Raw genomic sequence first — 110,531 nt, 5'->3', positions numbered from 1 at the left:
ACCAACACAGCTGCCCCGTGCGGCAGCAATCCGGGCGCCCGGCGCCCTCAAGCAGCAAGCGCCCGCGGCGCGAGCGATAGGGCACTTAAATTGTGAGCGACGCCTTCAACACCCCCGTCTCGGTCGATCCCCGCCTCCTGGAGGTGCTGGTGTGTCCGGTCACGCGCGGCCGCCTGACCTATGACCGCGAGCGCAACGAACTGGTCTCGGCCGGCGCCAAACTGGCCTTCCCCATCCGCGACGGCGTGCCGATCATGCTGGCCGAAGACGCCCGCCCGCTGGACTGAGCCCCATCTCTCCTCCCCATGCAATGGGGAGGGGGACCGCGAAGCGGTGGAGGGGCTAGGCCGGGCGGAACCCAGCGGCCCCTCCGTCACGACGCTACGCGACGCGCCACCTCCCCATTGCATGGGGAGGAGAAGCGGCGAGCGATAGGGCCTCCCTTACAGAGCTTCTCCTCGGAGAAGCCGTGGCAGATCCCCCGTCGCCCCGCCCGCCTCATGCATGAAGGCGCGGCGCAGGGGGGCGATGCGGTTGACCGCCGCCATGCCCAGATCGCGGGCCAGCCGCACCGGGGCGATGTCATTGGAGAACAGGCGCACGAAGCCGTCGAAACCCGCCGCCAGCGCCGCCGTGTCGAACCGGCGCCAGCGGGCGTAGCGCTCCAGCACCAGCTCCGAGCCGATGTCCTCGCCGATGCGCGCGGCCTCGGTCAGCACCTCGGACAGGGCGGCGACGTCCTTAAGGCCCATGTTCAAGCCCTGCCCCGCCACCGGGTGCACCCCGTGGGCGGCGTCGCCGATGATGGCCATGCGCGGCACGGTCAGGCCCTCGGCCAGTTGCAGCGACAGCGGATAGACGAAGCGCGGCCCCTCGATCGTCAGCTCGCCCAAGAAGTCGCCGAACCGCCGCGTCAGATGGGCTTGGAAGGCCTCGTCCGAGGCCGAGCGCAGCGCCTCTCCCCGGCGGGTGCTTTCGGTCCAGACCAGATTGGCCCGGTTCTCCGTCAGCGGCAGGATGGCGAAGGGCCCGTCGGGCAGGAAATACTCATGGGCGACGTTGCCGTGCGGCTTGTCCATGCGCACGGTGCAGACGACGCCGCTCTGCTGATAGGTCCAGCCGAAAACGTCGATGCCCGCCGCACGGCGCACGGTCGAGTTGCGGCCCTCGGCGCCGATCACAAGCGGCGCCGACAGGGTCGACCCGTCCTTTAGCGTCACCCTCGCCCGACCAGGCCCGACCGCCACATCGGCCACGGCGGCGGGGGCGCGGACCTCCAGCCCCTGAGCGTTCACCAGCTCGGCCAGCGCCGAACGCAGGCGGCGGTTCTCAACCATATAGCCCAGCGGCTCGCCGCCATTGCGGTCGCCGATCTCATCCGCATCGAAGCGGATATAGGACGCCGACGGTTTGCGGCTGGCGGCGCCGGGACGGCGGCCGTCCGTCACCAGGATGCGGTCCATGCGGCAGGCGTGCGGCTCCAGCGCCTCGCCCAGCCCCAGCGCCTTCAACATGCGGAAGTTGGCGTAGGAGATGGCCGTCGCCCGCCCATCGAAGGTCGGGGCCATCTGGGCGTCAAAGGGCTGAGGGTCCACCATGACGGGGCGCAGGCCGCCCTGCGCCGCCGCCAGCGCAAAGGTCGCCCCGACCAGCCCTGCGCCGGCGATGATGATGTCGTAGTCGTCCGATCCGCTCATGATGATGTTCTAGGCCCCTATCGCGCGTCACGCCACCGCAAGCCCGCGCGCTTGCTGGGACATAAGGGCTCATCGCGGCTTGCAAAGGCCAAGCTGGTAAATGCCGCTTTAACCTTCTGGACGGCACAAGGGGTCAGAGTCCCGTTTTCAGAGGTCCGCCTTCATGTCCGCCGCCCTCGCGCTCGGTCAACGCGTCTGGAGCACCGCCCGCATCGTCTGGGCGGCGCCCTTCGCCGTGCGGTTCAGGGGGGTGCTGCAGGCCATGCTGGCCGCGCTGCTGCTGGTGGCCCTGATCTCGTGGAACCCGGCGGACCCCAGCTGGAACGCCGCATCAGCCCAGGCGCCGACCAACTGGCTGGGCGGGGCGGGCGCGACCTTCGCCGATCTGATCATGCAGTCGCTGGGGCTGGCGGCCTGGCCCGCCGTCCTGCTGCTGATCGCCTTCGGGCTGGCCGTGGCCATCGGCGACGCCCTTCAGCACCGCCTGCAGCCCACCCCGTTCAAGATCTTCTGCGCCGTCGCGGGCGTGCTGCTGCTGTCGGCCGCCCTCTCGGCACCGGCGGCGCCCGCCAGGTGGCCGCTGGCGGCGGGCATGGGCGGGCTGTGGGGCGACGCCGTCACGGGCCTCGCCGCCAACGGTCTGGGCGCGCTGAAGGTCCCCGGCGCGCGCATTATTCTGGGCCTGCTGTTCCTGGCGCTGGCGCTGTGGAGTCTGGCCTATACCGTGGGCCTGCGCCTGCGCGACTTCACCGACACCGCCGGTTGGGCCGCCCAGAAGGGCGCCGAGGCCCGCGCCGCCAAGAAGCCGAAACCCGCCAAGCCGGGCAAGGCGCCGCGCGCCGTCGCCGAAGCCACCGCCCCGGCCCGCAAGCCGCGCCACCGTCTGCCCGAGGCGGACGAGATGGAGGCCGACGGCCCTGCGCCCGCCTCTAGCGCTCCGGTCGCCGCCGCCTATGACGAGGCGGACGCCGATCAGCCTGACGCCTATACCCCGCCGTGGGAGGACGCGGCCCCCGCCCCCATCGCCCCGCCCTCGGCCCGCCAGAACCGGCCGGCGGAGCCCAAGGTTGCGGCGGTCAAGGCGCCCAAGCCCGTGCGCAGCGACGCGGACCAACAGGCCTTCGACTTCGCCAATGAGGGCGGCTTCGAGCTGCCGCCGCTGGGCATTCTGGCCAAGCCGGGCCAGCGCGGCGGCGCCGTCGACGAGGAGTCGCTGAAGGCCAACGCCAAGATGCTGGAGGGCGTGCTCCAGGAATTCGGCGTGCGCGGCCAGATCGACCAGATCCGCCCCGGCCCCGTCGTCACCCTGTATGAACTGGTGCCCGCGCCCGGCGTGAAGCACGGCCGTGTCGTGGCCCTGGCCGACGACATCGCCCGCTCCATGTCGGCCCGCGCCTGCCGCATCAGCGTGGTTCAGGGCCGCAACGCCATCGGCATCGAACTGCCCAACGCCAAGCGCGAGACGGTCTTCCTGCGCGACCTGCTGGCGTCCGGCGAATACGACAAGAAGAGCCATCTGCTGCCGCTGGCGCTGGGCGAAACCATCGGCGGCGAGCCCTATGTCGCCGACCTGGCGCGGATGCCCCACCTGCTGATCGCGGGCACCACCGGCTCGGGCAAGTCGGTCGGGGTCAACGCCATGATCCTGTCGATCCTGTATCGCCACTCGCCCGCCGAGTGCCGTTTCATCATGATCGACCCCAAGATGCTGGAGCTGTCGGTCTATGACGGCATCCCGCACCTGCTGGCGCCGGTCGTGACCGATCCCAAGAAGGCGGTCGTGGCCCTGAAGTGGACCGTGCGCGAGATGGAGGACCGCTATCGCCGGATGTCCAAGCTCGGCGTCCGCAACGTCGCCAGCTACAATGAGCGCGCCCGCGAAGCTCAGGAAAAGGGCGAGCATTTCGAACGCACCGTCCAGACCGGCTTCGACGAACAGGGCCGCCCGGTCTACGAGAGCGAGAAGATCCGCCCCGAGCCCATGCCCTATCTGGTCGTGGTCATGGACGAGATGGCCGACCTGATGCTGGTCGCGGGCAAGGATGTGGAAGGCGCCGTCCAGCGTCTGGCCCAGATGGCGCGGGCGGCGGGCATCCACCTGATCATGGCCACGCAGCGACCATCGGTGGACGTCATCACCGGCACCATCAAGGCCAACTTCCCGACCCGGATCTCCTTCCAGGTCACGTCGAAGATCGACAGCCGCACCATCCTGGGCGAACAGGGCGGCGAGCAGCTGCTGGGCCAGGGCGACATGCTCTATATGGCGGGCGGCGGACGCATCACCCGCCTGCACGGCCCCTTCGTCGGCGACCAGGAAGTCGAAGAGGTCTGCAAGCATCTGCGCGCCCAGGCCGAGCCGGAATACCTCGACCTGATCACCGACGAGCCGGACGGCGACGGCGACGGCGCCATGGGCGATGAAGGCGGCGGCACCGGCGATGACCTGTATGACCGCGCCGTGGCCGTGGTCACGCGCGACCGCAAGGCCTCGACCTCCTACGTCCAGCGCCGTCTGCAGATCGGCTACAACCGCGCCGCCACCCTGATCGAACGCATGGAGCAGGAAGGCGTCGTCAGCCCGGCGAATCATGCGGGCAAGCGCGAGGTGCTGGCCGGGCCGCCGCCTATGGTGTGATCGGCTTGGCAGCCGAAGCGGCGGCTTCGCCGCCGGGCGCTATCGCTCGCCGCGCGGCGGCTCGCTGCTTCAGCGCCAATCACGAGCGCACGCCTGGGAACCCCGCGGTTAAGTCGACGCTTAAACGCCTCACGCCCTCAAGCAGCGAGCGACCGCGTCGCGAGCGCTAGGACACTAAATCAATGAACGCCGCTTCATCGGAGCGCCGGAATATGGTCAGGCTGGCGTCATCAGCCTGCCGGATGCAGCGCTCAACCTGATCGGGTCCAAAACCGTTCAGAACGGGAGAAGAAAAGACATGAGCATTTCCCGCCGCGCCTTCGGCCTCGGCTCCGCCGCCGTAGCGGCGCTCGCCGCCGCGCCCGCCGCCGTCCTGGCGCAGGCCGGGCTGTCCGCCGAGGATCAGGCCGTGCTGCGTCAGGCCCAGACCTATCTGACCGCCATGACGACGGCTCAGGGGACCTTCGTCGAGACCGGGCCGAACAATCAGCGGCGCACCGGCCGCTACTATCTGCAGCGCCCCGGCAAGATGCGATTTGAATACACCGAGCCTGCGGGCCTGCTGGTCGTCGCCGACGGCAATAACGTCAGCCGCTGGGACCCGCGCCTGAACGTCTTCCGCCAGGCGCCGCTGGGCCAGACCCCGCTGTCGACCTTCCTGGCGCGCGAGGTCCGGCTGGATCAGGGCGTCAAGATCGACCGCGTGACGCGTATGGACTCCGGCGCCTTCGCCATCACCGCCCGCGACGCGCGTCGTCCCAACGAAGGATCGGTCATCCTGGCCTTCGCTGGGTCGCCCGTGCGCCTGCAAGAGTGGACCATCACCGACGCCCAAGGCTCGCGCACGCGCGTGCAGCTGACGACGCTGCAGCCCGCCCCCGGCCTGGCCTCCAGCCTTTTCCAGCTGCGCGACCCCACCCGGCGAAACCGGCGCAACTGATCCGGCGGCTAGAGGGAAGCAGGGCGAATTTGTGACAGTTTGACCTTTTTCTCTCGGCGTGACACTTTGGGCACAGGACGGCGGCGGCCGTCCCGCCCGCCACGGATTCATCCCCGCCTGGCGGCGAGAGAGACGAACTTCATGCGCCCGGACGCTGTTCCGGGCGCTTTTTTCGTGGCGTTTAGACCCCGGCGGCATGACCTGCTAAGGCCCCCGGTCATGAGCCTTCGCATCGTCACCTGGAACATCAACTCGGTCCGCCTGCGCATCGATCAGGTCGCCCGTTTCGTCGCCGAACACGCCCCGGACGTCCTGTGTCTGCAGGAGATCAAATGCACCGAGGACCAGTTTCCGCGTCAGGCCTTCATCGACATGGGCCTGCCCTACCTGCGGATCGGCGGCCAGAAAGGCTGGCACGGGGTGGCCATCGCCAGCCGACTGCCCATCGTCGACAGCCCGAAGCTGGACGTCTGCCGCGAGGGCCACGCCCGCTGCGTCTCCGCCGTGGTCGAAGGGGTGGAGGTGCAGAACTTCTACATCCCGGCGGGCGGGGATCTGCCGGACCGGGCGCTGAACCCCAAGTTCGATCACAAGATGGACTTCTATGAACGGCTGACCGCCGAGATGAAGACCCGCGACCGCCAGCGGCCTCTGGTTCTGGCCGGCGACTTCAACATCGCGCCGGGCGAGAACGACGTCTGGAACCACCGCTTCATGTCCAAGGTGGTCAGCCACACCCCCTGCGAGGTCGAGACCCTGTACCGGCTTCAGGACGCGGGCGGTTTCGCCGATGTGGTGCGCGATCAGATCCCCGATCCGACCAAGCTGGCCAGCTGGTGGAGCTATCGCGCCAAGGATTTCCGCAAGTCGAACCGGGGCCTGCGCCTCGATCACCTATGGACCTCGCCAGGGCTGACGCCCGCCGTGGTCAAGGGCAGCGCCCGCATCCTCGACACGGTGCGCGAATGGGAACGGCCCAGCGACCACGCCCCGGTCGTGATGGACCTGGACATCTAAGGCCGCCTCAGAACGGGAAGAAGATCGGGATCGCCGCCATGCCCGTGGCCCAGGTGATCAGGTTCAGCGGCAGGCCGACCTTCACGAAGTCCATGTAGCTGTAATTGCCCATTTGATAGACGAGCACGTTCGTCTGATAGCTGAAGGGCGTGGCGAAGGCGGCCGAGGCCGCCATCATCACCGCCACCAGAAACGGCCGCGCATCCACCCCCAGCGCCGCCGCTATGGCCACGGCTATGGGCGAGAACAGCACCGCCACCGTGGCGTTCGACAGGATGTCCGTCGCGAACAGCGTCACGCCGTAAAACACGAACAGCGCCGCCCACGGCCCATAGGGGCGGATCACGTCGATCAGGGCGTCGGCGCCCGCCTGGGCTAGGCCCGTCACCTCCAGCGACGAGCCGATGACCACCATGCCCGCGACCAACAACAGGATTTCAGGCCTCAGCCCGGCATAGGCCTCCTCGGCGGTGATCACCCGCATCAGGATCAGGGCCACCGCCCCGGCGAAGGCCGAGGCCGCAATGGGCGCCAGGCCAAAGGCCGAGGTGCCGACCACGGCGGCGAAAACGGCCAGAGACGCCAGGGCGCGCTTGAGCTCCAGCGGACGCTCAGCGCCTTTTTCATACAGATCGACATTGCCCAGCACCGCATCGCCCGACCCGCCGGGGCTGGCGCGCTGCTCCATCAGCCACGGCAGACGGAAGGACGACAGCAGGCTGCGCTTGCCCTTACCGGCCTCCTCGGCTTCCCGGCGCGCCGCCATTTCGGCCTCGTCGCGCGCGGCGGTCTTCTCCAGCACGCGCGAGCCGATGAAATACAGATAAAGGCCGCCGACCGTGGCGATGCACAGACCCACGCCCGTGATTTCAAACAGGGAGAAGACCGGCTGACCCGTATTGCGGGCCATGTCGCTGACCAGCAGATTGGTCGAGGTGCCGATCAGGGTCAGCAGCCCCCCCATGATGACCGCGTAGCTGAGCGGCATCAGGAATCGCTTGGGCGACAGGCCCAGCGACAGCGCCATGTCGCGGACCACCGGCGCCGCCAGCACCACCACCGGCGTGTTGTTGAGAAACCCGCCGACCGCCCCGCACAGGCCGATCACGATCCACACGGCGTGTCGCCCGAACAGGCGGGTCATGCCCTTGGCCTTGCGGATCAGCCAGGCCAGCAGGCCCGACAACTCCATGGCGTAGGCGATGACGAACAGCCCCGCCAGGGCCATGATGGCCGGGCTGGCGAAGGCGCCCTGAACCTCGACCGGGCGCACCACGCCGAACAGCAGCAGCGCCGCCGCGCCGCTGAGCGCCACCACATCGGAGCGCAGACGTCCATGGATCATCACCCCGACCACGACGACCAGGACGACGAGAGCGATAATCTGGTCCAGCGTCACCCGCGCAAGAGCCCCTGTTCCGCCAGACGCCGGACCCGTTCACGGGCCGGGGCGCCAATCCGTCATTCCCGTGTTAGGCTGCTTCCATGTCGATCACAACGACCCGTCTCGCCGCGCCGATCGCCCTGGCGGCCGCCCTGCCTCTTCTGGCGTCGTGCCAGAAGCCGTCCGAGCCCGCCGCGCCCGAAGCTCCGGCGCCCGCCCCGCCCACGGTCGTGCTGGACTCAACCCTGAACCGCGCCGCCCTGCTGGCCGCCCTGACCGAAGCGAGAACCGCCACGGCCGACGGCCGCGTCCGCGACGCGGCCCTGAGCGGACGGACCGTGTCGGTGCGCCTTCCTTTCGGATGCGAGGGCGCAGCACCGGCCGAACGGACGCAGCCGGGCCTGCCGGCGCTGGTGCGCGGCGACGACGGCAGCCTGATGCTGAGAGTTCTGCCCGAGGATCTCGCCACGTCCGGCCTGGTCGTCACCGCGGGCGCGGACGACGCGGCGCCTCCCAGTGCCTGGGAAGCGGTCGAAGGCTTCTGGATCGCCCGTCCCTGGAGCGGGCTGGAAACCTGTCGCCCCGGCGAGACCGCGCCGACGGCGCGCCAGCCAGCGCAAGACGCTGAAGCAGAAAGCAGGTCCGAGGCCGACGGTGTCGTTTCGTCTGCGGCTCAGGCGTCCGTTCAGACCGAACGCACCTCAGGACTGGCCGCCGTGTTCGAAACGGGCGGCTCGCGCCTGGGCCGCCGCCAGGGCCAGGCCTATGTCCATGTCATTCGGGGAGACAAGGGCGTCGCTCCGACGCCGGCGCCGGGCGGCTATGCGCTGCGGCTGGAGGGGCGGCTGACCGCCTTTGCGGACGGAAAGGCCGTGCACTGCGTCCAGAAGGACGCCGAAAGCCGTCCGGTCTGCGTCGCCGCCCTGCGGCTGGACCGGCTGGCCTTCGAGGATGGAGCCACGGGCGCCCTTCTCAGCGAATGGCGCCCGCGTTGAGCTGATGTCAGGCAGCGCCCAAAAGGGCGGCGCCGGCCAGGACGCCCAGCAGGATCAGGGTGACGCTGCCGGTGAAGACGACGACGCCTTCGAACGAGAAGCCCGAAGCGCGGGGATGCACGAGTTTCATGATTGAGTTCCTTTCGGCGGGGGAGATCCGAACGGTGTTAAGATAGGAAGCGCGACCGCGAACGACAAACCACGGTTCGGCTGCATCGCGTGAGCTTAACTCACCTGATCCGGGTCTGCGTCCCGATCGGGCCTCGATTCCGCCACGATCCAGTTGAGGAAGCGGCGCAGCTTCGGCTCATCGGCGCGTTCGGGCAGGACCACGGCCCAATAGGCCAGATCATTGGTCAGGGCGTGGTCGACCGGCTGGATCAGCCGCCCTTCGCGGAGCTCCTCCGCCGCCAGCGGCGCCGAGGTCAGGGCCACGCCCCGCCCCGACAGGGCGGCCTCCAGCGCCAGGTGGCTGTGGCTGAAGTGAGGGCCGCGCAGATGGTTCACGCGCGGATCCTCGACCCCGGCGCTTTCGAACCAGGCCTTCCAGCCCAGTCGGTTCGCATAGGGCATGTCGTGCCAGGTCTCGTGAATCAGCACCACGTCCAGCAGATCGGACGGCTGGTTCAACCGCCGCGCGGCGAAGGACGGGGCGCAGACCGGGATCAGCCGCTCATTGACCAGCCGCCGCGCCACCTTGCCCGGATAGGGGCCTTCGCCATAGCGCAGCGCTACGTCCGCCTCGCCGTTCGACAGGTCGGCGATGCGGTCCTCGGCGAAGACGATCAGGTCGAGGTCGGGATTGTCCTCGCTGAACCGGTGCAGACGCGGCGACAGCCATTTGCTGGCCAGGGACGGCAGGGCGCTGATCCGCAACTGGCGCGAACGGCCGGGCCGCACGGCGTCCAGCGCGCTTTCCAGCCGCTCGAAGGCGTCGGCGACGCCCTCGGCCAGGCGCACGCCGTCGGCGGTCAGCCGCACCGAGCGGTTGAAGCGGTCGAACAGGCGCAGGCCCAGCCGCATCTCCAGCGCCTTCACATGGCGGCTGACGGCGCCGGGGGTGACGCCCAGCTCCTCGGCCGCCTCACGGAAGCTGCCGTGGCGGGCCGCCGCGTCGAACGCCCGAAGCGCCACCAGCGGCGGGGTCGGGCGACGCTCGCTCATGGGCAGATCAGGGCTGGAGGCGGTAGCCGCCGGCGTCGGTCAACAGCAGCCGCGCCTGACCCGGCTCGGCCTCGATCTTCTGACGCAGGCGGTAGATGTGGGTTTCCAGCGTGTGGGTGGTGACCCCGGCGTTGTAGCCCCACACCTCGGTCAGCAGCTCTTCGCGCGACACCGGCTTGGCCCCGGCGCGATAGAGGTACTTCAGGATGTTGGTTTCCTTTTCCGTCAGCCGGACCTTCTTGCCCTTGTCGTCCACCATCAGCTTGGAGGCCGGACGGAACTCATAGGGGCCGACCTGGAAGACGGCGTCCTCGGACTGTTCGTGGCTGCGCAGATGGGCGCGGATGCGCGCCAGCAGGACGGCGAACCGGAAGGGCTTGGTGACGTAGTCGTTGGCGCCGGAGTCGAGGCCCAGAATGGCGTCGGAGTCCGACGACTGCGCCGTCAGCATGATGACCGGGGTCGAAATCCCGGCCTTGCGGATCAGGCGACAGGCCTCGCGGCCATCCATGTCGGGCAGGTCGACGTCCAGCAGGATGAGGTCGGCGCGCGCCTCCTTGGCCTGACGCACGCCGTCGGTCGCCGTCGCGGCCTGGGCCGGGCGGAATTCCTCGTGAAGCGCCAGCTGCTCGGCCAAGGCCTCGCGCAGGTCGTCGTCGTCGTCGATGATCAGAATGGTCTTGGGCGTGCGCATGGTCTCTTTAGAATGGCGAGGCTTGAGCCGAACGCCAAGGGCGCCGGACAGGATATTGCGTCCTAAGAGGGCGCCGGCGCTTTATTTCGTTCCCCGAACAGGGCCGAACCGACCCGAACATGGGTCGCGCCCGCCGCGATGGCTGCAAGATAATCGCCGCTCATGCCCATCGACAGCACGCCCAGGCCGTTGCGCGCTGCGATCGCGGCCAGCAGGGCGAAATGCGGAGCGGGGTCTTCATCAACAGGGGGAATGCACATCAGCCCCTCGACCTTCAGGCCGTATCGGTCGCGAGAGGCGGCGATCAGGGCGTCGGCCTCGTCGGGCAGAACCCCGGCCTTCTGCGGCTCGGCGCCGGTGTTGACCTGAACCAGCACGCTGGGGCGCCGCCCCGCCCGCGTCATGGCGGCCGCTAAAGCGGCGGCGAGCCGTTCGCGGTCCAGCGTCTCGATGACGTCGAACAGTTCGACCGCTTCCAGCGCCTTATTGGTCTGCAAAGGGCCGATCAGGCGCAGCTCCAGATCCGGCAGGGCGGCGCGCCGGGCCGCCCAGTGGCCTTGCGCCTCCTGCACGCGGTTCTCGCCGAACACGCGCTGGCCGGCGTCCAGCGCCGCCTGCAGCGCCTCGGGCCCTTGGGTCTTGGACACGGCGGTCAGCACCACCGAGGCCGGGTCGCGGCCGGCCGCCTTGGCCGCCTCGGCGATGCGGCCCCGCACCTGGGCGAAGCGGTCAGCGATGGACGAAACGGCGGCGGCGGGATTAGGGACGGTCATGATGCCCCTGTCTGACACCCTGTCCGAAGAAGCGCAAAGCCTGTGGGACGCCGCCCGCGCCCTGGCGCGCACGGCGCCGCAGGGCGGCCGCCCCCTGCCCCCTCTGCTGTTCTTCACCGACCCGGCGCGCACGCCCCGTCCGTGGGAGACGGCCGCCCGCCTGCCTGCCGGCGCAGGCGTGGTCTTCCGTCACTTCGGCGCCGCGGATCGACTGGAGACCGGACGGCGCCTGCGCGAGGCGACGCACAGGGCGGGGGTTTGGCTGCTGGTGGGACTGGACGTCGACCTGGCAGAGCAGATCGAGGCGGACGGCGTGCACCTGCCCGAGCGGGCGCTGTCGGCCGCCTGGTCCCTGTCGGGACGACGGCCGGACTGGCTGCTGACCGGGGCGGCCCATTCCCCGGAAGCCGTGCGGGCGGCGCGCGATCTGCACGCCCTTGTGCTGTCGCCGGTCTTTCCGGCGGGCGGCGCCTCATCGATCAAAGCGCCGCTGGGCGTAGAGGGATTTTCAGCCCTTGCCGCCCTAGCCCTCTGCCCGGTCTACGCCCTGGGCGGGATCACGGCGCTCAATGCGCCGCTATTGGCGGCGTCGGGGGCATCCGGCCTGGCGGGCGTGGAGGCGATCCAGACGGCTTTCGCCGGCTAGGGCTTAGAACTTGAAGATGGTCTCGAGCCGCACGCGCGGCGCGGCGCGGCGGTCGGCGGCGCTTTCGGGCGCGCGGGCCGGGTCGACTTCAGGCGAGGCCAGGTTGGCGGCGGCGCCGACGCGCAGGCGCGGGCTGAGGCGGTAATAGGCCCCGGCCTCGACATCGCCCCAGTCGGCTTCGCGGCCGACCGGCTGGTTCAGGTTGAAGTTCAGACCCCAGCGGCCGTTCTCGTTGAAGCGCAGGCCGCGGCGCTGGGCCGGGGTCGCAGGCGTGGTTGAGGACTGGGCGGCGATATCGCTGAGATTGACGGAAGGCGTGCGGGCGCGCGTCTGCGCCGAGGCGTCGTCCGCCATCCCGGCCAAGGCCAGGGCGCCCGCGCATGCAGCGATGACGGCGACGAAACGCATTCCACCTACCCAAAAAGACCGACTTGAGCCGTCGATCCGTTATTGACGAGCCGGAACCGTCCGACCTGGGGATAACATATGGACTCGCGCCCCGGGGTCAACGCATGGAAGCCCCGCGATCACGGTTCGGGGCGACTCCGGCGGCCCCTGTGGCGCCTGCGTCACGCCGTTCCGGCCTTTTGCCGTCGATATTGGCGGCCAGGAACGCCGGTTCGCCTTGTCATAGCCCCTTTTGGGCGTGTTATAGAGCGTCGCTGCGGCGCGTGCGCGCGCGGTCTCTTTCGATAATCGCCCCTCGGGGGCCTTTCGGAAGCGCCCGGCGTACGTCGTCCACCCCTTTACGGAGACTATGGAATGGCTCTTGTTCGCGGCGCTGCGGTCGCCCTGATCGCCTCGGGACTGCTGCTCGGCGGCTGCTCCAGCCTGCCCTTCGTCGGCGGCGGCTCCAAGGCCAAGACGCCCAGCATGGAAGCCCAGCTGGGCATCGGCGTGAACGCCTATCTGTGGCGCGCCACCCTGGACACTCTGTCCTTCATGCCGCTGGCCAGCGCCGACCCCTGGGGCGGGGTGGTGAACTATGACTGGTACGTCAATCCGCAGACGCCGAACGAGCGTTTCAAGGCCACCGTCTTCATCCTGGACCGCCGTCTGCGCGCCGACGCCCTGAACGTCGCCGTGACCAAGGAAGTCAAGGACGCCTCGGGCGGCTGGGTTTCGGCCCCGGTCGCGGCCCAGACCGAAACCGATCTGGAGAACGCCATCCTGACCAAGGCGCGCCAGCTCAACCTCGCCAACGCGGCCCGTCGCTAAGGCGCCGCCTCTCCTCCCCTTCGCCGTTCAACGCAGACCTCAGGGCCGCCTCAAGCTTCGCGCCTGAGGCGAGACCTCAGGATACGCCGTGGCCCGCTACGAGCCCAAGACAGCCGAACCCCGCCAGCAGGCCCGATGGGCCGAGGCCGACGCCTTCTCGGTGTCCAACGCCGACACCGGCCGTCCGAAATACTATGTGCTGGAGATGTTCCCCTATCCGTCGGGCAACATCCACATGGGCCACGCCCGCAACTACGTCATGGGCGACGTCGTGGCGCGCTGGAAGCGGGCGCAGGGCTTCGACGTGCTGCACCCGATGGGCTGGGACGCCTTCGGCATGCCGGCCGAGAACGCGGCCATGGAGCGCGGCGTCCACCCCGGCGACTGGACCTGGTCCAACATCGCCACGATGCGCGACCAGCTGAAGCTTCTGGGCCTGTCGCTGGACTGGTCGCGCGAGTTCGCCACCTGCGACCCCGAATACTATGGCAAGCAGCAGGCCTGGTTCCTGGAGCTGTTCAAGCGCGGCCTGGTCTATCGCAAGGACGGCGTGGTCAACTGGGACCCGGTCGACAACACCGTCCTGGCCAATGAGCAGGTCATCGACGGCCGCGGCTGGCGCTCGGGCGCCGTGGTCGAAAAGCGCAAGCTGAACCAGTGGTTCCTGCGCATTACTCAGTATGCGGACGATCTGATCGACGGCCTGGCCGAGCTGGAAGGGCGCTGGCCTGAAAAGGTCCGCCTGATGCAGGAGAACTGGATCGGCCGGTCCAAGGGTCTGCAGATGAAGTGGGCCTGGGCGGGCGCCGCCCCGGCTGGTTTAGATGACGGACTGGAGATCTACACCACCCGCCCCGACACATTGTTCGGCGCCAGCTTCATGGGTCTGGCCCCCGATCATCCGATCTCGAAGCAACTGGCCGAGGCCGACCCCAAGGTCGCCGCCTTCGTCGCCGAATGCCGCAAGGGCGGCGCCAGCCAGGCCGACATCGAACAGGCCGAGAAGATCGGCTGGGATACGGGGCTGAAGGTCATCCACCCCTTCACCGGCGCCGAGGTTTCGGTCTGGATCGCCAACTTCATTCTGTCCGACTACGGAACGGGCGCCATCTTCGCCTGTCCGGCGCATGACCAGCGCGACCTGGACTTCGCCCGCAAATACGACCTGCCGGTGATCCCGGTCGTCCGCCCCGAAGGCGCGGGCGACGAGTTCGCCGTGGCCGACGAGGCCTATACCGGCCCGGGCGTCATCTTCCATTCCGACTTCCTGAACGGCCTGGACATCGAGGCCGCCAAGGCCGAGGCCATCCGCCGGATCGAGGCCGCCGGAACCGGCCAGGGCGCGACCATCTATCGTCTGCGCGACTGGGGCGTCAGCCGTCAGCGCTACTGGGGCTGTCCCATCCCGGTCATCCACTGCGAGGCCTGCGGCGTCGTGCCGGTCCCGGCCGACCAGCTGCCGGTCGAACTGCCCAAGGACGTCACCTTCGACGTGCCGGGCAATCCGCTGGACCGTCACCCGACCTGGAAGCATGTCGACTGTCCGTCATGCGGCGCCGCCGCCCGGCGCGAGACCGACACGCTGGACACCTTCGTGGACTCCAGCTGGTATTTCGCCCGCTTCGCCGATCCCAAGGCGGCCGAGCCGATCAACAAGGCCGCCGCCGCCAAATGGCTGCCGGTCGATCAATATATCGGCGGCGTCGAGCACGCCGTCCTGCACCTGCTCTACGCCCGCTTCATCACCCGCGCCCTGTCGGACGCAGGCCTGATGGACGTAAAGGAGCCGTTCGCTGGGCTGTTCACCCAAGGGATGGTGGTCCACGAGACCTATTTCGACGGTCATGAAGACAGCGGCAAGCCGCGCTGGGTCGAGCCGTCCGACGTGCGCATCGAGACGGTGGACGGCCAGCGCGTCGCCACCCGCCTGTCCACCGGCGCCGCCGTGACGATCGGCGACATCGAAAAGATGTCCAAGTCGAAGAAGAACGTGGTCGCGCCCCAGGACATCATCGCCGCCTATGGCGTGGACGCCGGCCGCCTGTTCATCCTGTCGGACAGCCCGCCCGAGCGCGACATCCAGTGGTCCACCGGCGGGGTCGAGGGCGCCGCCCGCTTCGTGCAGCGCGTCTGGGGCGAATACGCCTCATACGACGCCGCCGCTCCGGCCAACGCCGATGTGGACGCCGCCCTGATCCGCGAGACGCACAAGGCGATCAAGGCCGTCAGCGAGGGCGTCGAGCACTTCCGCTTCAACTCGGCCGTGGCCAAGCTCTACGCCTTCCTGGCCACCATCCGCCAGCACGACAAGGCGGGCGCCGAGGCGAAGAAGACCGCCCTGTCCGCCCTGGCGCGGCTGATGGCGCCCTTCACCCCGCACCTGGCCGAGGAATGCTGGACCCAGCTGGGCGAGGCCGGAATGGTTCTGGACGCGCCCTGGCCCGTCTATGACCCGGCCCTGGCCGCCGACGACCAGGTCACCCTGCCCGTCCAGATCGGCGGCAAGCGTCGCGGCGAGGTCGTTCTGCCGCGCGGTGCGGACAATGCGACGGTCGAGGCCGCGGCCCTCGCCAATCCGACGGTTCAGGCCTACCTTGCCGCCAACAACCTCAGCATCCGCAAGGTGGTCGTCGTGCCTGACCGTATCGTCAATCTGGTGGCCGGCTGATGCGCAGCGGGCGTCGTCTCCTGCTGGCGCTGGCCGGGACGGTTCTGCTGGCCGGTTGCGGCTTCACGCCCCTGTATGGCGAAGCGGGGGTCAGCGGCGCCCTGTCGCGCATCGCCGTAACGACGCCCGACGACCGGCTGGGTTATCGCCTGCGCGAACAGCTGGAGGACGCCTTCGGACGCGACGGCGCCCAGGCGCCGCTTTATCGCCTGGCGACCGAGGTCGAGCACAAGCGCCGCCCGCTGGGCCGCCGCATCGACGACACGGCCAGCCGCTATGAACTGACCGTCAGGGCCGCCTGGTCCCTGACCCCCGTCGCAGGCGGCGAAACCCTCAAGGGCGTGCAGACCACCACCATCACCTACGCCGCCGCCGACCAGCCCTACGCCGCCATCGCCGCCCAGCAGGACGGCGAGGACCGCGCCGCCGCCGATCTGGCCCGACTGATCCGCCTGGACATGATGCGCGTCCTGGCGGGGCGTTGAAGGCCGGCGCATGATCCTGTCCCGGCGGCCTGACGTCGACCGCTTTCTGAAGGCGCCGGACGCCGGCGTTCGCGCCGCCGTCATCCACGGCAAGGACCGCTCGGGCGTGACCGAACGCGCCCTGACGCTGTGCAAGACGATCACGCCGGATCTGAACGACCCGTTCAACGTCACCCTGCTGACCGAAGCCGATATCGACGGCGACCCGGTTCGGCTGGAAGAGGCCCTGACGGCGCTGAGCATGATCGGCGGGCGGCGTCTGGTGCGGGTGCGCATGGGCGACGCCAAGGGCGGCGTCGACAAGGCCGTGGCCGCCGCCCTGAGCGCCCACGCCGAGGGCGCCTACAACCCCGACGCCATGCTGGTGATCGAGGCCGGGGCGCTAGGCCGCGAATCCGCCCTGCGCAAGGCCGCCGAAAAGGCCCAGGGCGCGGTGGCCATCGCCTGTTATGAGGACGAGGTCGGCGATGTCGCCCGCATGACGCGCGAGGCCTTGGGCGCCGATAAGGTGGGCCTGACCTCGGACGCGCTGGATCGCTTCGTCGCCCGCCTGCCCCGCGAACGCGGCCTGATGCGCCAGGAGATCGAACGGCTGATCCTCTACATCGGCCCCGGCTCGGGCCGCACCATCGACGTGGAGGAGCTGGACGCCCACCTGGGCGTCGAGCCCGACGCCTCCCTGTCCGACGCCGCCCTACAGGCGTTCGGCGGCCGCCCCGGCCCCGCGCAGGCGGGCCTGCGCCGCGCCCTGGCCGAGGGCGAAAGCGCCGTCATGGCTGTGCGCATGACCTCGCTTCATCTCGGAAAGCTGCGCCGGATCAATATCCTGCAGGCCAACGGCGCCGGCGCCAAGGAGGCCGCCAAGGCCGCCGGCGTCTTCTGGAAGCAGGAGGCGGAAATGCTGCGCCAGGCGCGCGGGTGGCGCCTCGAACTGCTCGACGAGGTGCAGGACAGCGTCAACACCGCCGACGTCATGACCAAGACCACGGGCATGCCCGAGGCGCTGATCGCCGAACGCCTGCTGCTGGAAATCGCCGCCCGCGCCAAGCGCATGGGGCTTTAAGCGCCGCCCTAACGCGCTTCGCGCTGTTTGAGGGCTAGGCTTTCCTCCCCATGCAATGAGGAGGGGGACCGCGTAGCGGTGGAGGGGCTTCTCCGGCGGACCCAAGCAGCCCCTCCGTCTCGTCGCCTTCGGCGTCGATCCACCTCCCCACAAGGTGGGGAGGAGACGCCGCGTCAGCCGCGCTTCGATGCGCGCCGGAAGGCCGGCTTGTTCTGCGCCACAGACTGGCGCTGCATGGATTTCTCGGTCGTGGCGGCGCCGGCCGCCCCGCCGAAGGCGCCCGTATTGCGGCTCGTCGCCTGCTTGGCCGCCAGGGCGCGTTTCAGCGCATCTGCAGCGCTCGGTTTTTCAGTTTTCTCAGTCATGGCGCCACCCTAACACGAACGGCGCCGGAAAGAGCCTCTTAGCCGCGCATCAGGCGGCGGCACAGGTCGTCCAACTGCTCCAGGGTGCCGTATTTGACGGTGATCTCGCCCTTGCCGCCCTTGTCGGCCAGCGAAACCTTCAGACCCAGGGCGTCGGACAGATCCTGCTCCAGGGCGGCGATGTCGGCTGCGCCCTCCCCGTTCGGCGCGGGTCGGACCTTGGGCGTCTTCGGGCCGTCGGCCGCACGACGAGCCAGGGCCTCGGTCTGGCGCACGTTCAGGCCCTTGGCGATGACCTCCGCCGCCAGCTGTTCGGCGTTCGGGGCGGTGATCAGGGCGCGCGCGTGGCCGGCCGACAGCTCGCCGCGCACCACATGCTCGCGCACCGACTCGGGCAGTTGCAGCAGGCGCAGGGTGTTGGCCACGTGGCTGCGGCTCTTGCCCACCACGCCCGCCAGGGCGTCCTGGGTGCGGCCGAAACGCTCCATCAGCACGGCGTAGGCGTTGGCCTCTTCCATCGGGTTCAGATCGGCGCGCTGGACGTTTTCGATCACGCCGACTTCCAGCACCTCGATGTCGTCCATCTCGCGCACGACGATCGGCACCTGGGTCAGCCGGGCGGCCTGGGCGGCGCGCCAGCGGCGTTCGCCGGCGATGATCTGCCACACGCCCGCTTCGCCCGGCTGCGACCGCACGAGGATCGGCTGCAGCACGCCCTTGTCGCGGATCGAGGCCGTCAGTTCGTCCAGATCGGTCTTGGCGAAGATCTTGCGCGGCTGATCGGGATTGGGCTTCAGCGCCTCGATGGGCGCGCGCTGCACGCCTGCGGGCGCCGGGCCGGCCGCATCGACGGCGACCGCTTCCTGCGCGTTTTCACCCAAAAGCGCCGAGAGACCCCGGCCCAGACCACGCTGACGTTCAGACAAGATGCTGTTTCCGTTTACTTATCAGTTTGATCAGGCCGCGATGGCCTGACGACGTTGGCGCTCGCGCGCGACCAGTTCACGCGCCAGCTTCAGATAGGCCTGACTGCCCGCGCACTTCAGATCGTAGATCAAGGCCGGCTTGCCGAACGACGGCGCCTCGGACACCCGCACGTTCCGGGGAATGACGCTGTCATAGACCTTGTCGCCGAAATGAGCGCGCACATCGGCCGCCACCTGGCCGGACAGGGCGTTGCGGCGGTCATACATGGTCAGGACCAGGCCCTGGATCTCCAGCGCCGGGTTCAGGCTCTGGCGCACCATCTCGATGGTCCGCATCAGCTGGGTCAGACCCTCCAGGGCGAAGAATTCGCACTGCAGCGGTACCAGAACGGCGTCGGCCGCGGCCATCGCATTCAGCGTCAGCAGGTTCAGGGACGGCGGGCAATCAATCAGGACATAGCCATACCGGGAATGACCATTGCCGCCCTGCTTCGCCAGGGCGTCGCGTAGCCGATAGGAGCGGCGATCGGACTGGCTCAGCTCGATCTCGACGCCCGACATGTCTGGGTCGGCGGTGACGATGAACAGGCCAGGCACGGCGGTTTCGATCGCAGCCTCGTCGACGGGGCGGCCGTCGACGATAACGTCATAGATGGTCACCCGCCGTGTTTCACGTGGAACACCTAGGCCGGTCGAGGCATTGCCCTGCGGGTCCATGTCCACGATCAGCACCTTCTCGCCGATCGCGGCCAGCGCCGTGCCGAGATTGATGGCGGTCGTGGTCTTGCCTACGCCGCCCTTCTGGTTGGAAACCGCCAGAACGCGGGTGCCATGAACCGAGGACGGCTTAACGGACTCAACGGACACGGCGAAGACCCCTCAGTGAAACGATGCGGCCGCGCGGATCGCTGCGCGAGACAGCGAGCTCGGCTTCAAACTGCCAGACCCGACGGGCCTCTTTCAACTCAGCCTCGGCCTTCTCTCCCTTGAGGAACAGACCTTTTGCACCGCGTTGGAAGTAGGGCTGTGCATAACCCAACAGCTTCTCCATCGCCGCGACGGCCCGCGCCGTTACGACATCAACCGCGATCGCCTGCTCCTCGGCTCGGCCGTCGACCACGGTGGCGGGCAATTCCAGGGCGTCGACAATGGTCTGCAGGAAACGGCAGCGCTTGCCGAGGCTGTCGACCAGCCAGACGTGGGCGCCTGGCCTGCCCTTCAGCAAGATCGCCAAGACCACGCCCGGAAAGCCCGCCCCGGCGCCCAGATCGGCCCAGGTCTTCGCCTCTGGCGCGAGATCCAGAAGCTGGGCGCTGTCCCAGGCGTGGCGGTTCCAGAAATCGGGGATGGTGTCCGGCCCGACCAGGTTCATGACCTCGTTCGCCTCGGCCAGCATGGCCAGGAAGGTCGTCAGGTCAGCGATGTGTGCGTCGCTGGCCCCGGTCTGGGCGCGAAAGGCGTCGATAGCGTCCGACATCAGGCGACGACCGCCGCGAGATCTGCGTCCACGTCCTTCACCTTCTTCACGTGAGCCAGAAGCGCCGTCAGCGCGCCCGGCGTCATACCTTCGATCCGGCCGGCCTGCCCCAGCGTCAGGGGACGGATCATGGCCAGCTTCTCGCGGACCTCATTCGACAGGGCGCCGATGGCGGCATAGTCAAGGTCGCGTGGCAGGGCGAGCCCCTCCTCCCGTCTCAGCGCCTCGGCGTCCTGGGCCTGACGGTCGAGATAGCCGGCATAGACGGCGTCGATCTCGACCTGCTCGCGCACCGCGGCGGGCCAGTCGGCGATTTCGGGGTGGATCGCAGTGAAGTGATCCAGGGTTACGTTCGGGAAGGCCAGCAGGTCGCGGATCGAGCGACGCTGACCATCGGCGTTGACCGTGATTCCCAGCGCCCCCGCCTCCTTGGGCGTGAACAGCGTTTCACGTGAAACACGATTGGCTGCGCCCAGAAGGTCCGCCTTCTCCCGCCAAATCTTGGCCCGCTCTGCGCCGACGATACCCGTTTCCATTCCGATCGGCGTCAGCCGCTGATCAGCATTGTCGGCGCGCAAGGTCAGACGATACTCGGCCCGGCTGGTGAACATGCGATAAGGCTCGGTCACGCCGCGCGTCACCAGATCGTCGACCATCACGCCGATATAGGCCTGATCTCGGCCGAGGATCAGCGGATCAGAACCGGCGGCGGCGCGGGCGGCGTTCAGGCCGGCGATCAGCCCTTGCGCGCCAGCCTCCTCATAGCCGGTCGTACCGTTGATCTGGCCGGCCAGATACAGGCCATGCCGCTTCTTGACCTCCAGCGCCGGGGTCAGCTCCCGCGGATCGACATAGTCGTACTCGATGGCGTAGCCGAAGCGGAACACCTCGACCTGCTCCAGACCCGGCATGGTGTGCAGGAAGGCCAGCTGAGTCGCATCGGACACCGAGGTCGAGATGCCGTTCGGATAGACGCTGGGATCATCCAGACCTTCCGGTTCCAGGAACACCTGGTGGCTGGTCTTGTCGGCGAAGCGCACCACCTTGTCCTCGATCGAGGGGCAGTAGCGTGGGCCGCGCCCGGACAGCCGGCCGCCATAGACCGCGCTTTCGCCGAGGTTATCAGCGATGATGCGGTGCGTCTCTTCGGTCGTGTGGGTCACGCCGCAGGCGATCTGGGGCACCTCAATGCGGTCGGTCAGGAAGCTGAAGGGCGCGGGCTGGTCGTCCGCCGCCTGCATCTCCAGCCGCTCCCAGGCGATGGTGCGGCCGTCCAGGCGCGCGGGCGTGCCGGTCTTGAGCCGGCCCATCATCAGCTCAGCGGCGTGCAGGTCGCCCGCCAGGCCCGTCGAGGGATCCTCGCCATAACGGCCGGCCGGAATGCGCAGGTCGCCGCGATGGATGACGCCGTTGAGGAAGGTGCCGGTCGTCAGCACCGCGGCGCCGGCGCGGATGGTCTCCCCTGCCCCGGTCTTGACGCCGACCACCCGGTCGCCGTTCAGGATCAGCCCCTCGGCCGTGCCCGCCATCAAGGTCAGGTTGGGATAGTCCGCCAGTTCGGCCTGCATGGCCTCACGGTACAGGCGCCGGTCGATCTGGCTGCGCGGGCCGCGCACGGCGGCGCCCTTGGACCGGTTCAACATGCGGAATTGAATGCCCGACACGTCGGCGAGACGGCCCATGAGGCCGTCCAGGGCGTCGATCTCGCGCACCAGATGGCCCTTGCCCAGGCCGCCGATCGCCGGGTTGCAGCTCATCTCGCCGATGGTCTCCAGCTTCTGGGTCAGAAGCAGGGTGCGGGCGCCCGCGCGGGCAGCGGCCGTCGCAGCCTCGCAACCGGCGTGGCCGCCGCCGATGACGACGACGTCGAAGGTGTGATCGCAGCTCGAACTCATGGCGTTCACATAGTCCATCTGGACCGAAATCGCCACCGGCTGAGGAACCGTTGTTTCACGTGAAACAGGCGAAAGCCGGGCCTATTTGCCGATGCAGAAAGAGGAGAAGACCTCGCCCAGGATGTCCTCGACGCCGATGGCGCCGGTGACCCGAGCCAAGGCGTCAGCGGCGCGCCGCAGGTCGTCGCCGGCCATTTCCGGCGCCAGATCGAGCGCCCGGCGGCCCTCCTCGACGGCAGCCAAAGCCTCGGCCAGGCGGCGGCGATGGCGTTCACGCGTGACGGCCGGGAAGTCAGCGCCGGACAGGTCGCGCGCCAGCCGGGCCGCGATCCACTGATGCAGTTCGGCCAGCCCCTGCCCCGTCGCCGTGCTGACGCTCACGGCTTCGAGGTCCGGAGCCGGCGCCACGGCGCCCAGATCGGCCTTGTTCAGCACCTGAAGATCGGAGGGGCGCACGAAGGCGGCTGCCGGGTCCTCGGCGCCTTCGGTGGAGGGCGAGCGGACCCACAGGCGCAGATCGGCGCCCTCGGCGCGCGCACGGGCGCGGCGGATGCCCTCGGCCTCGACCGGATCGTCGCTGTCGCGCAGACCGGCCGTGTCAGACAGGGTGACGGCGTAACCGCCGATCATGATGTCGGCGTCCAGCACGTCGCGCGTCGTCCCGGCGATGGGGGTGACGATGGCCGCTTCGCGCGCCACCAGGGCATTGAACAGGGACGACTTGCCCGCGTTGGTCTCGCCGATCAGGACGATACGATAGCCCTCGCGCACCCGCCGCCCGCGATCGGAATCGGCCAGGGCTGCGCGAAGATCGGTCGCCAGAGCGTCCAGAACCGGTCCGGCCGTGCGCGCCAGATTGTCAGGCACTTCCTCGTCCGGGAAGTCGATCTCGGCCTCGACCAGCGACAGGGCCTTCAACAGGTCGCGGCGGAATCCGGCGTAGGCGGCGGACAGGGCGCCGTCGAGCTGGCCCAGGGCCTGAGATTTCTGGGCGTCCGTTTCAGCGTCGATGAGGTCAGCGACCGCCTCGGCCTGGGCCAGATCCATGCGGCCGTTCTGAAAGGCGCGACGGGTGAACTCGCCCGGCTCGGCGGGACGCAGGCCAAGCCCGATCAGGGCGGTGCTGGCCGCCTCGACGACGGCGCGGCCGCCGTGCAGGTGCAGCTCGGCCGAGTCCTCGCCGGTATAGGAGCGCGGGGCGACGAAGCGCAATACCAGGGCCTCGTCGATCAGACGGCCGTCGTGGCGCAGGCTGCGCACCGAGGCCAAGCGCGGCGCCAGCCCCCCTGCCCCCATCGCTGCTAGGGCGGCCTCCGTGCCCGGGCCCGACAGGCGCAGGATGGCGACGGCGCCGCGGCCCGGCGGCGTGGCGAGGGCGAAGATGGTGTCGATCATACCTTCTCCTCCCCATTCCATGGGGAGGGGGACCACGAAGTGGTGGAGGGGCCAGCGCGGAAGGAAACGGCCCCTCCGTCTCGTCGGCTGCGCCGCCGATCCACCTCCCCACTTCGTAGGGAGGAGAACAGGAGCCTCACGGCTTGGGCGCGCCCGTGACCGCGGCTTCCATCAGGCGGCGGAACTGGTCCTGAGCCTGAACGCCGAAGCTGGTCCAGGTCTTCATCAGTTCGTCGGGCTGCATGGCGGCCATGTTGGCGTCCATGCGCTTCTGCATTTCCGCGACCAGATGGTCGTTGAGCGGCGCCACGTCCGGAAGGCCCAGGAAGGCGCGAGCCTCGGCCGGGGTGCAGTCGATCTCAATGTTCAGCTTCATGACCCGCGCTCCTGTTTCACGTGAAACAGGCCCTCAAGCAGCCGCCCGCCGCGCGGGCGGCGCTAGGGCCAGTATCAGGTGTTCATGGACTGGAAGAAGTCGCCGTTGTTCTTGGACTGTCGCAGCTTGTCGAGCAGGAACTCGATCGCGTCCTGTGGACCCATTGGGTTGAGGATGCGGCGCAGGACATAGGTCTTGGCCAGCTGGTCCTTCGGCGTGATGAGGTCTTCCTTGCGGGTGCCCGACTTGAGCACGTCGATGGCCGGGAAGATGCGCTTGTCGGCGACCTTGCGGTCCAGCACGATTTCCGAGTTGCCGGTGCCCTTGAACTCTTCGAAGATCACCTCGTCCATGCGGCTGCCCGTGTCGATCAGGGCCGTGGCGATGATGGTCAGCGACCCGCCCTGCTCCACATTGCGCGCGGCGCCGAAGAAGCGCTTGGGCCGCTGCAAGGCGTTGGCGTCGACGCCGCCGGTCAGCACCTTGCCCGACGAGGGAACCGTGGCGTTGTACGCGCGGCCCAGGCGGGTGATGGAGTCCAGCAGGATCACCACGTCCTTCTTGTGCTCGACCAGGCGCTTGGCCTTTTCGATCACCATCTCGGCCACGGCGACGTGGCGGGTGGCCGGCTCGTCGAAGGTCGAGGCGACGACCTCCCCCTTCACCGTGCGCTGCATGTCGGTGACTTCTTCGGGGCGTTCGTCGATCAACAGGACGATCAGGAAGACTTCGGGGTGGTTGCGCTCGATCGACTTGGCGATGTTCTGCAGCATCATCGTCTTACCGACGCGCGGCGGGGCGACGATCAGGCAGCGTTGCCCCTTGCCCAGGGGCGCGACGATGTCGATGACCCGGCCCGAGCGATCCTTCAGCGTCGGATCCTGGATCTCCATGTTAAGCCGCTCTTCGGGATAGAGCGGCGTCAGGTTGTCGAACAGGACCTTGGTCTTGACCATCTCCGGATCTTCGAAGTTGATCGTATCGACCTTGAGCAGGGCGAAATAGCGCTCGCCCTCACGCGGGCCGCGCACGGCGCCGTGCACCGTGTCGCCCGAACGCAGGCCGAAGCGGCGGATCTGCGACGGCGAGACATAGACGTCGTCCGGACCCGGCAGGTAGTTGGCGTCGGGGCTGCGCAGGAAGCCGAAGCCGTCCGGCAGGATCTCCAGCACGCCCGAGGCGATGATCTCGACCTCTTCGTCGGCCAGGGTCTTGAGGATGGCGAACAGCAGGTCCTGCTTGCGCAGGTTGCCGGCGTTCTCGATGTCCAGGCCCTCGGCGAAGGCGACCAGGTCTTCCGGCGTCTTCTCGTTCAGTTCCTGAAGCGTGATGCGGCCGTTGGGGACGATGGGCTCGCCGTCGTCGTCCTCATCGTCGTCTTCAGCCGTGGTGTCGACGCCGTGGTCGTCGTCGTCAGAGATAGGCTGAACCGGGACTTCGGGCTCGGCCTCCTCGACCGGCGCCGCCGCGCGGCTGCCGCCCAGGCTAAGGGTGCGACGCGGCCGCTCAACCGGCGTTTCCGTTGCATTTTCAGCGACTTCGGTGTCCGGAGTATCAGGCGTGTCGGTCATGATGGCGTGCTCGTTCGCGCGCCCGGACGCGGCGAGGCGGCCAGGAGCAGAAAGGTCGTAATGGCTTCAGCCGCAGGGGCTGGGAGGGAGGGCGACGGGTTCCCGCAGGCTCAAACCGGCAGGCGTCGCAAAAGAGAGGGACCGCGCTGCACGGATCGGCCGCACGGTTCACCGCAGCGGAACCACGAAAGACCCCTGCAGGTCAAGGCCTTCAAGCAGCGAGCGACGCCGTCGCTCGCGTCAAGGCGCTTAGAAACTCCATTCCATCGTCACCGACAACACCATGACGATGGCCAGGACGAACGGAATCTCATTGGTCATGCGCCAGAAACGACCAGAATATTTCGACGCGCCTGCCGCGATCTTCTTGCGCTGACCCGCCAGGAAGCCGTGCCAACCGGCCAGCAGGAAGACGCCGATCAGCTTGGTCATCATCCACGGCTGATGGGCGAAGGACCAGTCAACGCCGTCGCCGCTGCGCAGCCAAAGCAGCCAGCCGCCGAAGATGAAGGCCAGGATCATGGCCGGGTTGATGATGATCCGCAGCAGCCGCGTCTGCCAGGCGCGCAGCAGGGCCTGCATCTCGCTGCGCAAGGGTTCAGGCTTGGCGTTCTGCTCGGCGTCATAGGCGAACAGACGCGGCAGGAAGAGCATTCCGGCCATCCAGGCGATCACCGCCAGGATGTGCAGCCCGCGGGCCAGATTGTAATAGTCCATGTCGATCCCCTCAGGCCGCCCTGGAGCCCTTTGAACAGCCGGACGGGCAGGCTTTCAAGCCGGCGCATGGTCGACCCTGCGAAGCCCCCTGCGGCGCGGTCCCCGGCGTCTCCAGCGCCCGCGCGACCGCATCGGCCAGGGCGGTGATGAAAACCGGGTCGGCGCTGACCGTCGGCGCGCGCAGATAGGGCGCGCAACCGACCTTATGGGCCAGTTCGCCGTATTCCATGTCCAGTTCGACCAGGGTCTCGATGTGTTCGGAGACGAAGGCGATCGGCACCACCAGCGCGCCCACGCCGTCCTTGGCCGCCTGTTCGATGGCGTCAGGCGTGGGGGGGCCCAGCCATTTCAGCGGACCGACCCGGCTCTGATAGCAGATGGCCCAGTCGGTCAGGCCCATGCGCTCCACTACAGCGGCTACGGTCGCCTCGACCTGGGCCTGATAGGGATCGCCCGCTGCGACCAGCTTCTCGGGAATGCCATGGGCCGAGAACAGCACCCGCACCGGCTTGCCTTCCGCCTTGTCCAAGGTCTGCTGGATCAGTCGGACCTGGGCCTCGATCAGGCCTTCGGCGTCGGGGTAGCAGCAGACGACGTGGGTCTCGCCCGGTCCGTCGTAGCACTCGGTCCACTTCTTCAGCGAGGAGGCCGTCGTGGTGGTCGAGAACTGCGGATAGAGGGGCAGAAGGACGATCTGGTCGGGCTGGAAGGCTTTGACCGCCGCCGCCGTCTCTTCGGTCAGCGGATGCCAGTAACGCATGGCGATGAAGACCCGGCTGTCGTCGCCCGGCGAGGCGTCCGCCAGGGCGCGCGACAGGGCCTCCGCCTGCTTCTGCGTCTCGGGCAACAGGGGCGAGCCCCCGCCCATCAGGGCGTAGTTGGCCTGGGCCGAGGTCTCGCGACGGCTGGAGATCAGCTTGGCCAGCGGCGTGCGCACGATCCCCGGCAGACCGATGATCGCCGGGTCGTTGAACAGGTTGAACAGGAAGGGTTTGACCGCTTCGGGGCGGTCGGGACCGCCCAGATTGGTCAGGACGACCGCCACGCGCCGGCCGGGTCGTCCCTCTAGGGTCGCGGCGGTCTGGTTCATTGGGCGCCGATCCGTTTCAGCACTTGCTCGACATGGGCGATGGGCACGTCAGGCAGGATGCCGTGGCCGAGGTTGAAAATCCACGGCCCCTGGCCCCAGGCCTCCATCAGTTGATCGACACGGCGGTCCAGCGCCTCGCCGCCTGCGCGCAGCAGCAGAGGGTCAAGCGCGCCCTGAATGGGTTTGATCTTCTGCACGCGCTGGCCGACGTCCAGCGGACAGGCGGTGTCCAGCGCCACGCCCTGCACGTCGCATTCGCGCGCATAGCGTTCGGCCAGGGCCGCCGAGCCCCTCGGGAAGCCGATCAGGGGCACGGTGACGCCCAGCTCGCGGGCGCGGGCGACCAGCTTCTGATGCGGCTTCAGCACCAGGCTCTCGAACAGATCGTCGGGCAGGCCCTCGGCCCAGCTCTCGAAGATCTTCAGCACCTGGGCGCCGGCGTCCTGCTGCATCTTCAGATAGTGGGCGGTGGCTTCCACCAGGACGTCCAGCAGGCCGTAGACGATCTCGGGCTGGGTGTAGGCGTAGGTGCGGGCCGCCGCGCGCTCGCCCTTGCCCATGGTCCGGTGTTCGCCGTCCAGCATATAGGTCGCCACGGTCCAAGGCGCGCCCGCAAAGCCGATCAGGGCGCGTTCAGGCTCCAGTTCCGCGCGCACCAGGCTGAGCGTCTGGCCCACGGCCTTGAGGGCCTCTCCAGCCTGCTGAGCCTTGTCGGCCATCGACTGCACCGACGGCAGGGCGCCCAGGCGCGGGCCTTCCCCCGCCTCGAACCACACCTTTTGTCCCAGGGCGCCGGGGATCAGCAGGATGTCGGCGAAAACGATGGCGGCGTCGAAGCCGAAACGGCGCATCGGCTGCAAGGTCGCTTCGGCCGCCATCTCCGGGTTCAGGCAGAAGGCGATGAAGTCCGGCGCCTTGGCCCGCAGCTCGCGGTACTCCGGCAAGTAGCGCCCGGCCTGACGCATGAACCACACAGGCGGGCGGGAAAGGGTTTGGCCCTGGAGAGCCTGGATCAGAAGGGGCGTGCTCATGTCTTGGGCTTTAGGATGCACACCCCCAAGCCTCAATACCTATTCAGATTTAAGAATTGAAAGAATTAGAGGTTGGAAGCAGGGCGGGGGAGCGCGGGGATAACCCTGGACCGTCCCGGTCAGACTCCCTTTTGTCCCCGTTTCGCGGCGAAAGAATCCGCGGGATCGCGGGCGGGGGTGTGAGTCATGGGGATAAGCCGTGAAACACCCGCCAGACTCGGGTTTGCCTCTGGGCGCCGTTGTGGGTGAATCCACGGGCGCCGAATTTGGACAGGCGCTCCTGCCCACAGCATGGGATGAAACCTCGGCGCCCAGGCGGACGACTCCGGCGCCGATCGCGGCAACGGCGCCCGCGATCCCCGCTCGCGACCGGAGACAGGGCTTGCTACAGGATTCGGCGCCCGGTCTTTCACGAACGGCGCCCCGGCTTTTCAACAGGGCGCGGGGATGATCCGACCGTGGGACAGAAGGAGACGCCGTCCTCATGAGCCCTGCCCGTCCTCCCGGCGCTTCGCGTCTGGCCACCTATTTCCATGTCCATCTCGTCTCGGATTCGACGGGCGAGACGTTGAACGCCATGGCCAAGGCGGTGATCGCCCGTTTCGACGGCGTCATTCCCATCGAGCACATCTACGCCCTGGTGCGGTCCAACAAGCAGATGGAGCGGGTGCTGGAAGAAGTCGCCGCGGCGCCGGGCGTGGTTCTGCATACGCTGGTGGATCGGGAGCTGCGCGAGCAGCTGGAGGAAGGCTGTCGTCGGCTGCAGATGCCGCAGATTGGGGCGCTGGACCCGCTGGTCGGCGCCCTGTCGCGCTACCTCGGGGCGGATGTTTCGGCGCGGGTGGGCGCCCAGCACGCCCTGGACACCGGCTATTTCAACCGGATGAGCGCGCTGGACTACGCCATCGCGCATGATGACGGACAAGGCACGCTGGAGCAGCTGGAACAGGCCGACGTCGTCCTGTGCGGCGTCAGCCGGACGTCCAAGACGCCGACCTGCATCTATCTGGCCCATCGCGGCATTAAGGCGGCGAACGTGCCGCTGGTGCCGGGCCAGGAAGACGGCGAGCGGTTGACGGCGCTGAAGCACCCGCTGGTGGTCGGCCTCACCGTCTCGCCGGACCGCCTGGTGCAGATCCGCCGCAATCGCCTGGACGGGCTGAACGCCAGCCACGCCTCGGCCTATGTCGACCATGATTCGGTTCGCGAAGAGACCATCAAGGCGCGGCGCGCCTTTGAACGGCGCGGCTGGCCGACCATCGACGTGACCCGGCGTTCGGTCGAGGAGACGGCCGCCGCCATCATCAACCTGTTGAGCGAGCGGCGCAGCCGCAAGCTGGGAGCGCCGATGTGACCGAGGCTCCCCATGAACGGCTGATCCTGGCCTCCAAGAGCGCCGCGCGCCGGGCCATGCTGGAAAACGCCGGCGTGCCCTTCGCCGTGCAGGTGGCCGATGTGGACGAAGACGCCCTGAAGACCCCGGGCGTCGATCCGGCTGAACTGGCGGTTGAACTGGCCCGGGCCAAGGCGCTGGCGGTGTCGCGTCATGACCCGGAGGCCTGGGTGCTCGGCGCCGATCAGACCTTGGCCTTTGACGGCGGGCTGGTCTCCAAGGCCCCGACGCTGGCGGCGGCGCGCGCGCGCCTGTCGGCCATGCGCGGCCGCTCGCACCACCTGCATTCGGGCGCGGCACTGGCGCACAAAGGCCAGATCGTCTGGAGCGGGCTGGACACGGCCGAAATGAAGGTCCGCGCCTTCTCCGACGCCTTTCTTGACGCCTATCTGACGGCGGAAGGCGAAGGCCTGCTGGCCTGCGTCGGGTCCTACCGCCTCGAGGGGATGGGGGCGCAACTTTTTGACGCAGTGCGCGGCGACTATTTCACTGTTCTCGGATTGCCGTTATGGCCCGTCCTCACAGAGTTGAGGCGTTCGGGGGTCATTGGGTCATGAAGATAGAAACGGAACCGGCGGTCCGTCCGGCCCGCATCACGGGGCAGGTCCGGCTGGGCGGGGTCGTCGGCAACCCGATCGGCCACTCGCTGAGCCCGATCCTGCATAACGCCTGGCTTGAGGCGGCGGCGGTCGACGGCTCCTATGTCGCCTTTCAGCCGAAGGACCCCAATGGATTCCGCACCCTGGTCGCCGCCGGGCGGGCGGGTCTGATTCAGGGGCTCAACGTCACGGCGCCGTTCAAGGAACAGGCTTTCGCCCTGGCCGACGACATCGCCCCGGCGGCCAAGGCGACCGGTTCAGCCAACATCCTGGTGTTTGAAGACGGCCGGGTCCGGGCCGACAGCGCCGATGGGGCCGGCGTGCTCTACGCCCTGGCGGAACAGGCGCCGGCCTTTGAGCTGAACGGCGCCCATGTCGTCATGCTGGGCGCAGGCGGCGCCGCTCGCGCGGTTGCGGGCGCCCTGGTTCAGGCCGGGGCGCGGCTGTCGATCCTGAACCGCACGCGCAGCCGCGCCGAAGCTCTGGCCGCCGATCTGGGCGCCGGGGTGGCGGTCGCCGAGGACGAAGGGGTGCTGGCGACGGCCGATCTGGTCATCAACGCCCTGAGCGCGCCGCCGACCATCGACCTCAGCGTCTTAAAGGCCGACGCGGTCGTGATGGACATGACCTATAAGCCGGTGCTCACGCCCTTTTTGGCGGCGGCGCAGGCGCGAGGGCTGATCACGGTCGACGGCCTGGCCATGCTGATCGGTCAGGCCGGACCGTCGTTCGAGGCGATTTTCGGCGTTCCGCCCCCGCCGCTGGATCTGCGCGCCGTGGCTATGGCTCATCTGGACGACGCCGCATGATCGTTCTGGGGCTGACCGGCTCCATCGGCATGGGAAAATCGACGACGGCGAAGATGTTCGCCGACGAAGGCGCGGTGATCTGGGACGCCGACGCCGCCGTTCATCGGCTCTATGGGCCGGGCGGAGCGGCCGTGGCGCCGCTGGCGCAGGCCTTTCCCGGCGTGGTCGTGGATGACGCTGTCGATCGGGTGCGGCTGGCCGAGGCTCTGGGGCGCGACGAGACCGCCTTTCAGAGACTGGAAGCCATCGTCCATCCGTTGGTCGGCACAGACACCGCGCAGGCGCTGACGGCCGCGCAGGCGCAGGGCGCGCGTCTGGCGGTCGTGGACATTCCCCTGTTGTTCGAGACGGGCGGCGACGCCGCCGTCGACGCCGTGGTGGTGGTCACCGCCGAACCCGAGGTGCAGGCCCAGCGCGTTCTGTCCCGACCCGGCATGACGCGCGAGCGGTTCGACGCCATCGCGTCGCGCCAGACGCCGGACGCTGAAAAGCGCGCCCGCGCCGACTTCCTCATCGACACGGGCCGAGGTCTGGAGGCGGCGCGCGACCAGGTGCGCCGGATCGTGGGGACAGTCCTGTCTCCGTCGTGGACGCCGCCGCGCGGCGCTCTTTCGTTTGGGGCCGATCCCCGGCATTAAGGGGCATGGCCCGCGAAATCGTCCTCGACACTGAAACCACCGGCTTCGATCCCAAGACCGGCGACCGGCTGATCGAGGTGGGCTGCATCGAGATCGAAGACCTGCTGCCGACGGGGCGGACTTTTCACCGCTTCATCAACCCCGAACGGCTTATCCCGCCCGACGCCATCAAGGTGCACGGCATCACCGACGACAAGGTCAAGGACGCGCCCAAATTTCATGAGGTCGTCGACGACCTGATGGAGTTCCTGGGCGACGCGCCGCTGATCGCGCACAACGCCAACTTCGACCGCAACTTCATCGACTTCGAGATCGGCCGCATCGGCCGCAAGCCGCCGCCGCAGGACCGTTGGATCGACACCCTGGCCCTGGCCCAGAAGCGGTTTCCGGGCATGGCCAACTCGCTGGACGCCCTGTGTAAGCGCTACAAGATCAGCCTGGTAGAGCGCACCCTGCACGGCGCCCTGATCGACGCCCGCCTGCTGGCCGAAGTGTATCTGGAGCTGCGCGGCGGCAAGGAGCGGGCGCTGGACCTGACCTCGACGCGCGGCGGTCCTGCGGAGACGGCGGTGCGCGCCGCCTACGGCGCCCGGCCGCGCCCCCTGCCCTCCTTCGTCACAGCCGAGGAAGAGGCGGCGCATCTGGCCTTCCTCAAGGCGACGATCAAGGATTTCAGCCTGTGGGCGGGCTACGGCGTGTCGGTCGAGATCGAGACCGAAGAAGCCGCCTGACTGCATGCGCCCCAAGAAAAAGGGGCGCCCTTTCGGTCGCCCCTTCCCCGTAAATCGTCGCTCAAGCAGCAGGACGCCGCGCGTCCTGCGATAGCGATCAATCTTGTCGCTCAAGCAGCGCGGCGCCGCGCGCCTCGCGCTAGCGACCCTTTATCAAGCCTGGCCCGTTTCGGCCGGCGCGCTGGCGATTTGCTGCTGGCGGGCGATGTAGATGGCGGCGAAGTCGATCGGGTCGACCATGAAGGGCGGATAGAAGCCGCCGTCCGCCGTCGCCTGCGCGATGATCTGGCGCGCGAAGGGGAAGAGGTAGCGCGGGCATTCGATCAGCAGCAGGGGCTCGATGTCCTGGGGCTGGACGCCCTGCAGGGCGAACAGGCCGCCGTAGAGCAGTTCCACGTGAAACACCGGCGACTTGTCGTCAGCCGTCGCCTTGATCGACAGCTTCAGGTCCACTTCGAACAGGCCGTCCGGGCGGCCCTGGGCGTTCATTTCGACGCCCATGTCGATGGCGGGCTTGCCGTCGATGCGCAGGCTGTCCGGCGCCTTGGGGTTCTCGAACGACAGGTCGCGGATGTATTGGGCCAGGATGCGGAAGCCCGGGCCTTGCGGCTGGCCGTCCTGCGGCTGGGCTTGGTCGGGCGTCTGGCCGTTGGCGTCGGCGGGCGGCGTGGCGTCGGTCATGGGTATGGAAACCGTCTTGCAGAAATGAGGCGTCCCGCTCGTTCGTCGAGCAGGCGTGAGGGGCGGCGGTAGCATGGCGAGACCCTGTGTCGCAACGTCGAGACCGGCGTTCGCCCCCTGCTTCGCCTTGCGCCCGCCCGGATCGACCCCTAATCACATTGTACGCCCAGCCCTTTCGCTTGGAAGGCGAGCCCGCCGGGCTCCTCCTGACGTGCGACAGGCGGCCTGACTAAAATCGAGGAACCCACCGTGCCGGTGACCTTTCAGATCGTGATCTTCGCCGTTATCGCGGCGGTTCTGCTGTTCCAGCTTTATAATGTGCTGGGCAAGAAGGTCGGCCGTCAGCCGGAGGACAATCCGAAACCGATGGCGGTTCCGGCGGCGCTGGGCGGCGCGGCCGAGGCGCCCCGGGGGCCGGCTGTCGACCCGGCCCTGACGGCGGCGATCGCCGGGCTGAAGGCGCGCGATCCCAACTTCGACCCGCACCGGTTCCTGGAGGGTGCGCGTCAGGCCTATGAGACCATTGTGGGCGCCTACGCCAAGGGCGACCGGGAGGCCCTGCGCCCGCTGCTGACCGACAAGGTCATGGGGTCGTTCGAGGCGGGCATCGCCGCCCGTGAGGCGCGCGGCGATATCGAGAGCGCCGAACTGGTTCACCCTCCGCGCGCCGATCTTGAGCTGGCCACCGCCGAGGGCGATCGCGCCCTGGCCAAGGTGCGCTTCCTGGCCGAGGTGCGCGGCTCGCTGACCCCCTCGGGCGGCGAGACCGTCACGGAAGAACGCCGCACCGCTGAAATCTGGACCTTTGAGCGCCGCCTGGGGGCGTCCGACCCGAACTGGGCCCTGGCCCGCGTCGAGCCGGCCGCCGCCTGATGATCGCCCGGTCCGCGTCCCTCGATCAGACGGGCGCGGCCCGTTCCCCTACGGCTCCGCTTTCGTGGGCGGGCGTTGCGGCCCTGAGCCTGCTGGCGGCGGCCTGCGCCTCTACGCCCCGCCCGATTCCGACCCCCGGCCCCACCCCGCCGGTCGACTGGCCGACCCTGCCGCCGGTCGCGGGCGCGCTTAATCTGGCGGCCCTGCCCGGCTGGGCCGAGGAAGACCATCTGGCGGCCCTGCGCGCCTATGCCGCCGGTTGCGGCCCGTCGCGCATCGCGGTCGAGACCTGCCGCGATGCCCGCGCCCTGGTCGCCCGCGCCAACCCCAGCGACGCCCGCGCCTTCCTGGAAAGCCGTTTCGCGGCGACCGAGGTCCAGACCGACGACGGCGGACGCGGCCTGCTGACGGCCTATTTCGCCCCTGAATATCCGGCTCGCCGCACGCCCGACGCCGAGTTCGACGCGCCGGTGCTCAGCCGTCCGGCCAATCTGTCCAGCGTCGGCGATCGCGCCGCCATCGAGGCCGGCTCGGCCCAGTCGTCGGTCCTGGCCTGGATGAAGGCGGAGGATCTGTTCTTTCTGCAGATCCAGGGCTCGGGCACCCTGACCTTCCCCGACGGCGCCCGTCTGCGCGCCGCCTACGCCGCCGACAACGGGGCGAAGTTCGTCGGCATCGCCCGCCCCATGGCCGACGAGGGCCTGCTGCCGCGCGACGGCACGTCCGGCGAGGCCATACGCGCCTGGCTGGCGGCCCATCGCGGTCCGGAGGCGCGCCGCGTGATGGCGCTGAACCCGCGCTACATCTTCTTCACCACCAAGCCTGATGACGGCGACGAGGCGACGGGCGCGGCGGGCGTGCCCCTTCCCGCGCGGCGCTCGGTGGCGGTGGACCCGTCGCGCTGGACCTATGGAGAGGCGGCCTGGATCGAGGCCGACGGCGGCAATCTGCGCGGCGCCCGCGCCAGCTATCGCGGCCTGGTCATGACGCTGGACACCGGCTCGGCCATTCGCGGCCCGGTGCGTGCGGACCTCTATATCGGTCGGGGCGATGCGGCGGGGCACGAGGCGGGCGCGGTGCGCCACCCCTTGCGCATGTGGCGGCTGATCCCGCGCGGCTAGGAACCTCTCGATATCGCGGCGGGTTGCTAACACAGGCGTGGACGGGTGTCAGGAGAGCGTCATGAGGCAGGCTGCTGCATATGCGATGGATCGTCGATTGTTCATGACGGGCGCCGTCTCGGGAGGCCTGGCGCTCGGCGGCCCAGCACAGGCTCAGACGGCCGCGACGACGATCTTCCACGGCGGCTCCATCCGCACCATCGATGATGCGCGACCGACGGCTGAGGCCTTGGCGATGCGCGGCGCCGCTATTCTGGCGGTCGGCTCGCTGGAGGAGGTGCAGGCCGCGGCAGGGCGCGCCGCGCGCCGGGTCGATCTTGACGGGCGGACCCTGCTGCCGGGTTTCTTCGATCCGCACGGCCATGTCTCGATGGTGGGATTGCAGGCCCGCTACGCTAACCTCCTGCCGGCGCCTGACGGCGAGGGGAACGACATCGCCGCCCTGCAACGGATCACGCGCGATTGGATGAACCGTCATGCGGCCCTGGTCCGTGACACGGGCTTGGTCATCGGCTTCGGCTATGACGATTCTCAGCTGCAGGAGCGGAGGCATCCCACGCGGGACGAACTGGACGCCATCTCCGACGCCGTGCCGGTGCTGTTCCTACACCAGTCGGGGCACCTGGGCGCGGCCAACGGCGCAGCCCTGGCCGCCGCGGGCGTGGGGGCGGACCCGGCCGACCCGCCCGGCGGCGTGTTCCGGCGCAAGAACGGCTCGCGCGAGCCGGACGGCGTGCTGGAGGAGACCGCCCTGTTCGCCGTCATGGGCGCCCTGTTCACCCGACTGGACGCCGAAGCCAACCGTCAGATGATCGTCGAGGGCGCGCGCTACTACGCCCGTTTCGGCTACACCACGGCCCAGGACGGGCGCTCGTCCACAGATACCTGCCGCATGATGGCGGGCCTGGCCGAGGCGGGGGCTCTGCCCATTGACATCCTGTCCTTTCCGGACATCCTGACCTCGACCGACGTCATGGCCACGCCTCTGTACCGGCGAAATTACGAGGGCCGTTTCCGGATCGGCGGGGTCAAGCTGACGCTGGACGGCTCGCCGCAGGCCAAGACGGCCTGGCTGTCCCAGCCCTACTTCGTCCCGCCCGAGGGCGAGCCCGCCTCCTGGCGCGGCTATCCGGCGGTGACGGAGCAACAGGCGCTGGACGCCATCGACCTGGCTTTCGCCAACGACTGGCAGATTGAAGTCCACGCCAACGGCGACGCCGCCATCGACCTGATGATCGCCGCCGTCCGCGAAGCCAGCCGCAAGCATGGCGCGCGCGACCGCCGACCGGTCCTGATCCACGGCCAGACGACCCGGACGGATCAGCTCGACGACCTGAAAGCCCTGGGGATCGTCCCCTCCTTCTTCCCCATGCACACCTTCTACTGGGGCGACTGGCACCGGGATTCCGTGCTGGGGCCGCGGCGGGCCGAGGCCATCTCGCCCTGCGGATCGGCCTGGCGGCGCGGGATGCGCTTCACCAGCCACCACGACGCCCCGGTGGCCAATCCCGACGCCCTGCGCGTGCTGTCGGCCACGGTGACGCGCCGCACCCGCTCGGGCGACATCCTGGGGCCGGACGAGCGCGTGCCGGGCGAGGTCGCCCTGAAGGCCATGACCCTGTGGGCCGCCTGGCAGCATTATGAGGACGACCGCAAGGGTTCGCTGGCGCCGGGCAAGCTGGCGGACATGGTGCTTCTCGATGCAGACCCGGTGACGATCGATCCCGACCGGCTGGCCGGGATCAAGGTCACAGACGTCTATAAAGACGGCCGCCCGGTCGAACTGAGCTAGGTTTTTAGCGCTTCTTCAGACTGCCCAGCACGCCGCGCAGCAGTTCGCGGGTGATGGTCGATCCGGCGGTGCGCAGCACGGATTTGGTCAGGGCTTCGACCGGGGTCTGCCGGTTGGACGGCGCGCGGGGGCGGGGCGTGGCCGGAGCGCGCGGAGCCGGCGCCGAACGCGCGGCCTTTTGGGCCGCCTTGGCCTTTGCCGCAGCGGCGGCCGTTTCGGCTTCGAGGCGGTCGGCCTGGGCGCGGCGGGCCTTCAGCACCTCTTCGGCCGACTCGCGGTTGATCGCCGTGTCATAGAGGCCGCGCACCGGGCTGGCGGCCATGGTCGCGGCGCGTTCAGCCTCGGTCGCCGGGCCGAGGCGCGAGTCGGGCGGACGGATCTTGGTCCGGGCCACCACGGTGGGGGCGCCCTTCTCATCCAGAGTTGAAACGAGCGCTTCGCCCACGCCAAGCGCCTGAATGGCCTCGGCCGTGTCGAAGGCGGGATTGGTGCGGAAGCTCTGGGCGGCGGCGCGCAGACCCTTCTGTTCGGCGGGGGTATAGGCGCGCAGGGCGTGCTGCACCCGGTTGCCCAACTGCGCCAGGACGCTGTCGGGAATGTCGGCGGGGTTCTGGGTGACGAAATAGACGCCGACGCCCTTGGAGCGGATCAGCCGCACCACCTGCTCGACCTTTTCCAGCAGGCCCTTGGGCGCGTCGTTGAACAACAGGTGCGCCTCGTCGAAGAAGAAGACCAGTCGCGGCTTCTCCGGGTCGCCGATCTCGGGCAGCTGCTCGAACAGCTCGGACAGCAGCCACAGCAGGAAGGCGGCGTACAGGCGCGGGCTGTTCATCAGCCGCGTAGCGTCCAGCACATTCACCTGGCCCCGGCCGTCCAGGGCGGTGCGCATCATGTCCTCAAGCCGCAGGGCCGGCTCGCCGAAGAAGGCCCTGCCCCCCTGCTGCTCAAGCTGAAGCAGAGCCCGCTGGATGGCGGCGATGGAGGTCGGCGAGACGTTGCCGACCTCGCGGCCGATCGCTTGAGCGTTCTCCCCGACATAGGCCAGCAGGGCGCGCAGGTCCTCCAGGTCCAGCAGCAGAAGGCCTTCCTCGTCGGCGACGTGGAAGGCGACGGTCAGCACCCCCTCCTGCACGTCGTTCAGCTCCAGCATCCGGGCCAGCAGCACCGGGCCGACGTCGGAAATGGTGGCGCGGATCGGGTGGCCCTTCTGGCCGTACAGGTCCCAGAACACGACGGGCGCCGACCTGCCGTTCAGCGTCAGCCCCATCTTGCCGGCCCGCTCGGCGAACTTCTCAAGCGCGCCGTCCTGGCTGATGCCGGACAGGTCGCCCTTCACATCGGCGCAGAAGACCGGCACGCCCGCCTCGGAAAAACCCTGCGCCATGATCTGCAGGGTGACGGTCTTGCCCGTGCCGGTGGCGCCCGCCACGACGCCGTGGCGATTGGCCCGGTTCAACAGCAGGCGCTCGGGCGCGCCCTCAAAGGACTGGCCGAGAAACAGGGCGGGGGCGTCGGTCATCAGCGGGTCTCCTGCGTGGCGAGCCATGCTTAATCGACCGCGCCGCCGCTGCAAGGCGGAACCTCGGCGGTTTACAGCGATTGACGCGGGTTCAAGCCAGCACGACAGTCCCGCCATGAAGCTTCCGATCACCGTCAATCATTCTTCGCCGGCTTCCACTGCGGTGGTGTTGATCGCCGTCGTGGCCGCAGGAGCGGCCCTCTATTGGCTCAGGGACATCCTGACCCCCCTGGCCATGGCCATGTTCCTGATGATCATGATCGACGGGGTGAAGCGGGCCATCGAAAGCCGCACGCCAATCCCGCCGCGCTTCGCCGGCGCCGCAGCCCTGCTCGTCGTGGTGCTGGGCTTCCTGTTGTCGATCTGGATCATCGTCGACGGCGCTGCGGGCTTCTTCACCGACGCCTCGGGCGTGGCGGGCAGCATCGGCCCGCGCATCGACCAGATCAGCCGCGACGTGTCCGCCCTGGTCGGGTTCAGCGATCCGCCGACCCTTCACGACATGATCGCCGGCATCGACGTGCGCGGCTGGCTGACCAGCGCCGCCTTCCAGGTTCAGGGGGCCGCGACCGGCGCCTTCTTCGTCATGATCTATCTCGGCTTCCTGTTGGCGTCTCAGGCGGGCTTCCGAAAGAAGATGGTCGGCATGTTCCCCGAACGCGGCCCGCGTCAGGAGGCGCTGGAAGTGTTCGAGCGCGTGCGCAGCGGGGTCGAGGGGTATCTGTGGGTTCAGGCCGTGACCGGGGCCATGATCTGCGCCGTCGCCTGGGTGCTGATGCGGGCCGTGGGGCTCCAGAACGCGGAGTTCTGGACCTTCGTCATCTTCATCATCGGCTTTATCCCGGTGCTGGGCGGCGCGGTCGCAGGCTGCGCCCCGCCCCTGTTCGCCCTGGTCCAGTTCGAAAGCTATTGGCCGGCGGCGGTCCTGTTCGTCGGGCTTCAGGTGCTGCTGTTCGTGGTCGGCAATCTGGTGCAGCCGCGGATGCAGGGCGACAATCAGAACATCGACCCCATCGTCGTGCTGCTGGCCCTGGCCTTCTGGGGCAAGCTGTGGGGCGTGGCGGGGATGTTCCTGTCGACGCCTCTGGCGGTGATGGCCATGGCGATCCTGGCCGAGTTCAAGGGGTCGCGCTGGATCGCCGTCCTCTTGTCGGGCGACGGCGAACCCTATGCCCGCAAACCCGGCAAGGAAAATCAGCCTAAGGGCGGTTCTTCCTGGCTCGGAAGGATTTTGGGCCGCGACGTCCCGCCGCAGGATAGAAGCCTGAAATAATCCTTCAATTGTCCTTGAAAGGCCGCAATCGCCGCCTATCTCATCCTCACACGACGCGGCCCTCCCCTCCCCCTCCCGGGCCGCGGCGTCTGAGGCCGGCGCTTCCCCTCCCCCTCCTGAGCGCCGGACCGAGCAGGCCGTCGGACATCGTTCGACGGCCTTGTTCGTTTCTGGGACCCGGTCGATACTCTGCCGTCGGGCGGTTTCCGTCAGAAGATGGCGGAAATGGGGCCTTTGCTGCTGCGCTGCGCGGGGGTGGCTCGCAAAATCGTCCACAACTGGGCCTCTTGCGCCACATGGTGCGCTGCACACTGAAAATCCATGCGTTTCGGGGCTCAAGCGGCCTAGCCGTTCTCGCCGGGCGCGCTAAGGTGCCGCGGTTTTCCCCAGCGGTTTTTCCACCGCGCCGTTTGAGACTGTCGTCATGTCCGCTGCTTCGCGCATCGTTCCCGCCGTTCCCGCTGACTTGGGAGCGCTGGAAGCGGCCTATGCGCGGATTGCGGCGCCGCCGGGAGCGCCCGAAAAGGCGCTGCTGGCTCAGGCCTTCGACGACTACGCCGCCGATGAGACGCCCGAACTGGGCGGCGACGATCTGGCGGTCCTGCTGGCCGGCGCCTGGCGCGGCGCCCAGGCCCGCAATGCAGGCGAGCCCGCCCGCATCACCGTCGGTCCTCTGGTCGACGAACACGGCGTCAACACGGGCTATGATCAGGTCCTGATTCTGCAGGACGACGGCCCCTTCCTGGTCGACAGCGTGCTGGGCGAACTGGCTGAGGCGGGCGTCACCGTCCGCGCCCTGTTCCACCCGATCGTCGAAGTCGAGGCCGGACGCCGCGACTCCCTGATCATCGTCGTCATCGACCCCCTGCCGCAGGAGCGCCGCGACGCCCTGGGCGAAGGCCTGGCCGCGGCTCTGGCCGACGTGCGCGCCGCCGTGCGCGACCACGCCGCCATGCTGGAGGCGATGGGCGCCGAGATCGCCCGCCTGGAAGCCCATCCGCCGGTGGGCGTGGCCGCCGAGGTGCTGGCCGAAAACCTGGCCTTCCTGCGCTGGGTCAAGGACGACCACTTCGTCTTCCTGGGCGCGCGCCAGTACGACTACCCGCGCGGCCCCGACGGAACCTATGAGGCCGAGGCGCCCCTGAACCAGTCCACCGACGGTCTGGGCGTCCTCAGCGACCCCGAGCGCCGCGTCCTGCGCCGCGCCAATGAGCCGGCCGTGCTGACCCCCGCCATGCAGGCCCAGCTTAACGAGAGCGAGCCGGTCACGGTGGCCAAGGGCAATATGCGCTCTCGCGTGCACCGCCGCGCCTATATGGACTACATCGGCGTCAAGCGTTTCGACGACCAGGGCCGGGCCGTGGGCGAGACGCGCTTCGTCGGCCTGTTCACCCATGAAGCCTACGACGTCATGGCCCATGAGGTGCCGCTGCTGCGCCGCAAGGTCGAGAACGCCCTGGCCCGCGCCGACAAGGCGCCGGGCAGCCACAACCACAAGCGTCTGCGCACCATCCTGGAAAACTATCCGCGCGACGAGCTGTTCCAGATCGGCGAGGACGAGCTGCTGGATACGGCGCTGGGCATCCTGCACCTGTATGACCGTCCGCGCATCCGCCTGTTCACGCGCCGCGATCCGTTCGACCGGTTCGTCTCGGTGCTGTGCTTCGTCCCGCGCGAGCGCTACGACGCCGGCCTGCGCCAGCGGATCGGCGCCATCCTGGCCCAGGCCTGGGGCGGCCGGGTGTCGGCCGCCTATCCGCAGATGTCGGACCAGCCGCTGACGCGCGTCCACTACATCATCGGCGTGACGCCGGGCGAGCATCCGGTCCCCGACCTCAAGGCGCTGGAAGCCGAGGTGGCCGAGGCCGGCCGCAGCTGGATCGACCGCTTCGAGCGCGCCCTGCGCCAGGCCGGGGTGGACGAGGCCGCCGTCGGCCCGACCAGCGCCCGCTGGGCCGAGGGCTTCGGCGTCGCCTTCCGCGACCGCTATGACGCGGCCGAGGCCGTGGCCGATCTGGAGCAGTTCGACCGTCTCAACGAGGGCGCGGCCGCCGATGGCGTCCACGCCGAGCCTGTAGCGGTGCGCGCCTTCCGCACCGCCGACGAGACCAACCTGCAGTTCCGCTTCAAGCTGTATCGTCGCGGCTCGGCCGTGCCGCTGTCGGACGTCCTGCCGATCCTGGCCGACATGGGCCTGAAGACGCTGGAGGAATCCGACCACGTGGTGCGCACGATCGGTCAGGAGCCGATCTACATCCACGACTTCCTGCTGGAAGACCCGCGCGGCGCCGACCTGGTGTTCGCCGATCTCAAGACCCCGTTCGAAGAGGCCTTCAAGGCCGTGTGGAACGGCCGCACCGAGAGCGACGGCTTCAACCGTCTGGTGCTGGAGCTGGGCGTCGACTGGCGTGAGGCGGCCCTGATCCGCACCCTGGCCCGCTATCGTCAGCAGACCGGACTGGACCCGTCGCAGGCGGTGCAGGAAGCAGCCCTGCGCGAATATCCCGACGTGGCCCGCGCCATCCTGTCGCTGTTCAAGGCCAAGTTCGACCCGGCCCACGGCGGTACGGTGGCCGAGCGCGAGGCTTCGGTCGCCGAACTCGACGCCAAGATCGAGACCCTGCTGCAGGACGTGAAGAGCCTGGATCACGACCGCGCCCTGCGCCGGATCGCGGCCCTGATCGACGGGATCAAGCGCACCAACTTCTATCAGGTCGACGCCGAGGGCCATCCGAAGGCGCACATCTCGATCAAGATCGCCGGCCAGGAGCTGGCCGACCTGCCTCTGCCCAAGCCGTTCCGCGAAATCTTTGTCTGGGCGCCGCACATCGAGGGTTCGCACCTGCGCTTCGGTCCGGTGGCGCGCGGCGGCCTGCGCTGGTCGGACCGTCGCGACGACTTCCGCACCGAGGTCCTGGGTCTGGTGAAGGCCCAGCAGGTCAAGAACTCGGTCATCGTGCCGGTCGGCTCCAAGGGCGGCTTCTATCCCAAGCAGCTTCCGGTTGGCGGCACGCGCGAGGAAATGCAGGCCGAGGCCATTCGCGCCTATAAGACCTTCCTGTCCGGCATGCTGGACATCACCGACAACATCGTCGGCGACGCCGCGCCGGTGCGTCCGGCTGACGTCGTGGCCTGGGAAGGCGACGACCCCTATCTGGTCGTGGCCGCCGACAAGGGCACGGCGACCTTCTCGGACATCGCCAACGGCGTGAGCCAGTCCTACGGCTTCTGGCTGGACGATGCTTTCGCCAGCGGTGGTTCGGCCGGTTACGACCACAAGGAAATGGGCATCACCGCGCGCGGCGCCTGGGAGGCGGTCAAGCGCCACTTCCGCGAAGTCGGCAAGGATATCCAGACCGAGCCCTTCACCGTGGTCGGCGTCGGCGACATGTCCGGCGACGTCTTCGGCAACGGCATGCTGCTGTCCAAGGCGACCAAGGTCGTGGCCGCCTTCGATCACCGCGACATCTTCATCGACCCGAACCCGGATCCCGCCCGGTCGTGGGAAGAGCGCATGCGTCTGTTCGAGACCCCGCGCACCAGCTGGCAGGACTATGACAAGAGCCTGATCTCGGAAGGCGGCGGCGTCTTCTCGCGCTCGGCCAAGTCGATCACCCTGACCCCGCAGATCAAGGACCTGCTGGACATCGAGGCTGACACGGTCGACCCGGTCACCCTGATGCAGGCCATCCTGAAGGCCCGCGCCGAACTGCTCTACTTCGGCGGCATCGGCACCTACATCAAGGGCTCGGGCGAGACCAACCTGCAGGTCGGCGACAAGGCCAATGACGCCATCCGGATCAACGGCGGCGACATCCGCGCCCAGGTCATCGGCGAAGGCGCCAACCTGGGCATGACCCAGCTGGGCCGCATCGAGGCCGCGCGTGCGGGCGTGCGTCTGAACACCGACGCCATCGACAACTCGGCCGGCGTGGACTCCTCCGACCAGGAGGTGAACATCAAGATCCTGCTGGGCGGCGCCATCGCCTCGGGCCACTTGAAGGCCGAAGACCGCAACGCCCTGCTGAAGTCGATGACCGATGAAGTCGCCGACAACGTCCTGCGCCACAACTACGACCAGACCCTGGCCCTGACCCTGCAACAGGCCGAAGGCGCTGATGCGCTGGACGCCCAGCAGGCCTTCATGCAGCACCTAGTCTCGATCGGTAAGCTGAACCGGGCGGTGGAATACCTGCCCGACGACGCCCGCATGGCCGAGATGAAGCTGCAGGGCCAGCCGCTGTCGCGGCCGGAGCTGGCGGTCCTGACTGCCTATTCCAAGCTCGAACTGTTCGACGAGATCGTCGCCTCGACGGCGCCGGACGACGCCTTCTTCGAGCGGATGCTGGTCGACTACTTCCCGACCCCGCTGGCCCAGTTCGAAGAGGACATGAAGGGTCACCGCCTGCGTCGCGACATCATCGCCACCGTGCTGTCGAACGAGATCGTCAACATGGCCGGGCCGACCTTCCCCGACCGCCTGCGCGCGGCGGCGGAATGCGACACCGCCGCCATGGTCACGGCCTTCGAGACCGCGCGCCACGTCTTCCGCCTCGATGAGGCCTGGAAGGCGGTCGAGGCCCTGGACCTGAAGATCCCGGCCGAGGCCCAGACGGCCCTGTATCAGGAGATCGCCCTGGTCCTGCGTCGCCAGACCTTCTGGCTGGCGCGCCGCGCGGCCCGTACCGAGACGACGGTCGGCGGCATGATCGCCGCCTATCAGCCCGCCGCCGACGCCCTGCGCGCCGCCGGTCCGGACGTGCTGTCGCGCTATGAGCACGCCCGCTACGAGAGCCGGGTCCAGACCTTCATCGGTCTGGGCGCGCCCGAAGAGCTGGCCCGCGACATCGCCATGCTGCGTCCGATGGTGGCCACGGCCGACATCGGCGATCTGGCGGGCGAACTGGGTTGGGACGCCCCGGCGATGGCCCGCGTCTACCACCAGGTCGGCGCCGCCTTCGACTTCGACCGCCTGCGCGTGGCGGCTGGGTCGGTGCCGTCGGGCGATCACTTCGATCGCCTGGCCGTGCGTCGCCTGATCCAGGACCTGATGACCGAGCAGCAGCAGCTGACCCGCGCCGTGGCCAAGGCCTCGGCCCAGGCGGCCGGCGCCGGCGAGGACAGCGCGGAACAGGCGGTCGAAGCCTGGATCGGCGCCCGCATGGATCAGGTGGAGGCCCTGCGCGGCTCGGTCGACGAGATCGAGACCTCGGGCTCCGGCTGGACCTTCGCCAAGCTGACCATTGCCAACGGCGCCATCCGTGAGGTGTTGGCTTCAGCTTCCTAAGCGAGGCGGCGCCGGGCGAGAGCCCGGCGTCACGCGCTACTCGCGACGCGGTCGCTCGCTGCTTGAACGCCTTTTTGGCGCTATCGCTCGCCGCGCAGCGGCTCGCTGCTTGAGTGCTTTTTGGAGCGCGATCATTCGCTGCGGCAAATCAGGGCCCGTCCGTTTCGTCGTGTGCGAGGCGGGCGGGCCTTGGCGTTTGGGGCGGGGTCGGTTTAGGTGGCGCCTTGCTGTTCAGTGAACCGGAGGGCCCATGCCCAGGAAGTTCCTCGTCGTCGTCGACGACAGTCCCGAGCTGGGCGCCGCCCTGGCCTACGCCTCCCGCCGTGCGCGCTCGACCGGGGGCCATGTGGTGCTGCTGCGCGCCCTGCCCGGCGGATCGGACGAGCACTGGTCCGGCGTCCGCGACGAAATCCGCCGTCAGCAGCGCGAAGAGGCGGAAGGCCTGCTGACCCGGCTGGGCGAGAAGGTCGCCGAAACCTCGGGCGCCCCGCCCGTCTATCTGATTGAGGAGGGCGATCCCCAGGCCGCCATCCGCAAGGCCGTCGGCGACGACCCCGACATCAAGATCCTTATCCTGGCCGCCGGGGCCAATGGCCGCGGTCCCGGCCCGCTGATCTCGGCGGTGCTGAAACAGGGCGCCGCCTTCACCGGCCGAAAACTGCCCGTCACCATCGTGCCCGGCGAACTGACCGACGAAGAGATCCAGGACCTGGCCTGACCGTCATGAAAATCCGTCTGATCGCCGCCGCCGTCCTGTTGTCGCTGGCGGCGTTCGCGCCTGACGCCCAGGCGCAGTCGGGGGCGCGAGGCTATGTGGTCCAGGGCGACTGCGACGGCCGCCCGGCGACGCAGGTGCGGATGGCGCCGGGTTATTGTCTGGGGCTGGTCTGGCAGGGCCCAGGTTGGGGAGCCGGGCATGACGGCCCGCGTATGCCGCGCGGCCTGATGCCGCTGGAGAACGGCGACTGGCTGGTCACCGATCTGGGCGCCTGGGAGGCGGACAAGGGGGCGGTGTGGCGGCTGTCGTTTGCGGCCGACGGCGCGGTGCGCTGGCGACGGCTGGCGGGCGGGCTGTCCATGCCGCACACGGTCAAGCGCGGGCCGGACGGGCGCATCTATGTGTCCGAGATGAACCGCGTCCTGACGCTGGACCCCGACGCCGCCGATGCGCAGGCCAGTGTCCGCACCGTCATCGGCGACCTGCCGGACAACCGGCTGCACGACAATCGCCATCCGCTGTCGAGCTTTGTCTTCGAGGGGAACGGCGATCTGCTGGTCAATGTCGGAGCGCCCAGCGACCGTTGCCTCGACGCGGCGGGCAAGCCGAAGGTCGATGTGCGCGGTGCCTGCGTCGAGGACGCCGCGACGGCGCAGGTGCGGCGCCACGCCTATCTGGGGAAGGGCCGCTGGGCCGAGGACAGCACCGTTTTCGCCAGCGGACTGAGGAACTCCATCGCCCTGGTGCGGCACTCGTCAGGGACGGTGCTTCAGGCCGAGAATTCGGTCGATCTGGAGACGCCGGATCATCCCTATGACGAGATCAACGTACTGACGCAGGGGCGCCATTACGGCTGGCCCTACTGCGTCGATCTGGCCACGCCCCTGCCCGGCTGGCCTGCGGGTCAGCCGCGCTGCAATGAGCGCGAGAAGCCGATCGCCCTGTTGCCGCCGCACGCGGCGCCGCTGGACCTGATCTATTATGAGGGAGCGATGTTCCCCGAACTTCAGGGACGACTGCTGATGACCTGGCACGGTTTCCGCCGCACGGCCGGGCGCATCGTGGCGGCCGAGACGGATGAGGCGGGGCGGCCCCTGACCGATATCGGCGGGCGCTACGCCATCTATCCGCGAGGCGCCCTGCCCTACCCCGCCGGGGCGCCCAGCGTGAACGGCAAGGTGCTGACGCCGGGCTGGGATAGGATCGCCGGTCGCCATCCGCGCGGCTCTCCGGTGACGATGGCGACGGCGCCGGACGGCTCCATCTGGGTCACGGATGACAGAAGCCGGGCGATCCTGAGAATCGCCCGGCCCCGGTAGGCTTGGGTTTTAAGAGGGCGGCTCAGCCCTTCTGGCCGTCCCGCTTGGCCAGGACGCGCAGGCGAAGGGCGTTCAGCTTGATGAACCCTTCCGCGTCCTTGTGATCATAGGCCTGGACGCCTTCCTCGAAGGTCACCAGGTCCTGGTCGTACAGGCTGTTGGGGCTCTCGCGGCCGATGATGGTCACGTTGCCCTTGTAGAGCTTCACGCGGACCGTGCCCGAGACCTTCTGCTGGCTGTGGTCGATGGCGGCCTGCAGCATCTCGCGCTCGGGGCTGAACCAGAAGCCGTTGTAGATGAGCGAGGCGTATTTCGGCATCAGCTCGTCCTTCAGGTGCATGGCGCCGCGATCCAGCGTGATCGACTCCATGCCGCGATGGGCGGCCAGCATGATCGTGCCGCCGGGGGTCTCATAAACGCCGCGCGACTTCATGCCGATGAAGCGGTTCTCGACCATGTCCAGACGGCCGACGCCGTTGTCATGACCCAGTTGGTTCAGCTTGGTCAGCAGGGCGGCGGGCGACAGGGCCTCGCCGTCGATGGCGACCGGGTCGCCCTTCTCATAGGCGATGGTGATGATGGTCGGCGCATCCGGGGCGTCTTCCGGCGCGATGGTGCGCTGGTGCACGAACTCGGGCGCCTCGACGGCCGGGTCTTCCAGCACCTTGCCCTCGGACGAGGAGTGCAGAAGGTTGGCGTCGACCGAGAAGGGGGCCTCGCCGCGCTTGTCCTTGGAGATCGGGATCTGGTGCTTCTCTGCGAACTCCAGCAGGGCCTCGCGGGACTTGAAGTCCCATTCGCGCCACGGGGCGACGACGCGGATGTCGGGCTCCAGCGCATAATAGCCCAGCTCGAAGCGGACCTGATCGTTGCCCTTGCCGGTGGCCCCGTGACAGACGGCGTCGGCGCCGACCATGCGGGCGATCTCGATCTGGCGCTTGGAGATCAGCGGACGCGCGATCGAGGTGCCCAGCAGATACTGGCCCTCATAGACGGTGTTGGCGCGGAACATGGGGAAGACGAAGTCGCGCACGAACTCTTCGCGCAGGTCGTCGATGAAGATGTTCTCGGGCTTGATGCCCAGCTTCAGCGCCTTTTCCTTGGCGGGGGCGAGCTCCTCGCCCTGGCCCAGGTCGGCGGTGAAGGTCACCACCTCGGCGTTATACTCCGTCTGCAGCCACTTCAGGATGATCGACGTGTCCAGCCCGCCCGAATAGGCGAGGACGACTTTCTTGGGGGCGGGCTTGCTCATCGGTCGGGAATTCCTTTCAACAGGATGCGTATCGGCGCATTCGGCGCGCTTAAAGGACCAGACGCGCCGCGATGCAAGGGCATGATTGCGGTGCCGCGTCCCGAACCGCCGCTCTAAGCAGAAAGGGCGCCGCGAGCCAGCCCGCAGCGCCCCTGTTTCCAGCTGGATTTTCAGCCGTTTATCGGCCTCAGGCGGCCAGGGCTTTGAGCGCGTCCACGAGGTCGGTCTTTTCCCACGAGAAGCCGCCGTCGGCGTCCGGCGTCCGGCCGAAATGGCCATAGGCGGCGCTGCGGCGATAGATGGGCTTGTTCAGCCCCAGGTGTTCGCGGATGGCGCGCGGCGAGGCGCCGCCGATCAGCTTGGGCAGTTCGCGCTCCAGCACCGCCTCGTCGATCTTGCCCGTGCCGTGCAGGTCGACGTGGACCGACAGGGGCTTGGACACGCCGATGGCGTAGCTGATCTGGATGGTGCAGCGGTCGGCCAGACCCGCCGCGACGACGTTCTTGGCCAGGTAGCGGCAGGCATAGGCGGCCGAGCGGTCCACCTTGGTCGGGTCCTTGCCCGAGAAGGCGCCGCCGCCGTGCGGGGCCGCGCCGCCGTAGGTGTCGACGATGATCTTGCGCCCGGTCAGGCCGGCGTCGCCGTCAGGCCCGCCGATGACGAAGGTGCCGGTCGGGTTGATGTGCCACTCGGTCTCGGCGGTGATGAAGCCGTCCGGCAGCACCTGTTCGACATAGGGCTTCACGATGGCCGCGACCTGGTCTTGGCTCAGGTTCGCCTTGTGCTGGGTCGAGACGACGATGGAGGTCGCGCGCACCGGGCGGCCGTTTTCGTAGTGCAGGGTCACCTGGCTCTTGGCGTCGGGCTCCAGGCCCGGCTCCTCGCCCGAGTGACGGGCCTCGGCCAGGGCCTTCAGGATATTGTGGCTGTAGGCCAGGGTGGCCGGCATCAGTTCCGGCGTCTCGTTCGAGGCGTAGCCGAACATGATGCCCTGGTCGCCCGCGCCCTCGTCCTTGTCCTCGCCGGCGTCGACGCCCTGGGCGATGTGGGCCGACTGCGGGTGCAGGTGGTTCTGGAACTGCAGCGTCTTCCAGTGGAAGCCGTCCTGTTCATAGCCGATGTCGCGCACGACGCCGCGGACCGTATCCTCGATTTCCTGTTCGACGCCAGGGGCCCAGTTGCCCTCCGTATCCATGATGCCCTGACCGCGGATCTCGCCGGCGATCACCACCAGATTGGTCGTCGTCAGGGTTTCACAGGCCACCCGAGCCTCGGGGTCCTTGGATAGAAACAGGTCGACGATGGCGTCCGAGATCTGATCGGCGACCTTGTCGGGGTGGCCTTCCGAAACGCTCTCGGAGGTGAAGAGGAACGACGAACGGGCCAAGGCAGGCTCCTGCGTGACGACAATGTCCTCAGACATATAAAGATATGCTTATACGTGCAAGACGGCATCTGTCCTGACGACCAGGCGGCCCCCGCCGCCTTTTTCCGGGCGTGACGCGTCTCGCAGACGCACGCGAACTATTGCGCTGCAACATTCGATGTGGCAGCAAAATCCTTTCTTGGTCAGAAAACTGGCTCGTTTCTACGATGGGGGCGAGCTTATGCCTATAGATTTGGAACAAACATGCCGAATCCAAACATCCTAGACGCGGCCCTGACCCGTCTCGACGAGGCGGCGCGCCACGTGCAGATCGATAGCGATGTGCTGGAGAAGCTGAAATATCCGCGCGAGACGATGAAGGTCCGACTGTTGATCCGCATGGACGACGGGTCGCGCAAATCCTTCCTCGCCTGGCGCTGTCGCTATGACGACACGCGCGGCCCCACCAAGGGCGGCATCCGCTTTCACCCGGCCTCCACGGCGGAGGAGGTCGAGACCCTGGCCTTCTGGATGACGGTGAAGTGCGCCGTGACCAACCTGCCCTACGGCGGCGGCAAGGGGGCGGTGCAGGTCGATCCCAAGAGCCTGTCCAAGGCCGAGCTGGAGCGGCTGTCGCGCGCCTATGTCCAGGCCTTCGCCGGCATCATCGGCCCCGACCGCGACATTCCGGCCCCCGACGTCTACACCGACGCCATGATCATGGGCTGGATGGCCGATGAATACGCGTCCATCCAGGGTCAGGCGGCGCCCGCCGTCATCACCGGCAAGCCGATCGCCCTGGGCGGTTCGGTGGGGCGCGAGGACGCCACGGCGCGCGGCGGCTTCTACCTCACCTGCCACCTGACCGAGCGGCTGGGGCTGCCGACCGAAGGCCTGCGCGTGGCGGTTCAGGGCTTCGGTAATGCGGGCCAGCACGCGGCGCGCCTGTTCCGCAGCATCGGCGCCAAGATCGTCGCCGTGTCGGACTCGGGCGGCGCCGTTCAGGCGGCCTCCGGCCTCGACCTGGACGCCCTGTTGGCGGCCAAGGCGGCTGGCCAGTCGGTGGTTCAGGCTGAACACGGCGGCAAGGTCATTTCGCCGGATGAACTGATCGCTGTCGAATGCGACGTCCTGGCCCCCTCGGCGATGGAGGACATGATCCACGACGGCAACGCCGCCTCGGTTCAGGCCAAGGTCGTGCTGGAGCTGGCCAACGGCCCGATCACGCCCGAGGGCGACCGCATCCTGGCCGAAAAGGGCGTCATCGTCCTGCCGGACATCCTGGCCAATGCGGGCGGGGTGACGGTGTCCTATTTTGAATGGGTCCAGAACCGCCAAGGCTACTACTGGACGCTGGACGAGGTGCAGTCGCGCCTCAAGACCATCATCGAGACCGAGGGCGACGCCGTGTGGTCCATCGCCGAGGACAAACAGGTCACCTTGCGCACCGCGGCCTACATCCACGCCCTGGGCCGTCTGGCGGGCGCGATCGAGGCGCACGGCACCCAGCAATTCTTCACCAGCTAGGGGGCCTTCAGCCGCAGGTTTCGGTTTCTCCAAAGCGTCGCACTTCCAACCGCTTCCCTGTCATCAGTCTTCGGCAAGGGACGGCGAGTGAAGGTTGGGAGTGCGCCGATGGACGTCTTCTACTGTCTGATCCACACGCCCGAGGCGATCACGCCGGAGCTGTGCGTCCTGTCCGGCGCCACGGAGATCGAGGCCGTGCATGGCGTCAATGAAGTCGCGCGCGACTGGCCGCGTCTGGAGCGCATAGACCTGTATCGCGGCAATCACGAGATCCGCAGCTTCGCGCCCAGCGACCTCGTCCCTACTAGCCCCATCCGCGCCCTGGCGGCGTGAAGGCCAAACGGCCGCCGCAAGGCGTCAAGGCGGTTGCATAGCGGTGAATGGAGAGTGGTGCCGCTTAGGTGACTCGAACACCTGACCCCCTCATTACGAATGAGGTGCTCTACCAGCTGAGCTAAAGCGGCCCCGGCGTCGTCCGCGTATGGAGGCGCGAGCGAGCGAGGAGGGCTCTTTATACGGGCGCGGCGGGCTTGCCAAGAGCCGATAGCATCGACGGTCCATCGGGCGCTGCGGCGATGCGGATCTGCGTGAAATCGAATGGGCGCAGGGGCGCGGCGGCTGCGTCGGAAATGCAGACGGCCAGGCGGCCGGATGAGGCGGCGCGGGGCAGGTCGGTCGCCAAGGCGCGGGCGGCGCGCGGGGAATGCAGCATGACCGCGTCGAAGGCGCCGGGCGCGGGCGCATGCGTCTCGAAGGCGGCGTAGACGGGTAGGCGCTGGACCGGGCGGTCGGGCAGCAGGGCGGGCAGGTCGCCGGCCGGCTCGCGTGCGCCAGGCGCTAGCAGCGGGCCGGGCGGGGCTTCGGCGGCGATCAGGCGGGCCAGGGCGTGAATGTCGCCGGCGGCGGAGCGCACGTCGGCGAAGCCTGCGGCGCGGGCGGCTTCCGCGGTGGCGTCGCCGACGGCGAACACGGGGTGGCCGCGAAAGCGCGGGATCAGGGGAGCGAAGGCCTCGACGCCGTTGGGGCTGGTCAGGGCGAGGACGGCGACGGCGTCAGGCTCCGGAGCGGCGTTCAGCGCGCCGGGTAGGGGGGCGAGCGTCAGGAGCGGAACGACCACGGGCTCGAAGCCCAGCGCCGTCAGCCGGTCCGCCGTGCGGGCGGCGCCCGGCTCGGCGCGCGTGACCCAGACGCGGCGGATCGGCGTCACGGCTCTAGAGCGCGATCTTTTGATCGCCGGCCACGGCCTGGACCTGGCCGCCGAGATCGAGACCGAGGGCGCGGGCGGCGGAAAGGTCGGCTTGGGTCAGGTCGGCAGGGGCGGCGATCTCGCCCGAGCGCGTCCAGCGGCCCGACCCGTCGGGGCTGAGCATTTCGGTGCTGAGATGCAGGCGGCCTTCCGCGATGTGGGCGTAGGCGCCGATGGCGGTGCGGCAGGAGCCTTCCAGCGCGGTCATGGCCCCGCGCTCGGCGGCGACGCAGAGGGCCGTGGGCGCGTCGTTGAGGGCGCGGGTCCAGGCGGCGTTCACGTCGTCCTCGCGCGTCTGCAGGGCCAGGGCGCCCTGGCCCGGCGCGGGCAGGAAGGCGTCCAGCGGCAGGCGCTGGCGGATGACTTCGCCCAGGCCCAGGCGATTAAGGCCCGAACAGGCCAGCAGGATGGCGTCGAAGTCGCCGTCGCGCAGACGCTTCAGCCGGGTGTCCACGTTGCCGCGCAGCATCTCGATGTTCAGGTCGGGCCGCAGGGCCAGGGCCTGAGCCTGTCGACGTAGCGAAGCGGTGCCGAAGCGGGCGCCCTGCGGCAGGTCGGCGAAGGTCGCGTAATGCTCGCTGATGAAGGCGTCGCGGGGGTCTTCGCGCTCGGGCACGGCGGCGATGGCCAGGCCGGGGGGCTGTTCGGCCGGAACGTCCTTCATCGAGTGGACGGCGACGTCGACGCGGCCGTCCAGCAGGGCCTCCTCGATCTCCTTGGTGAACAGGGCCTTACCCCCGACTTCCAGCAGGCGGCGGTCCTGGATGCGGTCGCCGGTGGTGACGATCTCGACCAGGGGGACAAGGGTTTCGATCTCAGCCTCGGGCACGCCCAGGGCTCGGCCGATGGCGCGCTGCATCATGCCGGATTGGGCCAGAGCCAGGCGCGAACGCCGGGTGCCGATGCGCAGGAGAGGTTGAGTCACGTCGAGACGCCGTTGCGAAAGGGGGGGCGGGCCGCTAACTCCGCCCGATGACAATGGACGCGGACTATAGCAGGGCGGCGGACGGGGCAACCGGACCGGAGCGGGACGGTTTGACCGTGCTGGGTCTGGAGACCAGCTGCGACGAGACCGCCGCTTCGGTTGTGCGTCTGTCGGCGGCGGGCGCCCAGGTGCTGTCCAGCGTCATTCACAGCCAGATCGACGACCATGCGGCCTATGGCGGGGTGGTGCCGGAAATCGCCGCCCGCAGCCATGTGGAGATGATCGACGGCGTGACGCGCCGGGCCATGAGCGAGGCCGGGCTGGACTGGAGCGGGCTGGACGGGGTGGCGGCGACGGCGGGGCCGGGCCTGGTCGGCGGGGTCATGGTCGGCTTGTCCTACGGCAAGGCGGCGGCGCTGGCGCGGGGCTTGCCGCTGATCGCGGTCAACCATCTGGAAGGTCATGCGGTGTCGGCGCGACTGGGCGCGGAGACGACCTATCCCTTCCTGCTGCTGCTCGTCTCGGGCGGGCACTGCCAACTGCTGGAGGTGCGCGGCATCGGCGACATGAGCCGGCTGGGCACCACCATCGACGACGCGGCCGGCGAGGCCTTCGACAAGATCGCCAAGGCCCTGGGGCTAGGTTATCCGGGCGGGCCGGCGCTGGAGAAGCTGGCGGCCCAGAGTCGAGAGAACGGCGGCGACGGCTCGCGGTTCGAGCTGCCGAGGGCGTTGCTGGGGCGCAAGGACTGCGACTTCTCCTTCTCGGGGCTGAAGACGGCGGCGTCTCGTCTGGCCCAGACCTGCGAGACGGATCAGGACCGGGCGGATCTGGCCGATGCGGTGCAGAAGGCGATCGCGCGCCAACTGGCCGAGCGCTCCGAGCGGGCGATGAAGGCTTACGCCGAGGCGCACGAACATCGCCTGTTTGTCGTGGCGGGCGGCGTGGCGGCGAACAAGACGATCCGGCGGACTCTGGAGGATCTGGCGACGAAGCACGGCTTCGCCTTCCTGGCGCCGCCGATGGCCTATTGCACCGACAATGCGGCGATGATCGCCCTGGCGGGGGCCGAGCGGCTGGAAAAAGGGCTGACGTCGGACATCGATGTCGCGGCTCGGCCACGATGGCCACTGGACGAGACGCGCGCGAGCGTCGATCCTGTTCACAAGAAAACGGGCCGCAAGGGCGCCAAGGCTTAAAGCGGCCTGAAGCCCTGCGGGGGTCGGGGGACCGGAGAAGATATGGAATTTCATACTGCAGGCGTAATTGGCGGCGGCGCCTGGGGCACGGCCCTGGCGCAGAGCGCGGCGGCGGCGGGTCTGGCCGTCATCCTGCAGGCGCGCGAGCCTGAGGTGATCGAGAGCATCCGCGCGCGCCGGATGAACGACGCCTTCCTGCCGGGGGTCGAACTGGATTCGGCCATCAACGTCACCTCGGATCTGGCGGATCTGGCCGACTGCGATCTGATTCTGGCCGTGCCGCCGGCTCAGCACATGCGGGCGACGCTGACGGCGTTTGCGCCTTACGCCCGGCCGGGTCTGCCGATCATCCTGTGCTCCAAGGGCATTGAGCGCGGCTCGTTGAAGCTGATGACCGACGTGCTGGCCGAGACGATCCCGTCGGCGACCGCCGCCGTGCTGTCGGGGCCGAGCTTCGCCGCCGAAGTGGCGCGCGGCCTGCCCAGCGCCGTGACCCTGGCCTGCGCCGACCTGGAGATGGCCGAGGCCCTGGCGGGCGCCCTGTCGGGCCCGGTCTTCCGTCCCTATTTCGCCGATGACCTGATCGGGGCCGAGACGGGCGGAGCGCTGAAGAACGTCCTGGCCATCGCCTGCGGCATCGTCGAGGGCCGCGAACTGGGCCGCAGCGCCCACGCCGCCGTCATCACCCGCGGCTATGCCGAGATCGTCCGCGTGGCCACGGCCCTGGGCGGCAAGGCCGAGACCGTGGCGGGGCTGTGTGGCGTCGGCGATCTGGTGCTGACCTGCTCCAGCCCGCAATCGCGCAACATGAGCCTGGGCCTGGCGCTGGGACAGGGTTTGAGCGTCGAGCAGGCGCTGGCCGGCAAACGCTCGGTAGCCGAGGGCTATGAGAGCGCGCCCGCCGTGCGCGAGCTGACCCGCAAGCTGGGCGTCGATACGCCCATCTGCGAGGCGACGGCGGCGGTGCTGGCCGGCGAGATGACCGTGGATCAGGCCATCGAGAGCCTTATGAGCCGCCCGCTGAAGCCCGAGCGCGAATAGTGGCGCAAGAGGTTCCCGAGGTCGAAACGCAGGAGCGCAAGCGGGTCTGGAAGACCCCGCCGAACGTGGCCCTGTGTCTGGAGGCCGACATCGCCGACCCCGGCTCGCGCGGGTTCGTGCTGCAGATCGGCGAGGCCTTCTTCCACGGCTTCGTGGTGAAGAAGGACGGCCAGGTAGCGGGCTGGGTGGATCGCTGCCCCCACGCGGGTTTTCCCATCGCGGTGGAGCTGGACCGCTATCTGACGCCGGACGGGTCGCTGATCCTGTGCGGTTGGCACGGAGCGGCGTTCGAGCCGCTGTCAGGGGCCTGCGTCGCCGGCCCCTGCGCAGGCGGCAAGCTGACGCCCTGGCCGGTCGCGGCGCGGGACGGGGTTATTCGGACGGCGTAAGCGCGGCCTATTCCTTCGGCACCAGCTTGGGGTCCTTGGTGAAGGCGTCATCGACCTCTTCCTCGGTGATCCGCTTGGACGGATCGCCCGGCTGGTTGAGGTCCTGTTCTTCGGTGCCGTCGCCCATCATGCCGGGGTGAGGGTCCTTGGGGTCTTTCTCGGCCATAGTGATCTCCTTTGCCGCGATGCAAAGGCAATCCGCGGATGCCGCAGGGCGTTCCATCACGCCGGCGCGAGCCTGAAGACGACTAGCGTTTCAGGCGCCGCGCATTGGCGGTGGCCTTGGCGTGGACCGGCGCCAGGGCTTGTCCCTGCGCCTTCAGCGCGGCGCCGTAGAAGGCCCAGCCGTCGCTCATCGCCCGGCTCCAGGCGCCCATCGCCCAGTCGCCCTGGGCGGCGGCGAAGGCGAAGGGGGTGTCGGCGCGCGCCAGTCTGGCCAGGCAGTCGGCGGCCTCGGCCCCTTCGCGCGCGGCTGCGCGGCCCGCCCGTTCGGCCAGATCCATCGCCCCAGCATAGGCCGCCCCGGCCGAGGCCGCCATGGCCTCGACCTTCTCGGCGCCCATGCGGCCCAGCTCGGCGTGGTCGGCGCGCAGCGGATCGGCCATGGCCTCGCCCATGATCCCCAGCCGTCGCGTGATCACGGCGGCCGAGGCTTGGGCCAGTTCCTGACCGGCCTGGGCGTTGCGCAGGGCGTTGCGGGCGGTCTTCTGCATGGGGGTCATGCAGCGACCCTGAGCCTGTTTCAGGCGACCGGCAAGACTTCCTGTGCGAACTCCGTCAGATCGCGGATCAGGGCCGGGACGGCGGCGTCGATGATGCGCTGGCCCTTTTCCGGGGTCGCCTGGGCCGGGTCCGAGCCGATGCGGCCGTCGGGGAAGCGTGCGCGATAGTCGTTGGCGTCGCGGATCGGGCCGAAGGGGGCGATCTTCGGCTCATAGTCGGCGGTCTTGATCCGCTCGGGATAGCCCGCCTGGGTCACGGCGATCTCCGACGGGGTGGCGTGGCTGCCGTGGCCCGTCGGGAAGATGTCCTCGCACAGCTTCTGCACGCCCGGCAGGTCCCACCAGTTGCGCAGCTTCAGCACGAAGGGCGGGCGCTCGGCCCAGGGCTCGGGCGTGAAGGACCAGTCGGCGTAGATCTCGGCGAAGGCCGCCTCGATGGTGGCGACGTTGCCGCCGTGGCCGTTCAGGAAATAGATGCGCTCGAAGCCGTGACGCGTCAGCGACGACACCCAGTCGGCGATCGCCGCCATAAAGGTCGACGGGCGCAGGGTGATGGTGCCGGGGAAGGCCAGGTGGTGCTGGGCCATGCCGATGTTGAAGGTCGGGGTGACCACCAGGCTGTCGTCGCCCTTCTCGGCGGCGTGGGCGATGATTTCGGGGCACAGCCAGTCGGTGCCCAGAAGGCCGGTCGGCCCGTGCTGTTCGTTCGAGCCGATCGGCACGATCACCGTCTTGGACAGCAGGGCGCCGGACTTCAGGCGCTCGTCGATTTCAGGCCAGGACGACAGGTGGATCAGCATGGGAAACGGCTCCGGCGGGCGGAATGAACGGGATTACGGGCGGCTTTACGCTGATCCGCCGTCAGGGCCAATCAGGGGCGGTCGCCTATTCCGGCGCGAAGGCGCGGACGAAGCGGCGGGCGACGTCGCGCGCCCGGGCGGGCAGGTCGGCGATGTCGGGATGCGGCAGCCCCAGCACCGAGCGCAGATGGCCGTGGCCCAGGGCCATGCCAGTGAACATCTCGGCGGCGGCCAGGGGGTCGGGGACGCTCAGGCGGCGCGCCTCGTCCTGGACCTTCAGCCAGGCGGCGATGCGCCGGACGCTCTCGCCCGGACCGGCGTCATAGATGGCGCGCGCCAGTTCGGGCGCCTCGGGCGAGACCAGGGCCACGCCGCGCAGGGCGGCGCCCTTGCCGCCTGTGCAGATCTTGCTGATCAGGGTCTCGGCGATGGCGGCCAGCACCGCTTCGGGCTCGGCGCCCGAGGCCAGGGGGGCGGTGACGGCGTCCGAGCGCTGGGCCGCCAGGGCCCGGCCGATCTCGGTCTTGGAGGCGAAGCGGTTGTAGAGGGTCTGTTTCGAGACGCCCGCGCGCCGGGCGATCTCGCTCATCGAGGCCTTGGCGCCCTTTTCGACGAACAGGCTGGCGGCGGCCTGAAGGATAGCCTGGCTCTTTTGCTCGTCGATCTGGCCGCGGGCGCGGGGCATCAGTGGACATCCGAAGAAGCGGCGGCGGCGTTGGGTTTGGCGGGCTTGGACAGCAGGGTCAGGAAGCCCGCGCAGGCGCAGCCGATGGCCAGCAGGGCGAAGGCGTCGCCGAAGGCCAGAGTCGTCGCCTGTTTCTGCAACATCCCATAGACCGCCTTCAACGCCGAGGCCTGCGGGTCGATGGAGCCTGAAAAGCGCACGGCCATGCCGGCGATCATGTCGCGCACCCCCTGATGGGTCTGGTCGATGGCGCTGGTCAGCTCGGCCATGTGCAGGGCGGTGTTCTGGGTCAGGGAGGTGTTGAGGATGGCCAGGCCGAAGGCCCCGCCGACGTTGCGCGCCAGGTTCACCAGGCCCGAGGCGTTCTTGACCATATGCGGCGGCAGGGTGGCCATCGTCACCTGCTGCGAGGCGATCATGGCCAGCATGACCCCGGCGCCGCGCATGGCCTGAATGCCGGCGAACTCCCAGAAGCTCCACTCATCCGTCACGACGCGGGCGTCCCACATGCCCCAGGCGGCCAGCATGAAGCCGACGAACATCAGGATGCGCGCATCGACCCTGCGCACCAGCCGCCCGGCGATGGGGCCGGCGGCGAACATGGCCAGCCCCGAGACCACCATGGTGGTGCCTACCTCGGCCGCCGAATAGCCGCGCACCCGGCCCAGAAACAGCGGCAGCAGGAAGGTGCCGCCGAACAGGGCCGCGCCGACGATGAAGGTCATCAACACCCCCACGACGAAGTTGCGGTTGCCGAAGGCGCGCAGCTCCACGATCGGATTGCGATAGCTGAGCGAGCGCCAGATGAAGGCCGGGCCGCAGACGGCGGCGACGACGCTGAGCAGCAGGATCCGGTCGTCGGCGAACCAGTCCTCCTTGGCGCCTTCCTCCAGCACGAACTGCAGACCCATCAGAAAGGCCGCCATCAGCATCAGGCCCCACCAGTCGAAGCCCTTGGCCAGACTGGGGTCGCCCTTGTCGAAATGGGCGTAGCGCCCGACCAGGAACAGGACGATCACGCCGGGAAAGACGTTGATGAAGAACAGCCAGCGCCAGCTGAGCCATTCCGTCAGATGGCCCCCCAGCGTCGGGCCGACGGTCGGCGCCAGCGTCACGATCAGCCCCATGATGACGCTGGCGGTCACGCGCCGCTCGGGCGGGAAGGCGGTGAAGGCCACGGCGAAGACGGTCGGGATCATCGCCCCGCCGACAAACCCCTGCAGCGCGCGGAAGACGATCATCATCTCGATGGAGGACGACAGGCCGACCATGACGCTCATGATCAGGAAGCCGAAGCAGGACGCGAGGAACACCTTTCGCGTGCCCCATAGCCGCGACAGATAGCCCGACAGGGGGATCATCACGACTTCGGGGATCAGATAGGCGGTCTGAATCCAGCTGATCTCATCGGCCGAAGCGCCGACCCCGGCCTGAATCTGCGGCAGGGAGGCGGCGACGATCTGTATGTCCAGAATGGCCATGAACTGGCCGATGACCATGCCGGCGAAGCCGAGCAGCAGGACCGTCCAGTTGATCTCGGGCTGGGCGGCTGGGGGCGATGACGCGGCCGCGTCGGTCACGGGGCGGGGCTCGGGTTGGCGGCTTCGGCGAAGGCGGCGCCGCCCTGGCTCTTCAGATCGACCTTGACCTCGACCGACAGGCCGGGGCGCAGGACGATCGGCTGACCCTTGTCGTCGTGCTCGACCGCGATGCGGACCGGGACGCGCTGGGTGATCTTGGTGAAGTTGCCGGTGGCGTTCTCGACCGGGATCAGGGCGAACTCGGAGCCGGTGGCCGGGGCGAAGCTGTCGATCCGGCCGTGCAGCGACCGGCCGGGGAAGGCGTCAGCCTTGATCTCGACCGCTTGGCCCAGGCGCATGCGCCCGACCTGCGTCTCCTTGAAGTTGGCGACCACATAGGCGTCCGTCAGCGGCACCACAGACATCAGCTGGCCGCCCGCCTGAACGACCTGACCCACGCGCACGCCGCGCGCCCCGACGACGCCCGCCACCGGTGCGCGGATCACCGTGCGCTCAAGCGTCAGCTTCGCCTGTTCGACCAGGGCGCGAGCCTGCTCCACGGCGGCCACGCTCTGCTGGCGGGACGAACCGAGGGCGGCGACGGCGCGCTGTTCGGCGGTCAGGGCGGCCTGGGCTTGGGCGACCGAGGCGCGGGCGGTTTCGGCCGTGGCGCGCTGGGTCTCGATGCGCTGCTGCGAGACCCAGCCCTGGGCGGCCAACTTGCCGTAGCGGTCGACCTCGGCGCGGGCGAGATTGGCTTGGGCCTCGGCCTGGGTCACGGCGGCGGCGCGGGCGGCCACGGTGGCCCGTTCCTGCTCGGCGCGGGCGTCGACATTGGCCACGGCGGCGCTCAGGGCCGCCAGATTGGCCTCGGCCTGGGCCAGGGCCGCGCGCGCGTCGGCGTCGTCCAGCCGGACCAGCACCTGACCGGCCTCGACGCGCTGGTTGTCCTTGACCAGGACCTCGACCACCTCGCCGTTGATGCGGGGGCTGACGGCCACGGTGTCCGCCTGGACGAAGGCGTTGTCGGTGGCTTCCCAGCGCTGTTTGCCCTGCCACCAGACCACGCCGCCGACGATGAGGCCGAGGCCGACGACGCCGGCGACGATCAGGGGCAGACGCTTCTTGAGCGCGGCGGGGAGGGCCATGGAGAGACAGCTCGCTTGGAATTTCGCGCGTAAAATGGACGGCCGCGTCCAGAATACAACCCCGAACCGCGCCTTTTTGTCGCAGCGTATCGCGCGGGCGACGTTGACGCCGCGCGCCGGGGAGGCGAAGCGGGGGCATGGCTCCGTTGAAATCCGCGTCCCGCCAGAAGAAGGCCGTTCAGAAGGCCGGCCTGACCCCGCCGCCCGGCAAGCGCTCGCGCCAGCCGAAGACGGCTCCCGTCGGCGCCATTATCAGCTGGCCGCCGGATGAGGATCGGGTGGAGGAGATCTTCGTCCGCCTTTCCGGCGTCATGCCCGATCCGAAAACCGAGCTGGAATTCGTCAATCCCTACACCCTGGTGGTGGCGGTGGCCCTGTCGGCCCAGGCGACCGACGTGGGGGTCAACAAGGCCACGCGCGCCTTGTTCGCCGTGGCCGACACGCCGCAGAAGATGCTGGCCCTGGGCGAGGAGGGGCTGATCCCGCTGATCTCGTCGATCGGCCTGTATCGCACCAAGGCGAAGAACGTCATCGCCGCCGCGCGGATGCTGGTCGAGAAGCACGGCGGAGAGGTCCCGCTGAACCGCGCCGACCTGCAGGCCCTGCCCGGCGTCGGGCGCAAGACCGCCAGCGTGGTGCTGAACGAACTGGGCATCGAGCCGGCCATCGCGGTGGACACCCACGTCTTCCGCGTCTCGCACCGGCTGGGGCTGGCCAACGCGGCGACGCCGGACAAGGTCGAGGCCCAGCTGCACCAGGTGGTGCCGGAGGCCTGGCTGCCCAAGGCGCACCACTGGCTGATCCTGCACGGCCGCTACACCTGCCTGGCCCAGCGGCCGAAGTGCGCGGGATGCGTGATCTCCGACCTATGCCCATCGCGGGCCAGCTTCATGGGCGTGTAGGCCTAGCGCTCCAGCCGCGCCCGCACCGCCTGACCGAAGCGGGCGCCAGCTTCAGGCGCGGCGGCCAGGTAGAAGTCCGGCTCGATGAGTTCTGCCTCCATCAGCACCCAGTCGCCGTCGTCGCCCTTCGTCATGTCGATGCGGGCGTAGAGCAGGTCCTCGTCGATGGCGGCCAGGGTGCGTTCGGCCAGATCGAGCGCGCCCTGGGGCGCGGCCTTCAGCGCCTGGTATTGTCCGCCGTACTGGGTCTGGATGCGGAACTCGCCCGCCGCGCCGGGGCGCTTGTTTACGACGTGGCTCAGTTCGCCGCCGAAATAGAGCAGGGAGGTCTCGCCCTCGGTCTCGATGGCCTTGAGATAGGGCTGGATCATCGTTCCGCCGACGGGGGCGTCGGCCAGGGCCGCGTCCAAGGGCTCGCCCGCCGTCACCCGCAGGGTGCGCCAGGCGCCGCCCGAGACGGTCGGCTTGACGATCAGGGTCTCGGCGCCCGTGGCGGCGAAGGCGGCTTCCAGAACCGCAGCGTCGACGTGGTCGGCGAAGATCGTCTCAGGTACGGCGACGCCCTTTTCGGCCAGACGGGCCAGATAGCGCTTGTCGGCGTTCCAGCGCAGCGTCTGCGCCGGATTGGCCAGGGGCGCGCCCGCCTCGGCCCAGGTCGTGCAGGCCTGGACCCAGCGGTCGTGGCCCTGATGATAGCCCCAGACCAGCAGCGGCAGGACCAGGGGGAAGTCCATCAGGGCGCGGGCGTTCTCGACGTGATCGGTCCAGGGCGTCGGCCGCGCCGTGATCCCCGCCGTGGCCAGCGCCTCGCCCAGCCGGTCCAGCACGCCGGGCCACAGGGTCGAATAGGTGGGGTCGGCAGGGTCGGGGGTCAGGACGGCGACGTCGGTCATGGGCGCGGCTCCGCAAGGCCCGGCGAGGGCGGTGTGCAACAGGTCCATCGGCTTTAGGCCGCCGCCGGATCGGCGTGAAGGGCCGCTTTTCGCACGACGGCGGGGCCGGCGCTCTGGCGCGCGGCGGCCTCGCCCGCTATGGGGCGAAGATGACCCAATCCCTGCCCGCCTTCGCCCAAAACGCCCGCTTCGACGTCTGCGCCCTGGGCAACGCCATCGTCGACGTCCTGGCGCCGTGCGAACCGGCCTTCCTGGAAGCCAAGGGCCTGGTCCCCGGCTCGATGCAGCTGGTCGACGAGGAACAGAGCGCGACCCTGTATGACGCCATGGCCGCCGGGGTCGAGGCCTCCGGCGGATCGGCGGGCAACACCGTGGCGGGCGTCGGCTCGTTCGGCGGGCGCGCCGCCTATATCGGCAAGGTGGCCAAGGACACGCTCGGCGAGGTCTTCAGCCACGACATCCGCGCCGTCGGCGTCCACTTCGACACTCCCGTGCTGGAAGACGGCGCGGGCCAGGGCTTCGGCACCGGCCGCTGCCTGATCAACGTCACGCCGGACGGCCAGCGCACCATGTGCACCTTCCTGGGGGCCGCCAACCAGCTGACCACGGCGGACGTGGACGCGGGCGTGATCGGCGACAGCGCCATCGTCTATCTGGAAGGCTATCTGTTCGACCCGGCCCCGGCCCGCGCCGCCTTCGAGGCCGCCGCCGCCGCCGCCCATGCGGCCGGCCGCAAGGTCGCCATCACCCTGTCGGACAGCTTTGTGGTGCATCGCTGGCGCGCCGAACTGCTGGCCTTCATCGAGACCTCGGCCGACATCGTCCTGGCCAATGAGGCCGAGCTGCACGCCCTGTTCGAGACCGAGGATTTCGACCACGCCGCCGCCCACCTGGGTCGCATCGTCGAGGTGGCGGCCGTGACGCGCGGCGCCGCCGGTTCGGTCCTGTTCCGCCGCGACGAGCGGGTCGAGGTCGCCGCCTATCCGGTCGAGAAGGTCGTCGACACCACCGGCGCCGGCGATCAGTACGCGGCCGGGGTGCTGCTGGGCCTGTCGCGCGGCCTCAGCCTGGCCGAGGCCGGGGCGCTGGGGTCGCTGGCGGCGTCAGAAGTGATCGCCCACTGGGGGCCGCGCCCCATGGTCGCCCTCAAGGACCTGGCGGCCCAGCACGGGCTGGGCCTGTAGGTCGGGCCTCGTCCCTGCGTCACTGTTATCCGTCATCCTCGGGTCAAGCCCGAGGATGACGGCGTAAGAAGAAGCGCCGCGACAAAGGGTCGGACGCTGCGCCCGCTTGCCGTGGAGCGCTGGGCCGCGTAATCGGCGGCCCATGTTCGGCCTCGCCAATCCCGACCGCTTCATGCGCTTCACCGGCCCGCTGGTTCCGGTGCTGTGGGCCCTGGCGCTCGGCCTGCTGCTGCTCGGGACCTGGTTCAGCTTCACCGCGCCGGCCGACTATCAGCAGGGCGACACGGTGCGCATCATGTTCATTCACGTCCCGGCGGCGTCGCTGGGGCTGATGGCCTATGGAGCGCTGGGTGTCTCTAGCTTCTTCGCCCTGGTGTTCCGCCATCCGCTGGCCGATGCAGCGGCGCGGGCGGCCGCCGTGCCGGGTGCGGCCTTGACCGCCCTGGCCCTGGTCACCGGCGCCCTGTGGGGCCAGCCCATGTGGGGGACGTGGTGGGTGTGGGACGCGCGCCTGACCTCGGTGCTGGTGCTGTTCCTCTTCTACCTCGGCTACATGGCCCTGCGCGCCTCGATCGACGATGAGGCCAAGGCGGCGCGGGCGGCGGCGGTGCTGGGTCTGGTCGGCCTGATCAACCTGCCGATCGTCAAGTTCTCGGTCGACTGGTGGAACACCCTGCACCAGCCCGCGTCGCTGCTGCGCTCCGGCGGGACCAGCGTGGACCCGGTCTTCCTGCCCGCCCTGCTGACGATGATGGCGGCCTACGCCGTGCTGTTCGGGGCGATCTGGCTGACGTCGATCCGCACCGAGGTCCGTCGCCGTCGTGTTCTGACCCTTCGCGCCCGCGCGGCGCTGGAAGCCTGATGGAGTTGTCTCATGCTTGATCTGGACATGAGCCCCTACGGCGCCTTCGTCTGGCCCGCTTGGGGGATCAGCGCCGTGGTGCTGGCCGCCCTGTCAGCGCGCGCCCTGATCGCCGCCCGCCGTTGGAAGCGGGAGCTGGCGCGGCTGGAGGCGGCGCGCAAATGAAGCGCTGGCTGGCCCTGCTGCCCATCGTCGTTCTGGTCGCGCTGGGCGTCTTTCTGATGACGCAGATGGACCGGATGGCGGGCGACCCTGCCGCCGGGCCGACCTATCGTCCCGACGCGCTGGTCGGTCAGCTCATCCCCGAGACGACGGTCCTGCCCATCCTGTCGGACGGCAAGGCCAGCGACGACCTTCTGGACCTGAAGACGGCGGGCGTGGGCAAGCCGATGATCGTCAACGTCTTCGCCAGCTGGTGCGCGCCGTGCCGCCTGGAGCATCCGCAGCTGATGGAGCTGAAGGAGCAGGGGATCGCCGTGGTCGGCGTGGCCTATAAGGACGACCCCGTCGCCACCGACGCCTTCCTGGACGAGCTGGGCGACCCCTATCGTCTGGTGCTGGTCGACCGCGAGGGCCGGGCCGGGCTCGACCTGGGCGTCTCGGGCGTGCCCGAGAGCTTCGCCGTCGACGCCTATGGGACCATCGTCGCCAAGTCCTCGGGGCCGATCCTGACCGACGCCGATCTGAAGACGCTGACCGACGCCCTGAACACTCCAGCGCGTTGAGGCGACCGCCCGAAACAGGGTGAATTGCGCATTAACCATATCTAGACGAAGCGCGGGCATCCTCAGCCCATGTCCGCCATTTCGTCCGAGCGGCCGGCCTTTCCGCCCCAGGCGGGCGGCGCGGCCCACGCCCTGAGAACGGCCCAGTCGGCCTTCTTCCGCCAAGCCATGGGGCTGGCGGCGCCGGTTGCGGCTGAGGAGACGATGCGTTCGGCTGCGGCGGTTTCTGCGCCGGTCGAACAGGCGGCGCCGACATCGCGGCTGCAACGCCCCGGCTCCCTGCTCGACATTCGGGTTTAGGGGGCGGTCAGAATTTGCCGCTCATCCCGGCGGACGCCGGGATAAGCGGAAAGGAAGAACTTAGCCCTCAGCGGCGCCCTTGAGCGGGACCACGACGACATCGGCTGCATCGTCGGTCTGCGGTTGATCTGAAACGGCTTCGGTTGCGCCCTTCTTCTTCTTCCTGCCCCGGTCTTCGCCTTTGCGCGCTGCCTTTTCCGCCTTCTTGGCTTCCTTGGCGGCTCTCTTCGCCGCCTTGACCTCGGCGCGGACTTGTTCGGGGGCGGCGTCGGCGGCGTCGGAGAGGCTGCAAAGCAGGTCCAGGAAACTGTCGCGCTTGGATTTAGGCAGCAGGCCCATGATCCGCTTGTCGGCGGCCTCGACGCGCGGGCGGGCGGCGATGAGGGCGGCCTCGCCCTCAGGCGACAGGCGAACGGCCTTGGCGCGCGCATCCAGCGTCGAGCGTTCGCGCTCCAGCAGGCCCTTGGTCGTCATGCGCGCCACCAGATCCGCCAGGGTCGAGCGGTCGATCCCGGTCGCCTTGACCAGGTCGGTCTGCGTCAGGCCCGAGCGGGCGGCCACGGCCTCCAGCACGGCGAACTGGCGCTGGGTCAACCCGTCCGGCCCGGCTTCCTCGGCGTAGATGTCCAGCGCCAGCTGCAGCGCCCGGTGAATCAGGTGGCTCGGCGATTCCGCCAGCCCGCCCTTGATCTTCGCCTGCTTGCCCGACTTGATCATCGTCTTCGTTCCCGAACAGCCCGATACCGGCCGTGGCCGGATGATGCTGCGACAGCTAACAGTCTGGCTTAACGCTTTGACGACGCAAACGCTGACGGTTTGAAGACATTTATTCTGGGGCCTACCGCGCTTCGCGCGGCTTGAGGCCTTTGTTGGCGGGCCTATCGGGCTTCGCCTTGCTTGAAGCCCGGAAATGGGGGCGTGAAGAGCTCACTCACTCCGTCATCCTCGGGCTGGACCCGAGGATCGAGCGTAGCGGCGCTCTTTTGCGTTCCGACGTCGCGCAGGCGGATAATCCGATCCTCGGGTCAAGCCCGAGGATGACGGGAAGAAGTGAGACCCAACCCTAAAGGCCGGTGTCGGGCGAGACGGGGCCCGGTTCCTCGTCCTTGGTCATGTTCTTCAGGATCAGCGGCACCTGCGACAGGCCGAAAATCGAGGCCGCGATCCACAGCACGCCGCGGAAGGCGGTCCAGACGCCGTTGGGATCGGGCGTCCCCAGGTTGAGCGCCGACCAGAGGGCGGTGACGGCGGTCGGGCTGCGGAACACTTCATTGGCGATGGCGACGGCCAGGAAGTAGAGGCCGTAGCGGAAGGTCAGTTTGCGCCACGCCTCGTCGGTCACCTTGATGGCCGAGCCCAGCAGGGCTTTGAACGGGTATTTCTTCAGCGGCAGCGAGCCGAGCAGGACGGCGGCCAGCAGGCCGTTCTGCACCGTCAGCTTCAGCTTCACGAACAGGTCGTCGTCGGTGACGATGGTCAGCACGCCGAACACCAGGGCGAAGCCGCCGGTGATCAGGGGCATGGGCGCCAGGCGCCGCTCCAGCACGAAGCCGACGGCCAGGGCGATCATCGAGGCGATGACCAGCACCCACGTCGCCTTGATCATGTCGCGGGTGATGAAATAGGCGGCCATGAAGGCGACCAGGGCGCCGAAGTCGACGGCCTGCCGGATCCATTGCGGACGTTTGCTCTGGGTCGCTTCAGTCATGGATCAGTCCTCAAGCCCGACCAGCGATCGGGAAAACGCGCGGGCGTCGAAAGGTTGCAGGTCCTCGACCCCTTCGCCGACGCCGATCAGCTTGATCGGGGCGTCGGAGGCCTGGGCCACCGGCACCAGGACGCCGCCGCGCGCGGTGCCGTCCAGCTTGGTCATCACCACGCCCGAGACATAGGCGGTGCGGCCGAAAATCTTTTCCTGCTCCAGCGCGTTGCGGCCGACGGTGGCGTCCAGCACCAGCAGGGTTTCGTGCGGGGCGTCCGCATCGACCTTCTTCAGCACGCGCACGATTTTGAGTAGTTCGTCCATCAGAGTGGACTTGTTCTGCAGCCGCCCGGCCGTGTCGATCAGGACGACGTCGAAGCCTTCCGCCTTGGCCTTGGCGTATGCGTCGAAGGCCAGACCGGCGGCGTCGGCGCCGTCGCGGCGGCTTTCGAAATGAGCGCCCGCGCGGTCGGCCCAGACCTTCAGCTGCTCGCGGGCGGCGGCGCGGAAGGTGTCGCCGGCGACGATCATCACCTTGGCGCCCTTGCCTGTCAGGTCCGAGGCGATCTTGCCCAGGGTCGTCGTCTTGCCCGAGCCGTTCACGCCGACGAACAGGACCACATAGGGCTTGGGCCCGCTAAGGGGATCGAACGTCGCCTGACGCGGCGTCAGTTCGGCCGCCACGGCCTCGGCCAAGGCTTCCTTGACCTCGCGCTCGTCAGAGGTCTTGCCGAACCGCAGGGCGCGGAAGCGTTCGACGATGCGGGCCGAGGCGGCCGGACCCAGATCGCTCTCGATCAGATGTTCCTCCAGCCGCTCCAGCGCCTCTTCAGATAGAGGCTCCTTGACGAAGGTCGAGACGACCTGATCGGTCATCTGCTTGGAGGATCGGGACAGACCCGCGCTCAGCCGCTGAAACCAGCCTTTTTTGGGCGTATCGCTCATGAGGTGAGCCTTAGCCGACGGCGGTTCGCAGGTCACGAACTTCCCGCTGCCGCTCATCCCGGCGGACGCCGGGACCCAGTGCTTTGGCTTCGGGCCGCAACCCTATATTGATCGAACGGTCTTAGAGATCGGGCGCCGCGCCTCGCGGCTCTCACTGGATCCCGGCGTCCGCCGGGATGAGCGGATGGATTGATGGCCTCGAACAGTTCCTTCCACGCCCCGCGCAGCCACGGCTTCGTGCGCGTCGCCGCCGCCACCCCGGTGGTTCACATCGCCGACCCGGCCGCCAACGCCGAGGAGCATGAACGGCTGATCCGTCAGGCGGGCGAGAAGGGCGTGGACCTGCTGGTCTTCCCCGAACTGTCGCTGAGCGCCTACGCCATCGACGACCTGCACCTGCAGGCGGCCCTGCTGGAAGAGGTCGACCGCCAGATCGCCCGTCTGGCGGCGGTCGCGGACGAGGCGGGCGTGATCGCCGTCATCGGCGCGCCGATCCGCAACGGCGACGCCCTGTTCAACTGCGCCGTCGTGCTGGGCGGGGGCGAGGTGCTGGGCGTGGTGCCGAAGACCTATCTGCCCAACTATCGCGAATACTATGAGAAGCGCTGGTTCGCGCCCGCCGCCAGCCGCAGCGAGGACGCCATCGTCCTCAATGGCGAGCGTGTCGACTTCGCCCCGGGCCTGATCTTTGAGGCGACCAACCGGCCGGGCTTCGTCTTCGCCGTCGAGGTCTGCGAGGACTTCTGGGCGCCGCTGCCGCCGTCGACGCGGGCGGCGCTCGCAGGCGCGCGCATCCTGTGCAACCTGTCGGCCTCCAACATCGTCATCGGCAAGGCCGACGAGCGCGCCCTGCTGTGCGCCAGCCAGTCGGCGCGCACCCTGTCGGCCTATGTCTTCGCCGCCTCGGGCTGGGGTGAAAGCACCACCGATCTGGCGTGGGACGGTCAGGCGACCATTCACGAGCTGGGCGCGCGGCTGGCCGAGGGCGAGCGGTTCGCGATGCATAGCCATCTGACGATCGCCGACGTGGACGTGGACCGCATCGGTCTGGACCGCTTACGCAACGGCACCTTCGCCGACTGCGCCCGGATCGAGGGCGAGGCCGCGACGGTGGTTCCGTTCGAGGCGGGGGAGGGGCCGGCCGACGCCCTGATCCGCCCGCTGGACCGCTTCCCCTTCGTCCCGGACGATGGGGCGCGGCTGGATCAGGACTGCTTCGAGGCCTTCAACATCCAGGTCCAGGGGCTGATGCGGCGGATGACGGCGACGGGGTCCAAGACCTTGGTGATCGGCGTCTCGGGCGGGCTGGATTCGACCCAGGCCCTGCTGGTCGCCTGTCGCGCCTTTGACCGGCTGGAGCTGCCGCGCACGGGCATTCTGGCCTTCACCATGCCCGGTTTCGCCACGTCCGAGGGGACCAAGTCCAACGCCTGGAAGTTGATGACGGCGCTGGGCGTAACGGGCGCCGAGATCGACATCCGGCCCGCCGCCGAACAGATGCTGCGCGACATCGGCCATGCCTTCTCGAACGGCGAGCCGGTGCACGACATCACCTTTGAGAACGTGCAGGCGGGCCTGCGCACCGACTATCTGTTCCGGCTGGCCAATCAGAACCACGGCTTCGTTCTGGGCACCGGCGACCTGTCGGAACTGGCGCTGGGGTGGTGCACCTATGGCGTCGGCGACCACATGAGCCACTACAACGTCAACGGCGGGGTGGCGAAGACCCTGATCCAGCACCTGATCCGTTGGGTGGCCGAGCGCGGTCTGGTGGGCGAGGCCGCGACGCCGACCCTGCACGCCATTCTGGCTACCGAGATCTCGCCCGAGCTGGTGCCAGCGGGCGCCGACGGGGCGATCCAGTCGACGCAGAGCATCGTCGGTCCCTACGCGCTGAACGACTTCTTCTTGTTCTACATCAGCCGCTTCGGCTTCAAGCCGTCTAAGGTCGCCTTCCTGGCGCATCAGGCCTGGGGCGACGCGGCGACGGGACGCTGGCCGGTCGGCCTGCCGCAGGGCGAGCGGGTCGCCTATGACCTGCCGACCATCAAGGGCTGGCTGCGCAAGTTCCTGGTCCGCTTCTTCCAGACCAGCCAGTTCAAGCGCTCGGCCGTGCCGAACGGGCCGAAGGTGGTCACCGGCGGGTCGCTGTCGCCCCGTGGCGACTGGCGCGCGCCGTCGGATTCCTCAGCGCGGGTGTGGCTGGACGAACTGGACGCCAATACGCCTGAGGGTTGAAAGCGCCGTTTCGGGGTTTACCCGCCTGCATCACGCAGGTTAGCGTTTCGACCTCCCCGCCCTCTGTGAGACTGACATAGCCCGGTCGTGCGGGAGAGCCCGGACCTGTCCGGGTCAGCCTAGGGGCTGAGCGTTCGGGACTGGAGAAGGATACGCCATGCGTTTTGCAACGGCCGCCGCCCCGACCGCCATTCTGGCCGCCCTGTTTCTGACCGCCGCGCCCGCTCTGGCGCAGGACGGCGCTGAACCGGCGCCCGCCGCCGCGCCTGCCCCGGCCGGCGAGCCCACCGACGCCGAACTGGCCCAGTTCGCCGCCGCCATGAAGACGGTCTCGAGCGTGGCCGCCTCCGTCCAGAACGGAACGCCCACCGAGGAGCAACAAGCCCAGATGGCCGCCGCCGTGCAGAACTCGGGCCTGGCCGTCGAGCGCTTCAACGCCATCTCGGCCGCCGTCTCGGCGGATCCGGTCCTGCAGGCGCGCGCCGCCGTGGCTGGCGCCGCTCCGTCCGCGCCCGGCTCGGTGGGCGCTGGCGTGACGGACGCCGAAATCAGTCAGTTCGCCGCCGCCATGGCTGAAATCTCTGGCATCGCCCGCGCCCTGAACGGCGCCCAGCCCAATGAGGAGCAGCAGGCGCAGATGGCGGCGGCCATCCAGAACTCGGGCCTCGAGATCGAGCGCTTCAACACCATTTCCGCCGCCACGGCTCAGGATGAGCAGCTTCAGGCGCGCATCGCCCTTGCCCAGGCGCGGCAGGGCGAATAGGCCATAGGGGACGGGCCGTCGCGGAAGCGGCGGCCTTCTCTCTATTGCAGGCAGGACTGATCATGAGCGACGACGTCACCAAGGACTCCAACGGCAACATCCTGTCCGACGGCGACAGCGTGACCCTGATCAAGGATCTGAAGGTCAAGGGCTCGGGCGGGGTGACGCTGAAGCGCGGCACGATGGTCAAGAACATCCGCCTGACCGGCGATCCCGATGAAATCGAAGCCAACGTCGAAAAGGTGCGCGGCCTGGTCCTGCGCACGGAGTTCGTCAAGAAGGCTTGATTTAAGAGGCCTACCGCGCATTCGCGCTACTTGAGGCTCGTTGTTAAGCGGGCCTATCGCGCTTTGCGCTACTTGAGGCCCGAGAGCTCGTGACCCCGTCGTCCCGGAAGCCCGCAGGGCTATCCGGGACCGCCGGGAGCCCGGAGTTTCAACAGCTGGCGGCAGCGCCTCGGGCGGTCCCGGCTGACGGAAGGCAGGATCAGCCCACCCCCGCCAGAAACTCGAAGATGGCCGCCCGCGCCTCGGGTTCGTCCAGCATGGGGGCGTGGCCCACGCCGGGGATCTCGGCGTAGGCGAGGCTGGGCGCGGCCTTCTTCATCTTATCGACGATGGCGGGGCTGAGCAGGTCCGAGGTTCCGCCGCGCACCAGCAGGGTCGGCTTTTTGCGCGCCAGAGCCCGGAACGATGGCCACAGGTTGGGGACCAGGGCCTTGGACCCGGCCGCCTTGAACGGCGCTGCGATGTCGGGATCGTAGTCCAGCACCGGCGCGCCTTCGGTCCCCTCGCGGAAGACGCGGCGCGAGAAGGCGGCCCAATCCGCATCCGTATAATCGGGAAAGACCGCCTCATTGATGCGTCGGGCGTAGGCTGCAGCGTCGTCCCAGCTGTCGATCACGACCGGCTGGCCGGTATAGGCGGCGATGCGGGCCAGGCCCTCGGCGGCGACTTCGGGGCCGACGTCGTTCAGGATGGCGGCGGCGATGGCTTTGGGCTTCAGCGCCGTCAGCGCCATGGTGATCAGCCCGCCCATCGAGGTGCCGAGGAAGACCGCCTTCTCGATCCCCGTCTGCTCCATCAGGGCGACGACGTCCTTGGCGTAGACGTCCGGCGTGTAGGTCATGGGGTCGGGCGCCCGGTCCGACCGGCCGCGCCCACGCACGTCGACGGCCAGGACGCGGCGCCCGCTGTGCGCGATCAGCCCGGCGATGACGCCGAAATCGGCGCTGTTGCGCGTCAGGCCGTGGATGGCGATGACCGGCAGGCGGGCCGGACCCTCGGCCGGGGCGTAGTCGCGGGCGTAGAGGCTGAGGCCGTCCGGCGAAGTCCAGCGGCGCTCGACATAGCGGTCGGCCAACGGGGTGGTCATCGGCATGGGGCGTCTCCGAACAGTCAATCTACGGCGGACGACGTTAATTCATCGAATGCGGAATAGCGATCAGCCGGGCAGCAGATCGCGCACGAATTGATCCAGGTCGCCCTCGGTAAAGCGATGGCCCGCCACGCCCGCGCGCCGCGCCGCCTCCATGTCCGACGGCTGGTCGCCGATCATCAGCGAGCGGGACAGGTCCAGATCATGGTCGGCCGCAGCCCTCAGCAACATGCCCGGATTGGGTTTGCGGTCGGGGTGGTCCGGGTGGCGATAGCGCTCATCCGCCGCCTCGGAGTGAAAGGGACAGGCGTAGACGGCGTCGATGCGCCCGCCGCCCTCGGCGAGCCGCTGGATCAGCTGGCGGTTGAACTCATGCATGGCCTCTTCGCTGAACATGCCGCGCGCCACGCCCGACTGGTTGGTGACGATGACGGTGACATAGCCCGCGTCGTTCAGCCGCTTCACCGCCTCGGCGGCGCCGGGGATCAGCACCAGTTGGTCGGGCCGGTGCGGATAGCCGCTGTCGACGATCAGCACGCCGTCGCGATCCAGAAAGGCGCCTGGATGTTTCATGGGTCGGCTCATGATGGCTCCGTCAGCAGGGCCGAAAAGGCTGTCATCAGATGGTAGAAGGTCGAGGCGGGCACAGACGCATCGTGCGACCGGCCGTTGGCGTCGAAGGCGTCGAACCACAGGCCTGGAACCGGCGTCGCCAGGTGCGTATCGAACAGGCGGTCGACCAGACGGGCCGCTCGGTCGTGATCGCCGCGCAGATGCAGGGCCCGCAGCAGTTCGGTCTGGGCCCACAGGCGCACGCCGCCGTCGCGGACCCGTCCGATCCGATCGATCTCGCGCACGGCCAGGCCATCGGCGCGAACCCCGCAGGTCAGGGCGCTGGTGTAAAGCGCGCGCGCCGCTGCGCTGTGATCCGGCAGGCCGAGGCGCGCCGCCCGGTCCAGCAGCCAGACCCATTCCATGTGATGGCCGGGCTCGATGCACTGGCCTTCGGACCCGGGGCGGATGCTCCAGTCGCGCTCATAGAACTCGCCCAGCATCAGATGCTCGCGATCGAAGAAGCGGCGGTTGAACAGGTCCAGCACAGACCGCGCCGCTGTCTCGAATGCGGGATCGGGCGCCGTCGCCTGCCAGGCCAACAGGGCCTCCAGCATGTGCATGTGCGGGTTCTGGCGGCGCGGTAGGACGGGCGGCAGCGCCTCCTGCCAGCCGCCGTGTTCCCGGTCGGCCATCTGGGCCGTTATGGCGGTCAGGATCTCCAGCGCCAGAGGCCGCGCCCGCCCATCCTTCAGCACACGATGCGCCCCGGCCAGGGCGAACAGCACGAAGGCCAGGTCATACAGGTCCGGCGTGGCGTCGATGAGCGCGCCCGCATCGTCCGTGGCGCGCACCCACAGGCCGTCGTCGCGCCGGCCGCCGTCGATCAGGGCGTCCAGTCCGGCGCGGGCGATGGCCTCGCCCTCGCTCCAGCCCAGCGCCGACGCCTCGGTGAAGACATGGATCTGGCGCGCCTGAACCCGTGTGCGCCGCGGAACGCCGGTGACGGCCCGCCCGCTGAAATCCAGCTTCTCATAGAAGCGCCCGTCGGCGTCGACCCCGGCTCGCGCCCACAGCGGCAGGGCCTGGCCGAACAGCCAGTCGCGAACCTGTTCCTTGGCGGCGGGATCGAAGCGCATGATCCCGGCTTAGGCGGCGCCCATGTCTTTGCCAAGCGGCCCTTTCGTTGCATCGCGCAACGCGAAGTGACCCCGGAGGGTTTGTTCAGCACCCCGCCGCTTTGGTAGGACGCAGCCTGACACAGACGACCCGCCTTCGCGTCCGCGCCCCGGAAGACGATCCCCCGCCGCGCCGGCCCTATCGAGAGAGCGACATCGCAATGACCATCCCCTTCATCGACCTTCAGGCCCAGCGCCTTCGCCTCGGCGGCAAGATCGAGGCCGCCGTCCAGGAGGCCGTGGTCGGCGGCGCCTGGGTCATGGGCCCGCAGGTGCGCCAGTTCGAGGCCGACCTGGCCGCCTTTGGCAAGGCCAAGCACGCCCTGGGCTGCGCCAACGGCACCGACGCCCTGGCCCTGCCGCTGATGGCTTGGGGGATCGGGCGCGGCGATGCGGTCTTTGTCCCCAGCTTCACCTTCGCCGCCACCGCCGAGGTCGTGCCCTGGTTCGACGCCGAGCCGGTCTTCGTCGACGTGGACGAGAACACCTACAACATGGACCCGGCCGCGCTGGAGCGCGCCATCGAGGGCATCAAGGCCGAGGGCCGCCTGACGCCGCGCGTGGTCATCGCCGTCGACCTGTTCGGCCAGCCGGCCGACTATCCGGCCATCAAGGCGATCTGCGACAAATATGATCTGAAGTTGATCTCGGACTCGGCCCAGGGATTCGGCTGCACGATCGACGGCGCGCACCCGCTGAAATGGGCCGACGTGACCACCACCAGCTTCTTCCCGGCCAAGCCGCTGGGCTGCTACGGCGACGGCGGGGCGGTGCTGACGAATGACGACGACCTGGCCCAGCTGATGGATTCCATCCGCGTCCACGGCAAGGCGGTCGGCGTCGACCTGAAGGACCGGACCTTCGACCACGACCCCAAATATCTGAACATGCGCATCGGCCTGAACAGCCGCCTGGACACCATCCAGGCCGCCGTCCTGATCGAGAAGCTGAAGGTCTTCGGCCAGGAGATCGAGTGGCGCAACGCCGCCGCCGCCCGCTACAACGAGGGCCTGCGCGCCCACGTCGCCAAGGTTCCGGACGTCCCGGCGGGCAATGTCTCCAACTGGGCGCAGTACACGATCGAGCACCCGGACCGCGACGCCCTGGCCGCGCACCTGAAGGATCAGGGCGTGCCGACGGCGGTCTATTATCCGATCCCGCTGCACCTGCAGCCCGCCTATGAGCATTTCCCGTGCGGCGCCGGGGGCCTGCCCGTCACCGAGCGGCTGAAGGATGTGGTGATCAGCCTGCCGATGCACTCGGACCTCGACGCACAGACGCAGGACCGCATCATCGCCGCCGTCGCCAGCTTCAAGGCCTGATCCGCATGACCATCCACCAGACCCCCCTCAAGATCGGCGTCGCCGGCGCCGGCGTCATGGGCCGCAACCACGCCCGCGTGCTGGCCGAACTGCGCGACGTCGAGCTGACGACGGTTTTCGATCCCGACGCCGTGACGGCCGAGGGCGTAGCCGCCGCCTATGGGGCGACCGCCGTGACGACCGCCGAGGCCTTCGTCGCCGCCGGTCTGGACGCCGCCGTCATCGCCACGCCGAACCGCTATCACGCCGAACTGGGCGTGGCCCTGCTGAACGCGGGCGTCCATGTGCTGGTCGAAAAGCCGATCGCGGCCACGGTCGCCGACGCCCAGGCCATGATCGATGCGGCCAAGGCCAATGACCGCGTGCTGATGGTCGGCCACGTCGAGCGCTTCAACCCGGCGGTCGAGACGGTCAAGCGCGCCATCGACGGCGACGAGATCATCTCCATCCAGATCACCCGCGTCGGCCCCTTCCCGCCGCGCATGGGCGAGGTCGGGGTGGTCATCGACCTGGCGGTGCACGATATCGACATCATCCGCCACCTGACGGGCTCGGAGATGACCGAGGTCCAGTCCCTGCTGGGCCACGCCCACGCCTCGCGCGAGGACTCGGCCCTGCTGCAGTTCCGCATGGACAACGGGGTGATCGCCCACATCACCACCAACTGGGTCACGCCCTACAAGACCCGCGTGCTGCAGGTGGCGACCAAGAACCGCTTCATCGTCGCCGATCTGATCACCCGCCAGGTGACCGAGTATTTCGGCCAGCAGCCGGACGGCTCCTACTCGACGCGGATGCTGAATTCTTGGCCCGCCGAACCGCTCAAGAAAGAGCACGAGGCCTTCATCGAGGCCATCCGCAGCGGCGAGACGGCGGCGGTTTCGGGCGAGGACGGCCTGCGCAACCTGGAGGTGGCGCTGAGGTGTCTGGGGGAATAAGGCGCACATACATTTCCGCTCACCCCGGCGGACGCCGGGGCCCAGTGAGAGCTGCAAGTATGGCGGCTGAGGCCAAAGGACTGGATCCCGGCGTCCGCCGGGATGAGCGGGGAGAGTTTAGGCCTTCACCACCTGCATGGTCAGCCATTCGGCGATCAGGGCGGGCTTGTCGCCGCCTTCGATCTCGATGGTCAGTTCGTGCTTTAGCAGCCAACGCGTCATGCCGTCCTGGGCGCCCTTGTCTTCCGCTGACAGCAGTTTGAAGCGGCCGCGCACGCGCGATCCCGACGGCGCCGGGGCGAGGAAGCGCAGGCGGTCGAAGCCGTAATTGACGGACATTACCAGATCATCCAGCGGGGCGACGGCCTCCATGCTCATCGCCGAGGCGAGGCTGAGGGTCAAAAAGCCATGCGCGATGGTCCCGCCAAAGGGGGTCGCCTTGGCGCGTTCGGGATCGACGTGGATGAACTGCTCGTCCTCGGTCAGGCTAGCGAAGGCGTCGATGCGCGCCTGATCCAGTTCGAACCAGCGGCTGACGCGGACGTCCTGATCGATCATGGATTGAAGTTCGCTGGCCTTGGTCATGGATGACGCTCCCCTTACAGACGGGCGTCAGCTTAGCCGCCATCTCCCCGCCCGCGCCAGCGAGGTCTATCCCGCGAACCGCCCCTCGATGACGGCGCTGAACAGGCCCGGGTCGACGTTGCCGCCGGACAGAACGACGCCGGTGGTCAGGCCCTCGCCCGCGACCTTGCCCGACAGAAGGGCGGCCAGGGACACGGCGCCGCCCGGTTCGATGACCAGCTTCAGCCAGCGGAAGGCGAAGCGCATGGCCTCGGCGACCTCGGCGTCGGTGACGGTCGCCGCGCCCGCCAGGCGTTGGTTGATGGGGAAGGTCAGTTCGCCCGGCATGGGCGCCATCAGGGCGTCGCAGATCGACGGCGCGCCCTCGGGATGGCCGACGCGCATCCCGGCCGCCAGCGAGCGGCGAGTGTCGTCGAAGGCCTCCGGCTCGACCACGATGACGCGGGTGTCCGGGCTCTGTTCGGCCATGACCAGATTGATGCCGGCGATCAGCCCGCCGCCCGAGGCGCCGCACAGCAACTGGTCCATCGGCGCGCCCGCTTGCTCCAGCATCTCCAGCCCGACCGTGCCCTGACCCTCGATGACGAAGGGATCGTCGAAGGGCGGGACGAGGACGCAGCCGCGCTCGGCTGCGATCTCGGCGCCGATGGCTTCGCGGCTCTCGGTCCAGCGGTCGTAGAAGCGCACCTCGCCGCCGAAGGCGCGCACCCCCTCGACCTTCACCGCCGGACTGTCCGACGGCATGACGATCAGGGCGCGGGTCCCGACGGCCTTGGCGGCGGCCGCGACCCCCTGCGCGTGGTTGCCCGAAGAATAGGCCACGACGCCACGCGTCTTCTCTTCGTTGGTCAGTCGGCTGATGCGGTTGTAGGCCCCGCGGAACTTGAAGGCGCCCGCGACCTGCAGCGTCTCCGCCTTCAGCAGCACCCGCCCGCCGACGGCCTCGTTCAGGGCCGGATGCTCAATCAGCGGCGTGCGAACGGCGGCGGGGGCGATCTGGCGGGCGGCGTCGACGACGCCTTCGATGCTGGGCGTATGCATGGTTCCCTCTTACGCGCGGACGCGGGCTCTGCATAAGTGCCATCATGCATGCGAACATGATCCTCGCCATCGACCAAGGCACGACCTCGACGCGGGCGATCGCGTTTGAAGTGTCACAGCCTCAAGTAGGGCAAGGCCCGATAGGCGCAAAAGCAGATGCGCCTCAAGTAGGGCAAGGCCCGATAGGCGCAAAGGCAGATGCGCCTCAAGCAGGGCGAAGCCCGATAGGCGCAAAGAAAGACGGCGCGCTCAGCGCCGTCGCCGTCAGCCAGATCGAGCTGGCGCAGCATTTTCCGCACTCGGGCTGGGTCGAGCATGACGCGGCCGAGATCTGGCGCGCGACGCTGCAGACCTGTCGCGAGGTGGTCAGGAAGGCGGGCGGCGTCGGCCGTTTCGCCGCCATCGGCATCACCAACCAGCGCGAAACCTCGGTGATCTGGGACGCGGCGACCGGCGAGCCTTTGCACCGCGCCATCGTCTGGCAGGACCGGCGAACGGCCGAGGCGACGGGCAAGCTGGCGGCGGCAGGGCATGAGGCGATGGTCCAGGCGGCGACGGGCCTGATCCTCGATCCCTATTTCTCGGCCTCGAAATACGCCTGGCTGCTGGACGCCGTGCCCGGCGCGCGCGAGCGGGCGGCGCGGGGCGAGGTGAAGCTGGGCACCATCGACGCCTGGCTGATCTGGAAGCTGACGGGCGGGCGCAGCCACGTCACCGACGCCACCAACGCCAGCCGCACCAGTTTGATGGACCTGACGACGCGCGCCTGGCGCCCGGACCTGTGCGCCCTGTTCGGCGTGCCGATCGAGGCCCTGCCTGAGATCAGGGACTGCGACGCCCTGTTGGGCCAGACGGACCCAGCCCTGTTCGGCCGCGCCCTGCCGATCCACGGCGCGGCGGGAGACCAGCAGGCGGCCCTGGTCGGCCACGGGGCGCTGAAGCCGGGCGACGCTAAGATCACCTATGGCACCGGCGCCTTCCTGGTCGCCAATGTCGGCGCGGCGCCGGTGGCCTCGACCTCGCGGCTGCTCGGCACGCTAGGCTACGCGGCGGGCGGCGAGGCGGCCTATGCGCTGGAGGGGTCCATCTTCTCGGCCGGGTCGGCGATCCAATGGCTGCGCGACGGGCTGAAGGTGCTGTCGGATTCGCGCCAGTCCGAGGCCGTGGCCCAGTCGCTGACGGACAACGGCGGGGTCTATCTGGTCCCCGGCTTTACTGGATTGGGCGCGCCGTGGTGGGAGCCGGAGGCGCGCGGCACCATCGTCGGCCTGACGCGCGACAGCGGCCCGGCGCATATGGTCCGCGCAGCGCTGGAGAGCCTGGCCTACCAGACCCGCGACCTGCTGGACGCCTTGAAGAAGGACGGCGCGCCGCCGCTGAAACGGCTCAAGGTCGATGGCGGGGTCACCGCCAACGCCTTCGCCATGCAGTTCGTCGCCGATATCTGCGAGGTCGAGGTCGAGCGCCCCGCCTTTCAGGAAATGACGGCCATGGGGGCGGCGCGGCTGGCGGCCTATGGGGTGGGCCTGACGTCCGCGCTGTGGACCGCGCCTGCTGAGTCGCCCGCCGTCTGGACGCCGCGCATGGAGCCAGCGGAAAGAGCGCGTCTGCTGACAGGATGGCGCGCCGCCGTGCGGGCGGCCGTCGCGGCGGCGCGACCCGAGTAGGCGGGCGGCGGTCGCCATTTGGAACAGTTATTATTGCAGATCGATTTGTGAAACGGGTGCGGAAGGCCTACCTATCGGTCTGGAGCATGAACACTGATGTCTGACAGCCAACGTTTTCCCGTCGCCGCCCACGCCCTGGCCTATCTGGCCCACAAGGGCGCCTATGCGGCGACCGAGGCCGAGCCGAGCGCCGTCCTGGCCGCTTCGGTGCCGACCAATCCGGTGGTCATCCGCCGGGTGACCGCCCTGCTGGCCAAGGCGGGGCTGATCGCGACGCGTCCGGGCGCCTCGGGCGGGTCGTGGCTGCTGCGGCGGCCTGAGACCATCTGTCTGGACGAGGTGCTGCGGGCGGTGAACGGTTGCGCCCATCTGGGCTCTCCGCCTGCAGGGGCCAAGGGCTGCCCGATCGGCGAACATATTCCGCGTCAGGTGGCCAAGGCTCTGACGGCGGCGGATCAGGCGGCGGGCGCGGCCCTGTCGAAGATCACCATCGCCGACCTGCTGGAAGAAGATCCCGAGGTGCTACGCGCCTTCGCCCCGCATCCGTCCTGTCCCAACGCCGACGCAGCCTGACGGGCCGTCCGTGGGGGAGGGGCGTCGCACCGTTCTGATCACCGGCGCCTCGGCGGGCATAGGGGCGGCGCTGGCCCGCGTCTGCGCCGGGCGCGGATACGACCTGATCCTGACCGCCCGTCGCGAAGGGCCGCTGCAGAGCCTGGCCGAGGAACTGGGCGCTGCGTACGGCGTCGCGATCGCCGTCCTTCCGGCTGATCTGGCTGACCCTGACGCGCCCGGCCGTCTGGTCGAGACGATCGCGGCGCGGGGCCTGGCCGTCGACGGCCTGATCAATAACGCAGGTTTCAGCCGCACCACCGGCTTTCTGAGCACCGACCCGGCCGACCACGCCGCCATGATCCGCGTCATGCTGAGCGCGCCGGTCGAACTGTCGCGTCTGCTGCTGCCGGGCATGGCCGCGCGCGGATGGGGCCGGGTGCTGAACGTCGCCTCCCTGGCCGGGCAGATGCCCGCGACCGGCGGCGACACCCTTTACGGCCCGATCAAGAGCTTCCTGATCAAGGCGTCGCAGGGGCTGTGGCTGGAGACGCAGGGGACGGGCGTGCACGTCACCGCTCTGTGCCCCGGCTACACCTATACCGAGTTCCACGACGTCAACGGCTCGCGCGAGCAGGTCTCGGCCGCCTATCCGAAATGGATGTGGATGGACGCCGATCGCGTCGCGCGCATCGGCTGGGACGCGGTCGAGGCGAACCGCCCGCGCGTGACGCCGGGCCTGATGAACAATGTGCTGGCGGCCCTGGGCGGAATGCTGCCCGACACGATGGCGCTGAAGATGGTCGGCGGCCACGCCAGGCGGCTGGACCGGCTTTAGCGACTACTGGCCGCCCGCCGGATAGGGGGCGGTGACGCCGGCGCTGAACATGCCCGGCAGAGCCTCGCCCAGACCCATCAGAATGAACTGGATCGCCAGGGCGCACAGGATCAGGCCCAGCACCCGCACCACAATGGCCATCCCCACGTCGCCGAGGATGCGGCTGATCGGCCCCGTGGCCGAGAAGCACAGGAAGGTGACCACGCAGGCGGCGATCATGGCGACCAGGGAGGAGACGGTGCCGACCAGGCCCAGCTTGGCCGCCTCGCCGGCGTTGATGATCACCGCCGAGATGGCGCCGGGCCCGATCATCAGCGGAATGGCGAAGGGCACGATCAGCCGCTTGAAGCGGCGCTTGGCGTAGCCGCGCACGTCCTTGGCGTCGGTCGCGGCGTCGGCGTCGGCGAAGATGGCGAGGAAGTCCTCGCGCGCCATGTCTAGCCCGAGCAACAGCAGCAGGATGCCGCCTGCGATGCGGAAGGCGGCGAGAGAAATGCCGAAGAACTGCAGCAGGCCCAGGCCGGTGAAGAAGAAGAAGCCGAGGAAGACCACGGCGAACAGGCAGATCATGGCCGAGACGCTGATCCGCTGACGCAGGGAGGCACCCGCCGTGGCCGCCGCGAAGATCGGCACATTGCCGATGGGGTCCAGCAGGGCGAACAGCGCCACGAACAGGTTGACCCCCAGATCGACCGCGTTCATTGCTCCATCCCGCCCTTAAAACCCGCCGCGCGACCGCGACTCCTTGCCCCACCTATCGGGGCATCCGCGCGCGCCTGCAAGCCGCCGAGAGCTGGAAATGTCCGCAGACCGACCCAATCGTCCTTTCGATCCGCGCGTGATCTGCGCCCTGGACGTGCCGACGACCGATGAGGCGCGGGCTTTGGTTGAGCGGATCGGCGATGCGGTGGGCTTTTACAAGGTGGGTCTTCAGCTGTTCGCCTCGGACGGCATGGCGCTGGCGCGCGAGTTGAAGGCGTCCGGCGCCCAGGTGTTCCTCGACTGGAAGCTGCACGACATCGGCGCGACTGTGGAGAAGGCGACGGCGGCGCTGGCCAATGCGGGCTGCGACCTGCTGACGGTCCACGCCCGGCCGCAGGTGATGGCGGCGGCGGCGCGCGGCGCGGCGGGCTCGGAGCTGAAGATCCTGGGCGTCACCGTGCTGACCAGCCTGACCGACGACGATCTGAAGGCGGACGATCACAGTCTGTCGGCCGCCGAACTGGTGGAGCTGCGTGTGCGTCAGGCGCTCGAGGCGGGCGTCCACGGCGTCGTCTCCAGCCCGCACGAGGCGGGGCGGGCGCGGCGGATTGGGGCTGAAGCAGGCCGGGAGGACTTCCTGATCGTCACGCCGGGCGTGCGGCCTGCCGGGGCGGCGATGGACGATCAGGCGCGCGCGGCGACCCCGGCCAGCGCGCTAGAGGCCGGGGCGACCCATCTGGTCATCGGTCGCCCGATCACGGCCGTCGCCGATCCGCGCGCGGCGGCTCAGGCGATTACGCAGGAGATTGCGCTGGTCTGATGGTTAGAGGACTGATCCCGAAGGGGATCGTGCTTCACGTGAAACAGAAAGGGCGGCGTCCGCAGACGCCGCCCTTTTTCGTGATCAGCCGCGCTCGCCGCGTTCCTGGCGGTAGGGCCGCTCGGTCGGCGACGGCGCAGACGGCGGGGCCGGCGGCACGGCGTAGTAGCCCTGATCGAAGTTCACGACCGGCGGGGCCGTCTCGACGCGCGGCGGTTCGACATAGACGTCGGGCCGGGCCACTTCGACCTGGGCCGGGGCGACGCGCACGTCAGCGGCGGCGACATGGACCGGCGGCGGGGCGACGCGCACGTCAGCGGCGGCGACATGGACCGGCGGCGGGGCGACGTGGACGCGGGCCGGTTCGACGTAGACCGGGGCCGGCTGCACATAGATCGGCGGCGACTCCACATAGACGGGCGGCTGCGAAACATAGACGGGCGGCTGGCTGACGTAGATCGGCTCGGAGCGGTAGGGCTGCGGGGCGGCGTAGGCGCCCTGGTGATGGCCCTGGTGGTAATAGCCCTGCTGTTGATGGCCGCCGCTGTAGTGGCCGCCGTAGCCGCCATAGCCATAGCGCGCCCACGGATAGCGGCCGTAGCCGTCGACCGGATAGCCGAAGGGCATGGAGCGGGTGACGCCGGAATAGCCATAGCCGCCCTGCTGGATCGGCGGCTGCGACGGGGCGACCACGACGGGCGGCCGCACCCCGGCGCCGCCGTAGCCGTACCCATAGCCGTAGCTCTCGACGGGGCCGTAGCCGCCCTGCCAGCCGGTGTCGCTGTACCAGGTCTGGGCGCGGCTCTGGACCACAGGACTGCGGGCGTAGCCGGCGGCGGCGTTATAGCGGGCGCCGGCCTGATGGGCCTCGGCGGCGCCGGCGATCAGCATCGCCGCGCCGGCGGCGGCGTAGAATAGAGCCTTCATGGCTGCGCTCCTTGTTTCGGCCGCAAAGGTTAATGCGGATCTCGTCGGAGCGTTCATTATTCTCCCGTCAAGGGAACCAGCGCGGGTTGGGGCAGCCGCAGACTGGGCGACAGCGCGGTCGCCGACTCAAGCAGCGAGCCGCGGTGCGGCGAGCGGCAGCGCCCTAAAAGTCCACCGCGAGGCCCTTCTTCTCCCAATCGCCGAAGCGGGTCGGCTCGGGCCCTTTGCGGCCGCCGACTTCGTTGGGCAAGGCGGCGTCGTCTTCTGCGGCGCGGCGTTCGGCCGCTTCCAGCAGGGCGCGGCGCGCGGCATCGCTTAGCGGGCGTTCCGGCGTGGCGTGGGGCACGTCGGCGTTGAAGACGTCCTCGGCAGAGGTTTCGGTCGGGGGGGTGGGCTGTTCGGTCACAGGTCGCCTGCCTTGAGAGCGGGGATACTGGGGCTCAAATAGACGTTCCGGCCGAACACGCCACCCCTGAAGCCCGTTAGCTCGCTCGAACGCTCGCATGAACCACCTGAAGACATTCGCCCTGCTGGCCGTGATGACCGCCCTGTTCATGGGGATCGGCTATCTGATCGGCGGCGCCACGGGCATGGCGATCGCCCTGGCCGTCGCGGCGGGGATGAACCTGTTCAGCTACTGGAACGCCGACAAGATCGTCCTGAAGATGTACCGCGCCCAGCCGGTGGACGAGACCCACCCCAACGCCGTGGTGCGCGCCTATGTCGCCGATGTGAAGCAGATGGCGCAGGACGCCGGCCTGCCCCTGCCCAACATCACCATCATTCCGAACGATCAGCCCAACGCCTTCGCCACGGGACGCAATCCTCAGAACGCGGCGGTGGCGGCGACGACGGGCCTGCTGGACATGCTGACGCGCGAGGAGATTCGCGGGGTGATGGCGCACGAGTTGGCCCATGTGAAGAACCGCGACACCCTGACCATGACGGTCACGGCGACGGTGGCGGGGGCCATCGCCATGCTGGCCAACTTCGCCATGTTCTTCGGCGGCGGGGACGACCGCGAGCGCCCCGGCGGGATGATCGGGACCATCGCCCTGATGTTGCTGGCGCCGATGGCGGCGGGTCTGGTGCAGATGGCCATCAGCCGCGCGCGCGAATACGAGGCCGACCGCGTCGGCGCCGAGATTGCCAACGACCCCCAGGCCCTGGCCTCGGCCCTGCAGAAGATCGAGGCCTATGCGCGCGGCGCAGTGAACGCCCCGGCCGAGCGTAATCCGGCCACGGCCCATATGTTCATCATCAACCCGCTGAACGGCAAGGGGGCGGACAATCTGTTCTCGACCCACCCGGCCACCGGCAACCGCGTCCGCGCCCTGATGGAGCTGGGGGCGAAGATGGGCATGAGGACGCGCCCGGCGGCGGCCTTCGTGGCGCCTTCGCCCTCCGCCGCGCCGATCCGCGGGACCAGCGTGCCCACGACCGATGACGGTCGTGCATCGCCGCCGCGCGGCCCGTGGGGCTGAACCTTCCGCACCGAGGGGGCTTTGCGTGCGCGGGCATTAGCCGCTAGAGCGCGCGCCATGACCGACGAGACCGATCCCAAGCCGTCCGACGCGGACCGTCCCGAATGGGCCAAGGCGCATGGCCCGCTGCGCTCCTTCGGGCGCATCAAGTCGCGGCCGATCAAGGCGAAGCAGGCGGCCCTGTTCGACACCCTGATGCCGCGCATCGCCGTGCCGGACCCGGCCAAGGGGCTGATCGACCCCCTGGCCCTGATGCCAGGCGCGAAGGCGGCGTGGCTGGAGATCGGCTTCGGCGGCGGCGAGCACCTGGCGGCCCAGGCGGCGCGTCATCCCGAGGCGGTGATGATCGGCTGCGAGCCCTTCCTGAACGGCGTCGCCTCGGCCCTGAGGCATGTCGAGGAAGGCGGGCTTCAGAATGTCCGCCTGCACGCCGACGACGCCCGCGCGGTGATGACGGCCCTGCCGGACGCCTCGCTGGACCGGGTGATGATCCTCTTCCCCGACCCCTGGCACAAGGCGCGCCACAACAAGCGCCGCTTTCTGCAGGACGAGACGGCGGTGGAGATCGCCCGCCTGCTGAAGCCCGGCGGCAAGGTGCGCTTCGTCACCGACTGGCTGGACTACGCCGACTGGGCGCTGGAGCGGCTGGCGCGCACGCCGGGCCTGACGCGCCTCGAGACGGGCGCCGACTGGTTCGCCGCGCCCGAAGACCACGTCGTGACCCGCTATGAGGAAAAGAAGCTCGGCGACACCGATCCGATTTTCCTGGAGTTCGTGAAGCAGGCCTGACGACGGGTCTTAGCGGCAATGCCACGGCGGGGGCTGACACGGCCCCCGCTTTGGCCTATATGACCGCTCACATCGTTAGACCGACGTCCAACGGCGTCGTTTCAAGCGGCGGCCCGGATGGACCGTCGCTTTTGTTTTCTGGAGTAGCCGTTTGCGGGCCAAGACCGCCGAAGACCGTGCTCTGCTTGAGCTGATCGACCCCGTGGCCGAGAGCCTGGGGCTGGCGGTCGTGCGCGTGCGCCTGATGGGCGGGACGCTGCGTCGTCGTCTGCAGATCATGGCCGAGCGCCAGGCGGACCATGACATCTCGGTCGAGGAGTGCGCCCGCCTGTCGCGCGCCGTGTCCGAGGTGCTGGACGCCGCCGATCCGATCGCGGGCGAATACCTGCTGGAAGTCTCTTCGCCCGGCATCGACCGGCCGCTGACCCGCCTGATCGATTTCAGCCTGTTCGAGGGCTATGAGGCCCGCCTCGAGACCGACCGCATGGTCGAGGGCCGCAAGCGCTTCAAAGGCATTGTCGCCGGGACCGAGGGCGAGAACGTCGCCATCGACCTGGACGGCGAGGACGAGACCGCCCTGATCCCCTTCGCCTGGCTGGCTGACGCCAAGCTGGTGCTGACCGATGAACTGCTGAAGCGCGGCGCCGCCTTGCGCGCGGCGCGCGGCGAACCCGAAGACGACGGCCTGCCCCAAGATACGTCTGAGGGCGCGCCCGACGCTGAAAACTCCGACTCCACTCAAGACTCCACCAAGGACGACGCCTGATGGCCGTGACCGGAATCTCCGCCAACCGCCTGGAACTGCTCTCCATCGCCGACGCCGTCGCGCGCGAGAAGAGCATCGACCGGGAAATCGTCATCGACGCGATCGAGGAGGCGATCCAGAAGGGCGCCAAGTCGCGTTACGGCGCGCACCACGACATCCGCGCCAAGATCGACCACAAGACCGGCGAGCTGACCCTGACGCGTCACGTCACCATCGTCGCCGACGACTGGCAGCCCGAAGACGAGCTGGAAGAGTTCAACGACAGCGCCATGGTGCGCCTGCGCGACGCCGTGAAGCGCGACGCCGAAGCCGAGGTCGGCAAGGAATACGTCGAGGTCCTGCCGCCGTTCGAGTTCGGCCGCGTCCAGACGCAGATGGCCCGCCAGGTCGTGACCGGAAAGGTCCGCGAGGCCGAGCGCGCCAACCAGTACGAAGAGTTCAAGGACCGCGTCGGCGAGATCGTCAACGGCACGGTCAAGCGGGTCGAATACGGCAACACCATCGTCGACCTGGGTCGTGGCGAAGGCATCATGCGCCGCGACCAGTCGATCCCGCGCGAAGTGTTCAACATCGGCGACCGCGTGCGCACCTACATCTATGACGTGCGCCCGGAGGCCAAGGGCCCGCAGGTCATGCTGTCGCGCGCCCACCCCGGCTTCATGGCCAAGCTGTTCGCTCAGGAAGTGCCGGAAGTCTATGACGGTGTGATCGAGATCCGCGCCGCCGCTCGCGACGCCGGTTCGCGCGCCAAGATGGCCGTGCTGTCGAACGACAGCTCGATCGATCCGGTCGGCGCCTGCGTCGGCATGCGCGGCTCGCGCGTGCAGGCGGTCGTGGCCGAACTGCAGGGCGAGAAGATCGACATCATTCCGTGGGTCGACGACGAGCCGACCTTCATCGTCAACGCCCTGGCCCCGGCCGAAGTGGCCAAGGTGGTGCTGGACGAAGAGGCCGACCGCGTCGAGGTTGTGGTGCCGGACGAGCAGCTGTCGCTGGCCATCGGCCGTCGCGGCCAGAACGTGCGCCTGGCCTCGCAGCTGACCGGCTGGCAGATCGACATCATCACCGAGTCTCAAGACAGCGAGCGTCGCCAGCGCGAGTTCGCCGAGCGGACCACCCTGTTCCAGGAAGCCCTGGACGTGGACGAGACGATCGCCCAGCTGCTGGTCACCGAAGGCTTCGCCACGGTCGAGGACCTGGCCTTTGTCGAGCCTTACGAAATTGCGGAGATCGAAGGCTTCGACGAGGACACCGCCGAAGAACTGCAGACCCGCGCCCGCGAGCACCTGGATCGTCTGGCGGCCGAGCTGGACGCCAAGCGCGTGGCTCTGGGCGTCGAAGACGGCGTGCTTGAGGTTCCGGGCGTGACCGCCGCCATCGCCGTCGCCCTGGGCGAAGGCGGCGTGAAGACGGTCGAGGATCTGGCCGATCTGGCCACCGACGAAATCCGCGGCGGCTACGAAGTGCGCGGCGGCGAGCGGGTCAAGGTCGCCGGCGTGCTGGAAAGCTTCAACCTGAGCCAGGAAGACGCCGAAATGCTGATCCTGCAGGCGCGCGTGGCCGCCGGCTGGATCGACGCTTCGGAACTGCCCCAGCCTGAGTACGTCGAGGAAGAGACGTTCGAGGGCGAGTTCGATGGCGACCTCGACGGCGAGGGCGAAGACGCCCCGGCCGCCGACGCGAGCGACGACGGCGAGGCGCAAGCCGCCGCCGTCGACCTCGACGACCAGTCCCGCGACATGTGATGGGAGCCGCAGCTGTCCATGAGGTCGTCCGAGACGTTGATCGATAGGGATCGTCAGGACCTGGCGTCGCGCCAGGCCCTCGATGAATCTCGCCTGATCCGTTTCGTGGCCGACCCGGACGGCGCGGTGGTCCCCGATCTGGCGCGCAAGCTGCCGGGCCGGGGCCTGTGGGTCGCCGCCGACCGCGCCTCGCTGGAGGCGGCGATCAAGAAGAACCTGTTCGCGCGCGCCGCCAAGGCCCCGCTGAAACCCGCCGCCGACCTGCCCGATCTGGTCGAAAAGCTCTTGGTTCGGCGCTGTCTGGACCAACTGGGCCTTGCCCGGCGCGAAGGCGTGCTTATCTCTGGCTTCGAGAAATGCGCTGCGGCGATCCGCAGCGGCCGCGCCGCATGGCTGATCGAAGCCGCCGACGGCTCGGCCGACGGGCGCGGCAAGCTTCTGGCCCTCTCCAGACACGCCTCGCCCGCCCCCGAAATCTGCGGGGCTTTCAGCGCGGACGATTTGAGTTTGGCCCTTGGGCTGGAAAATGCGATACACGCCGTCCTGCTGCAAGGCGGGCGGGCTGATCGCTGGACCCTGGAGGTTCAGCGGCTGGCGGGATTTCGACCTCTCTGTCCCCAGAGCTGGAACCGGGCGGGGCCCGAACACGGCGCAGAGGACGACCGGGGCGACGCCCCGGATGGAGAGCCTTAGGGTTTGAGCGGCGGCGGGCCTGTTTCCGAAACAACGGAGGCGGGGCCGCATTCTGCTATGGGTGATTGAGACAGGCGAAGGCGGAATTCTCCGCCCTGAGTAAAGCGACCGGATGAGCGACGAAAACAACAATTCCAACGACGGCAAGACTCCTGCCAACGCGCCTTCGCAGACGGGGCCGCGCGCTCCGCTGAGCCTGAAGCCGCGCGCGACGGGTTCGGTCTCGACCGGCACTGTGAAGCAGAGCTTCAGCCACGGCCGTTCCAAGACCGTCGTCGTCGAGACCAAGCGCCGGGCGGGCGCACAGGGCGGGCATCAGCGTCCGCAGGGCTTCGAGGTCGCGCGTCCGCGTTCCGAAGGCGGCGCGCCGCGTTCAGCGGCCCCGCGTCAGCCGATGGGCGGAGGTCTGTCGGCCGAGGAGCAGGAAGCGCGTCGCCGCGCCATCGCTCTGGCCACCCAGCAGGCGGCTGAAAAGCAACGCCAGGCTGTAGCCGCCAAGGCCGCCGCCGAGGCCGCTGAGCGCGAGCAGGCCGCCGCCGCTGAAGCCGCCGCCTCCAAGGCCGCCGCCGAAGCCGCCGCCGCCAAGGCCGCCGCCGAAGCCGCGCGCGTCGAGGCCGCCAAGCTGGGCGCCGCCGCGCCCGCGTCGGACAAGGCCGCTGCGCCCAAGGTCGAAACGCCCAAGGCTGTGGCTCCCAAGGTTGAGACCCCCAAGGTCGAGGCCCCCAAGGTCGAGGCCAAGCCCGAACCGGTGAAGCCGGCCGCGGCCGCGGCTCCCAAGCGCCCCGCCGTCAACTTCGGCCAGCGCGCGCCCAAGATTCCGCAAGGCCGCGCGCCGCTTGAACGTCCCGCCTTCGGCGGCCGCTCGGCCCGCGAACAAGCCATGGGCGGCGAGCGTCCGCAGGCCAGCGAACCGGCGCCGCGTGAAGCCGGCCGCGAGGGCGGCGAGCGTCCCGCCCGTCCGGCCCAGACGGTCCGCTATTCTGCTCTGAACCCGCGTCCGGCCCCCGGCGCCCGCACCGGCGCCGCCGGCGCGGCCCGCCCTGGCGGTCGTCCGGCTCCGAACCAGCCCCCGGCCCAGCCCGAGGTGGCTCGTCCCAGCCGCGCCGGCGGCGGCTTCGCTCGTCCGGCTGGACGGGAAGACGACCGCGAGAAGCGTTTCGGCGACAATGCGCCGGGCAAGGCCGTCAGCCGCACGCGCGGCGAGCCCAAGCGCCGCGAAGGCCGCCTGACCATCCACTCGGTGGCGGGAGGCGACGAGGACGCCGTCGAGCGGATGCGCTCGCTGGCCTCGGTGCGTCGTGCTCGCGAACGCGAGAAGGAAAAGCGTCGCGGCGGTTCGACCGAAACGCCCAACCGTCCGCGTGAAGTGGTCATTCCCGACACCATCACCGTTGGCGAACTGGCCAACCGGATGGCCGTGCGCGGCGTCGACATCATCAAATTCCTGATGCGTCAGGGCCTGATGATGAAGATCAACGACGTGATCGATTCCGACACCGCCGAACTGGTGGCCGAGGAATACGGCATGGCCGTCAAGCGCGTGTCGGAATCCGACATCGAAGAAGGCTTCATCGCCGAGGCCGACGAGGCCGACACGGGCGACGTGCGCGCCCCGGTCGTGGCCATCATGGGCCACGTCGACCACGGCAAGACCAGCCTGCTGGACGCCCTGCGCACCACCGACGTGGCGGCGGGCGAAGCCGGCGGGATCACCCAGCACATCGGCGCCTATCAGGTGCGGCTGGGCGACGGTCAGCGCATCACCTTCCTGGACACGCCCGGCCACGCGGCCTTCTCGGCGATGCGGGCGCGCGGCGCCAACGTCACCGACATCGTCGTCCTGGTCGTCGCGGCCGACGACGGCGTCATGCCGCAGACGGTCGAGGCCATCCAGCACGCCAAGGCGGCCGGGGCCCCGATCATCGTGGCCGTCAACAAGATCGACAAGCCGGACGCCAATCCGCAGAAGGTCGTCAACGAACTGCTGCAGTATGAAGTCATCTCGGAGAGCCTGGGCGGCGACACCCAGATCATCGAGCTGTCGGCCAAGGAGAAGCTCAATCTCAACGGCCTGACCGACGCCATCCTGTTGCAGGCCGAGGTCATGGACCTGCGCGCCAACGCCGAGCGTTCGGCTGAAGGCGTGGTCATCGAGGCCAAGCTGGACAAGGGTCGCGGCCCGGTCGCGACCGTCCTGGTCAAGCGCGGCACCCTGCGTCGCGGCGACATCGTGGTGGCCGGTTCGGCCTGGGGCAAGGCGCGCGCCTTGCTGAACGAGCGCAACGAGCAACTGCCGGAAGCCGGTCCTTCGGTCCCGGTCGAGATTCTCGGCCTGGACGAGGCCCCGTCGCCGGGCGACGTCTTCGCTGTGGTGGAATCCGAGGCCCGCGCTCGCGAACTGACCGAATACCGTCAGCGCGTGAAGCGCGAGAAGACGCAGGTCTCGGGCGGTTCGCTGTCGCTGGTCGACATGATGTCCAAGCTGCAGTCCAAAAAGGTCTCGGAACTGCCGGTCCTCATCAAGGCCGACGTTCAGGGCACCGCCGAAGCCATCGTCGGCTCGCTGGACAAGATGGGCAACGACGAGGTCCGCGCCCGCACCGTCTATTCGGGCGCCGGCGGCATCACCGAGAGCGACGTCAACCTGGCCAAGTCGGCCGGGGCGCCGATCCTGGGCTTCAACGTCCGGGCCTCGAAGCAGGCGCGCGATCTGGCCGAACGTGAAGGCGTCGAGATCCGCTATTACTCGATCATCTACGACCTGCTGGACGACATTAAGGGCGTGCTCTCGGGCATGCTGGCGCCGCTCCAGCGCGAAACCTTCCTGGGCAACGCCAAGGTTCTGCAGGCCTTCGACATCACCAAGGTCGGCCGGGTCGCGGGCTGCCGCGTCACCGAAGGCGTGGTCCGCAAGGGCGCGCGCGTGCGCATCATCCGCGACGACGTGGTGGTTCTGGAGCTGGGCGTGCTCAACACGCTCAAACGCTTCAAGGACGAGGTCAACGAGGTGCCTTCGGGCCAGGAGTGCGGCATGCAGTTCCAGGGCTTCCAGGACATCAAGGAAGGCGACTACATCGAGTGCTTCACCGTCGAAGAGATCAAGCGCACCCTGGACTAGGACGCCTAGATCTGGACGTTTGAGCCTCACGGCCTGAAACATGAAGGGCGCGGTTTCGAAAGAAGCCGCGCCCTTTGTCTTTGGCTTGCGTTGGCAGTTAGTCCTCGACGACAGACTTCAGCGCGCCGTCCGAGAAGGTCAGGATGAAGCGCTGGACCCGCGCCGCGTCGTCGGCCTGCAGCTCGATCTCTAGCCGTTCGCCGGTCAGTTCGGCGCTCATCGAGACCTCCGTCTCGCCTAGCCAGGCGCGCCCCGTGACTTGTTGATACGTCTGTTCCAGCTCCAGTCGGCCGGCCGTCCCGTCCTCGCACGTCCAGTCCCATCGTCCGGCGACCGGGGCCGGAACAGTCCATTTGTAGATGTAGCCGTCGGCGACCTTGATCCGCTCATCCGCTGGCCAGTCGCCCATGTCGAAGGCGTGCGAGACGATGCGGGCGCCGGGCTTCAGCTGGCTGAGGAGACGCGGGCGCAGCTCCACATTGATCGACTGCAGCAGATACAGGCTGACCACGGTGGCCTCGCTGACATCGACGCTAAACAGGTCTTCCTCGATGAAGTCGACCATATGCTCGACCCCGGCCCAGCCGGCGTACTCCATGGCGTCGGCGATGCGCGTCGGGTCGATGTCGAAGCCGATGCCGTGGGCGTCGCGGTCGCGGGCGGCGGCGATGACGATCCGGCCGTCGCCGCAGCCGAGGTCATAGAGGCGATCCTTCGGCCCTACGCCGGCCAGGGCAAGCATGGCGGCGACGGTGTCTTCCTCCGTCGGAACGAAGGGCACGGCCAGATAATGGTCCGGGTCCTGGGCGTAGTTGTCGATGTCGAAGGGGTCTTTGAACACGGCGCTCGGATCATGAAGAGGAGGAACGGGCGAAAGGATGCCTCGGCAGGGATCCGTATGCTCGCGCGCGCATCATGCCGGACCGACGCCCGCCTCGCCAGCGGCCGCGTATTGAAGGCTTCATCTGGCCTTGCGTTGGCCTTAGGGTTCGGCCATCGCGTCGGGGGGCGCCGAACAATGGACCGCAAATGTCACGTGCTGGACCGTCTCTTCTGTTGATCGCCACGCTGGCTGGCGCGGCCGCGTCCCCGGCCGTGGCCGACACGCGGTTCCTGTCGTTTGACGCCAGCGACCGCCCGACCCAGGCCCTGACGCGCGGCGTGACGCTGGAGGTGGAGCGCGGCTGGTTCGGCGCCACCTCGGTGAGGAACCTGTTCTCCTCGACCTCGCGCGGCTCGGCCCGGTTCGAGCGCGGCGGACCGGACCAGGTCCGGCGCGTCCTGCCCCAGGGCGCAGCCGACGGCGGCGTCTACAGCATCCTGGCCGACGGCGACGGCCGCGCCCTGTCGCGCGCCCTGTGTCCGGGCGCCGATGAGGCCTTCATCGTCGTGGGCCGGGTGCGGGCGGGCCATCCGCTGACGATCGAGACGGTCGGCCGCTGGGCTGACGGCCAGTTCCGCCACTGCGTCAGCCTGAATTACAGCTATCGCGGCGAGTGGGCGACGATGCAGGGCTCTTCGCCTGCGCGCGATGTTCCGGCGGCCTTCGGCAACAACTAAAGGCGAGGCGGGCGTGCTGATCCGCTGGAGCCTCGCTGTTCTTCTGGGTCTGCTGGCTGGTCTGTGGACGGCGCAGCGGCCGGGCGATCCGGCGCTGTTTCCGCCCCAGGACGCACAGGCGGCGATCGTCGTCCATCTGCTCGACAACGGATTTCACACCGATCTGGTCGCGCCGCGCGCGGCGCTGGCGGGCGGAGACGATGCGCTGGCGCGGGCGGTGCGAGCCCTGCCGCCCGGCGACTGGGTGCGGATCGGCTGGGGCGACGCCGCCTTCTATGTCGAACAAGGGCCGATCAGCCGGCGGCTGCCCGACGGAGCGCGGGCCCTTTTCAAACCGGGCGGCAATCCGTCCGTGGTCATGCTGGACCCGGATCCGGTCGATCCCGCCCTTCTGTCCGACGAGATACGGACGACCCTGAGCCTGTCGTCCGACGGCTTTACCGCCTTGCGCGCGCGCGTGGCGTCCTCGCTCCAGCGGGATGCGGAGGGGCGAGCGGTCATCGCCGCGAGGATGCCGGACGACGACGCCGTCTTCTACGCCAGCCAGGAGACCTTTTGGGTCGGCCATCTGTGCAACCACTGGACGGCCGAGGTGCTGAACGCGGGCGGCCTGCCCATGCCGATAGTGCGCAGCCTGACCTCTGGCGCGGTGATGCGGGCGGCGCGAACCGCCGAACAGCGCGCGGCGGAACTGGACTTGCGCGGCGCAGACGACTAGACCCCGCCCCTTCGCGTTTCAGAGCCGGCGTCCGATCCCCGGCGGCGCGAGCAGGAGGAGCCCCGATGGCCCGCAAGCAACACACCCGCAACGCCAGCGGCCCGCTGGGCCCGTCGCAGCGTCAGCTGCGCGCCGGCGAGCTGATCCGCCACGCCCTGGTCGACGTCATGCGCGAGCATGAGATTCACGACGAGGCCTTGCTGGGCGTCTCCGTCACGGTGACCGAGGTGCGGATGAGCCCGGACCTGCGCCACGCCACCTGTTTCGTCGAGCCTCTGGGCGCCGGCGTCGAGGCGGCCGAGACGGCGGGGCAAGAGAGCGCCATCATCAAGGCGCTGAACGAACACGCCAAATTCCTGCGCGGCCAGCTGGGCCGCCGCATCGACATGAAGTTCACGCCCGACCTGAAATTCCGCCACGACGAGAGCTTCGACGCGGCCAGCCACATGGACCGTCTGTTCAATGATCCGCGTGTGCGCGCCGACATCGAACAGGCTGACGACCAGGGCGAAGACTGACTCATGGCGCGGCGCAAGAAGGGCGATCTCGTCAACGGCTGGGTGTGTCTGGACAAGCCCTATGAGATGGGCTCGACCGAGGCGGTGACGAAGGTCCGTCGGCTGTTCAACGCCCAGAAAGCGGGCCATGCCGGGACGCTGGACCCGCTGGCCTCGGGCATACTGCCCATCGCGCTGGGCGAGGCGACCAAGACCGTGCCCTTCATGATGGAGGCGCAGAAGGTCTATCGCTTCACCATCCACTGGGGCATTTCGACCGACAGCATCGACCGCGAGGGCGAGATCATCGCCCGCTCCGACGTGCGGCCTTCGGTGGAGGCGGTGACGGCGGCCCTGCCGTCCTTCGTCGGCGAGATCGACCAGACGCCGCCCGCCTTTTCGGCCGTAAGGGTCAATGGCGAGCGCGCCTATGATCTGGCGCGGGCGGGGGTCGAGGTCGAGCTGCAGCCGCGCCGGGTGACCATTCACGAGGCGGCCGTGACGGCCGCGCCCGACGCCGATCACGTCGAGATCACGATGCGGACGGGCAAGGGCGTCTATGTCCGTTCGCTGGCGCGCGACCTGGCGATCATGCTGGGCGCGGAGGGCCATGTCTCGGACCTGCGGCGCGAGCGGGTGGGGCCGTTCTCGGTCGACAACGCCGTAACGCTGGATTTTCTGGAAGAGTTGGCGCATAAGGGCGCCGCCTTTGAGGGCTTGCTGCCCGTTTCGACCGCTCTGGACGACATCCCGGAGTTGGCCGTGACGGATCAGGACGCCCTCTCTTTGAGGCAGGGACGGCCGATCGTTCTGCTCCCCCGACAGATTGAAACGCTCAAGGCCCGGCTCGCCGCCGGCTCGCGGCTGGTTTCGGTCTTCGAGGGCGGAACCCTGGTCGCGCTCGGCAATCTCAGGGCCGGTCGGCTTGAACCCGACCGTGTTTTCAACCTCCCTTGAAGCAGGCCGACCGCTTGCCGACAGGAACTCCAACGCCCTCAAACAGCGAGCCTCCGCGAGGCGAGCGATAGGGCAAGAAAGGACCTCCGATGTCGATTACGGCTCAACGTAAAGCTGAAGTCATCGCCGACAACGCCCGCTCGACGGGCGACACCGGTTCGGCCGAAGTGCAGGTCGCGATCCTGACGGAACGCATCGCCAACCTGACCGAGCACTTCAAGACCCACAAGAAGGACAACCACTCGCGTCGTGGCCTGCTGAAGCAGGTTTCGCAGCGTCGTCGCCTTCTGGACCACCTGAACAAGACCGACAGCGCTCGCTATCAGGCGCTGATCGCCAAGCTGGGCCTGCGTCGCTAAGGCGCCCCGGTTGCGGATCGGATAATCTCCACGAGGCGCGGGCGGTCACGTCCGCGCCTCGTTCCGCTATTAGTAGCAAGCTTCCCGCGCGCCGCGGGTCTGACCGGCGCAACCGACGCGAGGGCCTTGAATCCGGTCCTCAATCACCCGCCCGGCCGCGACATCGCGGCCAGGTCAACGGGGACCGTTAAGGACTGAACGGCCTGACGCTCCGCACACCCCCGACGGGAATACGCCCGCGGGAGACGAAAGACGAAACATGTTCGATATCAAACGCAAGACGATCGAGTGGGCCGGCCGCCCGCTGACCCTGGAGACGGGCCGCATCGCCCGTCAGGCCGACGGCGCCGTGCTGGCGACCTACGGCGAGACCGTGGTCCTGGCCACCGTCGTCTACGGCCGTCAGCCCAAGCCGGGCCTGGATTTCTTCCCGCTGACCGTCAACTACCAAGAGAAGACGTTCGCCGCCGGCAAGATCCCGGGCGGCTACTTCAAGCGTGAAGGCCGTCCGACCGAGAAGGAGACCCTGGTCTCCCGCCTGATCGACCGCCCGATCCGCCCCCTGTTCGTCAAGGGCTTCAAGAACGAGACCCAGGTCATCGTCACCGTGCTGCAGCACGACCTTGAGAACGACCCCGACATCCTGGGCATGGTCGCCGCCTCGGCCGCCCTGACCATCTCGGGCGTGCCCTTCATGGGCCCGATCGGCGCCGCGCGCGTCGGCATGATCGACGGCGAGCTGGTGCTGAACCCGGCCATCGACACCCTGGGCGAGAGCGCCCTGGACCTGGTCGTCGCCGGCACGCAAGACGCCATCATGATGGTCGAATCCGAAGCCAAGGAGCTGTCGGAAGAGAAGATGCTCGAGGCCCTGATGTTCGCGCACGCGGGCATGCAGCCGGTGATCGACGCCATCATCGACCTGGCCGAGCACGCCGCCAAGGAGCCGTTCGACTTCCAGGCCGAAGACCACTCGGACGTGGTCGCCTCGATCAAGTCGCTGGTCGGCGAAGAGATCAAGGCCGCCTACGCCCACCCGGGCAAGTACGAGCGCCGCTCGGGCGTGGACGCCGCCAAGAAGAAGGCCGCCGAGGCCCTGGTGAAGACCGACGAGAAGCCGGACGGCGTCGACTCGTCGAAGTTCTCGGCCGCGTTCAAGGAATGCGAAGCCGACGTCCTGCGTCGCGACATCATCGAGAACGCCCACCGCGTCGACGGCCGCGCCCTCGACAAGGTCCGCGCTATCGTCTCGGAAGTCGGCGTCCTGCCGCGCACCCACGGTTCGTCGCTGTTCACGCGCGGCGAAACGCAAGCTCTGGTCGTCGCCACGCTCGGCACCGGCGAGGACGAGCAGTACATCGACAGCCTGACGGGCACCTACAAGGAGTCCTTCCTGCTGCACTACAATTTCCCGCCCTATTCGGTCGGTGAAGCGGGCCGCATGGGCTCGCCGGGCCGTCGCGAAATCGGTCACGGCAAGCTGGCCTGGCGCGCCATCCGCCCGATGCTGCCGTCGCGCGAAGACTTCCCCTACACCATCCGCCTGGTGTCGGAGATCACCGAGTCCAACGGCTCGTCCTCGATGGCCACGGTCTGCGGTTCGTCGCTAGCCCTGATGGACGCCGGCGTGCCGCTGGTCCGTCCGGTCTCGGGCATCGCCATGGGTCTGATCCTGGAGCCGTCGGGCGAGTTCGCCATCCTGTCGGACATCCTGGGTGACGAAGACCACCTGGGCGACATGGACTTCAAGGTCGCGGGCACCTCGGAAGGCATCACCAGCCTTCAGATGGACATCAAGGTCGCCGGCATCACCAAGGAGATCATGCAGCAGGCCCTGACGCAGGCTTCGGCCGGCCGTCTGCACATCCTTGAGGAAATGTCCAAGGCGATGGAGGCCCCGCGCGCCGAGCTGGGCGAGTTCGCGCCCAAGATCGAATCCATCAAGATCGCGGTCGATAAGATCCGCGAAGTGATCGGTTCGGGCGGCAAGGTCATCCGCGAAATCGTCGAGAAGACCGGCGCCAAGGTCGACATCGGCGATGACGGCACCATCAAGATCGCCGCCAACGAGCAGGAGAAGATCGAAGCCGCCAAGGCCTGGATCCAGTCCATCGCCTCGGAGCCGGAAGTCGGCACGATCTACACCGGCAAGGTCGTGAAGGTCGTCGACTTCGGCGCCTTCGTGAACTTCTTCGGCGCCAAGGACGGCCTGGTCCACGTGTCCCAGATCGCTCTGGAGCGCGTCGCCAACCCGGCCGACGTCCTGTCGGAAGGCCAGGAGGTCAAGGTCAAGTTCCTGGGCTTCGACGATCGCGGCAAGACCAAGCTGTCGATGAAGGTCGTCGATCAGGAAACCGGCGAGGACATCACCGACAAGATCAACGCCGAGCGCGCTGAGCGCGGCGAAGCTCCGCTGTCGGAAGACACCGGCGGGCGTCCCAAGCGTGACGGCGACCGCAACGGCGGCGACCGCGGCCGTCGCCGTCGCGACTAAGCCTCGGCGTCATTGCTGAAGTAAGAAGGCCCCGGCGGATCGCTCCGCCGGGGTTTTCTTTTTGGGCGCTATCGCTCGCCGCGCGACGGCTCCCTGCTTGAGCGCGCCTTCTCCCTCCCCTTCATGGGGAGGGTGGCTGAGGCCGCGAGGCCGAAGCCGGGTCGGGGCGGCTTGGCAAATCAACCGCCGAGGCCAGGACCACCTGGCCCTCCCCACCCGGTCTCCGCTTCGCTTCGACCACCCTCCCCATGAAGGGGAGGGAGAAGATCAGCTCTTGCACTCTTTCGGCGCGGTTTCGCCGTCGCGGGTCCACATCGCGCAACTGCGGTCGATCTCGCCCTGGATCAGGTCGCAGGGGTTGGCGGCGTTGCAGGGCGGGCGCGTGGCGGGGCTGACGGCGACGCAGCGCTGGACCAGCCGGGCCGAAGCCGCTTCGCCCAGGGTCTCGCGGCAGGGGCGATCGTCGATGGGTACGCGCTGGGGCGCCATGTCCGGGCCTTCGGGCGGGCGGACTTCGGGTTCGCGGGCCGGGGAGGGCGCTGGCGTCGGCGCCGACGTGGCCGGTTCGGGGCGCGGCTGGCAGGCGATCAGAAGCCCGCTCAGGGACAGGCAGGCCAGAAGAGACAGTCGGGGCATGTGCGGACTTTCGGATCGGGGTTCGCCTTGGCAACGACGATGACCCCGATCCGGCTCCGCGAAAAGTCTTATCGGCGGGCGGCTTCGACGGCGGCGCGCTGCAGGGCGAACAGCTCGGCGCAGCCGATTTCCGCCAGTTCGAACAGGCGGTCGAACTCCGCCCGGCTGAAGCCGCGCTTCTCGCCGGTGGCCTGAATCTCGACGATCTGGCCCGCCCCGGTCAGGACGAAGTTGCTGTCGGCCTCGGCGGTGGAGTCTTCCTCATAGTCGAGGTCCAGCACCGGAAGATCCTTGAACACGCCGCAGGACACGGCCGCCACCTGATCCAGGATCGGGTCGGTCGTCAGCACGCCCTCGTCCTTGAGGTAGTTGAGCGCCGAGGCCATCGCCACCCAGGCGCCGGTGATGGAGGCGGTGCGGGTGCCGCCGTCGGCCTGGATCACGTCGCAGTCGATCAGCACCTGACGCTCGCCCAGCGCCTTCAGGTCGACCACGGCGCGCAAGGAGCGGCCGATCAGGCGCTGGATCTCCTGGGTGCGGCCCGACTGCTTGCCGGCGGCGGCTTCGCGGCGGCCGCGCGTGTGGGTGGAGCGCGGCAGCATGCCGTACTCGGCCGTGACCCAGCCCTGGCCGCTGTTGCGCATCCAGCCCGGCACCTTCTCCTCGATCGAGGCCGTCACCAGCACCTTGGTATGGCCGAAGGAGACGAGGCAGGAGCCCTCGGCGTAGCGGTTGACGCCGGTTTCCAGCGTGACGGTGCGGAGTTGTTCGGGGGTGCGTTCGGACGGGCGCATGGGAATTCCTTGGAAGCGGGATGGCGCGTGCTTATCCTGAAACCATGAGCCTGTCCCGCCCTGACCTGTTTGCGGCGCCCGCCCCGTCCGTTCCGGCGGGACGGAGGGCGCCGACATGAGCCTGCTTTACCCCTCGCCCGGTCTGGCGACGCTGGATGCGCGGGCGCGCGACATCTTCCGCCGGGTGGTCGAGACCTATCTGGAGACGGGCGAGCCGGTGGGGTCGCACACCCTGGCGCGCGCCGGGCTGGACCTGTCGCCCGCCTCGATCCGCAACACTATGCAGGCGTTGACGCAGGCCGGGCTGCTGGCCTCGCCGCACGCATCGGCCGGGCGGGCGCCGACCCATGCGGGCCTGCGGCTGTTCGTGGACGGCCTGTTGGAAGTCGGCGACATCGGTCAGGAGGAGCGGCGCGAGATCGACGCCCGCCTGGCGGTGCTGGGCGCCAAGGGCGGCGGCCGCAATGTCGAGGAGGCGCTGGATGCGGCCTCATCCCTGCTGTCGGGTCTGGCGGGCGGAGCGGGCATCGTCGCCAGCCCGGTGCGCGAGGCGGGGGTGCGCCATGTCGAGTTCGTGGCCCTGGGCGGCGGGCAGGCGCTGGCGGTGCTGGTCGCCGACGACGGGGTGGTCGAGAACCGGCTGATGAATCTGGCGCCCGGCGTCACGCCCTCGACCCTGCAGGAGGCGTCCAACTTCCTCAGCGCCCGGTTGAAGGGCCGTCCGCTGGCCGAGGCCCGGCACGAGATGAAGGCCGAGATGGAGGCCGCCCGGCGCGATCTGGACGCCGCCGCCGCCCGTCTGGTCGAAGACGGGCTGGCCGCCTGGAGCGGCGGCGCAGGCGGCGCGGGCCACGACCGCAACCTGATCGTGCGCGGGCGCGGCAACCTGTTGCAGGACGCCCGCGCGGCCGAGGATCTGGAGCGGGTGCGCGTCCTGTTCGACGATCTGGAGCAGAAGGAACAGCTGATCGGCCTGCTGGACGACGTCGGCGCGGCCCAGGGCGTGCGCATCTATATCGGCGCGGAAACGCGACTCTTTTCGCTTTCGGGTTCCGCCGTGATCGCGGCGCCCTATATGTCGGGCCGGCAGCGGGTGCTGGGCGCCATCGGCGTCATCGGGCCCGCGCGGTTGAACTACGCCCGTGTCATACCGTTGGTGGACTATACCGCCCGGGTGCTGGGCCGGATTCTGGACGGACAAGAGACGTGAACGACATCAACGACGAGACCCGGGACCAACTCGAGCAGGACATCCACGAAGGCGAAGCTGCGCCTGAAGGCGATGAAAACGCCGTGGTCGACGCCCTGATCGCCGAGCGCGATCAGTGGAAGGACCGCGCCCTGCGCGCCGTGGCCGATGCCGAGAACACCAAGCGCCGCGCCGAGACGCAGCAGAACGACGCGCGCGCCTACGCCATCCAGCGCTTCGCCAAGGATCTGCTGGGCGTGGCCGATACGCTGGAGCGCGGTCTGGCGGCGGCGCCCAAGGACGCCGAAGGCCCGACGGCGGCCATGGTGACGGGGTTGGAGCTGACGCAGAAATCCCTGCTGTCGGCCTTTGAGGCCAACGGCCTGACCCGCGTCGATCCGGCGCCGGGCGACGCCTTCGACCCGCACCTGCATCAGGCGATGATGGAGCAGCCGTCGGACACCGTGCCGGGCGGCGCCGTCATCCAGACGCTGCAGCCGGGCTACGCCCTGTTCGGCCGCACCGTGCGCGCGGCCATGGTCGTGGTCGCGGCCAAGGGCTCCGGCCCGGCGACGGGCGGCGCCTATGCCGATCCGAACACGACCGGCGGGAATTTCGACGCCAAGGCCTGAGGCTTTCGCGCGTTGATATGACGACGGCCCGGCGCAGACGCGTCGGGCCGTTTTTATACGCCTGCGAAATAAACCGCTCATCTCGGCGGACGCCGGGATGAGCGGGCGGAGAGGTCAGCCCTTCAATTTCGAATCGAACAGTTCGAGCAGTCGCCGCCAGCCGTCCTTGGCGTCCGCCTCGCGGTAAGAGGCGCGGTAGTCGGCGTGGAAGCCGTGCGGGGCGTCGTCATAGAGGACGATCTGGCTGTCGGTCCGCCCTGCGGCCTTCAGCGCCTCGTTCATCGCCCTGACCGTGTCGTTGGGAATGCCGCTGTCCTGGGCGCCGTAAAGGCCCAGCACCGGCGCCTTGAGTTCGCCCGCCAGGTCGATGGGCCAGGGGCGGCCCGTCGCCTTCTGGTCGTCGCTCGCATTGGCGGCGGGCGACAGGCGGCCGTACCAGGCGACCCCGGCGTCCAGCGTCGGGAAGCGGGCCACCGCCTGCCACACCACCTTGCCGCCCCAGCAGAAGCCGGTGATGCCGACCTTGTCGGCCTTGGCCCAGGACTGGGCGCCGATCCAGTCCAGGGTGGCGCTGATGTCGCCCATCACCTGATCGTAGCTGGCGGCGGCGACGATGCGCTGGATCGCCTGCATGTCGCTGAGCGGGGCCGGGTCCTGGACGCGCACGAAGAAGGCGGGCGCCACGGCGGCGTAGCCCGCCTTGGCTAGGCGGCGGCAGACATCGCGGATGTATTCGTGCACGCCGAAAATCTCGGACACGACGATGACGACGGGGAAGGGGCCGGCGCCTTCGGGCCGGGCGACATAGGCGGGCAGGCTGAAGCCGTCGGGCGCCGGATAGGCTGCGTCCTGCGTGACCAGCCCCGCCGCGTCGGTGGCGATCGGCTGGGCCGACTGGCTAAGGGCGGCGGGGGCGTAGGCGGCGAAGAACAGCCCGCCGGCGGTCGCCACGCCCAGGCTGCGGCGGCTGGGGGCGATCTGGTCGGGGCTCAGGCCCTCGGGCCGGGTGATCAGGGTCATCGCGGGTCTCCGGTCGGCGCTGTGGAAGCGGCGACAGTGCCTCGGCTTTCCCTCCGCCGTCGAGTCTTTCCGTCTAGCCCGCGACCCGGAGCGTCAGATTGATCCGCCCGCCGTCGGGCAGCAGTCGCGAAGAGCCCGCCAGAAGCCGGTCGATCCCGTGGCGCGCCAGCCTTGCAGGTCCGGTCAGGGCGCAGACGTCGCCGGAGGCCAGGCGCACCGTGCTGGTGGCGCCGCCCTTTCCGGTTTCGTCGGGGGCCGGACCGATGCGGAACACCGCCGTATCGCCCAGAGAGACCGACAGCACCGGCGCAGTGAGGTCGCGTTCGTCCTTGTCCTGATGCAGACCCATCTTCGCCTCGCCCTGATAGAGGTTGACCAGGCAGGCGTCGGGCGGGTCGGGCCAGCCCGTCAGGGCGTCCCACAGGTCCAGCAGGCGGGCCGGGATGGCGGGCCAGGGTGCCCCCGTCATGGGATGGGTCGGCTGATAGCGATAGCCCTGACGGTCCGACACCCAGCCCACAGCGCCGAAGTTGCTCATCCGCACCGAAAAGGGCCGCCCGCCGGGCGTTGTCGGCCGGTAGAGGGGCGCCGCGTCCAGCCCTGCCTGCACCTGAGCCAGCAGCTCGCCTTGCGCCGCCGCGTCTAGCAGGCCAGGCCACAGCCGAAAGCCGGGCAGGGCGGTCGGGGTTTCGGGAAGCGCTGGGGGCGGGATTTGCGAGGTCATCGGCCGAATTTAGCGGCGCGATGCGTCCTTGTCCGCCATAAGGCGCGGAATCTGCCCCTAACCGCACAGAAGGCCTTGCGGGCCCTGCGGACTTTCCCATATCCGAGCCAATCCGGCGATAACCCCCTTTTCGTTAGGGGTTTGTCCGCCGACCTCGTCCACCGTCGCACTGGGCCTCGCGTCCGGCGCGGCATGATTTCAAAAGCCCATCAGGGGGCGGTCACGCGCGGCGCTTGATCCAAGGCCGCCGCATCGCCCGCCGCAAGGAGTGAAAAAGACAAGCCCATGGCCAAGATCATCGGCATCGACCTCGGCACGACCAACTCGTGCGTCGCCGTCATGGACGGCAAGAACCCCAAGGTCATCGAAAACGCCGAAGGCGCCCGCACCACCCCGTCGGTGGTCGCCATCCAGGACGGCGGCGAAATCCTCGTCGGCCAGCCGGCGCGCCGTCAGGCGGTTACCAACCCCGCCAACACCTTCTTCGCCATCAAGCGCCTGATCGGCCGCAATTTTGATGACCCGGTGGTGGCCAAGGACAAGGGCATGGTGCCCTTTGAGATCGTCAAGGGCCCGACCGGCGACGCCTGGGTCCAGGCCCACGGCAAGGACTATTCGCCCCAGCAGGTTTCGGCCTTCACCCTGGGCAAGATGAAGGAGGCCGCCGAGGCCTATCTGGGCGAGAAGGTCACCCAGGCCGTCATCACCGTTCCCGCCTATTTCAACGACGCCCAGCGTCAGGCGACCAAGGACGCCGGCAAGATCGCCGGTCTGGAAGTCCTGCGCATCATCAACGAGCCGACGGCGGCGGCCCTGGCCTATGGCCTGGAGAAGAACGACGGCCAGAAGATCGCCGTATACGACCTGGGCGGCGGCACCTTCGACGTCTCGATCCTGGAGATCGGCGACGGCGTGTTCGAGGTGAAGTCGACCAACGGCGACACCTTCCTGGGCGGCGAAGACTTCGACATGCGTCTGGTCGACTACCTGGCCGACGAGTTCAAGAAGGAGCAGGGCGTCGACCTGCGCTCGGACAAGCTGGCCCTGCAGCGCCTGAAGGAAGAGGCCGAAAAGGCCAAGAAGGAGCTTTCCTCGACGACCCAGTACGAGGTCAACCTGCCGTTCATCACCATGAACCAGTCGGGCCCGCTGCACCTGAACATCAAGCTGTCGCGCGCCAAGCTGGAAGCCCTGGTCGACGACCTGGTCGCCCGCACCATCGAGCCGTGTAAGAAGGCCCTGGCCGACGCCGGCCTGAAGGCTTCGGACATCGACGAAGTGGTGCTGGTCGGCGGCATGACCCGCATGCCCAAGGTGCAGGAAGCCGTGAAGGCCTTCTTCGGCAAGGAGCCGCACAAGGGCGTGAACCCGGACGAGGTCGTGGCCCTGGGCGCCGCCGTTCAGGCGGGCGTTCTGCAAGGCGACGTCAAGGACGTGCTGCTGCTGGACGTGACGCCGCTGACGCTGGGCATCGAGACGCTGGGCGGCGTGTTCACCCCGCTGATCGAGCGCAACACCACCATCCCGACCAAGAAGGCCCAGACCTTCTCGACCGCTGACGACAATCAGTCGGCCGTGACGATTCGCGTCTTCCAGGGCGAACGGCCGATGGCCGCCGACAACAAGATCCTGGGTCAGTTCGACCTTATGGGGATCCCGCCGGCGCCGCGCGGCATGCCGCAGATCGAGGTCGCCTTCGACATCGACGCCAACGGCATCGTCCACGTCACCGCCAAGGACAAGGCGACCAACAAGGAGCAGTCGATCCGCATCCAGGCCAACGGCGGCCTGTCGGACGCGGACATCGAGCAGATGGTCAAGGAAGCCGAGGCCAACGCTGCGGCCGACAAGGCCCGCAAGGAGCTGGTCGAGGCCCAGAACGGCGCCGACAGCCTGGTCCACTCGACCGAAAAGGCCCTGGCCGAGCACGGCGACAAGATCGACGAAGCGACCAAGGCGACCATCCAGTCGGCCCTGGACGATCTGAAGTCGGCCAAGGACGGCACGGACCCCGAGGCCATCCGCGAGAAGACCAACACCCTGGCTCAGGCCTCGATGAAGCTGGGCGAGGCCATGTACGCCGCCCAGCAGGGCGGGACTGAAGGCGGCGCCGAGGGCCAACCGGCCGACGACGGCGTGGTCGACGCCGAGTTCGAGGAAGTCTCGGACGCGGACGAGAAGAAGGACGCCTAAGACGGCGCCTGGCTAATGTTCGGCCCCGCTTGTCAGACGGCAGGCGGGGCCGTTTCATGAAACTTGCATCATTGGACCGGGCGCCCATGTCATCAGGCAGGCTGCCGGTCATCCGCAAACGGAGCGCCTCCGATCAAGAGAGGCCTGAAGCGGCGGGAAAGTAAGAGGACGAACGCCTGATGGCGCAACGTGACTATTACGAGATTCTGGGGGTCGAGCGGACGGTCGATGCGGCCGCGCTCAAGAGCGCCTATCGCAAGCTGGCGATGGAGCACCACCCTGACCGCAACGGCGGCTCCGAAGAGTCCGTGGCCCGCTTCAAGGAAATCTCCGAGGCCTACACCGTCCTGTCCGACGAGCAGAAGCGCGCGGCCTATGACCGGTTCGGCCATGCCGGCGTCAACGGCGGCGGCGCGGGCGGGGGCAACCCGTTCGGCCAGGGCGGCGCGGGCTTCCACGACATCAACGACATCTTCTCCCAGGTCTTCGGCGACGCCTTCGGGGACGCCTTCGGCGGCCGGGGCGGCGGCGGGCGCCAGAACCACGGGCCGCGCCGCGGCTCGGACCTGCGCTACGACCTGGAGATCACCCTGGAGCAGGCCTATCAGGGCGCCGAGGTCGAGATCGCCATCCCGACCCTGATGAGCTGCGAGGTCTGCGACGGCTCGGGCGCCAAGGCGGGCACCAAGCCGACCATCTGCAACACCTGCGGCGGCGCCGGGCGCGTGCGTCAGGCCAACGGCTTCTTCCAGGTCGAGCGCACCTGCCCCCGCTGCGGCGGCTCGGGCGAGATGATCGCCGACCCCTGCACCACCTGCCGGGGCCACGGTCAGGTCCGCAAGACCCGCAAGCTCAGTCTTAAGGTGCCGGCCGGCGTGGACGACGGCTCGCGCATCCGCCTGTCGGGCGAGGGCGAGGCGGGCCAGCGCGGCGGGCCGCGCGGCGACCTTTACGTCTTCCTGTCGGTCACGCCGCACGAACTGTTCGAGCGCGACAACCTGGATCTGCTGGTGACGGTGCCGGTGCCGATGACGGTGGCGGCCCTGGGCGGCGTCGTGGACGCGCCCTGCCTGATCTCGGACGCCTGCGACGGCAAGTGCAAGGCCCCGGTCGAGGTGCCTGCGGGCGCCCAGACCGGCAAGACCGTCCGCATCAAGGGCAAGGGCATGCCGCACCTGAACGGGCGCGGCCGCGGCGACCTGGTGGTTGAACTGTTCGTCGAGACGCCGACCGATCTGAACGCGCGCCAGAAGGAGCTTCTGGCCGAACTGGCCGCGTCGCTGGGCGAAAGCCAGACCCCGCGCAACACCAGCTTCGCCGGCAAGGCCAAGCGCTTCTGGGCCGACATCCTGGGCGGCGACGCCGATAATCCGAAAGAGACCGCGTGAGCGACATCTTCCACGCCGGCATCTCCGGCGCCCGGGGCCGCATGGGCCGCGCCGTGTCTCAGGTTCTGGACGCCCGCGAGGACGTGGTGGTCGCCGCCCGTTTCGATCGCGGCGAGACCGTCGATCTGAAGCTGTGCGACGTCATCATCGACTTCTCGACGCCCGAGGCCTCGGTGGCTCTGGCGCGCGCCTGCGCCGAGGCGGGCGGACCGGCCTTGGTCATCGGCTCCACCGGCCTGGCGCCCGAGCAGGAGGTCCAGATCGAGGCCGCGGCCGAGAAGATCGCCATCGTCATGAGCGGCAACTTCTCGCTGGGCGTGAACATATTGATCGGCCTGGTCGAACACGCGGCCCTGCGGCTGGACGCGCGCGACTGGGACATCGAGGTGCTGGAGACCCATCACCGCCGCAAGGTCGATGCGCCCTCAGGCACGGCCCTGATGCTGGGCGAGGCGGCCGCCAACGGCCGGGGCCGCGATCTGGCCGAGCTGCAAAGCGCCCCCTATGACGGCATCACCGGCCCGCGCGAGCCGGGCAAGATCGGCTTCGCCTCCCTGCGCGCCGGCGGGGTGATCGGCGAGCACACCGTCATGTTCGCCTCGGAAGACGAGATGCTGACCCTGTCGCATTCGGCCATCGACCGCAGCCTGTTCGCCAAGGGCGCGGTGGCCGCCGCCGCCTGGGTGCGCAACCGCCGCCCCGGCCTCTACGACATGCAGGACGTGCTGGGCTTCCGTCAGGCGTGACAGACTAGAGCGCGATCGTATCGCGGCCTCAGGCCGCTTCGGACAACAGTTCGGTCATGGCGGCGCGCCAGGCGCAAAGGTCCTGCGAGCGGGCTGCGATCAGGTGTCGGAGCGCCTCGGACTGACGAGGCGACGGCGCCGTCATTCCCCACGCGGCGAAGCTGCGGCGCTCGATCGTGTCCCTGACCAACACCTCGATATCTTCATGCCGTTCATCGAAATGCAGATGCAGCATGAGGATATCCAGCGCGCTGGGCGAGCCTTCGAGGATCTGAACGAACACGCCGTCTTGCAGGGTCAGGGCCCCGCTGATGCCGTTGCGGGCGTTCAAATAAGCCGCGACATCGACGATGTCGGCGATCGCCTTAGCCTCGTCTTCGCGAGCGAGCCGTGACCGGCTGAAGTAGACGAGCTGTTCCAGCGTGTTCATGACCGCCACGCTAAACCAGTATCTAAGGATGTGAAAGTAGAGTCTTCATCAACGCCCGGTTGAACCGAATCCGCCCGCGCCCCGGTCGGTTTCGTCCAGGGCTTCGACCTCGACGATCTGCGCCTGCTCGTAGCGGGCGATCACCATCTGGGCGATGCGGTCGCCGCGCTTGATCTCGAACGGCAACTCGCCGTGGTTGATCAGGATGACCCCGACCTCGCCGCGATAATCGCTGTCGATGGTGCCGGGCGAATTCGGCGCCGAGATCCCGTGCTTCAGCGCCAGGCCCGAGCGCGGGCGCACCTGGGCTTCGTACCCGGGCTCCAGGGCGATCTTCAGACCAGTGGGCACCAATTTGCGCTGGCCGGGCTCCAGCACCAGGGTCTCGCCCTCGGCGAGGGCGGCGCGAAGGTCCATGCCGGCCGAACCGGCGGTCTCATAGGCGGGCAGGGCCAAGCCCTCGGCGTGGGGCAGGCGTTCGATACGGAGGGCGGTCATGATCTCAAGCCTTGAAGTGATCGGCGATGCGCTGGGCCAGCTTCCTGGCGACCTGGGTCTTGGACTGGCGCGGCCAGGGCTCGTCGCCATTGCGGGTGAACAGGGTCACGGCGTTTCCGTCCGAGCCGAACACCTCGTCCGAGACGTCATTGCCGACGATCCAGTCGCACCCCTTGCGGGAGAGCTTGGCGCGCGCGTTGGCTTCCAGGTCGCTGGTCTCGGCGGCGAAACCGACCACCAGTTTCGGGCGGCGAGGGCCGGGCGCGGAGACGCCCGCCAGGATGTCGGGGTTTTCGATCAGCGCCAGCGACGGCGGCCCGCCCGGCGCCTTCTTGATCTTGCCCGAGGCCACGCCGTCCACGCGCCAGTCGGCGACGGCGGCGCTCATCACGGCGATGTCGGCCGGGAGCGCCGCGTCGACTGCCGCCTTCATTTCCGTGGCGGCCTCGACCCAGACGCGGGTCACGCCCACGGGGGCGTCCAGCGCCACCGGGCCGGAGATCAGCGTCACCTGCGCCCCCAGTTCGGCCAGGGCGGCGGCGACGGCATAGCCCTGCTTGCCGCTGGAGCGGTTGGTCAAGCCGCGCACCGGGTCGATCGGCTCGAACGTCGGCCCGGCCGTCACCACGGCGGTCCGGCCGGTCAGCGGGCGTCCATCCGGTCCGGCCAGCAGACGGGCGATGGCGTCCAGGATGACCGGGGGCTCGGCCATGCGGCCCGGCCCGAACTCGCCGCAGGCCATGACGCCGTCGTCGGGTCCGACCACGGCCATGCCGTGATAGCCGTCGAAGCCCTTCAGCCGCGCGACATTGGCCTGAACCGCCGGGTGCAGCCACATGCGCACGTTCATCGCCGGGGCCAGCAGCACCTTCTTGTCGGTGGCCAGAAGCGTGGTCGAGGCCAGGTCGTCGGCCATGCCGTTGGCCGCCTTGGCGATCAGCCCGGCCGTGGCGGGCGCGACCACTACCAGATCGGCCCAGCGCGACAGTTCGATATGGCCCATGGCGGTTTCGTCGTCCGGCATGAACAGGTCCTGTCGGACCGGATGGCCGGTCAGGGCCGCCAGCGACATGGGGGTGACGAACTCGGCCCCGGCCTTGGTCAGGACGGCCATCGTCTGCGCGCCCGCCTTGCTGAGCAGGCGGATCAGCTCCAGCGCCTTATAGGCGGCGATGCCGCCGCCGATGATCAGCAGGACCTTGCGGCCGGCCAGGGCGCTGGAAAGCGAGGGTGCGGTCATGAACCAAGGTCTAGCGGCGTGGCGTGACGGCGTCGAGACAAAGCGACGTC

109 protein-coding genes and 1 tRNA gene are annotated in these 110,531 nt (G+C 68.9%); 59 read left to right on the top strand and 51 right to left on the bottom strand.

What is annotated here, in order from left to right:
* Nucleotides 1–92 precede the first annotated feature (92 nt).
* Nucleotides 93–287, top strand: coding sequence for a Trm112 family protein (locus tag ACLBV5_RS08560; RefSeq protein ID WP_003166576.1), 195 nt, complete (start codon nt 93–95; stop codon nt 285–287).
* Nucleotides 288–443: 156 nt separating this feature from the next.
* On the opposite strand, the gene ACLBV5_RS08555 is transcribed toward ACLBV5_RS08560, so the two are convergent.
* Nucleotides 444–1,697 (bottom strand): UbiH/UbiF/VisC/COQ6 family ubiquinone biosynthesis hydroxylase, encoded by a 1,254-nt coding sequence (locus ACLBV5_RS08555; protein WP_447605405.1) that lies wholly within the window; start codon nt 1,695–1,697, stop codon nt 444–446.
* 163 nt (nt 1,698–1,860) lie between these two features.
* Between ACLBV5_RS08555 and ACLBV5_RS08550 the strand changes: the two genes are divergently transcribed.
* The 3 genes from ACLBV5_RS08550 to xth all read left to right on the top strand — a co-directional run bounded on the left by ACLBV5_RS08550 (nt 1,861) and on the right by xth (nt 6,292).
* Nucleotides 1,861–4,335 carry a DNA translocase FtsK 4TM domain-containing protein gene (locus ACLBV5_RS08550; RefSeq protein WP_447605404.1) on the top strand — a complete coding sequence of 825 codons (2,475 nt, stop codon included), beginning with the start codon at nt 1,861–1,863 and terminating at the stop codon, nt 4,333–4,335.
* A gap of 298 nt (nt 4,336–4,633) precedes the next feature.
* A complete protein-coding gene (locus tag ACLBV5_RS08545) occupies nt 4,634–5,275 on the top strand; it encodes a LolA family protein (protein WP_134581967.1) in 642 nt (213 codons plus the stop codon).
* 219 nt (nt 5,276–5,494) lie between these two features.
* Nucleotides 5,495–6,292, top strand: a complete 798-nt coding sequence (xth, locus tag ACLBV5_RS08540; protein ID WP_253120915.1) for an exodeoxyribonuclease III — start codon at nt 5,495–5,497, stop codon at nt 6,290–6,292.
* Between the two features lie 7 nt (nt 6,293–6,299).
* Here the strand turns inward: xth and ACLBV5_RS08535 are convergent, their stop codons facing one another.
* Nucleotides 6,300–7,691, bottom strand: coding sequence for an SLC13 family permease (locus tag ACLBV5_RS08535; RefSeq protein ID WP_447605403.1), 1,392 nt, complete (start codon nt 7,689–7,691; stop codon nt 6,300–6,302).
* 86 nt (nt 7,692–7,777) lie between these two features.
* Between ACLBV5_RS08535 and ACLBV5_RS08530 the strand changes: the two genes are divergently transcribed.
* On the top strand, nt 7,778–8,671 hold the full coding sequence (locus ACLBV5_RS08530) for a hypothetical protein (RefSeq protein WP_447605402.1): 894 nt from the start codon (nt 7,778–7,780) through the stop codon (nt 8,669–8,671).
* Between the two features lie 7 nt (nt 8,672–8,678).
* On the opposite strand, the gene ACLBV5_RS08525 is transcribed toward ACLBV5_RS08530, so the two are convergent.
* From ACLBV5_RS08525 to ACLBV5_RS08510, 4 genes are all read right to left on the bottom strand, one after another.
* On the bottom strand, nt 8,679–8,801 hold the full coding sequence (locus tag ACLBV5_RS08525; RefSeq protein ID WP_003168275.1) for a hypothetical protein: 123 nt from the start codon (nt 8,799–8,801) through the stop codon (nt 8,679–8,681).
* 95 nt (nt 8,802–8,896) lie between these two features.
* A complete protein-coding gene (gene gcvA / locus ACLBV5_RS08520) occupies nt 8,897–9,835 on the bottom strand; it encodes a transcriptional regulator GcvA (protein WP_447605401.1) in 939 nt (312 codons plus the stop codon).
* Nucleotides 9,836–9,842: 7 nt separating this feature from the next.
* Nucleotides 9,843–10,529 carry a response regulator transcription factor gene (locus ACLBV5_RS08515; RefSeq protein ID WP_003168277.1) on the bottom strand — a complete coding sequence of 229 codons (687 nt, stop codon included), beginning with the start codon at nt 10,527–10,529 and terminating at the stop codon, nt 9,843–9,845.
* 62 nt (nt 10,530–10,591) lie between these two features.
* A complete protein-coding gene (locus tag ACLBV5_RS08510) occupies nt 10,592–11,302 on the bottom strand; it encodes a YggS family pyridoxal phosphate-dependent enzyme (protein WP_447605400.1) in 711 nt (236 codons plus the stop codon).
* Between ACLBV5_RS08510 and ACLBV5_RS08505 the strand changes: the two genes are divergently transcribed.
* A complete protein-coding gene (locus ACLBV5_RS08505; RefSeq protein ID WP_447605399.1) occupies nt 11,301–11,948 on the top strand; it encodes a thiamine phosphate synthase in 648 nt (215 codons plus the stop codon). The two genes, ACLBV5_RS08510 and ACLBV5_RS08505, sit on opposite strands and share 2 nt — an antisense overlap.
* A 3-nt stretch (nt 11,949–11,951) precedes the next feature.
* On the opposite strand, the gene ACLBV5_RS08500 is transcribed toward ACLBV5_RS08505, so the two are convergent.
* The gene (locus tag ACLBV5_RS08500; protein WP_025976440.1) at nt 11,952–12,356 is read right to left on the bottom strand and encodes an NtrZ family periplasmic regulatory protein; all 405 of its coding nucleotides are present in this window, start codon (nt 12,354–12,356) and stop codon (nt 11,952–11,954) included.
* 354 nt (nt 12,357–12,710) lie between these two features.
* Here ACLBV5_RS08500 and ACLBV5_RS08495 point away from each other — a divergent pair, with 354 nt between their 5' ends.
* The 4 genes from ACLBV5_RS08495 (at nt 12,711) to holA (ending at nt 17,382) form a co-directional block, all read left to right on the top strand.
* Nucleotides 12,711–13,166 (top strand): DUF3576 domain-containing protein, encoded by a 456-nt coding sequence (locus ACLBV5_RS08495; RefSeq protein ID WP_025976439.1) that lies wholly within the window; start codon nt 12,711–12,713, stop codon nt 13,164–13,166.
* 88 nt (nt 13,167–13,254) lie between these two features.
* Nucleotides 13,255–15,834 (top strand): leucine--tRNA ligase, encoded by a 2,580-nt coding sequence (gene leuS, locus ACLBV5_RS08490; RefSeq protein ID WP_447605398.1) that lies wholly within the window; start codon nt 13,255–13,257, stop codon nt 15,832–15,834.
* Nucleotides 15,834–16,319: an LPS assembly lipoprotein LptE gene (lptE, locus tag ACLBV5_RS08485; protein ID WP_312447941.1), complete on the top strand. Its 486-nt coding sequence runs from the start codon at nt 15,834–15,836 to the stop codon at nt 16,317–16,319. Before leuS ends, lptE begins: the two co-directional genes overlap by 1 nt.
* Nucleotides 16,320–16,329: 10 nt before the next feature.
* The gene (gene holA / locus ACLBV5_RS08480; RefSeq protein ID WP_303704913.1) at nt 16,330–17,382 is read left to right on the top strand and encodes a DNA polymerase III subunit delta; all 1,053 of its coding nucleotides are present in this window, start codon (nt 16,330–16,332) and stop codon (nt 17,380–17,382) included.
* 173 nt (nt 17,383–17,555) lie between these two features.
* Here holA and ACLBV5_RS08475 read toward each other — a convergent pair whose 3' ends face one another.
* The 11 genes from ACLBV5_RS08475 to hemE all read right to left on the bottom strand — a co-directional run bounded on the left by ACLBV5_RS08475 (nt 17,556) and on the right by hemE (nt 28,225).
* On the bottom strand, nt 17,556–17,747 hold the full coding sequence (locus tag ACLBV5_RS08475; protein WP_025976435.1) for a hypothetical protein: 192 nt from the start codon (nt 17,745–17,747) through the stop codon (nt 17,556–17,558).
* Nucleotides 17,748–17,785: 38 nt separating this feature from the next.
* Nucleotides 17,786–18,673: a ParB/RepB/Spo0J family partition protein gene (locus tag ACLBV5_RS08470; RefSeq protein ID WP_134581956.1), complete on the bottom strand. Its 888-nt coding sequence runs from the start codon at nt 18,671–18,673 to the stop codon at nt 17,786–17,788.
* Nucleotides 18,674–18,703: 30 nt separating this feature from the next.
* Nucleotides 18,704–19,540 (bottom strand): ParA family protein, encoded by an 837-nt coding sequence (locus ACLBV5_RS08465; RefSeq protein WP_447605397.1) that lies wholly within the window; start codon nt 19,538–19,540, stop codon nt 18,704–18,706.
* Nucleotides 19,530–20,150, bottom strand: a complete 621-nt coding sequence (gene rsmG / locus ACLBV5_RS08460) for a 16S rRNA (guanine(527)-N(7))-methyltransferase RsmG (RefSeq protein WP_447605396.1) — start codon at nt 20,148–20,150, stop codon at nt 19,530–19,532. Before rsmG ends, ACLBV5_RS08465 begins: the two co-directional genes overlap by 11 nt.
* Complete coding sequence (mnmG, locus tag ACLBV5_RS08455; RefSeq protein WP_447605478.1) at nt 20,150–22,063, bottom strand: tRNA uridine-5-carboxymethylaminomethyl(34) synthesis enzyme MnmG; 1,914 nt, start codon at nt 22,061–22,063, stop codon at nt 20,150–20,152. Before mnmG ends, rsmG begins: the two co-directional genes overlap by 1 nt.
* A gap of 63 nt (nt 22,064–22,126) precedes the next feature.
* On the bottom strand, nt 22,127–23,440 hold the full coding sequence (gene mnmE, locus ACLBV5_RS08450) for a tRNA uridine-5-carboxymethylaminomethyl(34) synthesis GTPase MnmE (protein ID WP_447605395.1): 1,314 nt from the start codon (nt 23,438–23,440) through the stop codon (nt 22,127–22,129).
* Nucleotides 23,441–23,576: 136 nt separating this feature from the next.
* The gene (locus tag ACLBV5_RS08445) at nt 23,577–23,816 is read right to left on the bottom strand and encodes a DUF6489 family protein (RefSeq protein ID WP_312447960.1); all 240 of its coding nucleotides are present in this window, start codon (nt 23,814–23,816) and stop codon (nt 23,577–23,579) included.
* A gap of 74 nt (nt 23,817–23,890) precedes the next feature.
* Nucleotides 23,891–25,387 carry a transcription termination factor Rho gene (rho, locus tag ACLBV5_RS08440; protein WP_447605394.1) on the bottom strand — a complete coding sequence of 499 codons (1,497 nt, stop codon included), beginning with the start codon at nt 25,385–25,387 and terminating at the stop codon, nt 23,891–23,893.
* Between the two features lie 249 nt (nt 25,388–25,636).
* Nucleotides 25,637–26,104: a CopD family protein gene (locus ACLBV5_RS08435; RefSeq protein WP_303682595.1), complete on the bottom strand. Its 468-nt coding sequence runs from the start codon at nt 26,102–26,104 to the stop codon at nt 25,637–25,639.
* Between the two features lie 10 nt (nt 26,105–26,114).
* Nucleotides 26,115–27,194 carry a ferrochelatase gene (hemH, locus tag ACLBV5_RS08430; protein WP_447605393.1) on the bottom strand — a complete coding sequence of 360 codons (1,080 nt, stop codon included), beginning with the start codon at nt 27,192–27,194 and terminating at the stop codon, nt 26,115–26,117.
* Nucleotides 27,191–28,225 carry a uroporphyrinogen decarboxylase gene (gene hemE, locus ACLBV5_RS08425; RefSeq protein WP_303682593.1) on the bottom strand — a complete coding sequence of 345 codons (1,035 nt, stop codon included), beginning with the start codon at nt 28,223–28,225 and terminating at the stop codon, nt 27,191–27,193. The genes hemH and hemE overlap by 4 nt, the downstream gene beginning before the upstream one ends.
* Nucleotides 28,226–28,709: 484 nt before the next feature.
* On the opposite strand from hemE, the gene ACLBV5_RS08420 reads away from it, so the two are divergent.
* From ACLBV5_RS08420 to dnaQ, 5 genes are read left to right on the top strand one after another with little or no spacing between them, the layout of a single operon-like run.
* The gene (locus ACLBV5_RS08420) at nt 28,710–29,579 is read left to right on the top strand and encodes a pyruvate, water dikinase regulatory protein (protein WP_447605392.1); all 870 of its coding nucleotides are present in this window, start codon (nt 28,710–28,712) and stop codon (nt 29,577–29,579) included.
* Nucleotides 29,576–30,175 carry a Maf family protein gene (locus ACLBV5_RS08415; protein WP_447605391.1) on the top strand — a complete coding sequence of 200 codons (600 nt, stop codon included), beginning with the start codon at nt 29,576–29,578 and terminating at the stop codon, nt 30,173–30,175. Before ACLBV5_RS08420 ends, ACLBV5_RS08415 begins: the two co-directional genes overlap by 4 nt.
* Complete coding sequence (gene aroE / locus ACLBV5_RS08410; RefSeq protein WP_447605390.1) at nt 30,172–31,026, top strand: shikimate dehydrogenase; 855 nt, start codon at nt 30,172–30,174, stop codon at nt 31,024–31,026. The genes ACLBV5_RS08415 and aroE overlap by 4 nt, the downstream gene beginning before the upstream one ends.
* A complete protein-coding gene (gene coaE, locus ACLBV5_RS08405; RefSeq protein WP_447605389.1) occupies nt 31,023–31,664 on the top strand; it encodes a dephospho-CoA kinase in 642 nt (213 codons plus the stop codon). Before aroE ends, coaE begins: the two co-directional genes overlap by 4 nt.
* A gap of 5 nt (nt 31,665–31,669) precedes the next feature.
* Nucleotides 31,670–32,395, top strand: a complete 726-nt coding sequence (gene dnaQ / locus ACLBV5_RS08400; protein WP_025976420.1) for a DNA polymerase III subunit epsilon — start codon at nt 31,670–31,672, stop codon at nt 32,393–32,395.
* Nucleotides 32,396–32,548: 153 nt separating this feature from the next.
* Here the strand turns inward: dnaQ and secB are convergent, their stop codons facing one another.
* Nucleotides 32,549–33,076 (bottom strand): protein-export chaperone SecB, encoded by a 528-nt coding sequence (gene secB / locus ACLBV5_RS08395; protein WP_447605388.1) that lies wholly within the window; start codon nt 33,074–33,076, stop codon nt 32,549–32,551.
* Nucleotides 33,077–33,331: 255 nt separating this feature from the next.
* On the opposite strand from secB, the gene timA reads away from it, so the two are divergent.
* From timA to ACLBV5_RS08380, 3 genes are all read left to right on the top strand, one after another.
* Complete coding sequence (timA, locus tag ACLBV5_RS08390) at nt 33,332–33,949, top strand: TIM44-related membrane protein TimA (RefSeq protein WP_253121021.1); 618 nt, start codon at nt 33,332–33,334, stop codon at nt 33,947–33,949.
* Entirely contained in the window at nt 33,949–35,070 is a 1,122-nt protein-coding gene (locus tag ACLBV5_RS08385) for an MltA domain-containing protein (protein ID WP_447605387.1), read from the top strand. Before timA ends, ACLBV5_RS08385 begins: the two co-directional genes overlap by 1 nt.
* Nucleotides 35,071–35,131: 61 nt before the next feature.
* Nucleotides 35,132–36,862: an amidohydrolase gene (locus tag ACLBV5_RS08380; protein ID WP_447605386.1), complete on the top strand. Its 1,731-nt coding sequence runs from the start codon at nt 35,132–35,134 to the stop codon at nt 36,860–36,862.
* Nucleotides 36,863–36,866: 4 nt separating this feature from the next.
* Here ACLBV5_RS08380 and ACLBV5_RS08375 read toward each other — a convergent pair whose 3' ends face one another.
* Nucleotides 36,867–38,381 (bottom strand): helicase HerA-like domain-containing protein, encoded by a 1,515-nt coding sequence (locus ACLBV5_RS08375; protein ID WP_447605385.1) that lies wholly within the window; start codon nt 38,379–38,381, stop codon nt 36,867–36,869.
* 115 nt (nt 38,382–38,496) lie between these two features.
* On the opposite strand from ACLBV5_RS08375, the gene ACLBV5_RS08370 reads away from it, so the two are divergent.
* From ACLBV5_RS08370 to ACLBV5_RS08355, 4 genes are all read left to right on the top strand, one after another.
* Entirely contained in the window at nt 38,497–39,654 is a 1,158-nt protein-coding gene (locus ACLBV5_RS08370) for an AI-2E family transporter (RefSeq protein ID WP_313633641.1), read from the top strand.
* A gap of 424 nt (nt 39,655–40,078) precedes the next feature.
* Nucleotides 40,079–44,941 (top strand): NAD-glutamate dehydrogenase, encoded by a 4,863-nt coding sequence (locus ACLBV5_RS08365; RefSeq protein WP_447605384.1) that lies wholly within the window; start codon nt 40,079–40,081, stop codon nt 44,939–44,941.
* Nucleotides 44,942–45,191: 250 nt separating this feature from the next.
* Nucleotides 45,192–45,659, top strand: a complete 468-nt coding sequence (locus ACLBV5_RS08360; protein WP_253120874.1) for a universal stress protein — start codon at nt 45,192–45,194, stop codon at nt 45,657–45,659.
* A 5-nt stretch (nt 45,660–45,664) separates the two neighbouring features.
* Entirely contained in the window at nt 45,665–46,978 is a 1,314-nt protein-coding gene (locus tag ACLBV5_RS08355) for a PQQ-dependent sugar dehydrogenase (RefSeq protein ID WP_447605383.1), read from the top strand.
* 22 nt (nt 46,979–47,000) lie between these two features.
* Here the strand turns inward: ACLBV5_RS08355 and ACLBV5_RS08350 are convergent, their stop codons facing one another.
* Both ACLBV5_RS08350 and metK read right to left on the bottom strand, forming a co-directional pair.
* Nucleotides 47,001–48,230, bottom strand: a complete 1,230-nt coding sequence (locus ACLBV5_RS08350) for an argininosuccinate synthase (protein WP_346524515.1) — start codon at nt 48,228–48,230, stop codon at nt 47,001–47,003.
* Between the two features lie 187 nt (nt 48,231–48,417).
* Entirely contained in the window at nt 48,418–49,617 is a 1,200-nt protein-coding gene (gene metK, locus ACLBV5_RS08345) for a methionine adenosyltransferase (RefSeq protein WP_025976410.1), read from the bottom strand.
* Between the two features lie 243 nt (nt 49,618–49,860).
* Here metK and ACLBV5_RS08340 point away from each other — a divergent pair, with 243 nt between their 5' ends.
* Nucleotides 49,861–51,123 carry a Glu/Leu/Phe/Val family dehydrogenase gene (locus ACLBV5_RS08340; RefSeq protein WP_447605382.1) on the top strand — a complete coding sequence of 421 codons (1,263 nt, stop codon included), beginning with the start codon at nt 49,861–49,863 and terminating at the stop codon, nt 51,121–51,123.
* 108 nt (nt 51,124–51,231) lie between these two features.
* On the top strand, nt 51,232–51,456 hold the full coding sequence (locus ACLBV5_RS08335; RefSeq protein ID WP_303682576.1) for an oxidoreductase: 225 nt from the start codon (nt 51,232–51,234) through the stop codon (nt 51,454–51,456).
* A 55-nt stretch (nt 51,457–51,511) separates the two neighbouring features.
* On the opposite strand, the gene ACLBV5_RS08330 is transcribed toward ACLBV5_RS08335, so the two are convergent.
* From ACLBV5_RS08330 to hemC, 3 genes are all read right to left on the bottom strand, one after another.
* Nucleotides 51,512–51,587 (bottom strand) — tRNA-Thr (locus tag ACLBV5_RS08330).
* Between the two features lie 47 nt (nt 51,588–51,634).
* The gene (locus ACLBV5_RS08325; protein ID WP_447605381.1) at nt 51,635–52,330 is read right to left on the bottom strand and encodes a uroporphyrinogen-III synthase; all 696 of its coding nucleotides are present in this window, start codon (nt 52,328–52,330) and stop codon (nt 51,635–51,637) included.
* A 4-nt stretch (nt 52,331–52,334) separates the two neighbouring features.
* Nucleotides 52,335–53,294: a hydroxymethylbilane synthase gene (hemC, locus tag ACLBV5_RS08320; RefSeq protein ID WP_447605380.1), complete on the bottom strand. Its 960-nt coding sequence runs from the start codon at nt 53,292–53,294 to the stop codon at nt 52,335–52,337.
* Between the two features lie 47 nt (nt 53,295–53,341).
* On the opposite strand from hemC, the gene tsaD reads away from it, so the two are divergent.
* From tsaD to ACLBV5_RS08305, 3 genes are read left to right on the top strand one after another with little or no spacing between them, the layout of a single operon-like run.
* On the top strand, nt 53,342–54,493 hold the full coding sequence (gene tsaD, locus ACLBV5_RS08315) for a tRNA (adenosine(37)-N6)-threonylcarbamoyltransferase complex transferase subunit TsaD (RefSeq protein ID WP_447605379.1): 1,152 nt from the start codon (nt 53,342–53,344) through the stop codon (nt 54,491–54,493).
* 42 nt (nt 54,494–54,535) lie between these two features.
* Nucleotides 54,536–55,534, top strand: coding sequence for an NAD(P)H-dependent glycerol-3-phosphate dehydrogenase (locus ACLBV5_RS08310; RefSeq protein WP_025976401.1), 999 nt, complete (start codon nt 54,536–54,538; stop codon nt 55,532–55,534).
* Nucleotides 55,534–55,923, top strand: a complete 390-nt coding sequence (locus tag ACLBV5_RS08305) for a Rieske (2Fe-2S) protein (RefSeq protein ID WP_447605378.1) — start codon at nt 55,534–55,536, stop codon at nt 55,921–55,923. Before ACLBV5_RS08310 ends, ACLBV5_RS08305 begins: the two co-directional genes overlap by 1 nt.
* A 7-nt stretch (nt 55,924–55,930) precedes the next feature.
* Here the strand turns inward: ACLBV5_RS08305 and ACLBV5_RS08300 are convergent, their stop codons facing one another.
* The 6 genes from ACLBV5_RS08300 to ACLBV5_RS08275 form a co-directional block, all read right to left on the bottom strand.
* A complete protein-coding gene (locus tag ACLBV5_RS08300; protein ID WP_447605377.1) occupies nt 55,931–56,089 on the bottom strand; it encodes a hypothetical protein in 159 nt (52 codons plus the stop codon).
* 82 nt (nt 56,090–56,171) lie between these two features.
* Nucleotides 56,172–56,645, bottom strand: coding sequence for a phasin family protein (locus ACLBV5_RS08295; protein ID WP_447605376.1), 474 nt, complete (start codon nt 56,643–56,645; stop codon nt 56,172–56,174).
* A 20-nt stretch (nt 56,646–56,665) separates the two neighbouring features.
* Nucleotides 56,666–57,445 (bottom strand): creatininase family protein, encoded by a 780-nt coding sequence (locus ACLBV5_RS08290; RefSeq protein WP_227157273.1) that lies wholly within the window; start codon nt 57,443–57,445, stop codon nt 56,666–56,668.
* An 85-nt stretch (nt 57,446–57,530) separates the two neighbouring features.
* The gene (locus tag ACLBV5_RS08285; protein WP_447605375.1) at nt 57,531–58,130 is read right to left on the bottom strand and encodes a TetR/AcrR family transcriptional regulator; all 600 of its coding nucleotides are present in this window, start codon (nt 58,128–58,130) and stop codon (nt 57,531–57,533) included.
* Complete coding sequence (locus ACLBV5_RS08280; protein WP_447605374.1) at nt 58,130–59,710, bottom strand: DHA2 family efflux MFS transporter permease subunit; 1,581 nt, start codon at nt 59,708–59,710, stop codon at nt 58,130–58,132. The genes ACLBV5_RS08285 and ACLBV5_RS08280 overlap by 1 nt, the downstream gene beginning before the upstream one ends.
* Nucleotides 59,707–60,798, bottom strand: coding sequence for an HlyD family secretion protein (locus ACLBV5_RS08275; protein ID WP_447605373.1), 1,092 nt, complete (start codon nt 60,796–60,798; stop codon nt 59,707–59,709). The genes ACLBV5_RS08280 and ACLBV5_RS08275 overlap by 4 nt, the downstream gene beginning before the upstream one ends.
* A 137-nt stretch (nt 60,799–60,935) precedes the next feature.
* Here ACLBV5_RS08275 and nth point away from each other — a divergent pair, with 137 nt between their 5' ends.
* Nucleotides 60,936–61,700 (top strand): endonuclease III, encoded by a 765-nt coding sequence (nth, locus tag ACLBV5_RS08270; RefSeq protein WP_447605372.1) that lies wholly within the window; start codon nt 60,936–60,938, stop codon nt 61,698–61,700.
* A gap of 2 nt (nt 61,701–61,702) precedes the next feature.
* On the opposite strand, the gene ACLBV5_RS08265 is transcribed toward nth, so the two are convergent.
* Entirely contained in the window at nt 61,703–62,593 is an 891-nt protein-coding gene (locus ACLBV5_RS08265; RefSeq protein ID WP_447605371.1) for an ATP-grasp domain-containing protein, read from the bottom strand.
* Between the two features lie 149 nt (nt 62,594–62,742).
* Between ACLBV5_RS08265 and ACLBV5_RS08260 the strand changes: the two genes are divergently transcribed.
* From ACLBV5_RS08260 to ACLBV5_RS08240, 5 genes are all read left to right on the top strand, one after another.
* On the top strand, nt 62,743–63,777 hold the full coding sequence (locus ACLBV5_RS08260; protein ID WP_447605477.1) for an adenosine kinase: 1,035 nt from the start codon (nt 62,743–62,745) through the stop codon (nt 63,775–63,777).
* Between the two features lie 142 nt (nt 63,778–63,919).
* Nucleotides 63,920–64,639 (top strand): heme ABC transporter permease CcmC, encoded by a 720-nt coding sequence (ccmC, locus tag ACLBV5_RS08255; RefSeq protein WP_227157266.1) that lies wholly within the window; start codon nt 63,920–63,922, stop codon nt 64,637–64,639.
* 12 nt (nt 64,640–64,651) lie between these two features.
* A complete protein-coding gene (gene ccmD, locus ACLBV5_RS08250) occupies nt 64,652–64,804 on the top strand; it encodes a heme exporter protein CcmD (RefSeq protein ID WP_003166605.1) in 153 nt (50 codons plus the stop codon).
* Nucleotides 64,801–65,364, top strand: a complete 564-nt coding sequence (locus tag ACLBV5_RS08245; protein WP_134581923.1) for a DsbE family thiol:disulfide interchange protein — start codon at nt 64,801–64,803, stop codon at nt 65,362–65,364. Before ccmD ends, ACLBV5_RS08245 begins: the two co-directional genes overlap by 4 nt.
* Nucleotides 65,365–65,433: 69 nt before the next feature.
* Nucleotides 65,434–65,664, top strand: coding sequence for a hypothetical protein (locus ACLBV5_RS08240; RefSeq protein ID WP_025976389.1), 231 nt, complete (start codon nt 65,434–65,436; stop codon nt 65,662–65,664).
* Nucleotides 65,665–65,724: 60 nt separating this feature from the next.
* Here ACLBV5_RS08240 and ACLBV5_RS08235 read toward each other — a convergent pair whose 3' ends face one another.
* The 3 genes from ACLBV5_RS08235 to ftsY all read right to left on the bottom strand — a co-directional run bounded on the left by ACLBV5_RS08235 (nt 65,725) and on the right by ftsY (nt 68,311).
* Complete coding sequence (locus ACLBV5_RS08235) at nt 65,725–66,381, bottom strand: MarR family transcriptional regulator (protein WP_312448490.1); 657 nt, start codon at nt 66,379–66,381, stop codon at nt 65,725–65,727.
* 346 nt (nt 66,382–66,727) lie between these two features.
* Entirely contained in the window at nt 66,728–67,372 is a 645-nt protein-coding gene (locus tag ACLBV5_RS08230; RefSeq protein ID WP_447605370.1) for an inner membrane-spanning protein YciB, read from the bottom strand.
* Between the two features lie 3 nt (nt 67,373–67,375).
* A complete protein-coding gene (ftsY, locus tag ACLBV5_RS08225; protein ID WP_025976386.1) occupies nt 67,376–68,311 on the bottom strand; it encodes a signal recognition particle-docking protein FtsY in 936 nt (311 codons plus the stop codon).
* 192 nt (nt 68,312–68,503) lie between these two features.
* Between ftsY and ACLBV5_RS08220 the strand changes: the two genes are divergently transcribed.
* The 3 genes from ACLBV5_RS08220 to ACLBV5_RS08210 all read left to right on the top strand — a co-directional run bounded on the left by ACLBV5_RS08220 (nt 68,504) and on the right by ACLBV5_RS08210 (nt 71,599).
* Complete coding sequence (locus ACLBV5_RS08220; protein ID WP_447605369.1) at nt 68,504–70,549, top strand: NAD(+) synthase; 2,046 nt, start codon at nt 68,504–68,506, stop codon at nt 70,547–70,549.
* Nucleotides 70,550–70,706: 157 nt separating this feature from the next.
* A complete protein-coding gene (locus ACLBV5_RS08215; protein WP_447605368.1) occupies nt 70,707–71,312 on the top strand; it encodes a DUF4168 domain-containing protein in 606 nt (201 codons plus the stop codon).
* A gap of 62 nt (nt 71,313–71,374) precedes the next feature.
* A complete protein-coding gene (locus ACLBV5_RS08210) occupies nt 71,375–71,599 on the top strand; it encodes an alkylphosphonate utilization protein (RefSeq protein ID WP_025976383.1) in 225 nt (74 codons plus the stop codon).
* A 199-nt stretch (nt 71,600–71,798) separates the two neighbouring features.
* Here ACLBV5_RS08210 and ACLBV5_RS08205 read toward each other — a convergent pair whose 3' ends face one another.
* The 3 genes from ACLBV5_RS08205 to ACLBV5_RS08195 all read right to left on the bottom strand — a co-directional run bounded on the left by ACLBV5_RS08205 (nt 71,799) and on the right by ACLBV5_RS08195 (nt 74,380).
* The gene (locus tag ACLBV5_RS08205; protein ID WP_447605367.1) at nt 71,799–72,692 is read right to left on the bottom strand and encodes an alpha/beta fold hydrolase; all 894 of its coding nucleotides are present in this window, start codon (nt 72,690–72,692) and stop codon (nt 71,799–71,801) included.
* 63 nt (nt 72,693–72,755) lie between these two features.
* Nucleotides 72,756–73,262, bottom strand: a complete 507-nt coding sequence (locus tag ACLBV5_RS08200; RefSeq protein ID WP_447605366.1) for a D-glycero-alpha-D-manno-heptose-1,7-bisphosphate 7-phosphatase — start codon at nt 73,260–73,262, stop codon at nt 72,756–72,758.
* 8 nt (nt 73,263–73,270) lie between these two features.
* Nucleotides 73,271–74,380, bottom strand: a complete 1,110-nt coding sequence (locus tag ACLBV5_RS08195) for an AGE family epimerase/isomerase (protein WP_447605365.1) — start codon at nt 74,378–74,380, stop codon at nt 73,271–73,273.
* A 200-nt stretch (nt 74,381–74,580) separates the two neighbouring features.
* Between ACLBV5_RS08195 and ACLBV5_RS08190 the strand changes: the two genes are divergently transcribed.
* Together ACLBV5_RS08190 and ACLBV5_RS08185 are read left to right on the top strand one after the other, a co-directional pair.
* Complete coding sequence (locus tag ACLBV5_RS08190; RefSeq protein ID WP_447605364.1) at nt 74,581–75,741, top strand: DegT/DnrJ/EryC1/StrS family aminotransferase; 1,161 nt, start codon at nt 74,581–74,583, stop codon at nt 75,739–75,741.
* A gap of 5 nt (nt 75,742–75,746) precedes the next feature.
* The gene (locus tag ACLBV5_RS08185; RefSeq protein WP_447605363.1) at nt 75,747–76,679 is read left to right on the top strand and encodes a Gfo/Idh/MocA family oxidoreductase; all 933 of its coding nucleotides are present in this window, start codon (nt 75,747–75,749) and stop codon (nt 76,677–76,679) included.
* A gap of 117 nt (nt 76,680–76,796) precedes the next feature.
* On the opposite strand, the gene ACLBV5_RS08180 is transcribed toward ACLBV5_RS08185, so the two are convergent.
* Nucleotides 76,797–77,264, bottom strand: a complete 468-nt coding sequence (locus ACLBV5_RS08180) for a MaoC family dehydratase (protein WP_447605362.1) — start codon at nt 77,262–77,264, stop codon at nt 76,797–76,799.
* Nucleotides 77,265–77,330: 66 nt separating this feature from the next.
* Entirely contained in the window at nt 77,331–78,305 is a 975-nt protein-coding gene (locus ACLBV5_RS08175) for a threonine ammonia-lyase (protein ID WP_447605361.1), read from the bottom strand.
* Between the two features lie 44 nt (nt 78,306–78,349).
* Here ACLBV5_RS08175 and glpK point away from each other — a divergent pair, with 44 nt between their 5' ends.
* The 3 genes from glpK (at nt 78,350) to ACLBV5_RS08160 (ending at nt 81,362) form a co-directional block, all read left to right on the top strand.
* Nucleotides 78,350–79,972 carry a glycerol kinase GlpK gene (glpK, locus tag ACLBV5_RS08170; RefSeq protein WP_447605360.1) on the top strand — a complete coding sequence of 541 codons (1,623 nt, stop codon included), beginning with the start codon at nt 78,350–78,352 and terminating at the stop codon, nt 79,970–79,972.
* Between the two features lie 96 nt (nt 79,973–80,068).
* Nucleotides 80,069–80,545 carry an Rrf2 family transcriptional regulator gene (locus ACLBV5_RS08165; RefSeq protein WP_024354298.1) on the top strand — a complete coding sequence of 159 codons (477 nt, stop codon included), beginning with the start codon at nt 80,069–80,071 and terminating at the stop codon, nt 80,543–80,545.
* 10 nt (nt 80,546–80,555) lie between these two features.
* Complete coding sequence (locus ACLBV5_RS08160) at nt 80,556–81,362, top strand: SDR family NAD(P)-dependent oxidoreductase (protein WP_447605359.1); 807 nt, start codon at nt 80,556–80,558, stop codon at nt 81,360–81,362.
* Between the two features lie 3 nt (nt 81,363–81,365).
* Here the strand turns inward: ACLBV5_RS08160 and ACLBV5_RS08155 are convergent, their stop codons facing one another.
* The gene (locus ACLBV5_RS08155; RefSeq protein WP_025976373.1) at nt 81,366–82,064 is read right to left on the bottom strand and encodes a MarC family protein; all 699 of its coding nucleotides are present in this window, start codon (nt 82,062–82,064) and stop codon (nt 81,366–81,368) included.
* A gap of 97 nt (nt 82,065–82,161) precedes the next feature.
* Between ACLBV5_RS08155 and pyrF the strand changes: the two genes are divergently transcribed.
* Entirely contained in the window at nt 82,162–82,884 is a 723-nt protein-coding gene (gene pyrF, locus ACLBV5_RS08150; RefSeq protein ID WP_447605358.1) for an orotidine-5'-phosphate decarboxylase, read from the top strand.
* Between the two features lie 84 nt (nt 82,885–82,968).
* On the opposite strand, the gene ACLBV5_RS08145 is transcribed toward pyrF, so the two are convergent.
* Nucleotides 82,969–83,811 (bottom strand): hypothetical protein, encoded by an 843-nt coding sequence (locus ACLBV5_RS08145; RefSeq protein ID WP_447605357.1) that lies wholly within the window; start codon nt 83,809–83,811, stop codon nt 82,969–82,971.
* A gap of 163 nt (nt 83,812–83,974) precedes the next feature.
* The gene (locus tag ACLBV5_RS08140; RefSeq protein ID WP_447605356.1) at nt 83,975–84,217 is read right to left on the bottom strand and encodes a DUF1674 domain-containing protein; all 243 of its coding nucleotides are present in this window, start codon (nt 84,215–84,217) and stop codon (nt 83,975–83,977) included.
* A 97-nt stretch (nt 84,218–84,314) separates the two neighbouring features.
* On the opposite strand from ACLBV5_RS08140, the gene htpX reads away from it, so the two are divergent.
* From htpX to infB, 6 genes are all read left to right on the top strand, one after another.
* A complete protein-coding gene (htpX, locus tag ACLBV5_RS08135) occupies nt 84,315–85,295 on the top strand; it encodes a zinc metalloprotease HtpX (protein ID WP_134581908.1) in 981 nt (326 codons plus the stop codon).
* A gap of 57 nt (nt 85,296–85,352) precedes the next feature.
* Nucleotides 85,353–86,084: a tRNA (guanosine(46)-N7)-methyltransferase TrmB gene (trmB, locus tag ACLBV5_RS08130; protein WP_134581907.1), complete on the top strand. Its 732-nt coding sequence runs from the start codon at nt 85,353–85,355 to the stop codon at nt 86,082–86,084.
* Between the two features lie 151 nt (nt 86,085–86,235).
* Nucleotides 86,236–86,850, top strand: coding sequence for a ribosome maturation factor RimP (gene rimP / locus ACLBV5_RS08125; protein ID WP_025976366.1), 615 nt, complete (start codon nt 86,236–86,238; stop codon nt 86,848–86,850).
* Nucleotides 86,850–88,595 (top strand): transcription termination factor NusA, encoded by a 1,746-nt coding sequence (nusA, locus tag ACLBV5_RS08120; RefSeq protein ID WP_278070079.1) that lies wholly within the window; start codon nt 86,850–86,852, stop codon nt 88,593–88,595. The genes rimP and nusA overlap by 1 nt, the downstream gene beginning before the upstream one ends.
* A gap of 18 nt (nt 88,596–88,613) precedes the next feature.
* Nucleotides 88,614–89,288: an RNA-binding protein gene (locus tag ACLBV5_RS08115; RefSeq protein WP_278070078.1), complete on the top strand. Its 675-nt coding sequence runs from the start codon at nt 88,614–88,616 to the stop codon at nt 89,286–89,288.
* Between the two features lie 112 nt (nt 89,289–89,400).
* Nucleotides 89,401–92,406 carry a translation initiation factor IF-2 gene (gene infB, locus ACLBV5_RS08110; RefSeq protein WP_447605355.1) on the top strand — a complete coding sequence of 1,002 codons (3,006 nt, stop codon included), beginning with the start codon at nt 89,401–89,403 and terminating at the stop codon, nt 92,404–92,406.
* A gap of 97 nt (nt 92,407–92,503) precedes the next feature.
* On the opposite strand, the gene ACLBV5_RS08105 is transcribed toward infB, so the two are convergent.
* On the bottom strand, nt 92,504–93,247 hold the full coding sequence (locus tag ACLBV5_RS08105; RefSeq protein ID WP_447605354.1) for an SAM-dependent methyltransferase: 744 nt from the start codon (nt 93,245–93,247) through the stop codon (nt 92,504–92,506).
* Nucleotides 93,248–93,435: 188 nt separating this feature from the next.
* On the opposite strand from ACLBV5_RS08105, the gene ACLBV5_RS08100 reads away from it, so the two are divergent.
* The 6 genes from ACLBV5_RS08100 to pnp all read left to right on the top strand — a co-directional run bounded on the left by ACLBV5_RS08100 (nt 93,436) and on the right by pnp (nt 98,991).
* On the top strand, nt 93,436–93,966 hold the full coding sequence (locus ACLBV5_RS08100; RefSeq protein WP_312448765.1) for a hypothetical protein: 531 nt from the start codon (nt 93,436–93,438) through the stop codon (nt 93,964–93,966).
* Nucleotides 93,967–93,979: 13 nt separating this feature from the next.
* On the top strand, nt 93,980–94,684 hold the full coding sequence (locus ACLBV5_RS08095) for a DUF2459 domain-containing protein (protein WP_447605353.1): 705 nt from the start codon (nt 93,980–93,982) through the stop codon (nt 94,682–94,684).
* A 65-nt stretch (nt 94,685–94,749) separates the two neighbouring features.
* On the top strand, nt 94,750–95,202 hold the full coding sequence (gene rbfA / locus ACLBV5_RS08090) for a 30S ribosome-binding factor RbfA (RefSeq protein WP_303704871.1): 453 nt from the start codon (nt 94,750–94,752) through the stop codon (nt 95,200–95,202).
* Between the two features lie 3 nt (nt 95,203–95,205).
* Entirely contained in the window at nt 95,206–96,138 is a 933-nt protein-coding gene (truB, locus tag ACLBV5_RS08085; protein WP_392354613.1) for a tRNA pseudouridine(55) synthase TruB, read from the top strand.
* 89 nt (nt 96,139–96,227) lie between these two features.
* Nucleotides 96,228–96,497: a 30S ribosomal protein S15 gene (gene rpsO, locus ACLBV5_RS08080; RefSeq protein WP_003166644.1), complete on the top strand. Its 270-nt coding sequence runs from the start codon at nt 96,228–96,230 to the stop codon at nt 96,495–96,497.
* 259 nt (nt 96,498–96,756) lie between these two features.
* A complete protein-coding gene (pnp, locus tag ACLBV5_RS08075) occupies nt 96,757–98,991 on the top strand; it encodes a polyribonucleotide nucleotidyltransferase (protein WP_447605352.1) in 2,235 nt (744 codons plus the stop codon).
* 267 nt (nt 98,992–99,258) lie between these two features.
* On the opposite strand, the gene ACLBV5_RS08070 is transcribed toward pnp, so the two are convergent.
* Nucleotides 99,259–99,627, bottom strand: coding sequence for a hypothetical protein (locus tag ACLBV5_RS08070; protein WP_447605351.1), 369 nt, complete (start codon nt 99,625–99,627; stop codon nt 99,259–99,261).
* A 68-nt stretch (nt 99,628–99,695) separates the two neighbouring features.
* A complete protein-coding gene (rph, locus tag ACLBV5_RS08065) occupies nt 99,696–100,421 on the bottom strand; it encodes a ribonuclease PH (protein ID WP_447605350.1) in 726 nt (241 codons plus the stop codon).
* Nucleotides 100,422–100,536: 115 nt separating this feature from the next.
* Between rph and hrcA the strand changes: the two genes are divergently transcribed.
* Nucleotides 100,537–101,631, top strand: a complete 1,095-nt coding sequence (gene hrcA / locus ACLBV5_RS08060; protein WP_303692119.1) for a heat-inducible transcriptional repressor HrcA — start codon at nt 100,537–100,539, stop codon at nt 101,629–101,631.
* Nucleotides 101,628–102,242: a nucleotide exchange factor GrpE gene (grpE, locus tag ACLBV5_RS08055; RefSeq protein WP_025976353.1), complete on the top strand. Its 615-nt coding sequence runs from the start codon at nt 101,628–101,630 to the stop codon at nt 102,240–102,242. Before hrcA ends, grpE begins: the two co-directional genes overlap by 4 nt.
* A gap of 114 nt (nt 102,243–102,356) precedes the next feature.
* On the opposite strand, the gene ACLBV5_RS08050 is transcribed toward grpE, so the two are convergent.
* Nucleotides 102,357–103,262: a dienelactone hydrolase family protein gene (locus ACLBV5_RS08050; protein ID WP_447605349.1), complete on the bottom strand. Its 906-nt coding sequence runs from the start codon at nt 103,260–103,262 to the stop codon at nt 102,357–102,359.
* Nucleotides 103,263–103,335: 73 nt separating this feature from the next.
* Nucleotides 103,336–103,986 carry an alpha-ketoglutarate-dependent dioxygenase AlkB gene (locus ACLBV5_RS08045; protein WP_447605348.1) on the bottom strand — a complete coding sequence of 217 codons (651 nt, stop codon included), beginning with the start codon at nt 103,984–103,986 and terminating at the stop codon, nt 103,336–103,338.
* Between the two features lie 285 nt (nt 103,987–104,271).
* Here ACLBV5_RS08045 and dnaK point away from each other — a divergent pair, with 285 nt between their 5' ends.
* The 3 genes from dnaK (at nt 104,272) to dapB (ending at nt 108,313) form a co-directional block, all read left to right on the top strand.
* The gene (dnaK, locus tag ACLBV5_RS08040; protein ID WP_447605346.1) at nt 104,272–106,179 is read left to right on the top strand and encodes a molecular chaperone DnaK; all 1,908 of its coding nucleotides are present in this window, start codon (nt 104,272–104,274) and stop codon (nt 106,177–106,179) included.
* Between the two features lie 179 nt (nt 106,180–106,358).
* Nucleotides 106,359–107,567, top strand: a complete 1,209-nt coding sequence (gene dnaJ, locus ACLBV5_RS08035; protein WP_025976349.1) for a molecular chaperone DnaJ — start codon at nt 106,359–106,361, stop codon at nt 107,565–107,567.
* On the top strand, nt 107,564–108,313 hold the full coding sequence (gene dapB, locus ACLBV5_RS08030; protein WP_447605345.1) for a 4-hydroxy-tetrahydrodipicolinate reductase: 750 nt from the start codon (nt 107,564–107,566) through the stop codon (nt 108,311–108,313). Before dnaJ ends, dapB begins: the two co-directional genes overlap by 4 nt.
* Before the next feature lie 28 nt (nt 108,314–108,341).
* On the opposite strand, the gene ACLBV5_RS08025 is transcribed toward dapB, so the two are convergent.
* The 3 genes from ACLBV5_RS08025 to coaBC are packed head-to-tail and all read right to left on the bottom strand — an operon-like array spanning nt 108,342 to nt 110,481.
* Complete coding sequence (locus ACLBV5_RS08025) at nt 108,342–108,743, bottom strand: BLUF domain-containing protein (RefSeq protein ID WP_025976347.1); 402 nt, start codon at nt 108,741–108,743, stop codon at nt 108,342–108,344.
* A gap of 48 nt (nt 108,744–108,791) precedes the next feature.
* Nucleotides 108,792–109,241: a dUTP diphosphatase gene (dut, locus tag ACLBV5_RS08020; protein WP_025976346.1), complete on the bottom strand. Its 450-nt coding sequence runs from the start codon at nt 109,239–109,241 to the stop codon at nt 108,792–108,794.
* Nucleotides 109,242–109,245: 4 nt separating this feature from the next.
* On the bottom strand, nt 109,246–110,481 hold the full coding sequence (gene coaBC / locus ACLBV5_RS08015; protein ID WP_447605344.1) for a bifunctional phosphopantothenoylcysteine decarboxylase/phosphopantothenate--cysteine ligase CoaBC: 1,236 nt from the start codon (nt 110,479–110,481) through the stop codon (nt 109,246–109,248).
* Between the last annotated feature and the right edge of the window lie 50 nt (nt 110,482–110,531).

The sequence above is a fragment of the Brevundimonas sp. M1A4_2e genome (assembly GCF_053345555.1).
This window is presented reverse-complemented; position numbering and strand designations above follow the sequence as displayed.

Excerpts from the sequence above, each read along its gene's own strand:
- ACLBV5_RS08555 (WP_447605405.1), bottom strand. The coding sequence starts at position 1,697 with ATGAGCGGATCGGACGACTACGACATCATCATCGCCGGCGCAGGGCTG.
- ACLBV5_RS08550 (WP_447605404.1), top strand. The coding sequence starts at position 1,861 with ATGTCCGCCGCCCTCGCGCTCGGTCAACGCGTCTGGAGCACCGCCCGC.
- ACLBV5_RS08545 (WP_134581967.1), top strand. The coding sequence starts at position 4,634 with ATGAGCATTTCCCGCCGCGCCTTCGGCCTCGGCTCCGCCGCCGTAGCG.
- xth (WP_253120915.1), top strand. The coding sequence starts at position 5,495 with ATGAGCCTTCGCATCGTCACCTGGAACATCAACTCGGTCCGCCTGCGC.
- ACLBV5_RS08530 (WP_447605402.1), top strand. The coding sequence starts at position 7,778 with ATGTCGATCACAACGACCCGTCTCGCCGCGCCGATCGCCCTGGCGGCC.
- ACLBV5_RS08525 (WP_003168275.1), bottom strand. The coding sequence starts at position 8,801 with ATGAAACTCGTGCATCCCCGCGCTTCGGGCTTCTCGTTCGAAGGCGTC.
- gcvA (WP_447605401.1), bottom strand. The coding sequence starts at position 9,835 with ATGAGCGAGCGTCGCCCGACCCCGCCGCTGGTGGCGCTTCGGGCGTTC.
- ACLBV5_RS08515 (WP_003168277.1), bottom strand. The coding sequence starts at position 10,529 with ATGCGCACGCCCAAGACCATTCTGATCATCGACGACGACGACGACCTG.
- ACLBV5_RS08505 (WP_447605399.1), top strand. The coding sequence starts at position 11,301 with ATGATGCCCCTGTCTGACACCCTGTCCGAAGAAGCGCAAAGCCTGTGG.
- ACLBV5_RS08510 (WP_447605400.1), bottom strand. The coding sequence starts at position 11,302 with ATGACCGTCCCTAATCCCGCCGCCGCCGTTTCGTCCATCGCTGACCGC.
- ACLBV5_RS08500 (WP_025976440.1), bottom strand. The coding sequence starts at position 12,356 with ATGCGTTTCGTCGCCGTCATCGCTGCATGCGCGGGCGCCCTGGCCTTG.
- ACLBV5_RS08495 (WP_025976439.1), top strand. The coding sequence starts at position 12,711 with ATGGCTCTTGTTCGCGGCGCTGCGGTCGCCCTGATCGCCTCGGGACTG.
- lptE (WP_312447941.1), top strand. The coding sequence starts at position 15,834 with ATGCGCAGCGGGCGTCGTCTCCTGCTGGCGCTGGCCGGGACGGTTCTG.
- holA (WP_303704913.1), top strand. The coding sequence starts at position 16,330 with ATGATCCTGTCCCGGCGGCCTGACGTCGACCGCTTTCTGAAGGCGCCG.
- ACLBV5_RS08475 (WP_025976435.1), bottom strand. The coding sequence starts at position 17,747 with ATGACTGAGAAAACTGAAAAACCGAGCGCTGCAGATGCGCTGAAACGC.
- rsmG (WP_447605396.1), bottom strand. The coding sequence starts at position 20,150 with ATGTCGGACGCTATCGACGCCTTTCGCGCCCAGACCGGGGCCAGCGAC.
- mnmG (WP_447605478.1), bottom strand. The coding sequence starts at position 22,063 with ATGGACTATGTGAACGCCATGAGTTCGAGCTGCGATCACACCTTCGAC.
- mnmE (WP_447605395.1), bottom strand. The coding sequence starts at position 23,440 with ATGATCGACACCATCTTCGCCCTCGCCACGCCGCCGGGCCGCGGCGCC.
- ACLBV5_RS08445 (WP_312447960.1), bottom strand. The coding sequence starts at position 23,816 with ATGAAGCTGAACATTGAGATCGACTGCACCCCGGCCGAGGCTCGCGCC.
- rho (WP_447605394.1), bottom strand. The coding sequence starts at position 25,387 with ATGACCGACACGCCTGATACTCCGGACACCGAAGTCGCTGAAAATGCA.
- ACLBV5_RS08435 (WP_303682595.1), bottom strand. The coding sequence starts at position 26,104 with ATGGACTATTACAATCTGGCCCGCGGGCTGCACATCCTGGCGGTGATC.
- hemH (WP_447605393.1), bottom strand. The coding sequence starts at position 27,194 with ATGAACCAGACCGCCGCGACCCTAGAGGGACGACCCGGCCGGCGCGTG.
- hemE (WP_303682593.1), bottom strand. The coding sequence starts at position 28,225 with ATGAGCACGCCCCTTCTGATCCAGGCTCTCCAGGGCCAAACCCTTTCC.
- ACLBV5_RS08420 (WP_447605392.1), top strand. The coding sequence starts at position 28,710 with ATGAGCCCTGCCCGTCCTCCCGGCGCTTCGCGTCTGGCCACCTATTTC.
- aroE (WP_447605390.1), top strand. The coding sequence starts at position 30,172 with ATGAAGATAGAAACGGAACCGGCGGTCCGTCCGGCCCGCATCACGGGG.
- coaE (WP_447605389.1), top strand. The coding sequence starts at position 31,023 with ATGATCGTTCTGGGGCTGACCGGCTCCATCGGCATGGGAAAATCGACG.
- dnaQ (WP_025976420.1), top strand. The coding sequence starts at position 31,670 with ATGGCCCGCGAAATCGTCCTCGACACTGAAACCACCGGCTTCGATCCC.
- secB (WP_447605388.1), bottom strand. The coding sequence starts at position 33,076 with ATGACCGACGCCACGCCGCCCGCCGACGCCAACGGCCAGACGCCCGAC.
- ACLBV5_RS08385 (WP_447605387.1), top strand. The coding sequence starts at position 33,949 with ATGATCGCCCGGTCCGCGTCCCTCGATCAGACGGGCGCGGCCCGTTCC.
- ACLBV5_RS08380 (WP_447605386.1), top strand. The coding sequence starts at position 35,132 with ATGAGGCAGGCTGCTGCATATGCGATGGATCGTCGATTGTTCATGACG.
- ACLBV5_RS08375 (WP_447605385.1), bottom strand. The coding sequence starts at position 38,381 with ATGACCGACGCCCCCGCCCTGTTTCTCGGCCAGTCCTTTGAGGGCGCG.
- ACLBV5_RS08370 (WP_313633641.1), top strand. The coding sequence starts at position 38,497 with ATGAAGCTTCCGATCACCGTCAATCATTCTTCGCCGGCTTCCACTGCG.
- ACLBV5_RS08365 (WP_447605384.1), top strand. The coding sequence starts at position 40,079 with ATGTCCGCTGCTTCGCGCATCGTTCCCGCCGTTCCCGCTGACTTGGGA.
- ACLBV5_RS08360 (WP_253120874.1), top strand. The coding sequence starts at position 45,192 with ATGCCCAGGAAGTTCCTCGTCGTCGTCGACGACAGTCCCGAGCTGGGC.
- ACLBV5_RS08355 (WP_447605383.1), top strand. The coding sequence starts at position 45,665 with ATGAAAATCCGTCTGATCGCCGCCGCCGTCCTGTTGTCGCTGGCGGCG.
- ACLBV5_RS08350 (WP_346524515.1), bottom strand. The coding sequence starts at position 48,230 with ATGAGCAAGCCCGCCCCCAAGAAAGTCGTCCTCGCCTATTCGGGCGGG.
- ACLBV5_RS08340 (WP_447605382.1), top strand. The coding sequence starts at position 49,861 with ATGCCGAATCCAAACATCCTAGACGCGGCCCTGACCCGTCTCGACGAG.
- ACLBV5_RS08335 (WP_303682576.1), top strand. The coding sequence starts at position 51,232 with ATGGACGTCTTCTACTGTCTGATCCACACGCCCGAGGCGATCACGCCG.
- tsaD (WP_447605379.1), top strand. The coding sequence starts at position 53,342 with ATGACAATGGACGCGGACTATAGCAGGGCGGCGGACGGGGCAACCGGA.
- ACLBV5_RS08310 (WP_025976401.1), top strand. The coding sequence starts at position 54,536 with ATGGAATTTCATACTGCAGGCGTAATTGGCGGCGGCGCCTGGGGCACG.
- ACLBV5_RS08300 (WP_447605377.1), bottom strand. The coding sequence starts at position 56,089 with ATGGCCGAGAAAGACCCCAAGGACCCTCACCCCGGCATGATGGGCGAC.
- ACLBV5_RS08295 (WP_447605376.1), bottom strand. The coding sequence starts at position 56,645 with ATGACCCCCATGCAGAAGACCGCCCGCAACGCCCTGCGCAACGCCCAG.
- ACLBV5_RS08290 (WP_227157273.1), bottom strand. The coding sequence starts at position 57,445 with ATGCTGATCCACCTGTCGTCCTGGCCTGAAATCGACGAGCGCCTGAAG.
- ACLBV5_RS08285 (WP_447605375.1), bottom strand. The coding sequence starts at position 58,130 with ATGCCCCGCGCCCGCGGCCAGATCGACGAGCAAAAGAGCCAGGCTATC.
- ACLBV5_RS08275 (WP_447605373.1), bottom strand. The coding sequence starts at position 60,798 with ATGGCCCTCCCCGCCGCGCTCAAGAAGCGTCTGCCCCTGATCGTCGCC.
- nth (WP_447605372.1), top strand. The coding sequence starts at position 60,936 with ATGGCTCCGTTGAAATCCGCGTCCCGCCAGAAGAAGGCCGTTCAGAAG.
- ACLBV5_RS08265 (WP_447605371.1), bottom strand. The coding sequence starts at position 62,593 with ATGACCGACGTCGCCGTCCTGACCCCCGACCCTGCCGACCCCACCTAT.
- ACLBV5_RS08260 (WP_447605477.1), top strand. The coding sequence starts at position 62,743 with ATGACCCAATCCCTGCCCGCCTTCGCCCAAAACGCCCGCTTCGACGTC.
- ccmC (WP_227157266.1), top strand. The coding sequence starts at position 63,920 with ATGTTCGGCCTCGCCAATCCCGACCGCTTCATGCGCTTCACCGGCCCG.
- ccmD (WP_003166605.1), top strand. The coding sequence starts at position 64,652 with ATGCTTGATCTGGACATGAGCCCCTACGGCGCCTTCGTCTGGCCCGCT.
- ACLBV5_RS08245 (WP_134581923.1), top strand. The coding sequence starts at position 64,801 with ATGAAGCGCTGGCTGGCCCTGCTGCCCATCGTCGTTCTGGTCGCGCTG.
- ACLBV5_RS08240 (WP_025976389.1), top strand. The coding sequence starts at position 65,434 with ATGTCCGCCATTTCGTCCGAGCGGCCGGCCTTTCCGCCCCAGGCGGGC.
- ACLBV5_RS08235 (WP_312448490.1), bottom strand. The coding sequence starts at position 66,381 with ATGATCAAGTCGGGCAAGCAGGCGAAGATCAAGGGCGGGCTGGCGGAA.
- ACLBV5_RS08230 (WP_447605370.1), bottom strand. The coding sequence starts at position 67,372 with ATGACTGAAGCGACCCAGAGCAAACGTCCGCAATGGATCCGGCAGGCC.
- ftsY (WP_025976386.1), bottom strand. The coding sequence starts at position 68,311 with ATGAGCGATACGCCCAAAAAAGGCTGGTTTCAGCGGCTGAGCGCGGGT.
- ACLBV5_RS08220 (WP_447605369.1), top strand. The coding sequence starts at position 68,504 with ATGGCCTCGAACAGTTCCTTCCACGCCCCGCGCAGCCACGGCTTCGTG.
- ACLBV5_RS08215 (WP_447605368.1), top strand. The coding sequence starts at position 70,707 with ATGCGTTTTGCAACGGCCGCCGCCCCGACCGCCATTCTGGCCGCCCTG.
- ACLBV5_RS08210 (WP_025976383.1), top strand. The coding sequence starts at position 71,375 with ATGAGCGACGACGTCACCAAGGACTCCAACGGCAACATCCTGTCCGAC.
- ACLBV5_RS08205 (WP_447605367.1), bottom strand. The coding sequence starts at position 72,692 with ATGCCGATGACCACCCCGTTGGCCGACCGCTATGTCGAGCGCCGCTGG.
- ACLBV5_RS08200 (WP_447605366.1), bottom strand. The coding sequence starts at position 73,262 with ATGAAACATCCAGGCGCCTTTCTGGATCGCGACGGCGTGCTGATCGTC.
- ACLBV5_RS08195 (WP_447605365.1), bottom strand. The coding sequence starts at position 74,380 with ATGCGCTTCGATCCCGCCGCCAAGGAACAGGTTCGCGACTGGCTGTTC.
- ACLBV5_RS08190 (WP_447605364.1), top strand. The coding sequence starts at position 74,581 with ATGACCATCCCCTTCATCGACCTTCAGGCCCAGCGCCTTCGCCTCGGC.
- ACLBV5_RS08185 (WP_447605363.1), top strand. The coding sequence starts at position 75,747 with ATGACCATCCACCAGACCCCCCTCAAGATCGGCGTCGCCGGCGCCGGC.
- ACLBV5_RS08180 (WP_447605362.1), bottom strand. The coding sequence starts at position 77,264 with ATGACCAAGGCCAGCGAACTTCAATCCATGATCGATCAGGACGTCCGC.
- ACLBV5_RS08175 (WP_447605361.1), bottom strand. The coding sequence starts at position 78,305 with ATGCATACGCCCAGCATCGAAGGCGTCGTCGACGCCGCCCGCCAGATC.
- glpK (WP_447605360.1), top strand. The coding sequence starts at position 78,350 with ATGCATGCGAACATGATCCTCGCCATCGACCAAGGCACGACCTCGACG.
- ACLBV5_RS08165 (WP_024354298.1), top strand. The coding sequence starts at position 80,069 with ATGTCTGACAGCCAACGTTTTCCCGTCGCCGCCCACGCCCTGGCCTAT.
- ACLBV5_RS08155 (WP_025976373.1), bottom strand. The coding sequence starts at position 82,064 with ATGAACGCGGTCGATCTGGGGGTCAACCTGTTCGTGGCGCTGTTCGCC.
- pyrF (WP_447605358.1), top strand. The coding sequence starts at position 82,162 with ATGTCCGCAGACCGACCCAATCGTCCTTTCGATCCGCGCGTGATCTGC.
- ACLBV5_RS08145 (WP_447605357.1), bottom strand. The coding sequence starts at position 83,811 with ATGAAGGCTCTATTCTACGCCGCCGCCGGCGCGGCGATGCTGATCGCC.
- htpX (WP_134581908.1), top strand. The coding sequence starts at position 84,315 with ATGAACCACCTGAAGACATTCGCCCTGCTGGCCGTGATGACCGCCCTG.
- trmB (WP_134581907.1), top strand. The coding sequence starts at position 85,353 with ATGACCGACGAGACCGATCCCAAGCCGTCCGACGCGGACCGTCCCGAA.
- nusA (WP_278070079.1), top strand. The coding sequence starts at position 86,850 with ATGGCCGTGACCGGAATCTCCGCCAACCGCCTGGAACTGCTCTCCATC.
- ACLBV5_RS08115 (WP_278070078.1), top strand. The coding sequence starts at position 88,614 with ATGAGGTCGTCCGAGACGTTGATCGATAGGGATCGTCAGGACCTGGCG.
- infB (WP_447605355.1), top strand. The coding sequence starts at position 89,401 with ATGAGCGACGAAAACAACAATTCCAACGACGGCAAGACTCCTGCCAAC.
- ACLBV5_RS08100 (WP_312448765.1), top strand. The coding sequence starts at position 93,436 with ATGTCACGTGCTGGACCGTCTCTTCTGTTGATCGCCACGCTGGCTGGC.
- rbfA (WP_303704871.1), top strand. The coding sequence starts at position 94,750 with ATGGCCCGCAAGCAACACACCCGCAACGCCAGCGGCCCGCTGGGCCCG.
- truB (WP_392354613.1), top strand. The coding sequence starts at position 95,206 with ATGGCGCGGCGCAAGAAGGGCGATCTCGTCAACGGCTGGGTGTGTCTG.
- rpsO (WP_003166644.1), top strand. The coding sequence starts at position 96,228 with ATGTCGATTACGGCTCAACGTAAAGCTGAAGTCATCGCCGACAACGCC.
- pnp (WP_447605352.1), top strand. The coding sequence starts at position 96,757 with ATGTTCGATATCAAACGCAAGACGATCGAGTGGGCCGGCCGCCCGCTG.
- ACLBV5_RS08070 (WP_447605351.1), bottom strand. The coding sequence starts at position 99,627 with ATGCCCCGACTGTCTCTTCTGGCCTGCCTGTCCCTGAGCGGGCTTCTG.
- rph (WP_447605350.1), bottom strand. The coding sequence starts at position 100,421 with ATGCGCCCGTCCGAACGCACCCCCGAACAACTCCGCACCGTCACGCTG.
- hrcA (WP_303692119.1), top strand. The coding sequence starts at position 100,537 with ATGAGCCTGCTTTACCCCTCGCCCGGTCTGGCGACGCTGGATGCGCGG.
- ACLBV5_RS08050 (WP_447605349.1), bottom strand. The coding sequence starts at position 103,262 with ATGACCCTGATCACCCGGCCCGAGGGCCTGAGCCCCGACCAGATCGCC.
- ACLBV5_RS08045 (WP_447605348.1), bottom strand. The coding sequence starts at position 103,986 with ATGACCTCGCAAATCCCGCCCCCAGCGCTTCCCGAAACCCCGACCGCC.
- dnaK (WP_447605346.1), top strand. The coding sequence starts at position 104,272 with ATGGCCAAGATCATCGGCATCGACCTCGGCACGACCAACTCGTGCGTC.
- dnaJ (WP_025976349.1), top strand. The coding sequence starts at position 106,359 with ATGGCGCAACGTGACTATTACGAGATTCTGGGGGTCGAGCGGACGGTC.
- ACLBV5_RS08025 (WP_025976347.1), bottom strand. The coding sequence starts at position 108,743 with ATGAACACGCTGGAACAGCTCGTCTACTTCAGCCGGTCACGGCTCGCT.
- dut (WP_025976346.1), bottom strand. The coding sequence starts at position 109,241 with ATGACCGCCCTCCGTATCGAACGCCTGCCCCACGCCGAGGGCTTGGCC.
- coaBC (WP_447605344.1), bottom strand. The coding sequence starts at position 110,481 with ATGACCGCACCCTCGCTTTCCAGCGCCCTGGCCGGCCGCAAGGTCCTG.